Genomic DNA, 115,343 nt, shown 5'->3' with positions numbered 1-115,343 from the left:
AGAGCTTTTGACCCAGACGATACGAACACGATTTAAAATCACAATAATCGCCAGTACCGTACATGACATGATGAGGTTGTCGGCATTGGCAAATGTTTTATCGCCCATGGCTTGATAACCTCCACCCATACTGATGAGACCTTCTTTAATTAAGGTCAAACCAATCAGTAGTACAACAATACCAGTCACCAATGGGGTAATTAATCTTTTCACCCAAGGAAGGATACGAGATACACCCATTTCAATAAATGAACCTGCAATCACCACACCAAAAATTGAGGCCATGACAGCTTCAACAGGTGTACCTGCTGCAACCATTGCAGAACCAATACCAATAATAGGACCAATAAAGTTAAAGCTAGTTCCTTGAACAATCAGTAAGCCAGCCCCAAAAGGTCCCACTTTTTTACATTGTAAAAAAGTTGCAATTCCAGAGATCACCAAAGACATGGACAAAATCATATTGGTGTCTTGTTTTGAGACACCTAAAGCCAAACAGATCAGTAAGCCAGGGGTGACAATCGGGACAATAATGGCCAATAAATGTTGCAGTGCAGCTAAAAAAGCGATGAATGGTTTTGGACGATCGTTCAATCCATAGACCAAATCTAGATGATGTTGTTGCTCGGGAGAGTTGTTTAAATCAGACATGTGAGAACGGTACAGCAGCAATTTGAGGCTATTCTAATCGAGTTACAGGACTTTACAAACCAAAAAAAGAGCGTTTTTTCAAAAAAACTTGTAACTGTCGATAAACTGTCACTACTAAAAGTCTGTATTTTTCTGTATAATTTGCCCTCAAATTTAAAGCGTATCGAATTTACATGTCAGATATTAAAACTCTCCGCAACATTGCGATTATTGCGCACGTTGACCATGGTAAAACCACTCTTGTAGACAAGCTTTTGCAACAATCGGGTGCGCTCGGTGACCGCGCGGGCGAGATTGAACGTGTTATGGATTCTAACGCGCTTGAGTCTGAACGTGGTATTACCATCCTTGCAAAAAACACTGCAATTAAATGGTTAGATAAACGTACAGATATTGAATACCGCATTAACATCGTCGACACCCCGGGACATGCTGACTTCGGTGGTGAAGTTGAACGTGTAATGTCTATGGTTGACTGCGTACTTCTTCTTGTTGATGCACAAGACGGCCCAATGCCACAAACTCGTTTTGTGACATCTAAAGCATTTGCGAGTGGTCTTAAGCCAATCGTTGTATTAAATAAAGTTGACCGTCCAGGCGCACGTCCGGATTGGGTAATGGATCAAGTATTTGATTTATTTGACAACCTTGGTGCGACTGACGAACAGCTAGACTTCCCAGTAGTATATGCTTCTGCAATTAACGGTATTGCTGGTCGTGATGTTGAAGCAATGGCTGAAGATATGACGCCATTGTTTGAAACCATCGTTGACATCGTTGAACCACCAAAGGTGGATGTTGATGGTCCGTTCCAAATGCAAATTTCATCTCTTGACTATAATAGTTTCGTAGGTGTAATCGGTATTGGTCGTATTCAACGTGGTTCTGTGAAAACCAATACCCAAGTAACTGTGATTGATAAAGATGGCAAAACACGTAACGGCCGTATCTTAAAAATCATGGGTTACCATGGTCTTGACCGTGTTGATATCGAAGAAGCAAATGCTGGTGATATCGTATGTATTACTGGTCTTGATGCACTTCATATTTCTGACACGATTTGTGATCCGAAAAATGTTGAAGCTTTACCACCATTGTCTGTAGATGAACCTACAGTTTCGATGACATTCCAAGTAAACAACTCACCGTTTGCTGGTCGTGAAGGTAAATTCGTAACTTCACGTAATATTCGTGAACGTCTTGACCGCGAATTGATTCACAACGTAGCTTTACGTGTTGAAGATACTGATTCTCCAGACCGTTTCAAAGTATCTGGTCGTGGTGAGCTTCATCTGTCTGTTCTTATTGAGAACATGCGTCGTGAAGGCTTCGAGATGGGTGTTTCTCGTCCTGAAGTAATCATGAAAGAAATTGATGGTGAAATCCAAGAGCCGTATGAAAATGTAACTTTTGACGTTGAAGAACAACATCAAGGTTCAATCATGGAGCAAATGGGCTTCCGTAAAGGCGAAATGACCAATATGGAACTTGACGGCAAAGGCCGTATCCGTATTGAAGCAACTGTTCCTTCACGTGGCTTAATCGGTTTCCGTTCTGAATTCTTAACCATTACTTCTGGTACTGGTATTATGACTTCAAGCTTCTCTCATTATGGTAAAGCGAAAGCGGGTACTGTAGCGAAGCGTCAAAACGGTGTACTTGTTTCAATGGTTAACGGTACTTGCTTAGCGTTTGCATTGTTTACATTACAAGACCGTGGACGTCTATTTGCTGAACCACAGTTAGAAGTTTATGAAGGTATGATCGTGGGTATGAACTCACGTTCTGACGACATGACTGTTAACCCAACTAAAGCGAAGCAGTTAACCAACATGCGTGCATCTGGTACAGATGAGGCATTAACGTTAACTCCAGCAATTCGTTTCACGCTTGAACAAGCACTTGAGTTTGTTGAAGATGACGAATTAGTTGAAGTAACACCTAAATCTATTCGTATCCGTAAACGTTGGTTGACTGAAAACGAACGTAAACGTAACCGTGGTAAATAATTTTTAATTATTGTCCATGACTGCGTTTGGTCATAAAAAGGTGCTATCAATTCGTTGATAGCATTTTTTTGTTTGAAATGAGCAACTAAATATATTCATTACGAATAATTCCAAGTAAATTACAAGGAATTCTGAATCTGTTCTTAATGTTTAAGCATAAGAAACAGTTCAATAAATATTCTAATAAAGAATAGTATCAAAGAGAAACTGGAGAAAAATATGAAGATTGTTCAAGAATTCAAAGAATTTGCCATCAAAGGCAATATGATGGATTTAGCGATCGGTGTCATCATTGGTGGCGCTTTCGGTAAAATCATTGATTCATTGGTTAAAGATATTCTTATGCCTTTAATTTCTGTTATTACGGGTGGGGGCGTCGATTTTACGCAAAAATTCTTTGTGTTAGGCGATAATCCGAATAATCTACAATCATTAGATGCTTTGCAAAAGGCAGGGATCAATGTTTTAACTTATGGTAACTTTTTAACGATCTTCCTAAATTTCCTGATTCTGGCTTGGGTGGTTTTTCTTTTGGTGAAAGTGATGAATCGGATGCGTAAACAAGCAGAGCCAGCACCTGCCGCAACGCCTGAAGATATTGAATTGTTACGTGAAATTCGTGATGAGTTGAAACGTCGTCCACAAGCTTAAATTGTAGAATGATGAAAAAAACGGCACTTTAGGTGCCGTTTTTTATTGAATCGCTCCCAACCTTCCTTTCTTGCACTTTGTTTTAAAGCAGTGTTTTAAAACTTGCTCAGGGAGGAGAAGTCCCTCTTTAAAAGGTAATGCCAGTCAATTAAGAAACTGATTGGTGTTTTTTTAAATTCATGATGTTATTTGATACGCGGAAACGTCATCCGCAACTTAAGCAATAAATAAAGCACGGCTTTATTTTACAGCGCAAGACAAGACTACTTTGAAAAAGTAAAGTTTCTACGATTAATTGATCAACAAAAAGTGTTTTACGAATTTTGCGGGTGATAAATGTTTTTCTTGCGGAGTATTACTCCTCATTTTGGCTAAGGAGAAACACTGTTTCGCAAGGAGTAATCTAGCAACAAGTGATTGATTTAAAAAAGACTCTATAGTGAATAACTAAAAAGCTAAGGGGTTAATTATGAAATCCCTTAACTGATCAGCATTACCTCTTTAAAAGGGGCATTTAGGGTGATTAATCCATGCGAAATTTAATTTCCAACAAATGCCAACCAAATTGACTCTTAATGGGGCCGTGCAATTCGCGTTCCGCTAAGGTAAATACGGCTTTATCAATTGGGCCGACCAGTTGTCCTTTTTTAATATCACCCAGTTCACCGCCTTTTTTGCCTGAAGGGCAGGTGGAATGTTGTTTGGCAACTTGGGCAAAGTCTGCACCGGCTTTTATTTTCTTTTTTAACTGTTCAGCCAGTTCTTTATCTTTGACTAAAATGTGACGGACGATGGCAGATTTCATGCTTTATTCCCTTTAGCTGGTGTCTTGGTGAGCATTTTAACGTTTTTTAAAGGCTGACATTGCGGACAAAATACACTGGCACGCTGTCCGAGTTTTAAATTTTCTAAAGTGGTTTCACAGTTCACACACATTTCACCCGCACGACCATAGGCCAATAGGGTTTGTTGGAAATAACCATTTTCGCCCATGGCATTACTATAATCGCGCAGGGTTGAACCGCCCAAATCTATGGCTTGTTTTAAGATTCGTTTGATTTCGACCACTAATTTTTCAATTTGCTGCATGCTTAAACTGGATGCAGGTTGAGCAGGGTGAATGCCTAAATTGAATAAACTTTCCGTGGCATAGATATTGCCGACCCCAACCACCATGTGGTTATCCATAATGGCAACTTTAGCAGCGACATTTTTCTTTTTAAATTTTTCGGCTAAGTAGTGAGCATTAAATGCTTCACTTAAAGGTTCCGGGCCTAAAGTATCAATTAACTTAGTTTGAGAGTTTTGGTCTAGCCAGAGAATGCAGCCAAAACGACGCGGATCGTGATAGCGAAGCTGTATATCTTCAAACTGAATGATCAAATGATCATGTTTACGCAATTCCGTATGGGACTCGCAAAGACGAAAACTCCCCGACATGCCCAAATGCCATAACATGCTGTCGTACTCAAATTCCGCCAAAATATATTTAGAGCGTCGCGTAAGCTTAAGTAATTTTTGCCCAGTTAGCTTTTGAATATCTTCAGGAATAGGCCAGCGTAAACTGGATTGTCGGACTTCAACAGAAATGACTTTTTGCTCAATTAAAGGCAATAAACTGGTTTTTGTGGTTTCGACTTCAGGTAATTCAGGCATTTTTAGCAAATTAAAATGGATTATGGCTAATATCGGGATGAACGGCCGAGAATACAAGTTTTAATTGAAGCATAAGGTGAGTTGTGCACATGCTGTAAATGATCGAGTTCAAGAATACATTGAAAATAAGCTAAACAATATAATAGATAACTTGCATAAATCAAAAAATGTTCAATATTCGATTCCTTAAAATTAGCACTGCCTCATTTGATTGGTTCAGTTTTTATACCTTTGTGTAGGCATTCTCTCTACTTTTGAAAGGCCAAAATGAGGAGCTTAAAATATATTTGAGTCCGCAAGAAAAACCTTTTGTTTCCCATACACGACATCCTGAACCAGTTTTAAGGCACTGCTTTAAAACGCAGCGCAAGGATGTGAAACGTGTGCATCCATGCCACACTAATGAATCCAATATTTCCTAAAGTTTATTTTCTAAGGTTGGCTTTACGAACTACTTGAGTTGATCGAAAAGTGACTTATGAAAGAAGTCTAATATCGAGCGGAACTACTCATATTATCCATTGAAAGTATTTATATTAGATACTTTGTTACAGTATGTGATCAATTCTGCAGCCACGGAAAGTTGATAATGCGTTGATAGTTGGTTTAAGCTCTAAAATCATTTTTTAATTTAAAATAGAGGCTTCTCAATGCAAAGTAAATCACAGATAAAGTCTATTAATATGACTTTACTTTGCTTGACGGCATGTATTTGTCAAAATCTTTATGCAGAAGCAGGTTCTACGGAACCTGTTTTACTTCCGACCTTAAAAATAGAAGCCACACGTACCGATACCGACTGGTTAGCAACACCAGCATCGGTCTATCGTATTGAACAAAAAAATAATGAAAATAATCTTGGGATTAATTTATCTGAAACCTTGAAAGGGGTACCGGGTCTACAGCTAAATAACCGTGAAAACTATGCACAGGACTTGCAACTGTCTATGCGTGGTTTTGGCGCGCGTTCAACCTTTGGGGTGCGTGGGATTCGTTTATATGTCGATGGCATTCCTGCCACCATGCCTGATGGTCAGGGGCAAACCTCAAATATTGATTTAAGCAGTCTAGATCACATTGAAGTCTTGGGTGGGCCATTTTCATCGCTGTATGGTAATTCTTCTGGCGGTACTATTTTAACTACTACTAAGCAAGGTCAAGGGCGTGATTCAATCGAGTTAGGCTATGCTGGGGGGAGTCATAACAAAGGTCGTGCAGATATTGTCTTACAAGGTGGAGCAGATAAAGCAAATGAGCCAAGTTACGTGGTCAGTTCTTCTTATTTTGATACCGATGGTTATCGTGATCATAGTTCAGCAAAAAAAGTACTGAGTAATGCCAAACTGACTTGGGATTTAGATGATGGTTCTAAAGTGAACTGGGTCATGAACCATGTTGATATTAATGCCGATGATCCACAAGGTTTAACCCGAGATCAATGGAAGGCCAATCCAAAACAACAAGTACCATTTTTAAAACAGTTCGATGTTCGTAAAGAGATCAATCAAACCCAAACGGGCGTTAATTGGTTAAAACCACTTGATGATCATAATGAAGTATATGCAATGGCTTATGTGGGACATCGCGAAGTCACTCAATACCAATCCATACCAAACACAGCTCAAGCTAATCCGCGCCATGCAGGCGGTGTGATTGATTTTAGCCGTGATTATTACGGGACTGATCTGCGTTGGACGGGTAAAGATTTACTACCAAATACACGATTTACCGCAGGATTTGCTTTTGATGCTATGGATGAAGACCGTCAAGGTTATGAAAACTTTGATAGTAATGGACATTATGGGGTAAAAGGAAATTTACGCCGTGATGAAAATAATACCTTATGGAATTTAGATCCATACCTACAAGCATCTTGGCAGTTTTTACCCACTTTGCGCTTAGACACAGGTTTGCGTTATAGCAATGTGCATTACCAATCTAAAGATCACTATATTCAAGGGACAAATGGTGATGATAGTGGTAAGACTGATTATGACAAGCTATTACCTTCAGCTGCATTCACTTGGGAAATAACTCCTCAACTCAGTAGTTATGTGAGTTATGCCAAAGGGTTTGAAACACCGACATTTACTGAAATGGCTTATCCAACAACAGGAACTTCTGGTATTAACTTTGGTTTAAAACCATCGACCAGTGACAACTATGAATTGGGTTTAAAAACACAAAATAGTTTCGGTAATTTTACCGCGGCAATTTTCCAATCTAAAACGCAAGACGACATCGTGTCAGGTGAAGCCAATAATGGTCGTAATACTTTTCGAAATGCCGATCAAACACTACGAGAGGGGCTTGAGCTGTCATGGAATAAAAATTTATGGCGTGATTTGACGGCACAAGCCAGTTATAGCTATTTAGATGCAACATTTGATGCAGAGGTTCCTCAAATTACTGATGTTAACGGTAACGTAATTGCAGCCCGTGTTGCAGATGGAAATTATATTCCCGGTGTGGCAAAGAATCAGGCCTATGTCGCTTTGGGTTGGCAGCCTGAAACAGGCTTTAATGCAGGGTTAGATGTTCGTTACATGGATAAAATTTATGTCAATGACACCAATACTGATACAGCACCAAGCTATACCGTGACCTCGGCAAATGTAGGCTATGTCTGGAAAAATGTGGATTGGAAAGTACGTACATTTGCACGTGTAGATAACGTGTTTGATGAAGACTATGTCGGTTCAGTGATTGTGAATGATGGTAATAGTCGATTCTTTGAACCAGCGGATGGTTTGAACTGGAGCGCGGGTTTAAGCGTAACTAAAGCATTTTAAGGAGCATAAACGTGTCTTTATTATTTGAACCGATTCAGTTTGGTCAGCTAGAATTAAAGAATAGAATCGTGATTGCCCCAATGTGTCAATACTCTGCAACAGAGCAGGGCGAAGTGACTTATTGGCATGAACAGCAATGGGCAAATTATGCATTGTCTGGAGCAGGTTTGTGTGTGATTGAGGCAACGGCTGTGCAGCCTGAAGGGCGTATTAGTTATGCCGATTTAGGACTATGGAATGATACACAGCGCGATCAAATTAAAACATTACTGACAAAAGTAAAGACACTTTCACCTATGCCATTTGCCATCCAGTTAGCGCATGCAGGCAGAAAGGCATCTACGGATAAACCTTGGGATGGGAAAGGTCAATTTAGCCCCGATCAAGAGCATGGTTGGCAGACCATTTCCGCCAGTCATATTCCATTTAATGATCACGATCATGCGCCACAGGAAGTGTCAAAAAATGGCATCCAAAAAATTATTCAAGACTTTAGCGATGCGGCTATTCGTGCGGTTGACGCGGGTTTTGATTTAATTGAGTTACACGCAGCGCATGGTTATTTATTACACCAGTTTATGTCGCCTTTAGCGAATAAGCGCAGTGATGAATATGGTGGTTGCTTTGAAAACCGTATTCGAATGGTAATAGAAACCTTTCAAAGTATGAAAGCTGCTGTTCCTGAAAACTTCCCTATTGGTGTACGTCTTTCTGCCCAAGATTGGCTTGATGGTGGTTGGTCGTTAGCAGAAACCGTTGAATTGTCGAAACAATTGGAAAGTTTAGGCGCAGCTTATATTCATGTTTCGAGTGGGGGATTGCATGCACAGCAAGACATTAAAATTGGCGCTAATTATCAAGTGTCATTTGCTGAAGCAGTTAAAAAAGCGCTGCATATTCCAGTGATTGCGGTGGGGTTAATTACTGAAGCTCAGCAAGCAGAAAGTATTCTCACAACGGGACAAGCCGATGCGATTGGTTTGGCACGTGCGCTGCTTTATGAGCCACGTTGGCCTTGGCATGCTGCTGCAACATTAGGTGCGAAAATTGAAATTGCACCACAGTATTTACGCTGTCAACCGCATGGTGTGAAATCACTCTTTAAACCCTTTCAACACTAAAATATGCTTGCAGAAAATGGCCGAGATGAAGTTGATCTAGGTCTTTTAAAAGATAAGGAGTCATGGTGGTTTTAACTGTTATTTTACCAATATGCCTGCTGCTGCTATTGGGATTTATCTGCGTAAAATTTGAATTCATTTTAGCTGAGCATATCCAAGGTTTAAGTCAGTTTGTTTTTAAAATTTCATTGCCTGCATTTTTACTGCAAGCTTTAGCCAGTAAGCGTTTCGATGAAATTTGGAATCCCAGTTATTTTATTGCTTATGGTGGCGGTTCGCTGATTATTTTTGCTTTGGCTTTTTTCTTGTATCGCAAATATTTTCAATGTCATTTGACCGAATCTGGGGTGTTGGCGATGGGTGCATCCATGTCCAATACAGGTTTTATTGGGACTGCGATACTGACGATGCTGATTGGGCAGCATGCGGCAATTTATCTGTCTTTGACCTTGATTATCGAAAATTTACTCATTGTGGCATTAACTTTAGTCATTGCTGAAGTGGGTATGCAGCAACATCAAGCGACATCTCAGTTACTTAAACAAACCTTATGCAATGTCATTAAAAATCCAGTCATTTTGTCTATTGTATTAGGAATACTTTGCGTCGTTTTGAATATTCAACTTCCATTCTACGTGGTTCAAGCTTTAGAAATGTTAGGTAAAACCGCTTCTCCGATTGCATTGTTTGTGATTGGTGGGAGTCTGGTGGGGATGAGTTTAAAAGCACTGAATATGCAAAGTGTAATTTTGGTCGGTTTTAAAATTGTGCTGATGCCACTGACTATTTTTGCTTTATTGAGTGTTTTACCCAATGTTAGCCAAGAAATGCTTTATGCCGGAACGTTGCTTGCTGCATTACCCATGCCAATTGTGTTTGGTATTTTTGGGAAAAATTATGGACTGAGCGATAAAGCCTTAACGGCTTTAATGTTAAGTACCATATTCGGTTTTATCGTGATCAGTAGTTTGATTGCACTTTGGTGGTAAATCAGGCTGACAGTAAAAAGCCCCTAATTTTTAGGGGCTTTATTGATTTAAAAGCTTTTAGCTTTTCTTTCCGGCTTTTTGTGGGTTTTTTGCTTCATCAGCAATCATTTTATCCACTACTGCTAAAGACTCTTTTGCCTGAGGCACATTTTCTTTTGCTAGTGCAGAGAAAATCTTTTTCGCTTCTACAAGGTTTTGCGGAACGATTTTACCATTGGTAAACATATTGCCAACAGCCATGAGTGCTGGAATATAGCCTTTCTGTGCTAAGTCTTGAATGCCTTTTAAGCCTTGCTTAATCGATGCTTCATTTTTATTTTTAAAACCTAAACTAATATCATATAACGCTTTAGCATGGATCGCCTGATAGTTATCCTTTTTAATTAAAGGATCTAATTTTTGCAATGCCAATTTTTCTGATGCAGGGGTACCTTCAGAAAAAAGTAAAACGGCTAAATCGACAGTGGCATCGTCAAAACCTTGTTTTGACGCTTTTTCTAAATATTGTTTGGCTTTATTCAGGTCTTGTTTAAGACCTAAGGTACCCGCCATATAATTTTTGCCTAGTACATAGTTGGCAACAGGGTAGCCTTTATTGGCAGACTCTTCGTATAGCTTAATCGCCTTTTTTTCATCTTTGGCTATGCCTTGACCTGTTTGTGTGAGGTAACCTAAATTATAGATTGCCTGCGGATTGCCAGTTTTTGCTAATTTATCTAATTCTTGATATGCGCCCTTCAGATCTTTGGCTTTGACCATGGTTTCAATTTTGGCAAAGGCAGGATCGACAGACGTTTTTGCTGTTTCTGCTAGAGCAAAATTTGAAGATAATGCGATGATACTGGCAAGTATGATTTTTTTCATAGTGTTAAAAACCTTTTATAAACATGCACATAATTCCATTTATGCGTTTAGTGGTATAGGGAAGACTCAAGTACAACATCATAAGTTTAATTATGTGAATGTAAATATATGAATTGTGTATTGCAATAAAATTTCGTAGCTATTTGCATTATTAGTGTTAAATCAATCTTAAAAATATTTACTATTACTTAAAAAGCTAAAGTCAAAAATGAAAGTTTGACTTGCTTATATAAAATGAGTATCAGAATGAACTTTGCTTTTTAGCCAATGTTTGTTTAAATCTCGGTTGAATTTTATAGCGAGTACATCCATGTTCATTAAAGGCATTAAGCGTAACTATTTAAAAGTGAGTCAGGATGAATCTATTGCTGATGAAGATAAGATTGATGCGTTATTAATGAAATTGGGCGCTGAGTTTTTGGTGAGTAAAGAAGATCGGGTCTATATTTTTGAGAAAGACGGTCATACTGCAAAAATTGATGCAAAACATGCACGGGCTTTTCATTTTAAAGATTATGTAATTAAAGATATGAATAAGTTGTTTCACGATTTTTAGGATTTTAACGCAATGAAAAAAGCCTCCGTTTGGGAGGCTTTTTATTTGGTATTTATTTTACTTACTGCGGACGTGCTACATCGCCATTCAAACTTTCAGGTAAAGCTAGAACCTGTAAACTTAGTTCTTCAAGTGCAGTAGGTTTTGCTACCACAAGTGCTTTGTAACCACCATCAATGGCAATACTATTGACGATTTGGACATTATTATTCAATTGAGTTGCAGGGGCAGGAACATCACCTGTGCCTTGAACAAGGTGCAACCAACTTTTCGGTTTTGCCTTAAACCAAAGACGTGCAATAATTTCCTGACCAATATAACAACCCTTGTCATAATGCACGCCTTCACGTTGATGTAGGCGTAATTCTTGTGGCTGGAACAGTTCCGCAGTCGTTGCCGAAATCCATGCCTGACCTACTTCAATTGCTTGTAGTTGCCATGCATTGATATCCGTTTCAGCCGTGCCAAAATCTGTGCTATCGCTATTTAAAGTAGGGAAGACTGGTGCAGCTTGTTCCAACTTCATTTTAGAAAATGCACCAAATTTTTTAATATGTTTGGCAAATTCTTCACTTTGATCTTGTGTTGTGACAATTTCAAAACTTTCAGGATTGATTTTTTTTAGCCACAAACCAAACTGAATCCGACCTTTTAAACTACAGATAGCCGTATATCGAGTAAGATTTTCTGCTAAAGCTGTAACGTTTAGAGTGACTTGGCCTTGAAGGAATTTTTGTGCATCCACACCATTTAAAGTGAATGAGGAGAAAGCTAAATGGCTCATTTATTACTCTCTAAAAAATAGATCTAATACTAAAGAATTAAACTCATTTTCCGCTATTTTGCAAAAAAATGCACTTTTACCGTAAATATTTTAAAATATATGTAACCAAGTGTTTCAAAAACCCCTGTTTTTGTATCTAAGATTATGAAATATATAAGATTTGGGAAATGGCTTTTTGACAGTGTACTATGCCTGCAAACAGAGTGTAAATCATCAACAAAAAACGTAGTAAAAAAATGATTCAAAAGGCAGGTAAGCTATGAACAACAACTATCGCAAAACACTGCAAAACACCCAGCTCGAATATTTTGATGTACGCCAAGCCGTAGAAGATATTCAGTCAGGCGCATATGCAAAACTTCCCTATACTTCAAAAGTACTTGCTGAACAGCTCGTGCGCCGTTGCGACCCTGCAATATTAGAACAATCGTTAAAAGAACTGATTAATCGTAAACAAGACCACGATTTCCCTTGGTATCCTGCACGTGTGGTCTGTCATGACATCCTTGGGCAAACGGCTCTTGTAGACCTTGCAGGCTTGCGTGATGCGATTGCAGAACAAGGGGGTGATCCATCTAAAGTGAATCCTGTTGTTCCAACACAGCTCATCGTAGACCATTCTTTAGCTGTGGAATTTGGCGGTTCTGATCCTGACGCTTTTGAAAAAAACCGTGCCATTGAAGACCGTCGTAATGAAGACCGTTTCCATTTTATCGAATGGACAAAAACAGCCTTTGAAAATGTCGATGTAATTCCTGCGGGCAACGGCATCATGCACCAAATTAACTTGGAAAAAATGTCGCCAGTGATTCAAAACCGTGGTGGCGTGGCTTATCCAGATACTTGTGTAGGCACAGATTCACATACGCCGCATACCGATGCTTTAGGTGTCATCTCTATTGGTGTGGGTGGTTTAGAAGCTGAGAATGTGATGTTAGGTCGTGCATCGTGGATGCGTCTTCCTGACATTATTGGTGTGGAACTGGTAGGTCAGCGTAAGGCAGGCATTACTGCAACGGATATCGTGTTGGCATTAACTGAGTTTTTGCGTAAAGAACGTGTGGTCGGTGCATATTTAGAGTTCTTTGGTGAAGGTGCAGACAGCATGTCGGTAGGCGATCGTGCCACGATTTCCAACATGACCCCTGAATATGGCGCGACTGCGGCAATGTTCTACATTGACCAGAACACCATTGATTATTTAACGCTTACAGGCCGTGAAGCAGATCAAATCAAACTTGTAGAAACTTATGCTAAAGAAATTGGTCTTTGGGCAGAGGATATGAAGCAAGCGCAATATCCGCGTGTGCTGCGTTTCGATTTATCAACTGTAACGCGGAACATTGCAGGGCCATCAAACCCGCATGCACGTGTATCTACCAGCGATTTAAAAGCCAAAGGCATTGCCGGTGTGGTTGAGCATCGTACCGACGGTTTAATGCCCGATGGTGCGGTGATTATTGCAGCCATTACCTCATGTACCAATACGTCTAACCCACGAAATACTGTTGCCGCAGGCTTGCTTGCACGTAAAGCCAATGAATTGGGCTTAGAGCGTAAACCGTGGGTGAAATCCTCTTTTGCACCGGGTTCTAAAGCTGCGGCTTTATACCTTGAGGAAGCAGGGGTATTACACGATTTAGAAAAACTTGGTTTTGGGATTGTCGCTTATGCATGTACCACCTGTAACGGCATGTCGGGTGCGTTAGATCCAAAAATTCAGCAAGAAATTATTGACCGTGATTTGTATGCCACTGCGGTACTTTCGGGTAACCGTAACTTTGATGGTCGTATCCATCCTTATGCAAAACAAGCATTTTTGGCTTCACCGCCATTAGTGGTTGCCTATGCCATTGCAGGAACCATTCGTTTTGACATCGAAAAAGATGTTTTGGGTAATGATAAAGATGGTAACCCAATTTACCTCAAAGACATTTGGCCGTCAGATGAAGAAATTGATGCTTTGGTGAAAGTTGCAGTGAAGCCCGAACAGTTCCGTAAAATTTATATTCCAATGTTTGATTTGGGTGTACATGAAAAAGCAGCTAGTCCGTTATATGATTGGCGTCCGAAAAGTACTTATATTCGCCGTCCGCCGTATTGGGAAGGGGCTTTGGCTGCACCACGGACTTTAGCCAATATGCGTCCGTTGGCAATTTTGGGTGACAACATCACCACCGATCATTTGTCGCCATCGAATGCGATTGTATTAGACAGTGCTTCGGGTGAATATTTGGCGAAAATGGGTGTGCCTGAGGAAGACTTTAACTCTTATGCAACGCACCGTGGCGATCACTTGACCACACAACGTGCCACATTTGCCAATCCGAAATTGTTTAATGAAATGGTTACTCGTACTGACGGCACGGTTAAGCAAGGTTCGAAAGCGCGTGTAGAGCCTGAAGGCGAAGTGATGCGTATGTGGGAAGCAATTGAAGTTTACATGAACCGTAAGCAACCGCTGATTATTATTGCGGGTAAAGACTATGGTCAGGGTTCAAGCCGTGACTGGGCTGCCAAGGGTGTGCGTCTTGCAGGTGTAGAAGCGATTGTTGCTGAAGGTTTTGAGCGTATTCATCGCACCAATTTGGTTGGTATGGGCGTGTTACCACTTGAGTTTAAAGCAGGCATTGACCGTAAAACCTTAAAGTTAGATGGTACGGAGCTTTATAGCGTGATTGGGAATATTGCGCCACGTTCTGACCTGACTTTGGTGATTGAGCGTGCGACGGAAGATGGTAAAAATGAAGTGGTTGAAGTTGCCGTGACCTGTCGTTTAGACACGGAAGAGGAAGTGCATGTGTATGAAGCGGGTGGTGTATTGCAGCGCTTTGCACAGGACTTTTTAGAAGGGAATGTGGCTTGATACTTTAAGCTAAAGTAATTGATATTGTTTAAAAAAGACCCTACTGTTAAGTGGGGTTTTTTACTGAGAATATGATGAAATCAGAATTACATGTTGAATTATTAAAAACGATTGAAGAACTAAAACAATTAATTGCTACGATTAGTTTAGAGTCTTTGGTAAATTTTGTAAGTATGCGACAGCATGAGTTTAATCATGGAAGATCTAAGGTATTAAGCTCACCTTTTCAGCAAGGGACTTATTTATTAGGTTTAGCTGTATCACAAGAAGAACCAGAAAGTCCTATTGAGTTTAGTCAAGATTTAGATCAAAAAATTAGTAAATTACTAAATAAAATATTCAATTTTTATACTCTTAACTATTTTGATGTAGATAAGAATAATGAGAATGATAAAAAAACAAAGCTAGTAGTAATGTCTGCTTTTATTCATTATTTTTTTACAAGTAAGACATTAAGCTCTCATCAAATTAGAGAGTGGGTTTTATTTTGGTTTGATGGATATTCTCCCCTAGTACATGATACTTATGGCTTTACTGTAAAAGATTTAATTGATTTTGCAAGTGCTTTAGAAGATGAAATTCAAAGAGCAATGGATGATTTACAAGAAGATTATAATTACTTGGATAAAAGTAGAGAAAATTTTTTATCAAAGTTAGATGAGAATATCGAAAATTATAATACTGAAATTAATAGCATTAGAAATGATGAAGAATTAAGAAAAAGAGGACAGAGACTTTTTGAAAATACTCTTAACTTATTTTCAATTGAGTCGTCTAAAGTTTTAGAAAAAATAGGAGCAGAAAAATATAATAATATATTGTCTGTGTTTGGCTTGAAAAGAGGTGGTGTTGAAGAAATTATATATCTTACTGATAAAAATCCTGTTTCGTTTAAATCTTTATTTTATGAAGAAAATAAAATTTATTATGTGTTGAATAATTCTTTTTTTATTTCAATCATTAACTTTTTAGAGGGGTTTTTATATAAAAATGTTCCAAATGCTCAAAAAATAGTAAAGGCTCGTGATAAAAAATTAGAAATAAAAACAGGCGAACTATTCAAGAAAATTTGTAGTTCTGATGCATTGTTTTATGAAAGTGCATTTGAAAATAATAATTCTAGAAATGAACATGATTTAGTAATTTATGATAATGGCGTTTTATTGATTGTAGAGGCAAAAGCATCGCCACCCAAAGAACCAATGCGCGATACTGAAAAGGCTTTTATTAAAATTAGAGGTCACTTTAAAAGTAGTACAGGATTACAGAAGGCATTTGATCAAGCAAATAGTTTAAAAAAGAGAGTGTTAGAAGATAAAAAATTAACTTTATATACCAAAAAAGGAAAGCTTTTAACAGAGATCCCTTTGAAAGAAATTAAAGTTATTCATACTATTTGTGTAACAAGGGATGATTTTGGTGCTCTTGGTTGTAATTTAAATTATTTATTAGATAAACAAGTTGATGAAACCTATCCTTGGGTAATAGATATTGCAAATCTTGACAGTATTGTTCATGCATGGGAACACTTAAAATTAAATTATTCTGACTTTTATGGATTTTTATCACAAAAAAATCAACTACATAATAAAGTAGTGAGTATGGATGAGTTAGAATATGTTGGTGCATATTTAAAGTATGAGGGTGGTTTGCAAGGATTTATTTCAGCGAAAGCCGATTACATCCCACTCGCATTAGAGGAGGCAGATATTTTTGATGAGATTTATTTTAAAACATTAGCAGGCGAAAAATATGAGTTAAAGAAAATTCCTATGAATTTACAACGTTTAATTAGAGAAGATTTCTTTGAGCACGAAGCCGAAGAGTTTAGAAAAAAAGTAAATAGAAAGCCGAAGTCCAAAATTCAAAAAAAATCGAGGAAAGCAAATAGGGGAAAATAAAAAGTTTTGAAATCATTTCTTGCATAAATGACATCATCAACTGTCGAAATGGACAATAGACAACCATCACAAAAAAGTTATACTAGGTTCACCATTTCTAAAAACATATGGAGAACAAAAATGGTTACTGCTGGCGAAAAACCCGGAACAGGCTTCTATTTTTGTATTCAGTGCGGACGTCGCACTTACTTAGAAATTGGTACAGACCGTTTACCCCCGTGTACCAAATGCCATGGCACTGAATTTAAAAAATAAAAGTGCCTAGCGACATTCATAAAACAGCCAATCCTGTTTTATATAAAAGCCCTATCACTTGATAGGGCTTTTTGTTAATTTATAATCAAATGAGATAAAACAATAACAGCCAATCACAATAAATAAGTTTGGAGAACACAATGGAAACAATATTAGGTTTATGTATAGGTATCGGTTTAAGCGCTGCCTGTGGTTTTCGTGTCTTTGTCCCTTTGTTGGTGATGAGCGTGGCATCCCTGATGGGATGGTTTGAACCGATGAAGGGCTTTGATTGGCTGGCAATGCCTTCTGTGTGTATTGCTTTAGCGGTGGCAACGGTTTGTGAAATAGCAGCTTATTATGTACCGTGGGTGGATAATTTATTAGATACAGTTGCAACTCCTGCGGCGATGATTGCAGGGACGCTTGCAACAATGGCGGTTAGTAGTGGGGAAATGTCACAGTTTGCCAGTTGGGCGGCAGCGATTATTGTCGGTGGTGGTACGGCAGGTGCAGTGCAAATGAGTACAGTTGCAGTTCGTGGTTTATCAACAGCAACAACGGGTGGTATTGCAAACCCTGTGGTTTCTACAGGTGAGTGGATAGGGGCATTTTTACTGTCGGTTTTGTCGTTGATGGTACCCGTGTTGGTCGTTGCGCTTGTGTTGCTATTGATTGTTTTAGCAGTGCGTTGGGTAAGACGGAAGAAACAAGAAAATATGAATAGTGCTGTGCTGTAAGTATGGAATACTGATGAAGTGGTTATTTTAATTTTATATCAATAACCAATGAATTTTTAAAACCATCACTACGTATATGCTTGATGTACTGTTTATGAGAAAAATACAATTTTTTTCTCCTTAATAATCGATGTTCACACTTATGAAAATTTTAATAAAAACGATGAAACCTAAACTACTCCTAAGCACATTTCTAACCTTATCAGCCACATTTTTTATTCCTCAAATTACTTTTGCACAAGAAACAAAACCCACATTCGAACAAGTCAAACTGCAAAAAGACCAAATCAAATATAAGACTTATATTCCTGCCAAATATGTGTTGTTTGAAGCGGTTGAAGGTGACTTAAATAAAGATGGCGTAAAAGATTTGCTCTTAATTGTGAAAGGAACAAATCCTAAAGAATGGGTCGATCATGAATATCGTGGAAAACTGGATCGAAACCGCCGTGGCATCATTGTCTTGCTTGCCGATAAAGATAAATACAAACAAGTCCTAAGCAACCTCAGTTGTTTCTCCTCAGAAAATGAAGAGGGTGGCGTGTATTTTGCGCCGGAGTTATGGATCTCCATCGAAAAAGGCTTACTCAACGTTCATTATGGTCATGGGCGCTATGGCTATTGGAACTATAGTTTTAGAGCACAAGACAATGACCTACGCTTAATTGGTTATGATGATTCCAGTAATCATGGACCATATGTTCAAAGCGAAACCAGTATCAATTTTTTAACGGCTAAAAAAGTTATTCGTAAAAATTTAAATGAAGACTTCGATGACGACCCAAAATTTAAAGAAACATGGAGTAAAGTTAATTTAGCACCGATCTATTTATCCAAAATTAAAGATTTTGACGAATTAGGTTTTTCAAAATTTTAAATGGATGACAGGATGTTTTAAATAGACGATTTAATTCTCTTATTTGGTGTTTTTGCGAAATAAAAAATCAATATCTTATTCAAAATGGTAAAAAATACTATTATTTTAATTTTATATGAGAAATTTTACTAAAAAATATGAAAATTGGTTTTTCTTAGGGAAATAATTCCGAAGCGATCTTGTTAAATTGTATCTCAAGGGTGTGACGGGGATCGAAAAGAGTAGATGCTACCAGTTACTTATAAAGTCAGTGTGGTACTCGCCCAAAAGGTCTCGATTCGGCTTAGGACGCTATAGATCACAAGTTTATAGGCTAAAAGTTATCGCTTACAAAGCTATAATTGTTGAAGTAAAACATAATGTTTTCCCCAACACCCTAAAAAATTATTTATCGAATAAAACAGAATAAGAATGTAAAAATAATTAAAAATCATAAATATAGAATAAATTTTAAATTAAAAAATGTAGATACAAATGAACAATTCATATCCATATATCAAATCTGTTACTTTAAAGGCAATCTGCTGCTATGCAGGGAATCGTTATATATCCTGAGTCTCTATTAAAAATAATTTCAACGTGTTTTGTTCTACTGTGCTAGCGATAATACAACCACAAAAACTGGATAAAAATAATTGGTAAAAGGAGTTTAGTCTAATGAATCAACTCAAACCCGCACTTATTTTAGGTGGTTTAATTTGCTTGGGTATGATTATCGCGGGCTGGATTTTAGCCAATAGCGCACTGAAAATTAAACAATATGAACGGATTGTTTCAGTCAAAGGTTTATCGGAACGTGAAGTGAAAGCCGACGTGGCAGTGTGGCCCATTCGTTTTAGTTCAGCCAATCAAGATCTGACCCAGTTATACGACACGATGGAAACCCATACTCAACAAATTCAGGCATTTTTAAAAAGTGAAGGTTTTACGGCAGAGGAAATTACCACTGCTGCCCCCGGCACCACCGATAAATATGCCCAACAATATGGCGGCGATGCAAATGTTGCGCTACGTTATACCGCCCATCAAACCATTACCGTATATACTCATAAAATAGATGCGGTACGTGGGGCACAAAGTCGTTTAGTGGTATTGGGTAAAAAAGGCATTGCCTTTGGTGGCGATGACTCTGGACAACGAACCGAATATTTATTTACCAAATTGAATGACATTAAACCTGCCATGATTGAGCAAGCAACGCAAAATGCACGCAGCGTTGCAGAAAAATTTGCTGCCGATTCTAAAAGCGGTTTAGGTAAAATTAAATCGGCAAATCAGGGCTTGTTTAGTATTGAAGATCGGGACAGTAATACGCCGTACTTAAAGAAAGTACGAGTCGTGTCAACGGTGGATTATTATCTGGCAGATTAAGCTGATACGACCTTATCCAGTGATTGACAGCTGAATTTTTCCTTATTATTTTTCCTCTAAATTTTTTCGATTACGCCGTACACTATGCCTTCAAACCACTTTGTTTATATGCCTCCGCAACAACCACTTTGCATCGTCTATGAAGATGATGATTTGCTGGTGATCGACAAGCCTGCGGGTTTATTGTCTGTACCCGGGCGTTTACCTGAGCATCATGACAGTGCCTATTTACGTGCTGTTGAAAAATACCCGCATGCCAAAATTACCCATCGCCTAGATATGGCAACCTCGGGTATTTTAATGTTTGCTAAGCATCTTGGCATTTAAGCAGCCGTTGAGTGGAGAACATATTGAAATTAAAGGAAATATGCCTTTTTAATTAATTTTTAGGCAAGTGACTCAGTTAGGAACGTTGGTTTTAAGCATGTAACCTTTTGTCTACTCATTATAAATAGCATCTGCAAATTGAAACAAACTTGAGCTAATCTAAGTACAATGCTATAGCTGTACATAATGAAGATAAGGAAACTCCCCATGACACGTAATTTTGAACAATTTCCAGATGACGACAATGGTAATGTACTTTGGCAAATGGCTGAAGATGGTGATGACCTAACAGAAGCGCATGAAATAGAGTTTTCTATTGCATTCCAAACTGAAGAACAAGCTGAAAAATGTGCACTTTATTTGCTTAAAGAAGAACAAAAAATCAGCATGTTTGAAGATGAAGAGTCTGACACGGCAGAATGGGTCATTACGATTTATGTGTATATGGAACCTGAATATTCAGACATCGTGGATTTAGAAGAATGGTTTGGCAAAATTGCAGAACAACATGGCGGTGAATATGACGGTTGGGGTTGCATGGCTTACGTTTACGATGATGAAGATGTTGAAGAAGAATAAATATAAATTAATAATTTATTATTTTAAAAAGCATGCTCAATAAGGCATGCTTTTTTATATATCATGAATACAACTAAAACCATAAAAAAGCCAAAACGATACAAAAGTTAAAGTTACACAGCGTAAAATAACTCCCTTATAAAACAAAAATAAAGGATGAAATCATGACTAATACCGTGAAGTTGCATCGTGTATTCAGTGCGCCACCAGAACGGGTATTTAAAGCATTTATTGACCCTGATGCCTTAGTGAAATGGATGGCACCCTATGGCTTTACCGCCAAAGTTCATCATCTGGATGCTAAAGTTGGCGGAACCTATAAAATGTCCTTTTGTAATTTTTCTACAGGTTCAAGCCATGGTTTTAGTGGAACTTATCATGAGCTGGTTCCAAATCAGTTATTACGCTATACCGACCAGTTTGATGATCCAAATTTATCAGGGCAAATTGAAGTGATCATTCAACTCAAAGCCGTTTCTGTCGGGACGGAGGTCAATATTACGCAATCGGGTATTCCCGATGTCATTCTAGTTGAAGCCTGTTATTTGGGCTGGCAAGAGTCATTGCAATTGTTGGCTTTGTTGGTTAATCCTGAAATTCCAGATCAATAAAAGCTCATTATATTTTTAGTGAATTTCATTAATATGTATTTACTCGTATGACATATAAGCGTAAAACTAATAAAAAACAGAGAAATAACGGATGAATAATACTGAGCTAATTCAAAGATTAGAGCAGAAAGCTCGAGCGGCGATGCTATCTGCCTATCAGAGTGATACTGATGGAAATGAAGTCCATTTATATGCTGAACATCATTTAGAGGAACTTGAGCCCGATTATTGGCTGAAAAACTTAGGTACTACAACACCTCAACCTTTACAGGTTTTAAACATGCTGGAACTGAGTCCACATGTTGATTGGATGCTTGAGGAGGATGAAAATTATCGGATTGATTTCACACTTCCAGAAGAAGTAACTCAATATGTTTTGTGTGTAGAGCTAGATCGTGATGAGACCTTAGTTGGAATTTCGATGGAGAGTTAATATGTTTAAAGGATAGATAATATGAATATCTATATGAAACGTATTTATACAGCCGCTTCTGAAATGGATGGCAAACGAATTTTAGTCGATCGACTTTGGCCTAGAGGCATTAAAAAGGAAGATGCCAAAATTGATCTATGGGCAAAAGAGATTACGCCATCGACTGAATTGCGAAAATGGTATCATCAAGATATTGAGCATCATTGGGGCGAATTTCAACAGCGCTATAAAGCAGAACTGCTTAAACAATCAGAGATGCTTCAGCATATTAGGAAGATCGCTCAACACGAAAAAGTGACTTTAATTACTGCCGCTAAAGATGAACAGCATAACCATGTGATTGTGCTCAAACAGATTTTAGAACAAGGATAAGGCTATTGAAGCCCTTTTTATTCCATAAAATAAATAGGGTTTTGGCAAGTGGATTAGGGATAAAATGCTATAGTAGAGTTTTTGAGGTTTTTATGTCTGTGCCAAATTGCCCCAAATGTAACTCAGAATATGCCTATGAAGATGGTGATTTGCTGATTTGTCCAGAGTGTTCTCATGAATGGAAAGAGGGTGAGAGCAAGGCTGAAGAGGTAACAACAATTAAAGATTCAAATGGCAATATCCTCAGTGATGGTGATACGGTAACAGTCATTAAGGATTTGAAAATTAAAGGTTCATCTTCAGTGGTGAAGGTGGGTACAAAAGCGAAAAATATTCGCTTATTGCCAGATGCGACTGATGGTCACGATATTGATTGTAAAGTGGATGGTTTTGGTCCAATGAAACTCAAATCTGAATTTGTAAAAAAAGCTTAATGAATACAGTTTGAAGTCAAAAAAGCCCGAGCCAAAATGCGAGGGCTTTTTTTATGGGGTCGTAATTTATTTATTGTACTCATTATATTTTTGGGGCATTCATTGGTTTGATTCGCATCAAATTTTATAAAAAGGAGATAGTTGTTGAGATGCCTATTTTTCTATCAATACTGACAATTGGTTAAATATTGAGACATTGACCTGCGGATTCAGCACACAGCATGGTATAACGAAGCCATGAGCTTAAAGGATTTTTGTTATGCCACATATTCATTTGGAATATTCAGCCAACGTTGAAAACTTAGCACCGCAGCCACTTCTTCTTGCTTTAAACCAAGCATTGCTAGATGGTGCTTATGTGCATTCAGCCAATGATGTGAAAAGTCGTGCTATTTGTCAGCAAGATTATGTGGTTGGTTTAGGGGATGAGTCACAAGCTTATGTACACGCCAAAGTTTCGTTATTGACAGGGCGAAGTGTGGAATTACAACAGGAAATTTCCCAATTGTTATTAAGCGTACTTGAGCAGCATTTGCCTAAACAAAATCAAATGAGCTTGCAAATTTGTGTAGAAATTTTAGAAATGCAGAAAGAAACATATAGCAAAAAAATTGTCTAATTTGTATGAAACAAATCGGGTTTAGTAGCGAATGAAATCTGAAAATTTCATTCGCTTTTATTATTTGATCATTGAATAATTTTGTTTGTTGAAGTCATGTTTTAAGAAAAAATCCCATTATCAATTCGTAACAAAACATACTTTTTAAAAAGCTAAAAGTCATTTATATTGAAGATAAATAGATTGATTTTCAATCAATACAATGCTGTTTATAAACTTTAAAATAACAAGAGGGTATTCACGATGTCAGGATGGTATGAATTGAGTCAAAGCAGTGACGGACAATATCGCTTTGTTTTAAAAGCAGGAAATGGTGAAGTCATTTTGACCAGTGAATTATATAAGGCGAGAGCCTCTGCTCGAAATGGGATTGAATCAGTACAGAAAAATAGTGCGGATGACAGTCATTTTGAACGCAAGGATGCAACAAATGGCAAACCCTATTTCAATTTAAAAGCGGTTAATCATCAAATTATTGGAACCAGTCAATTTTATTCAAGTGAGCAATCGCGTGAAAAGGGCATTGAGTCGGTAAAAATTAATGGTTCAAGTACGACGATTAAAGATTTAACAGATTAGAGACTGTTGATATTTCATAATGGTAACTAAATAAAGAGACAAGCTAAAGCCATGGAGTTTTCATGGTTTTGCTTTAGCTTGTCATAACGCGTTGAATTTCTCTAAAATGCTTAAGTCTGGCAAATGTATTTTTAACTAAGTATCTGATTTTATATAAGTACCAATCTATGTAAATCATTACTTGATTTCGTATTAGATTTCTTTGGAATATTCGCTTTAGTATTTTTTTTTCTCATTTGCTCTCTGAGTATTGCTGAGTCATAACCTTTAGCAGTACAAAGCACTTCTGCTGACTCTAAATTTAATGCATTAACTAAATTAGGTGCAACTTTGACAACATGAGTCCTTCCATCACGAACAAAAAATTCAATTGAATGAGCATTTGAATCAACAGTTAAATGAATTTCAGAGCTGTTCCTATCCATGCTACGACAAATATCTTGGTCTTTATTTCTGTAGCATGTTGGCGTGCTTTCAGGTGTTTAGCATCAAATAAACACCTGTTCCAAATCAAATTAGCATTCAGTGATAATCATTTAAATATTTTTAATAACTTTTGACCATCGACTAAATTTTTTAAATATTGAATTTGGTTTATCAAAATATTCAGGTAAATCACGCCAAGGACAACTGGTTTGAATTCTATACAGGATAGCTTCAATAATTAATTTTAAATTGTGTTTGAGATAAAGATCAAAATTATGGATGAGAAGCATTGTTCCGTAAGGCTTTCAGCTTTGACCAGTGTTGATTCGTCAGTATTGTACGAGGCATAGTCGTAAATTGGGTTTGGCGATTAAATTTTACTGACTCGCTATTTTTTGTACAATAAAGATCAACAGACCTTTCTATTAGTGGTTTAAAACTGAAGTTCCTTCGGGAATTTATAGCGCTAAAATTAGCGAATTCAATGTCCCTTTTATGGGGCGAATACAGTTGTAAATATTTTAAATCATCTTTATTTGTAAGAATATTTTAAATAATTGAATTTCAATTAGAAAAAAAAGATCACAAAACGTGCATTAGTGCTAAGCTAAACCGTATAACAACTATGAAAAAGAGGATATGTGATGAAAAAGCTATCCATTGGTTTATCTATTTGCTTGTTGGTTTTAGTAACAGCTTGTGATGCAAAAAATGATTACAACAAGCCAAAAACTGAGGTGCGTACCATGATTATTGGTGGTATGCCTGTTCATGATCATGATTATCGTCTTACACAGCTAAATGCTCGCGAAATTAAACCTGCCGTTCAACAGTGAGGCGGTACAGAAAATTAGGTGGGCATATTGTCAGTACATGGTAGTGCAGGGTGATGTGTAAGAAGTAACAGATGCAGTGTGCTACGTCAGATTTGTGAAAATTTGAAGTAGACGTTTTACTTCTTGCAAACAGTTTGTCTTATTTAAAACCTTACAAACTGTATAAAAAGGTCTTGTACTCGCCCAATATGCCCGAACTGTGGTGTAAATAGCGATTGATCAATCGCTATTTACAAAGCGGTTAAATGAGATCAATTTGCCAATTCGAGGCTTGAATCTCTAAATTATTTTGGCGTAGTTTAGCGCTGATATCATCAGCTTGCTTTTGTAACTCACTCACCGATATTACTTTAATCCAGCGAATTTCACTCGAACTATAACGTGCATTGTCACGGCGTGAACTATCTATCGCTTGTTGGATAATACGATGTTGGCTAATGAATCTATCACGTGCATTTAAAACATCAAGCAAAGATTTTCCATTGATGGTTTTTGCTTGAGCATTGGTGCTATGAATCCGTTTAATCAGATCATGTAATTCCATATTGACGGCAAATGCATTGGATAATAAAACATTTGGATCTTCACTAGGTTGATCACCTTCTTGCACCAAAACAGTATTATTAATGCGCTGTTGTAATGATGCCAGTTTGGTTTGTAAATCACTTCGAAGAAGAAGAGCTTCTGCAAGTTTCATAATTTTTATACTTTTTAGCGCTATATTTGCAAGATGAAATTTATTTTGCACTGGATGAGTGAATCGAGCAATTGTATTTTGTATCCAGATAAAATTTAATTGTTCAATTCATTTGGAATATAAAATTATTAGGGTAATAAGCATATAAAACACGTAGAATTGGTAAACACATTTTTCCTCATTATTTAAGGTTAAAAGCATTGGAATCGTTATTGATATTAGGCTCAATTACTTTGGCGCTCATGTTGGGTGCAATTAGCCCTGGGCCAACGTTTATTTATGTAGCAAAAAATTCAATTGCGATTTCACGTAAACATGGATTATTTACGGCTTTAGGTACTGGTACAGGTGCAGCATTATTCGGCTTTTTAGCAGTCATGGGTTTGCAAGCTGTTTTACTGGCAGTGCCATCCGCTTATTTGGCTTTGAAAATTTGTGGTGGTTTATATTTGCTTTGGCTGGCGTATAAAATTATTAAACATGCCAAAGAACCGATGCAAACCACAGAAGGTGATGTAAAGCCCATGAGTTATGCGCAGGCATATCGCTTAGGTTTAATTACGCAGTTGAGTAACCCGAAAATTGCCATTATTTTGGCTAGTGTTTTTACTGCATTTTTACCGAAAGAAATTCCCGCTTATTTTTACGTGGTGTTACCAATGTTATGTTTCTTTATTGATGCAGGCTGGTATTCATTAGTGGCAGTGGCATTGTCCGCAGAAAAACCTCGTCAGGTTTATTTGAAGTTTAAGAAAATATTTGACCGAATTGCAGGTGGGGTTATGACCTTGCTGGGTTTAAAGCTCATTTTTGGTATGAAGTAGTTTTTTGCTTCATTCGCATATTGCATTATTTATAGAGAGAAGCAATATATCAGGCATTGTTTTAGCGTTTCGAATGAATGCGAAAATTAAAAAGTAAGCGGTAGAAAATAAAAGACCGACGATTCGAGTGATGTGAAATCGTCGGTCAAAAAATCTGTTGCAAATTTTAGCTCGGGCTGCTGTTCCATACTAAAACTTGAAACTTACTCAGTTTATTGCTTTAGGAAAAGTTCACCGAAAACTTTGTGGATGCCGGTACAAATTAACGGGTTTATGAACTTCTTACCTTATATAACGTAGTGGTTTACAGATTGGTTGACAATAAAATGAAAAAAAACTCATTTTTTTTTATAATGGTGATCTAAACATTGTTACGTAGGTGCATAGTGTCACTAACTCGATATTTTTTATGGTTTTTTTTATTCTGTTTTATTTTTACTTGTATCTGCGGTGTTTTAGCGGCTTTATTGCCTACAGGTATGGGCGGTATTTTGACCGTGATTCCGTATTTAAGCGCAATGATTTTAGTCCTTTATAAGTTTTTAAAACAACAACAACGTGCACCAAGCAATCAAGAACGGAAAAAAATAACCTTAGGATTTAGTCTAATTTTCTGGGGTTATAACCTTGCCTTTTTGTTAGTCGGAATTTTAATTTTTTCCAAAGGTGATCCCGATATTTGGCAAAATTTCCTATTATATCTAAAAAATCCACAATTTATGAGTGTCGTGGTAGTGATGATTCTACTGATTGCGATACCGTTATATCTCTTAACCTATTGGTTTTATGGGACACAAGCACAACGTATGGCAAAGAAAATGTTTGGTTGATCATTATCCACGCTTGAGTTTTCAACGCTCTTGATCTATAGATAAAAGAAAAAGAGAGATCATGAAATGCAAAAAGCATGTGTATTGATCACAGGTGCAAGTGGTTTTATCGGTTCACATCTAATCACTTATTTATTGGCACGTGATTATGCGGTGGTTGGGCTTACTCGACAGAAAAATAAGCTGTCTCATCATCCGAATCTGATTTGGATTCAACAGTTAGATGAACTGAAAACAGATCGCATTGATTATGTGATTAATCTTGCGGGTGAAAACATTGGCAAGGCACGTTGGACAGTAAAACGAAAGCAGCAATTAATTCAGAGTCGCGTTGAAATTACAGATCAACTTTATCGCTACTTAGAAAAAAGACAGATTTTCCCTAAGCGTATTATTTCAGGCTCTGCCGTGGGCTATTACGGCATTGACCCGACCGAACAATGGACAGAAGTCTGTACAGAACAGTCCGAACCACAATCTATTTTTATGTCGGAGCTGTGTCAACTGTGGGAACATGCTGCGTTAAGTTTTAAATTACAGAATACTAAAATTGTGCGCTTTGGGATTGTTTTTGCAAAGAAGGGCGGTATTCTTCCGCAAATGTTATTGCCAATTAAGCTGAATTTGGTTGGGCGTATTGGACATGGTCGGCAACCTGTGGTTTGGGTACATATTCAAGATGTGCTACGCGCCATTGAGTTTTTAATGACCAAAGAAACTACGGCTCAGGTTTTTAATGTGGTCTGTCCAGAAAAAATGACCCAAGCGCAATTTGCTTACATTGCCGCACAGCAACTGAAACGTAAACCTTTCTTCTCTTTACCGGCTTTTGTTTTGCAATGGATGCTCGGTGAGCAATCACAATTGGTTTTAAATGGTCAATATGTGCAACCCAAAGAATTGCAAGATGTAGGCTTTGAGTTTAAATATCCCAGCTTAAAGCTGGCTTTGGCAGATATTTTAGGGCCTCGTTAAGCAGTTAAAATGTTGGCTGTGAGTCTGGTCGCACAATAAGCGGTTGGGTCGAGTAAGGTCGGTTGTTTCAGTATCAGCTGTCTTAACAGGCGTGCAGATGCAGGACCCATACATAAGCCATTACGGAAATGCCCAAAGTTTGCCCATACGTTATCAAGCTCTGGCATTTTTCCAATATAAGGCACACCCGTTGGCGAACTCGGTCTTAAGCCTGCCCATTGTTTAACCATTGGAAACGCTGCCAGTTCAGGCACCATCTCGAAACACGCCTCTAAAATCATCTGTTGGGTCGCAGCAGTGGGCGTGGTGTCGAAACCACAATTTGCCATACTCGAACCGCACACCACATGCCCATCTACGCGTGGAATTAAATACATCACGTTATTCATGCACATGGTGGGCAACCAGTTTTCAGGGGTTTTAAACAGCACCATTTGCCCTTGTACAGGCTGCACAGGAATATCTAAATCGAGTTGTTCAGACCAGAGTTTAGACCAAGCACCAGTGGTAATGACAAACTGGTCTGCGAAATAAGTTTGACTATTTTGACTATCAACGGATTGAACTTTGCCATTCGCAATATTGAACTGTTCAATTGGACAATGTTCAATAAATTCAACTTGAGGATGTTGTTTTAAATAGGTGGTAATCGATTGCAGTAAGCGTGGATTTCGAATATTGGCAATCTGTGGAAAATAAATCGCTTGCTGAAATTGAGGATGAATAAAAGGATTAATTTGCTCGATTTGTTCTTGTTGTAAATAATAACATTGCTGCATCGGTTCTTGAAATTGATGGGCGTAATTTAAACCTGATTCGAAATCAGCTTCATCAAAAATCAGTAAACCTGTTTCATGAATTTCAAAATCAATACCTGAAATAGGCTTTAATTTCTCATTCCATTCTAAATAAAGTGATTTTCCGTGTTGTGCCAGTTGATTTACAGCAGGATGATATCGCCAAGGATACATCGGGGAGAGAATTCCACCACCGGCCCATGAAGCGGCTTGACCGGCCTGTTGTTGATCAAAAATAACAACAGAACATCCTTGTTCTACAAGCTCTAAAGCAGACATTAGACCGCTAATGCCTGCTCCAATAATGGCGATTTTCATAGCTTACGCCACTGATCCTTAGTTCATGTCTTTAAGTTTAAGTGCAGCTTGTTCTGCAAAATAGGTCCAGATCCCATCTGCACCTGCGCGGCGGCAACTCATCAGCGATTCAATAATCACGTCATCTGATAACCAACCATTTTGAATCGCACCTGCTAGCATCGCGTATTCACCACTGACTTGATAGACGAAGGTTGGAATACCAAAGTTGTCTTTCACTTCACGCACGATATCCAGATAAGGCATACCTGGCTTTACAATCACCATATCTGCACCTTCTTGAATATCCAGTGCAATTTCATGTAAGGCTTCAGCGCGGTTGCCGATGTCCATTTGGTAATTATATTTATTGCCACCTTTAAGGTTGCTCGATGAACCAACGGCATCACGGAAAGGACCGTAGAAGCTCGAAGCATATTTAGCGGAGTAAGCCATAATATTGGTATAGATATGACCGTTAGCTTCAAGCGCGGTACGAATCGCACCAATACGACCATCCATCATGTCACTTGGTGCAAGAACATCTGCACCTGCTTCAGCATGACTTAAGGCTTGTTTAATTAAACATTCAATCGTTTCATCATTCAGCACATAACCTGTGTCATCAATAATACCGTCTTGACCATGCGTGGTGTAAGGATCAAGAGCACCGTCAGTGATGAGTACCATTTCGGGTAATTCTTTTTTCAGTAAACGAATGGTGTTTTGCACTAAACCATTTTCATGCCAAGCCGCTTCAGCGGTTAGGCTTTTATCTTCTTGTGGCGTGACTGGGAATAAAGCCAGTTTAGAAACCCCGAGTTCCAGTAAGCGTTCTGATTTTTTTAACAGCAGATCAGCAGATAGACGCTGAACATTGGGCATACTAGGAATATCTTGGGTTTGATTTTGCCCCGGAAGTACGAATACTGGGTAGATGAGATGATCGGTCGTCAATTGGGTTTCACGTACCATAGAACGCAATTTATCATTTTTACGAATTCGACGCATGCGAGTGGCAGGAAATGCAGGACGATTGAACGTATAAGTCATAACAATCTCATTGATCAGTATTAAACTAGCGCTATTGTAGCCCTAGAATTCGCTTTTAGGGCATAAGTTAATTGCTATTTCTCAAATTAAGGTATTCGAGCAGATTATGAATGATTCAGATAAAAAGTGGACAGGGAGTATTCATTTGGGTTCGAAAGTGGATATAGATGTTGTCCTCAAACAGTTGTGTCATGCATTTAATAGCTCTCCTTATTTTAAACACAACGATATGTTGATGCGTGTGGTGGATGGGCAAATTGAAGCCTACATTGAAATGCAGCCTTTTATGATTGGTAATGTAGCCTTTCAAATTTTGCATGGCGGGGTTGCTGCGACTATTTTAGATAGTATTGGCGGTATCGCGGCAATGGGCGAATTATATAAAAAAGCGGAAGCCGATGAGCTGCCTGATACCATTAAAAAGGTAACGCGTTTGGCGACAGTGGATATGCGAGTTGATTATTTGGCACCAGGTCGTGGCAAATATTTTATTGCGCGTGCTGAAACCTTACGTTTAGGCCGCAAGGGTTGCACCATGCGTATGACCTTGGTCAATGATGAAGATAAAGCCATTGCAACAGCAATCGCATCTTATGCTTATTAAGTTTGTAAGGTTAGAATTAAAAAAACTGAAAGATTTATTTGGCATTGAATGACAATTCAATGCCAAAATCATTTTAAAGACTGGTGAGTTACATTTTTATTCTCGCATCATGATTTTTTGTTATTAAAATGCGCCATCAATATTAAATAAAAAATGACTTTCTCATCGACACCATCGCATCACATGGATGGTTTTTATAGCTGTTCGTTTTATCTCGATCAAAACAACATCTATGATATGTGGTGACCAAGTCTGTTGGATGTAGGAATAATCATGACAGATGCTCAAAACACCTTGCCAGAACCAGATGAACAAATTTCGGATGCTGCTCTAAAAGTAAAACGAAAGAAAGCTTTAAGCATTGTCGCATTGATACTCATTATTGCTGCTGTTGCATATGCGGTATGGACTTTGTTTTTTAATCACTCCGTCAGTACCGAAAATGCTTATGTCGGTGCAGAAACCGCATCAATTACCTCTATGGTCAGTGGGCAGGTTTTGGATGTGATGGTCAGTGACACCCAACAAGTCAAAAAAGGTGATGTATTGGTGCGTGTAAATGTGCGTGATGCTGAAATTGCACTGGCACAGGCACAGGCCGAATTGATGAAAGCACAACGTCAATACAAACAAACGCAAGCCAATAGCAGTGCTTTAAATTCTCAAGTTTTTGTTAGTGATGACGGGATTCATAGTGCAGAAGCACAGGCGGCTAAAGCACAAGCAGAGCTGAATAAAGCGCAAAATGACTTGGCTCGCCGTAGTCAACTCAGTGCATCTGGGGCAATTTCCAAAGAAGAATTGAGTACTGCGCAAAGTGCTGTAAGTAATGCACAAGCAGGTTTTGATTTAGCGAAAGCAGGTTTAGCACAAGCACAATCCAGTCAAAAAGCGGCACAAAGTACTTTGGCTGCCAATGAAGCCTTGATCCGTGGCAGTAATGAAACCTCGACGCCAGATGTATTGATTGCACAAGCACGTTTGAAACAAGCCATCCTTGATTTAGAACGTACCGAAATTAAAGCGCCGTTTGATGGGGTGATTGCACGTCGCAATATTCAAGTTGGACAACGTATCGCACCGGGTACAGTGTTAATGATGTTGGTGCCTATTTCCAAACTGTATGTCGATGCTAACTTTAAGGAGAGCCAATTGGCCAAAGTTAAAGCAGGGCAGAAAGCCGTACTGACCTCTGACTTATATGGTGATGAGGTTGAGTTTCATGGCACGGTTGTTGGATTTTCAGGTGGAACAGGTTCAGCATTTGCTTTAATTCCTGCACAAAATGCCACAGGTAACTGGATTAAAGTGGTGCAGCGTTTACCTGTACGAATTGCGCTTGATCCTAAAGAATTAGCCGAGCATCCTTTACGTGTAGGCTTATCTATGGAAGCGAAAATTAACCTCGCTTCGAAGTAGTGGCTTATGAATAATAACTACGTACCATTTGGCGACCTCAAAGGGGGACGCCTCATCCTTGCTGCTTTTGTGCTGGCATTGGCTAACTTTATGGTCGTATTGGATATGACCATTGCCAATGTTTCAGTGCCACATATTACTGGCAGTTTAGCCGTTTCAAGTTCACAAGGCACATGGGTGATTACCTCCTATGCCGTTGCCGAAGCAATTTGTGTTCCATTAACTGGATGGTTGGCAGGACGTTTTGGTGCAGTCAGGCTGTTTATCATTAGTTTGATTGGCTTTACTATTTTTTCGGTTTTATGCGGATTATCGACCAGTTTAGAAATGCTGGTCATGTGCCGTATTGGACAGGGGTTATTTGGTGGGCCAATTATGCCGCTCAGCCAAACCTTGTTGATGCGTATTTTCCCTCCAGAAAAACAATCCCAAGCCATGGGTATGTGGGCGATGACTACGGTTGTTGGACCTATTCTGGGCCCTATTTTAGGCGGTTCAATTAGTGATAATTTATCTTGGCACTGGATTTTCTTTATCAATATTCCGGTCGGAATTTTTTGTGCTGTTGCAGCATTACGCTTATTAAAACCTGCTGAAACAGTTATTTCAAAAATTAGAATTGATAGTATTGGATTGTTTTTGCTGATTATCTGGATTGGTGCATTGCAGTTGATGCTGGATCTAGGGCATGAAAATGATTGGTTTAATAGTGCTTTTATTTGTGCTTTAGCCATCATTACCGTGGTCGGGCTGATTGTTTTTATTATTTGGGAACTGACCGAACAGCATCCCGTGGTGAATATTCAAATCTTTCGCTACCGTGGTTTTACCATTTCAGTTTTGTCGCTTGCCTTTGCCTTTGGTGCATTCTTTGCCAGTATTGTACTAATACCACAGTGGGTGCAAATTAACTTGGGCTATACCGCAACATGGGCAGGTTACCTCACTGCAACCATGGGCTTTGGTAGCTTAATGATGTCACCGATTGTGGCGAAAATGGCCACCAAATATGATCAACGTGCTTTGGCCTGTTTTGGTCTGATGTTATTGGGTGTTGTGACCCTGATGCGATCATTCTGGACTACTGATGCTGATTTTATGGCATTGGCATTGCCGCAAATTTTACAGGGTTTTGCCGTACCATTTTTCTTTATTCCATTGTCGAATATGGCGTTGGCTTCAGTCAAACCCCATGAAATGGCATCTGCCGCAGGACTAATGAATTTTTTAAGAACCATGGCGGGGGCAATTGGCGCATCCATTGCAGTGACCATGTGGGATGATCAAGCCAAAGTTGCACGCAGTGAAATGGTGAGCAATTTACATCCTGAAAGTACACAAAGCACTTTGATGCAAAGTGGAATGAGCTCAGATGGTGCTTTGGGTTATATTTCCAGTTTGGTGGATAAAGAAGCCTTAACTTTGTCAGCAAACCATGTGTTTTTAATCTTATCGATGGTTTTTGTTTTTGCTGGATTAATCATTTGGCTGTGCCCTAAACCTAAAGCTGGTGTTAGTGGTCAACCTATGCATTAATCGCGTTGTTTATAAAACTGTCTCTACATCTAAAATGCAGAGACAGTTTTAATTAAATGTCCGATTTTGACCGTTTTAAAGCCGTTTTCCATTGGTTTAAATGAAATTGGCGTTGCTCAATACCCATATTGGGTTCAAAGGCACGATCTAGTTGCCACGATTCTGAAATTTCAGACATATTGGAAAAAATTCCAGATTTTAAACCTGCCATAGCCGCAGCACCCCATGCCGTAGACTCCAACATTTTTGGGCGAAGTACGGGAACATTCAGAATGTCGGCTTGGAATTGCATCAACATATCATTTTGACTGGCACCACCATCGACACGCAATTCTTTCAAGGGGTGCGCAATATCAGATTGCATTGCAGTTAAAACATCGGAAACTTGGAAAGCAATGGATTCCAAGGCTGCTCGTGCAATATGGGCTTTATTGGTGCCACGCGACATCCCACAAAGCAAGGCACGTGCATCGCTATCCCAGTGGGGGGCTCCCAGTCCTGTAAAGGCCGGAACCAAGACCACTCCATCGGTGTCTTTGACTTGGCAAGCCAGCTTTTCGACTTCATTACTATGCTGAATAATGCCTAAACCATCACGTAACCATTGCACAATGGCACCTGCCATAAACACACTGCCTTCAAGGGCATAGGTGGTTTGATTTTGGCATTTCCAAGCCAGTGTGCTGAGTAATTTATTCTCACTAAATTGAACTTCATGCCCTGTGTTAAACAGCATAAAACAACCCGTGCCATAGGTATTTTTCGCTGTGCCAATTTCAAAGCAAGATTGACCAAATAAAGCAGATTGTTGATCCCCTAAAATACCCGTAATCGGAATATTGGCACCCAGTAAACCTGTTGCAGTATCTGCTACATAGGTATCGGATGAAATAATTTTAGGTAAAACAGAATGGGGGATATTAAATAGTTCAAGTAACTCTTCATCCCACTGTTGAGTCTGTAGATTCATTAGCATGGTTCGTGAAGCATTACTGGCTTCAATGACGTGTTCAGCACCTTGAGTAAGATTCCACATTAACCAACTATCAACCGTACCAAAAGCGACATGCCCTTGTTCAGCAAGATCCCGTAAATCTGCTACATTTTCCAGTAACCAAACCAATTTTCCTGCACTGAAATAGGGGTCGATGCGTAAACCTGTTTTACGGTGAATTTTATCCTGCAAATTTTGTAGTGTGAGCTGGTTACACCACTCCGTTGCACGGCGGTCTTGCCAAATAATTGCAGGGGATAGGGGCTTACTGTTTCGTTTATCCCAAACGATGGTGGTTTCCCGCTGGTTGGTCAGTCCAATCGCTTTAATGTCTTTGGCCAAAATGCGAGCCGATGCCAGAGCCTGTTGTACCACTGCGATTTGTGTTGTCCAGATTTCTTGAGCGTCTTGTTCAACCCAACCCGAATGCGGTGTTTTAATGTAGGTTTCACGTTGAGCCGTTGCTTGAACTTTTCCATGTTCATTGAAAATAATTGCACGACTAGATGTCGTCCCCTGATCGAGTGCAAGTAAATAACTCATAAATTTTTCTATGATTAGACTTGAAAAGTAAAATATTAGCTCAATTATGTAACTAAACGCATCTAGTTATGTAAATGTTTAGAAAATATATCGTAATTTTTGACATTTATGCTATGATTGCGCTGTAGTTTGGGGGTGTTTCTGGCTTCGACGCTGGTGATGAAACTCATAGATGCATGCCGAGAGCGCATTTTCTCTCGTAAATCAAATTTGCATTTTTTAGTCGCAAACGACGAATCATACGCTCTAGCTGCCTAAGGGCAGCTTGTCCGTCTCTCTGAATACTTGTGGTTAGAGAGTCCGACTGAAGCGCACGCACACAAGGCCGTATAAAACCAAGCCTCGGGGTTTTGTACTAAATTAAGAGGATCGCGATTTGTATCCTGTTCGTCGGGTCACAAAGAGTTAAAACAATAGACGATATCTAAGCATGTAGTATTCTCGAGCGTAATGCTGGCGGACGCGGGTTCAACTCCCGCCACCTCCACCAAAATTCAATTCAGAGCAGTTCGACTGAATGTAAAAAAGCCTTTAAACTCAATGTTTAAGGGCTTTTTTATTGCCTTATTTGTCCGAAGCTATCCAATGCAATGTGCCCCTGTTTTTGCTTTCAGTGGGTAAAAATTTGGAAAATATACCCACAAATACTGAGTACAATAGCCGTTTTAAATAGATTCACTGAATTAGGTAGACTTCATACCCAAGTTGGGTCTTGGATTTGAGTCATATAGGCAAGCTTTGATTATTAAATATTTGTGCAACAAAGCCTGTTTAATTTATTAATTTAGAAGAAAAAATAATTTTAAAAGCTGAGTTTCTGAATGTTCTATCATCAATTCTCAAATGCCATTGTCGTAAAAGGATAAGTGGATGTCGTCATATGTAAAGTGGTGTGTATCCATATATTGTAGTTTGAGTTATTGCTTTTTCAGGCACTGAATAATAACCAAAATATGGATTGGAAAATGACGTTGACTAAAGCTATACGGTTCTATGGAACAGGAACACCTGAAGTAATGCGCTATGAAGATGTAGAAGTGGGTAACCCTGGTTTGGGGGAAGTACGCCTGCGTCAGGTCGCTGTCGGTTTGAATTATGCTGATACTTATTTCCGTAATGGTACTTACAAAATCCCAATGCCGAATGGTATGGGTGTGGAAGCATCAGGTGTTGTAGAAGCTGTGGGTGAGGGAGTTACCCAATTTGTTGTGGGTGATCGGGTCACTTACACTGGATTTTTAAATACTTTAGGCGCTTACAGTACCAAACGGCTGATTTCAGCAGATGCATTGATTAAATTGCCTGAAGAAATTTCATGTGAAACTGCCGCAGCAATGACCATGCGCGGGCTAACAGCAGCTTATTTGATGCGCCGTATTTATGACTTTAAACCGGGCGACAGCATTTTATTGCATGCCGCTGCTGGCGGGGTCGGTTTGATTGTTTCACAGTGGGCTAAATTACTGGGTCTTACAGTGATAGGTACAACATCTTCAGAAGAAAAAGCTGCCGTAGCACGAGCGCATGGTTGTGATCATGTCATCAATTATAGCCATGAAGATGTCGCTCAGCGTGTACGTGAATTAACCAATGGTGTGGGTGTCAACGTGGTCTTTGATAGCGTGGGTAAAGATACCTTTATGGGCTCGCTCGATTCCCTAAAACGCCGTGGCTTGTTGGTCTGTGTGGGCACAGCTTCTGGCCCAATCCCTGCCTTTGATCCTGTATTACTGGCAATGAAAGGCTCACTGTATATCACACGTCCAGCTTTGGCTGATTACATCGCTGACCCTGCTGAGAAAAGGGAACTAGCAAATGAGTTATTTGATCATGTTAGCCATGGTCGAATCAAAATTGAAATTAATCAGCGCTATGAGCTGAAAGATGCAGTACAAGCGCATCAAGACTTAGAAGCACGTAAAACTATAGGCTCATCAATTTTTGTCATTTAAGTTTGTAATTGGAAAGGAATTCTTATGCAAATTGAACAACTAACTTGTCATATTGGCGCAGAGCTGCGCGGTATTAGTCTGGCAGATGCGATTCATGATGATGGTCTGTTTGCCGAAATTCGCACGCAATTGCTTAAACATCGTGTTTTGTTCTTACGAGATCAACCGTTGACTGGGGCTGAGCATGTTGCATTTGCAAAACGCTTTGGGGCGCTAGAAGACCATCCTGTACTTGGAAGTAACCCAGAAAACCCAGGATTGGTACAGATCTATAAAAGACCTGATCAACCGCGAGAACGGTATGAAAATGCATGGCATACTGATGCTACTTGGCGTGAGGCACCGCCGATGGGAGCTGTGTTACGTTGTGTTGAATGTCCACCAGTCGGTGGAGACACAATGTGGACAAATATGGTGCAAGCTTATGAAAACTTGCCCGAAGATGTAAAGAGAAAAATCGATGGTTTACGCGCACGTCACAGTATAGAAGCCAGTTTTGGTGCGGCAATGCCCATCGAAAAACGTTTGGCACTTAAAGCTCAATATCCTGATGCTGAGCACCCTGTGGTACGTACTCATCCTGAAACAGGTGAAAAAGTACTGTTCGTCAACAGTTATACGACGCATATCAGTAATTATCATACACCTGAACGCGTGAGATTCGGACAAGATGCAAACCCTGGTGCAGCGGATCTATTGCGCTACTTAATATCCCAAGCATCTATTCCGGAATATCAAGTACGTTGGCGTTGGAAACCTAACAGCATTGCAATTTGGGATAATCGCAGCACGCAACATTATGCCGTGATGGATTATCCTGCTTGCCATCGAAAAATGGAACGAGCAGCCATTATTGGTGATCGAACCTACTAACCTTATGGTTTGAATAACTCTATCTGATTGATAATTTTTAAAATATAATAGGAGATGCGTATGCAATTCTTTGATGATTCCTTGCACCCAGAAAATATGGAAAAAGTGGTAATTACTGTTGCGCCTTATGGGCCTGAGTGGATGCCAGAAGATTTTCCAGAAGACATTCCTGTAACGATGGAAGAGCAAATACAAAAAGCTGTGGATTGCTACGAAGCTGGTGCGACGGTATTGCATTTGCATGTACGGGAGTTGGATGGTAAAGGTTCTAAACGACTGTCAAAGTTTAACGAACTGATTGCTGGTGTGCGTGAAGCAGTGCCTGATATGATTATTCAAGTGGGCGGTTCGATTTCCTTTGCACCGGAAAGCGAAGGTGAAGCTGCACTGTGGTTAAGTGATGAAGCTCGACATATGCTGGCTGATCTGACCCCAAAACCAGATCAAGTCACTATAGCAATCAATACGACACAAATGAATATCACCGAGGTAATTCCACCAGAATATATTGCTGGAACGACGTTGGGTGAGCCAGCAACCTTCGCTGCCTATCGTGAAATGACTGTACCAGCAGGACCGGGTTGGGTTGAAGAACATCTGCGTCGCTTACAGGCTTCTGGCATTCAGCCGCATTTTCAACTAACAGGTATTCATGCTTTAGAAACCCTTGAGCGTCTAGTTCGTAAGGGTATTTATACTGGCCCATTGAACCTGACTTGGATTGGGATTGCGGGTGGTTTCGATGGTCCAAATCCGTTTAACTTCTTCAACTTTATCCATCGTGCACCAGATGGCTGTAGCTTGACTGCTGAGTCGTTGTTCAAGAACGTATTGCCTTTTAATACCATGGCTCTGGCTATGGGGATGCATCCACGTGTAGGGACTGAAGACACCATTATTGATCAGCATGGTAAGCGCTTTACATCAGTACAGCAAATTGAGCAAACCGTACGTGTTGCACATGAGTTAGGGCGTGAAATTGCGTCAGGTCAAGAAGCGCGTGAAATTTATCGTATTGGGGTGCAGTACGATAGTATTGAAGAAACATTAATTGCAAATGGTATGTCACCGAATCGTCAACCTGGACAAAGGGGAATTCCTCTACGTACTGATGGCGTGAGTACAAAGGAATCTAAACTTAAGTATTCAGCATAAGTCGTGTAAGAGTAATGATCACGTTTCTAGGTGGAAACGTGATCCTGAGCTAGCAAGATTGAAATTATAAAAATACAAGGGGCCGTGGATGCCCATAAGTATACAGCTCATACGAGTAGTAACGTGATCCTGCACTAGCTAGATATAGAAATTATAAAAACATACAAGGAGGTCGTATGGGTATTCATCAACATACAGTACATACGAGCAGTATGGATACTTCTATCAGTATTCCCCGCCGCTATGCATGGCTAGTTTTTGCCTTAACATTTGGTTTGCTCATTTCAGATTACATGTCGCGACAAGTGTTAAATGCGGTTTTTCCTTTACTCAAAAGTGAATGGGCACTTAGTGATAGTCAGTTGGGCTTATTGAGTGGCATTGTGGCATTAATGGTAGGTTTGTTGACCTTACCCTTGTCATTGTTGGCAGACCGTTTTGGTCGAGTCAAAAGCTTAACCTTAATGGCAGTGTTGTGGAGTGTAGCAACCTTAGGCTGTGCACTCGCAGAAAATTATCAGCAGATGTTTATTGCTCGCTTTATGGTGGGTGTGGGGGAAGCCGCGTATGGCAGTGTGGGTATTGCTGTTGTAATGGCTGTATTTCCACGAGAAATGCGCGCAACGCTGGCAAGTGCTTTTATGGCTGGTGGTATGTGTGGCTCATTTTTAGGTATGGCCTTAGGCGGTGTGCTGGCTGAGCATTTTGGTTGGCGTTGGGCATTTGCTGGTATGGCTGTATTTGGTTTGATCTTGGCTTCTTTGTATCCGATTATTGTGAAAGAAAAAAGAATTACCCCATCAGCTCTCACAGATGCAGTTGGACAGAAACTAATAAAAATTAAAAATCCGCTGAAAACCTTATATTCCAGTCCTTCAGTCATTGCAACTTACATTGGCAGTGGATTGCAATTGTTTGTTGGTGGCTCGGTGATTGTTTGGATGCCCAGCTATCTAAATCGATATTATGCGATGAGCACCGATTCCGCAGGAATCATGGCAGCGATTATTGTATTGAGCGGTGCAGTGGGTACTATTTTATGCGGCATGCTCTGCGATCGTTTAGGGCGTAATCGTCCAGAGCGTAAAGTAAGTTTGGCGATTACTTACTGTTTAGGGAGCTGTCTGCTGTTATCGATAGCATTTGCCATGTCAGCTGGTCCTGCCCAATTAGCAGTGATTTGCCTTGGGGTATTCATTGTAATCGGTACTAATGGCCCATCTATGGCGATGGTTGCCAATCTAACCCATAACTCAGTGCATAGTTCAGCATTTGCAACTTTAACCTTAGCCAATAACTTGCTGGGACTGGCACTTGGACCGTTGGTTGTTGGAAAAGTATCTGATGTGATTGGTCTACAGAGTGCATTTCAATTAATGCCATTGGTCAGTATAGCCGCAGCAGCTGTGTTCTTTTATGCCAAATGCCATTATCTCAAAGATCTTGCACGATCAAATGCTCAGTCAGCAGTGCAGTCCAATGAACTTAGCATGGATGATAAATTATGAGTCGCCAATTGCATATAGATGTATTTTTTGACTTTATTTGCCCTTGGTGTTTGATCGGGAAACGTCAGTTACAGACTGCCATAAAGCAGCTGCATCGAACTGATCCTGATATTGATGTGATCTTACACTGGCGTGGGGTGCAATTATTACCTCACATCCCCGTTGAAGGGGTGCCTTTTCAGGCGTTTTATTTAAAAAGATTAGGCAGTGTTACCTCAGTTCGTATGCGACAGGCTCAAGTTCGTCAGGCAGCGAATGTCGTAGGCGTTGATATTGATTTTGATCGCATTAAACGTATGCCCAATACTGCTCAAGCACACCATTTGTTGGGAAATGCTTTAAAAATTGGGAATCCAGAACAATGCGACATGCTGCTAGAACGGCTATTTTCAGCGTATTTCCATCATTCTGAAGACATTGGCGATACAGCGGTTCTACTGAAAATTGCAGAGCTTTGTGGCTTTTCAGCTGACACTCTAGGCACTCGTTTGGATGAACCTTTCATCTCTGCTGACACAGGCGGTAATGGCGTGCCTTACTTTATTTTTGAGGGTCGCTCAGCATTAGCTGGTGCACATCCAGCAGATGTACTTTATAAGGCGATGCTTGAAGAAATTGCAACACAAGGATTGGTGACATGACAGCTCGTTTTCAAGTACCGCTAGAAAAAGTACCAGCTCCAGGTGCGCGAGTATTCCTTATGATTGGAGACAAATCACTTGCATTGTTTAATATTGCTGCTCAATTCTACGCGATTGATGACAGCTGCCCACATCAGGGTGCTTCGTTATTTGGTGGGAAACTGGAAGGACAGGTGATCCAGTGTTGTGCGCATGGTTTGCGTTTTGATTTAGCTAGCGGTTACTTATTGAATTCTACTCAGCTTAAAGTTGCTTCGTATCCTGTAGAGGTGATTGGCGACCAAGTATTTATTATTATGGATTCTGGGGAGTAGCATGAATAGCTCTATGCTAGTGGATTTAAACCAGCGATCACGTGAGTTGATGCCAGGTTTTATTGTCAGTGTGGTTGTTGCTGCCGCGGCCTGTTTTTTATCGGAGCACTATGGTGCTCCAGTGATGTTATTTGCACTGCTGCTAGGAATGGGACTGAATTTCTTAGCTACAGACAGTAAGTGTAAGGCGGGTATTGAGTTCACCGCGCGTACAGTATTACGTGTAGGCATTGCTTTGTTAGGTATGCGTATTACTTTGGGGCAAATTACGGCTTTGGGTTGGCAACCTGTTGCTTTAGTGATAACACTTGTCGTGGTGACGATATCGGTTTCAGTCATAGCCGCTAAAGTGCTTGGTTTTCAGAAGCTCTTTGGCATGTTGACTGGTGGTGCTACCGCAATTTGTGGTGCTTCAGCAGCATTGGCATTATCGGCAGCATTGCCTAATCATCCACAAAAAGAAAAAGCCACTTTATTTACTGTGATTGGTGTCTCCGCGCTTTCTACCTTAGCCATGATTGTGTATCCAATGATCGCGAATTGGCTTGAGTTATCACCGCAGGCTGCTGGCGTGTTTTTGGGTGCCACGATTCATGATGTGGCGCAGGTGGTGGGTGCGGGTTATAGCATGTCGACAGAAACAGGTGATACTGCAACAGTCGTGAAGTTAATGCGGGTTGCGATGCTACTTCCAGTGATTGTCTGCGCAGCGATGATTACACGTATGCAAGGTGCAGATTCAACGGGGCAGCGTCCACCATTACTGCCTTGGTTTGCAGTGGGCTTTTTAGTTCTCGCTTGTATCAACAGTACAGGATGGGTGCCCGTTGTTGTGCAGGGCGGACTGAATGAGTTATCACGTTGGTGCTTGGTTATTGCGATCAGCGCTTTGGGCATGAAAACTCAACTGAAAGAGCTTGCCTCTGTGGGGATCAAGCCGATTCTTCTGATGGTCGGTGAAAGTGTTTTTCTGGTGATATTGGTCTTGACGCTGATGCACTGGTGGTTTTAGTACTAATATCTTCTCAATAGGGACTGTTCTGTCATTCGTACAGATGCAAGTCCCTTTTTTATTCAGTATTTTAATTCATGCAATATTGATTTTTTATCAGCTTAAAATGATAAGTCCAGATCAGTATTAAGAAAATGTCTATCTGGATTTTTTATCTATTTCATGAAACATGATGATCTTTATTATATAGCGCATTAATCGAGCATGGTTTTATTGAGATTACGCCAATTCATAGGTGCCATTCCAAACTGACTGATAAACCAACGAGTAAAGGAACTTGGTGTTGAGTACCCCAAAATGTCAGAAACTTGCCCTAGTGAGTAATTGATGTTTTTCAGGTAACGGAACACGAGGTTTCGACGTACATCATTGATTAAATCACTAAAACTGGTTTGAGATGCTTCTAAACGACGCTGTAGTGTTCGCACGTTAATACCATGCATTTGTGCAACTTGATCAATAGTAGCGCGGCCCATAGGTAAAAGTAGATAGATGCTTTTACGGATATCAAAAATAATAGAAGGCTCATTGTCATTTTGTAAGGTATCTAGATAACGTTGTGCATGATCGGCCATCGCTGTATTGGCTTGTGGATTTGCTGTATCAAGTTCTATCGCTGTACAGACGATACCGTTGAATTCGCTGCCGAACTCCAACGAGCATCCAAAGATGCGTCGATGTGTAGAGAGGTCATGTGGTGCACTGTGGGTGAAATGTATACTTAAAGGCCGCCATTTCTGAGACAACAGCGCAGCGCAGAAACGGTGCATAATTCCAAGTGCAAGTTCAGTTGCCTGACGGCTGTATACGGATGCAGTTGTCACCACTTCCTCTCGAATGATGACGGTATTGCCAACCTCCTCAATATAAATTTCAAGTGAATCATTGAGTAAATTACGGTAGCGGACAATTGTCTGTAAAGCATCACGTAAGGTATGTTGATAACTCAGTAGTAGACTAATTTCACCAAAATCAGATAGTTGTCTCTGTTCTGCCATGCGCAAACCGAATACCTCACAACCACTGATTTGAGCTGACTGTTCCAGTAAGGCAACTGCCTTGTCTACAGAAATACGTTGTTTCGTATTATTTAACTGAGTTGGGCAAATTCCGACATTTGACAATAAATGGTAAGGATTGACGTCTAATTGTTGCGTCACGTCCACATAATTTTTCAGAACGGCAGTATGCGCAAGAGGAACCATTTTTTATCTCCCTATTTTTAAACTAACCTATTCCTAGTCAGTCTTTATTTATAACCAAAATGCTCAGTCTCGAAAGCACCTACTTTCATCGTAAAGTAATAATGTATTTTTGTTCGTTCGTTTTTAGCTTTTTTTAAGTGTTTAAAAAGCTTTTCTGCATAGGAGATAGTTTTAAACGATTTGTCATCAAATGAAAAGAGCATGTCACTTAAAGAGCATTATTTGAAAAATCTACATCGTATTGTGGAGATGAAATTTATATCACTTATTATCCTCAGCGAGCATTAAGTTCAAAGGTGTAGAGATGGAAAAAATACTGACCAAGGCTACAGTTCTAATCATCCCTGGCTTACGTGATCACGTTGCTGAACATTGGCAAACGATATTGGAAGCACGTTTGATTAAGGTACGTTCTGTACCCCCTGTGCAAACGGACAAGCTGAATTGTGCAAAACGCGTTGAGGCAATTCAGGCAGAACTGGAAAACATAGATGGGCCTGTGCTTTTGGTTGCGCACAGTGCTGGTGTATTGATGGCCGTACATTGGGCAGCCAAGCATCAGCATCATGCCATTAAAGGCGCATTGCTTGTAGCGCCTCCTGATTTGAAACAAAGTTGGCCAGAAAATTATCCAAGTTCTGACACACTTCGACTCGAGGGATGGAGTCCCTTACCAAGTCAAGTACTGCCTTTTCCAAGCATTCTTGCTGCCAGTACCAATGACCCTTTAGCCAGTTTTGCTGCTGTTGCAGATATGGCGAAAACATGGGGCAGTCAATTGGTTAACTTAGGCGCTGTTGGTCATGTTAATCCTGCTGCTGGTTTTGGCCCTTGGCCACAGGCTGAACAGTTTATTCAACAGCTTGACATGATTGATGACTGTGTCATGTCTGCATAGTTCGTGAATGATTTTTTAGTTTTTTAAAAGCTTGTCATGTCAAGCATGACATCAGTTTAAGCCTTAATTTTACAATTTCTTAGTTTGTTTCACAGCTTTTGCTCATTCGTTAGCGAGATCAGCTGTAAATGGATTTTATAAAACAATAATTTACGCTTTTGCTCATTCTGTAAATATTGGATGCAGCAAGTTAATCAAAATAAATCATATCTATATGGAGATGATATGGTGAATAAGTTTTTATATTTAAATGAGAAAAGAAGTCATATTTTATTCATTCAAAGGGTTGGTTTCTCTTTGGGCTTAATCCTATTTATTTCAAAAGCGACAGCTGCTAGTTTTGATATCAATGACGATTGGAAGTTTGAAACTAACACGAGCCTAAGTTTAGGTGGCAGTTGGAGCACACAGGATCCTTCAGCTTCAATGCTTTATAAACCAGATGCGCTCAGCATTGGTAAAGAGGGACTTAGCGTGGATGTCAATGGTGATGATGGTCGTGCAAACTTTAGTAAACATGATGCAATATCCCAAATTATCAAAGGCTTAACCGAGTTTCGTTTGAATGGTAAACAGCAGGGTGCTGTGATCAGTACGAAATACTGGTATGACCATGCGTACGAAACAGGACATGGCGATTTAAAGCCATTTGATGATTCAGCATGGCCAAGGCTGGCAAAATTCAAGGGAATAGATCTTTGGGATGCATATATTTGGAAGAACTTTACATTTGATAATGGTCAGTCTTTCAATTTTAAATTAGGTAAACACGCTTTAAGCTGGGGGAAATCACAGTTTTTCCAGAATGGTTTAAATTCGGTCAGTGCATTGGATTTTGCCGCAATGAATCGACCTGGTGGTGAGGCAAAAGAAAGAATTATTCCTGTTGAAATGTTCTCTTTTACAGCAGGGATTAATCAAAATCTTAAGGTTGAAGGCTTCTATCAGTTCAAGTTCAGACCAACTGTCGTTGATGGCTGTGGGACTTTTTTTGCAATCTCTGATTTCGTTCCAGAGAATTGTGGACCAATTGTTCTAACGGTTACGCCCGGAGATAAGCTGTCAGAAAGCGCTTTAGATGCTCAAACTTTTATTCCACGTACAGAAAGTAGATATGCCAAAGATAGTGGACAATATGGTATTGCCTTAAAGCAAATTTTACCCAGTTTAAATAATGCTGAACTCGGTATGTACTATGCGAATTACCATAGTCGAAATGCAAATTTTGATGGCTTTACCGTGACTGCAGCGGGGCCACAAAACTTTAAAACAGCGAGTTTTTTTTCTATCTATCCTGAAGATATTAAGATGTATGGCTTAAGTTTGACTGGGAAAGTAGGAATGACAACTGTTTTCAGTGAATTAACGCATAAGCCAGATCAACCATTGCAATTAAATGGTACAGATATTGTTTATGCTCAAGTTCTGTCTAGTGAAACGCCATTTACACCTCCTGGTGTTGCTCCTGAGTTAGGCAAATATATCAATGGATATGTACGTTTGCCTGTAACCCAATTTTCAATAGGTGCAAGCGATAGTATTTCTAATGTTCTAGGGGCAAATGCATTGACTTGGTCTGCTGAGTTTGCAGCAAATCACATTGCTGATATAGGCAATCATCGTATTGGTCGAGTGGGTGTTTTTGGTCGCAGTGAACTCTCTACAGGTGCGTATAATCCTGAAACAGGTGAGTTTAAATGTACGCCATATGGTACTGCACATCTTCCAAATGACGTCATTGACAGCATGAATGAACGTTTTTGTAATAAAGAAGGTTTTTTTAGTGAATGGTCATTGGGTTATCGACTACGTGGCGCATTAAGTTATCAAGATATTTTGCCATCAACAGTTATTACACCTAGTCTTAGCTTCCGTCATGATGTACATGGTTTTAGCCAAAATTTTCAAGAAGGACAAATGAGCATAGGTGCGGCGGTATCGGCGACTTATCAGAAAAAATATACCACTGAAATCGCCTACTATAACTTTTTTGGTTCGAACGAATTTAGCACTATAGATGACCGAGACTTTGCTTCATTGGCCTTAAAAGTCAACTTTTAATCTGAATATTATTTCTTGTTTTTAAATATTATTTTTACATCCAATCAAAGTAAATCATGGTCAAGCAGTGACCGTGATTTACTGGTTTTAAATTATTGAAAGAGGTGAATGGGCTACCACCGTTTTTTTAATAAATCTAGAGGTTTAAATGCAATATATCGATTCAAAAATACAAGAAAAATCTAATCCTATTGGCATCCTCGCTTTAATTGCGAACTTTCTAGAAGAACAAGGATTTGATGCCCAAAGTGTATTTGATCAATTTGCAATAAAACTGGAAGATTTAAAAAATAATTTGACCCCTGTATCGTTGCAGACCCAAGGTGGTATTTTTAAAGCTGTAGAAGAATTAACGTGTTGTGATCATTTAGGATTACTCATTGGAAAAAATGCACAACTTTCGAATATTGGGCCATTACGCTTTTTAGTGCTAAATGCCGCGACGATGCGCGATGCAATGGCAAGTCTGTTTTATTATGGGAGTATGTGGTACCGAGGGCAAAAGCTGGATCTACAGGAAGATCAGGGGTATGCACGTATATGTATGCAGATTGAGGGTGAAATTTCTGGAAAAGAACAATATCAAACTGCTTATTTAGTTGCGATGGTTTCTATTATAGAATTGGTTTTAGGTAAGTCTTGGCGACCCACGTTAGTCCGTATTTCATACCCAAAACCGAAGTCTGCACATCTCTATGAAAAATTTTTCGGTTGTCCAGTATGGTTTGGCCAAACTCAACATGAAATTTTATTTCCTCAGGAGCAATTAGATCAAAAGCGGACAGGGCATGATCATCAATTAGACCATTTTTTACGTCAGCATTTATCCGAATTACGAACGAATAATCGCGTGGACATCATCACACAAGTATGTAAAATAATTGAAGAATTATTACCACATCGGCTTTGTAATATTGAGCGGGTTGCCGAATATTTTTCTATCCATCGTTTTACGTTGTACCGTTATTTAAATCAATACGACACAACTTTTGAATCATTATTAGAAAAAACCCGGAAGGAAATTGCAGTTAAACTGCTAAAAAATAAACAATTAATGATCATCGAAGTCGCGAATCAGCTTGGTTATGATGATCAAGCAAATTTTACCCGAGCATTTAAACGTTGGTACAACATCACACCTGCTCGTTGGAGACGAACGAGTCTTCCTATCTGAATGAATGCAATAAACAAGATTAAATGAATAAAATTTGAAATGAGTATTTTTTGAAAAAGTACATTGTATTTTCTTAAATCGTTAAGTCTTTTGTGGATCTTTGTGCCGAAATGACAAATATTTGAGACGAAATGACAAAATTAAAAGAGAAAATTATTGTAATTTAAAGACCAATTATAGAAGTAATCATTTACTGATATTAAAACAATAGACTTACAAACATCGGAAATAAGGATATTTTTCAATGCATGGAAATATGATGTTTCAACCACTTTTGATTAGTAGCTTAATCGAACATGCTGAAATTTATCACGCAGATACAGCTATTATTTCAAAAAATACTGATGGCTCTATGACGCAAAGCAACTGGGCACAGATTGCTAAAAATTCAAAACGTTTTGCGAATGTCTTACAATCACTCGGTTTGTCTGCAAGTGATCGAGTTGCAACTATTGCATGGAATAATCATCGTCATTTAGAAACTTGGTATGGAATATCTGGAAGTGGCTTGATTTGTCACACTATTAATCCTCGTCTTTTTCCTGAACAATTGACTTATATTATTAATGATGCAAATGATAAAGTTATTATTTTCGATAAAACATTTTTAAATTTAGTCATTTCAATTCAGGCTTCTCTTCCAAATGTAGAGCATTTTATTTGTCTTGATGCTTATGATGAAAACATTAAGAAAGCACTCCCTGAAGTACAGTTTTATGATGTGCTTATTGAGGCTCAGTCTGAGCATTATGAATGGCCAAAATTAGAAGAAACAACGGCAAGCTCACTTTGTTATACATCGGGTACGACAGGGAATCCTAAAGGTGTTTTATATAGCCATCGTTCGACGATATTGCATAGTTATGCAAGTTGTTTACCTGATTCATTAAATTTATCGGCAAAAGATAGAATATTACCTGTTGTACCCATGTTTCATGTTAATGCTTGGGGAACGCCTTATGCCGCGGCTATGGTTGGATGCAGTATGGTACTGCCTGGCCCAATGTTGGATGGGGCGAGTTTGGTTCATTTAATTGATCAATATAAAGTGACCAATGCATTAGGTGTACCAACGATTTGGCAAGGACTATTAAACGCAGCGCATCAGTCGGGTAGCAAACTTGTAAGTTTGACGCGCAATGTGGTGGGTGGGGCAGCTTGTCCACCATCAATGGTGAAGACATTTAAAGATGTATACCAATGTGAAACGATTCATGCTTGGGGGATGACGGAAACAAGCCCAGTCGGTTCAGTTAATCAGCTTAAAGCCAAACATTTGGAATTAGCTGAAACAGAACAGTTTAATGTTCGTTTTTCACAAGGTCGTCCACCATTTGGGGTGCAACTACGTGTGAGTGATGAAGAAAATGGGGTGACGGAAATTCAACGGGATGGTCAAACCTCAGGAAATTTACAAATAAAGGGACACTGGATTGTAGATTCATATTTTGGGGAAAATAAATCCGCTCTTACTTTAGATGGTTGGTTTGATACAGGTGATATTGCGACCTTAGATCAAGATGGCTATATGAATATTTGTGATCGTTCTAAAGATTTAATTAAATCAGGTGGCGAATGGATTTCCTCAGTTGAGTTGGAAAATATTGCGAGTGCACATCCGGCAATTGATATGGTTGCTGTAATTGCTGCTGTACATCCAAGATGGGATGAACGACCGATATTAATTGCAAAAAAATCAGCTGAAAGTCAAATTACAGCAGAAGATATTTTGGATTACTACACCGATAAAATTGCGAAATGGCAAATTCCAGATAAGGTTATTTTTGTGGATTCCATTCCTGTAGGTGGTACTGGAAAGATACTTAAAAAAGTTTTACGTGAAGAGTATGGTTCAGTTTTGTTAGAAGGTTAATCACGATTAATATTTTTAACATTAAATAATTAAGGAAAGGGAAATGACAGAACAAAAGTCTGCAGGCTTAAGATTCAGACAAGCACTGGAAGTAGAAAAACCATTACAAATTATTGGCACAGTGAATGCCTATGCGGCCATGATGGCAAAAGAAGTGGGTTATAAAGCCATTTATCTATCGGGTGCAGGTGTTGCCAACTATTCTTATGGCTTACCTGATTTGGGAATGACCAGTTTAGACAATGTTCTTGAAGATGTTCGTCGTATTACTGAACGTGTTGATACACCGCTCTTGGTCGATATTGATACAGGATGGGGCGGTGCTTTTAATATTGCACGTACTGTAAAACAAATGATTGCTGCAGGTGCTGCTGCGGTTCATATTGAAGATCAGGTTGCACAAAAACGTTGTGGTCATCGTCCAAATAAAGAAATTGTGACACAACAAGAAATGGTTGATCGTATTAAAGCAGCTGTGGATGCAAAAACAGATTCAAATTTTGTGGTCATGGCACGTACCGATGCCTTACAAAAAGAAGGTTTGCAGGCAGTAATTGATCGCGCTTGTGCCTGTGTTGAAGCAGGTGCTGATGCGATCTTTGCTGAAGCCATGACGGACATTACGATGTACAAAACCGTCTGTGATGCAGTCGGTGTACCTGTATTGGCCAATATTACTGAATTTGGTGATACCCCGTATTACACCACGGAAGAACTGGCTGAACAGGGTATTGCAATGGTGCTGTATCCACTGTCAGCAACGCGTGCAATGCAAAAAGCGGCGCTCGAAGTGATGCGCTCTATTCGTGAAACGGGTACACAAGTCAATGTATTGGATAACATGCAACCGCGTAAAGAACTGTACCAATTCCTTGATTATCACGCCTTTGAAAACACCTTAGATAAATTGTTTAAATAAAAAATTCAACATGGAGAATAAAAAAATGGCTGAAGGAAAAGTACTCACAGGCGCAGGATTGCGTGGACAAGTGGCAGGTAAAACAGCATTGTCAACTGTAGGCAAAAGTGGTGCAGGCTTAACCTATCGTGGATATGATGTGCAAGATTTGGCTGAAAATTGCCAATTTGAAGAAGTTGCGTATCTTATTTTCTTTGGTGAATTGCCCACTGCTGAGCAGCTTGCAAGCTATAAAGCGAAATTAAAATCGCTGCGCCAATTACCACAAGCCTTAAAAGAAGTATTAGAGCGTATTCCTGCGGACTCGCATCCAATGGATGTAATGCGTACTGGTGTTTCGATGCTGGGTAATTTGGAAACAGAAAAATCATTTACTGAACAGCAAGATGTTGCAGATCGTATTTTGGCAACTTTGCCGGCCATTATTTGTTATTGGTACAGATTTAGCCATGACGGTGTGCGCATTGAAGAAAATACCGATGATGATTCAATCGGTGCGCAATTCCTGCATTTACTTCGTGGTGAAAAACCAAATGAATTGCATGAACAAGTGATGAATGTATCACTGATTCTTTATGCAGAGCATGAATTTAACGCATCTACATTTACTGCGCGTGTTTGTGCATCCACATTGTCGGATATGCATTCATGTATTACCGGTGCCATTGGTTCACTGCGTGGACCATTACATGGTGGTGCAAACGAAGCTGCAATGGAAATGATTGAAAACTGGACGTCTGCCGACGAAGCCGAACGTGAAATGCTCGGTAAACTGGAACGTAAAGAAAAGATCATGGGCTTTGGTCATGCGATCTATAAAGACAATGACCCACGTAATGGCATCATCAAAATCTGGGCAGAACGCTTGGCGAAAGATGTAGGTGATACGGTACTTTATCCAGTGTCAGTACGTTGTGAAGAAGTGATGTGGCGTGAGAAAAAATTATTCTGTAATGCCGACTTCTTTCATGCTTCAGCGTATCACTTCATGGATATTGCAACGAAGCTGTTCACGCCAATCTTCGTGATGAGCCGTGTCACAGGTTGGGCGGCACATGTGATGGAGCAACGTGCCGATAATCGTATTATTCGTCCAAGTGCGGATTATACGGGGCCTGAACTGCGTAAAGTTGTACCAATTACAGAGCGTTCTGCCGCGTAAATTGATAAAAGTTGTAATAAAGCCTCTTCGGAGGCTTTATTTATTGCTGTGTGTTAAGAATAAGAAGCCATACCTAAAAAAGATGGTCGAGCATTTTACAGTGCTACCTTATATGAATTTTTTAAAATATAAGTGAAGTTTTCCGATCAGTGAGCATGATCACGATGGGGAAATTGATCATGCCTAATGAAAAAAATTCATGATTCTGCTCATGTGCGCCCACTAATTGTTTTTCTTTATGAGTGTTTAGATAACGCTGGTTAAGTTATAAATCTCTATATATTCAATGATTCATGTAAATATTCCCAGAAGTGGGATTTGAATATTTACATCGGCCCAAGTGAAAATTAAAAGAACTCATCCTTAACTGAATTCTTTCGATTGAATGATGTTTCGTTTAATGTGCTAGATTTTTGAAAATCTGTTTAAGGCTTTCCATCATCTTTTCAATTTGCAAGGGTGTTAAACCTTCAAAAGATTGTTCCAAAACAATATTGGTCAGATCGTTAATCTTCTGGGTCATTTGTTGCCCTTTATCCGTTAAAACAACACGGGTAATTCGAGCATCGTCTTCACATGAATATGTTTCGGCTAAGCCTTCGTCTTTTAAGCGATAAACAATTTTTGTCGTTGTGGACATCTTGGATACAACCATTTCAGATAAATCTGAAACACTGGCATGCGGTTTTAACTTTAAGGAAAGCAAGATACGACGTCGTGAATTATCTAAACCATATTTTTTCAAGACATGGTCTACGTTCTGTACATATTGAGCATGTACTTGAGTAACCCAGTAATATGGAAAACTGTCTAAGCTAAAATCTTCCGATGAAGGTAAAAATTTACTGTATTTTTTAGTCATGGATGGGCTTCCCTGTAAGATTTTGTAATTGTAATTCGTTAACGCACGCATTTTATTATAAAGTTAATTTGCTGCGCAGAATATACTAAATTTTTTTAGAATGAATCAATCTATATATTAAGTTTTTTATAATGTAATAAGGAAACTTATATTAAAGTAAGTTTCCTTATTACAAAGAATTAAAAATTAAGTGTGATCGTTGATAAGGGACATGGTATAGCTGTCTTTATCTTGATGAAATACTACAATACTTTGGGCAAACTTCAGCACTTCTTTCTTGAACTTCAGAGTTTTGATAGAGATCTGAAAATAGTGTCGTATTGTAAAACGACAGGGACGAGCATTTCAAACTTTTGGTTATTATGCATGACCACGATCTTCACTTGCTGCTGATCAAATGATGACTCCAGATTAAGATATGCACCTTCATAGCTAGTATTCGCAATAGTTTTCGATGTTTTTTTGAAGGTCAATGCTTTTCATTCGTCATGGCAAATAAACCTGTAAATTTTTTTGATTGGATTAGAAACTTACTTAAGTTTAACGATAGATTATTTCATGACACAATCTTTGCTATGTTTCATCCTAGTGAAAAAAATAGACTTGGGAATTGATCTTTTTAACAAAAAGTTTCTGACATTTGTGTTATAGGTTGAATAAGTTAATACAACTATAAAATAACTTTTTAATAAACAATGACTTAGATTAATCTCTGTTTTTCATTATTTTTCTTTAAATATGACCATGCAGTCTATTTTTTTAAATAAAAAATTAGATGAATAGATAGTGTGAATTATGAAAAAGGGTAGAAAATTTGTACAAGTTTAATATTTAGTGGTTAAAAGTACAAAAATCTAATTACAAACTTTATAGATTGTGCATAATAAATTTATCTATTGTTGAACAGGTTACATATATGGATCCGTCGCCGTGCAGGTCTACATTTAGTTTTTACCAAATTCATAAAATCGGAGATATAAACTAATGGAGTTTTTATTAGATCCGGGAATTTGGGTTGGATTACTTACCCTTATTGTTTTAGAAATTGTTTTAGGTATTGATAACCTAGTCTTTATTGCCATTTTGGCTGAAAAACTTCCTCCTGAACAACGTGATAAAGCACGTGTTATTGGTCTTTCGCTCGCATTAATCATGCGCTTGGGCTTATTGTTTGCCATCTCTTGGTTAGTCACCTTGACTAAACCACTCATTACCGTCTTTGACTGGACTTTCTCAGGTCGAGATCTGATTCTCTTATTTGGTGGTTTGTTCTTGCTTTATAAAGCAGTAAGTGAATTACACGAAAGAATGGAAGGCAAGTCTGAGGTTAAAGTTACAACGAATGTTGTGTATGCAAGCTTTACAGCAGTTGTAGCACAGATTGTAGTATTGGACGCCGTATTTTCTTTAGATTCTGTGATTACTGCAATTGGTATGGTTGACAATATCTATGTGATGATGGCTGCAATGGTTGTAGCTATGGCATTGATGTTACTTGCTTCTAAACCATTAACCGATTTTGTAAATCGTCATCCGACCGTTATTATTCTGTGTCTAAGCTTCTTACTCTTAATTGGTATTAGTTTGATTGCCGAAGGTTGTGGTTTCCATATTCCAAAAGGCTATATTTATTCAGGTATTGGTGTTGCGATTTTGATTGAAGCTTTCAATCAGTTTACTCAGCGTAACACTACAAAACATGAATCAAAGATTCCATTGCGTCATCGTACCGCAGATTCCATCTTAAAATTGATGGGTGGAAAAATGGAAACAGTTGCAAATAGTGCTCAACATTTTGAAGCGCAAGAAGCATTTGCGGATGAAGAACGCTATATGATTGGTGGGGTATTAACCCTTGCTGAAAGATCAGTGGCTTCTATTATGACACCGCGCAGTCAAATTTCTTGGGTGAATATTGAAGATGCACCTGAGCGGATTCGTGAACAGGTTTTATCCGTACCGCATAGCATATTTCCAGTTTGCCGCGGCAGTCTAGATAAAGTTTTGAGTGTTGTGCGTGCAAAAGAGTTACTTGATGTTCTGGATGATGAGGAACAACTCAAAGCACTGATTAAGCATCATCGCCCGATTTATATTTTTGAAAAAATGAAAGTGATAGATGCAATTAATACCTTGCGTGCATCAAAAGGTTCATTGGTTTTGGTCAGTGATGAATTTGGTAATGTACAAGGTTTAATTTCTCCGCTGGATGTTTTTGAAGCGATTGCAGGGGAGTTTCCTGATGCAGATGAACAACTTGATTTAGTCAAAATTGATAACCATACTTGGAAAGCATCTGGAATGTTGGATGTGTATCAGCTTGAATTAGAGTTGGGTATGATTGATTTGGTTGACGAAGATGCTGGTTATATTAGTGTTGCGGGTTTAATTTTAGATAAAGCCCATGGTGAAGTCGTGTTGGGTACTCAATTGGAGTATCACGGGGTTCACTTTGAGGTGACTGAATTAGATGAAAACCGAATTAAATCTGTTTTAATTACATATCGCTAGAAGAATATACAGCATACCTGTAATGGTATTTGACATTTTCTCAGTCATAAATTTTTGAATTGATTAAAAGAACCCAATGGCCGCGTGCTGTTGGGTTTTTAATTGATCTTTCAATCGGTATATATGTTTAGATCAAAGTAATGGTTAGATTTTGAGGATTTTAATATCCGCATATTGTTGAATTAAATCAGAATTCAAGCTGTGAATATAATCTATAAATGCCACATTAAAATGCCCTAGCATTTTTGTCTGTTCAAAGGCTAATTTTCCTGCAATTGCAAAATGAGTGTGTGCAGCTAGAGTCGCGATAGTCGGTGTTGCTACAGCGCAATAAGCCGCAATTAAAGCACCCAGTGCGCAACCTGTTGCAGTAACTTTAGGTTGTAAATCACTTCCACCATTGACTTGAATGATTGCATCAAATTCTTTGGTTAAAATAAAATCAGATTCACCTGAAATAGCAATACATTCGGCATGTTCTAATAGTACTTTGGATTGGTTATAGACATCGGCACTATCTAAAGTACTATCAACGCCTTTGGATTGCACTTGGTTGCCAGAAAGGGTGCTGATTTCCGAAGCATTACCACGAATAACAGTGGGATTATATTGCAGTAACTCATCCACCATATCTGAGCGCCATTTTAAAATAGTCCCATAACCGACAGGGTCGAGTACCCAAGGCGTATGAGTACGTTGCGCCGTTTGTGCAGAAATCAGCATAGCCTGCATTTGTTCACTGGTCGGTGTACCCAAATTAATGCTCAGTGCTGCAGAAATAGTGGTAAAGCTTTCAGCTTCAAATGGATTATCAATCATGGCGGGAGAAGCACCAGCAGCGAGTAAAACATTGGCTGCATAATTGGCTGCAACACTATTGGTAATACATTGCACGAGCGGCTGCTGAGTTTGCAGCTGTGTCCATGCTTCAACAATATGCTCGATTAGTGTTGAAGTTTGATCCATGGGATTGTTCCTTAAGTTATACAGGGCATGATTAGAAAAACTAGACATATTCATCACCATCTATTGGGTGAAATAATGGTCTTGATGCTTACAGGTGCGACAGAATAAGGTCACATAATTTTCCGCATCGTAATCCACATTAAGTTCATTTGAACCACAATACATACAACGTTTTTGTGAATAAAAACTTAAACGTGGTTCAATTTTTTTCCATGAATGTCGAATCGGTTGAAAAAAGATATTTTCATCGTAGCCTAGAAAGCGAAAAAACAGGATTTCGCTCATTTTACTAAAAGGAATATTATGTGGTCGTGGAAGGGTAGATGTTTCCCATTTTTCTGCCACAGCACGTTCACGATATTGTTGTAAGGTTTTCTTTAATAAGTTGGTATTAATAAAGTTTTCATTCCGTGCTTTGAGCGCTTTTTGTTGGTTTAAATATTCCAATGCTGTTTGCACCAAATAATAAATCTGCCCGACAGCCAAGGAATCCATCAAGCGATAACAAAAGGTTTGAAAAGCATTATTTCCTGCAATTTGTACGCCCCAAGTTCGGCAATAAAATTGAGCAAACTGAATAATTTCTTGATAGAGCACTAAGTAGAGGACATTTTTAACTTCATCTGCATTTTTAAATGGCACACCCATGGTTAACTTTTCATAAAACCAATTTCGCAGTTGTTGGGTGACACTAAATAGGCTGGGTTCAGAATAGCCATCTAAACGTACATTGACATAATAATGATGTGCTTCAGCAGCAAAATCTTTAGCAATTAAGATTTGTTCTTTAACCAATTGCTTGACCAAATAATTTTGAAATAAATAATTGGGTGTAATGGAATGGTATTTAATATTTTCCCAATCAATATATTCATGATGTGTCGTATGTTCTTGAACTTGATTATCCAAAATACTCAGTAAAAATAATTTATTCAGAAAACTGATTTGATCCAGACTATATTCAATCTGATCTTTATCTTTGGATTTAATTTTACGTTGCTCTTGCAGTCGTGTTTCTGTGAGCATTCTTTTTCGATTGGCTAAGCATTTGTCACAATGACAGTTATGTCGTGGGTCTTGAAAAACACGATGATGGCAGTGACTACATTCATGAAAATTAATGGCTTGTTCGTATTGTTCTGCTTCAATCCAGAACATAGATGCCTGACATAAAGGGCATGATGTACTTTCATCTAACTGTTTTTGCAGAATCTGAAGAAGCATGGAAAGAGTCAATCACAAGTCTGGTTAATTATAATATCGATTATACACAGGTCTTTTGTGATGACGTGCTGGATTCGTGCTGTATGAACAATAAATCAGTATCGAGAAATGCTGTTCAATATTATTCATCTAAATGGCCTAAGTGTTTTAAAAACATTAATGTAGAAATGAAAAACAAATCTTTTCATTTCTACATCCGAAGTATGGTGAAATCTGTGTTTTTGAATCCGTTAACTAATAAGAAGCAGGGCAAGGCAATGACTCATCTTCTTCTCCTAATTGCTTTGCATCAATTAAGGCTTTCACTTTTTTGGATGGCAGTCTTTTACTGCCTAATGTATGGTAATTATTCAAAATTGCACTGATATCGGGCGCTTGCATAGGAATACCTTCGCAACTCATAAACATTGCAATGACTTTATGATCAATTCCTACTGCATTAAGTGTCTGCATGGTTTTGATATTTTCCACACGGACAATATGTTCTTTTAGATACATGGAAACACCTCTTTTCGTTATAACTTAATTTTATAGTGCGCTTTGCACACATGATTACAAGCAAGAAATATGCTCAAAATGTAGTCATCTTGAAAATAAGTGTCAATTTGAGTTGAATGAGTTTAGACGCACGGTAACAACGGATCTTAAATCGCGTGGGGTGTTATTTTTATGTTGAATATTGTTTCAGTCATGACGCATCAGCGACATTTTTTCGAGCTATGCACGTTAAGTAAGCAACTGAAATAATAATTGCACTGATGTTGAGGTGATGAATTGAAAATGAACAACAATGTGCCCATATATAACTCAAATCAATAGCACAGACAGATTGTGAAAGTTGTCGTATGATCGAAGCAGCTCACAAAAAACAAAGTCTTGGCTTAAAACTACAGGATTAGGACATTATATGAATATCGCAGCAAACCCAGTGGTTGAAGCAGACCAAACTGTTTACTTAAAAGACTATGAAAAACCATCTTTTGCGGTTAATTCAATCAACTTGGATATTCAAGTATATACAGACCATACCAATGTTAACGCAACATTGGTCATGAAGCGTCAGACAGCGGGGGATTTAGTGCTGCTTGGGCGTGATCTAGAATTAAAATCGATTACTTTGAATGGTACGCCACTCACCGCCAACGATTATTCATTAGATGCAGAGCAGTTGGTTATTGCCAATGCACCAGATGAAGTTATTCTGAAAACAGAAGTAATTATTCATCCAGAAAGCAATACACAACTTGAAGGCTTATACCAAGCAGGTAGCGATTTATTTGTTACTCAAAATGAACCTGAAGGTTTCCGCAAAATTACTTTCTATCCTGATCGTCCAGATGTGCTTTCTATCTTTACCACACGTGTAGAAGCGGATAAAAAATTCCCAGTACTTTTAGCCAATGGGAACTTGATGGAAGCAGGTGAAACAGGCGAAGGTCGTCACTATACCATTTGGGAAGATCCAACCCAAAAACCTGCCTATTTATTCGCTTGTGTCGTTGGTGATTTGGCAGTACTCAAAGATCGCTATACCACTTCAGAAGGTCGTGATGTTGCTTTAGAAATTTACGCCGTAGAAAAAGATATTCCAAAATGTCGCATTGCCATGGAAGCACTGAAACATTCTATGCAATGGGATGAAGAACACTATGGTCGTCCATATGATTTAGACAACTATATGATTGTAGCCACCAGTGCATTTAATATGGGTGCAATGGAAAATAAAGGCTTAAATATCTTTAATACCTCATGTGTCCTTGCCGATGAAGAATTTACCACGGATGCGGCAATTATGCGGGTGCAATCGGTGATTGCACATGAATACTTCCACAACTGGACAGGTAACCGTATTACTTGTCGTGATTGGTTTCAGTTGTGCTTAAAAGAAGGTCTAACGGTTTTCCGTGATCAGTCTTTCTCGGAAGATTTACAATCGGCTGCGGTACAACGGATTGATGATGTGGCTGTATTAAAAGCACATCAATTCCCTGAAGATTCAGGTCCATTGTCACATCCACCACGTCCAGACCATTTTGTCGAAATTAATAACTTCTATACCGCAACCGTGTATGAAAAAGGTGCGGAAATTAACCGCATGATGTCGACGTTATTGGGCAAAGAAAAGTTCCGTCAAGGCACGGACGAATATTTCAAACGCCATGATGGTCAAGCGGTCACAGTTGAAGATTGGGTTACTGCACTCACTGCGGGTTCAGGTGTGGATTTATCTGCTTTCCTGATTTGGTACAACCAACCAGGCACACCAAAATTGGAAGCCAAAGGTGAGTACGATGCAGCCGCGCAAACTTATACTTTAAGCTTTAAACAAAGCTTAAAAGCACATGCGAAATATCCAAATTTAAAAGCAGTGCCAATTCCAGTGGCATTGGCGTTGTTTAATGCAGAAACGGGTGAGCAATACACACTGAATTCTGAGGCATTATTTGAAAATGGCGTGAAAGATGGTGTGTATTTATTTGATCAAGATACGGCAACCATTGAGTTTACTGGGGTCACAGCAAAACCTGTAGTGTCTTTGCTGCGTAATTTCTCTGCACCCGTGAATCTCGAATTTAACTATTCCGATGAAGAACTTGCATTTTTAGTGCAATATGAAACCAATGGTTTTAACCAATGGCAAGCGACGCAAACTTTACTTGAACGTATTTTGTTAAATGGTCATGACGCTGCAATTTATATTCAAGCGATTAAAAATACGATTCCAGAACTTGTTGAAAAAGATCCATTGTTAGCTTCACGTTTATTTGATGTCCCTTCTGAAGGCTATTTGGGCAGTCGTATTGATGTTGACTATCAACCAGCAGCAATTCAAGAAAAACGTAATGCGCTGTTAGATACTTTGGCAGTTGCGTTGGGTGAATTCTGTAAAGAGACTTATTTGGCTTTAGACCCAGATCTACAAAAAGAGTTTTCACAAGCCATGGGTGTGCGAGCACTGAAAAATATCATGCTGAGTCTGCTGGCACGTCAAGGGGATAGCGAAGCTTTTGATTTGGCACATGCGCAATATTTAAACACGGGGAATATGTCGGAGCGCTTAGGTGCACTCAAAGTCTTGGTTTGGAATGATGCACCACAAGCGAAAGATACTTTAGCTGATTTCTATAATCGTTTTAAAGATGAAGCATTATCGCTTGATCAATGGTTTATGGTACAGGCAGCGCACCCCAAAGCTACTGTGGAAAGTATTCAGTATTTAACTTCGCACCCAGACTATGATTTGGGTACGCCAAATCGTATTCGTTCAGTCAGTGGTGGTTTAAATGCTAATCCTGTTAATACATGGGGTTTTGGTGTGCAGCATTTTGTCGATTTAGCAAAATATTTAGATGAGAAAAATCCAATTATGGGATCTCGTTTACTGCAAGCTTTAACACGCTGGTATACATTGGCTGAACCACAACGCCGTGAAGTTAAACAAGCACTTGAAGCGCTTAAACCACAAGTGAAATCGAAAAATGTGGCAGAAACGTTAAATAGTATGTTAAGTATTTAGTTTTATTTAAATATTTAAGATTTATTCACTAATATGCGCTATTCCCCAAACTTATAAGGGGGTAGCGCTTTTAGGAATTAATAAGGCTTTGGCACAACCTGCGATTAAAGGCTTATTCAACCATATAATTCTAAGCTGTATCTTAAATTTGGATAGTTTGAGGAAAACTCAACTTCTCCATGTTTGGGCAATAAAGCCCTTTAGAGTGAAGCTGTATCCATTATTTGGGCTAGGATTAATTGCATTTTATTAAAATAATCAAATACCGTTTAGATCGTGGTGATTGAGCGCAGATTTCTGTAGCGTACGGAAATCTGCGCTTAAAATTTTCTTAATCAACCCTCCAATTTTGGGGGGAGATCAATTTAAATGGTTTGTTTATTAAACTTTAATAATGAGCACAGGAATAGGTGATTGGGTTAATACGGCTTGTGCCACACTACCTAACATTAATTTTTTAAACCCAGTGCGACCATGTGAACCCATCATAATTAAATCAGCACCAACTTCATCAGCAACATGCATAATACCTTCGGCAGGTGATACACCACGAATGACTTTGCTATCTACATCTATACCGTCACGAAGGAATGATTGTTTGATATCAGCCAAACGCAACTGCGCATTTTTTTCAGCCTGCATAAAGTAATCGGTTATTGCAGGTGCAATTTTATAAAAATCTACGCCCACAAATGGGTCTACAGCAATCACACTTGTAACGGTAACTTGGCAATCTAGTGTTTTAGCTAAGGCTAAAGCTTGTTCAACAGCTGCATAAGAAATAGGGGATTCATCTACTGGAACTAAAATATGTTTATAAGTCATGAAATTATCCTTATGGGTATAGTTGAATGGGAAAGCTTTTTTAATTGTGATCGTCAGTCATTATAATAAATCAAAGGAGTCTTGAAAGCGGCTAAAGAACCCAACATTAATTGAAGGGTTCATTATTTAATCTTTATTCTATTCTTTAACCACCAATACAGGAATTTTTGTCCCACTTAAAACATCTTGTGCAAAGCTACCCAGTAAAAACTTTTGAAAACCTTTTCGACCATGTGAGCCCATGACAATTAGATCAATTTTTAATTTTTCTGCGGTATCAATAATGCCTTCTTCAGAGACACTGCCTTTAATAATTTGAGTATTAGTCGTTACACCATTTTCGCTGGCAATAGCTTGAGCCTGTTGTAACGCTTTTTCGGCATTGCCATAAGCTTGTATGAAATATTCTTTCATAATTGGGGATGGGTAGAAGTCTACATCTGTAAACGGATCTTCAGTGACTAAACTAATGAGGGTTAATTGACTGCCAAAAGCCTGAGCAATCTGAGCAGCTTTTTTAACTGCGGACAAAGAAATCTCGGAACCGTCAACAGGGACTAAAATATTTTGATAAGACATAAAAATGTTCCTTTTGAGTTTATTGTATTGCTATTATTTATAGATAGCACATTGTTCTAAAATGATCAATTTAGTCTCTGAAAATGTTTTAAAATCCATTGAATTGTATGAATATCATACATATAGTTGTGTTCTATTTTACATTTAAATCTGAGTTAAAAACTCAACTTTACTGTAAGTGTTTCTAAATGTTTGGACAAAGCTTAAAATGCAAGAAAATAATATTCTCTGCGAAAAATAACAGGACAAATAACAGTTGGGATAATGCCATGTATTTAAAATATTTAGCTTTAACTTTGTGTGCCATTGCAACAATACAAAGTAGTGGTTGTCAGAATATACAAATGAGTACTAAGGTGATTGCCAGCATATTTAATGCTTCTACCAATGTTCAAAAAAAGATGATTGATAAATATGCGCCAGAAGAAATTCTAGTGCAGAAAAATATTACGTATATGCAAGAACCCAAGTTGACCTTAGATGTTTATCAACCAAAAAATGTGACGCAACTCGAGGCTCGTCCAACCGTAGTTTGGATTCATGGTGGTGGATGGGTTTCAGGTTCTAAAGAACATGCAGGTGGCTATTTTAAGCTCTTGGCAGATCAAGGCTATAACGTCGTTTCAGTGCAATATCAATTTGCCCCTGAAGCAATATATCCGAATCAGCTATTACAGATTAATCAGGCATTAAAGTTTATTACTGAACATGCGCAGCAATATCATATTAATGCCAATCAAATTTATTTGGCGGGCGATTCCGCAGGTGCGAATTTAGTCAGTCATTATGCGGCACTTATCAGTAACCCTACTTTTGCGCAGCAGTCAAAATTTACACCGTTAATTCAACGTGCGCAAATTAAAGGCTTGATTTTACATTGTGGTATTTATGATATGAATGCTTTTGTTAATACTGCACCAGATAAACTTAAACTCATTGAATGGGGCGTGTTTAGCTTAGTTCAATCTTACACAGGTAATAAAAAAGACGATGTAGCATTTTTAAAAACGATTTCCCCAATTCAATACTTAACAGCAAATTATCCGCCAGTTTTTATCAGTGGTGGAAATAAAGACTTTTTGACCAAAACTCAATCTGAGCCTTTTGTCCAAGCATTGGTCAGCCAGAAAATACCCGTGACTGAAGTATTTTATCCAGACTCTAAAGAATCTTTAGTGCATGAATATCAATTCATGATGAGTAAAGCTGCTAGTCAAGAAACCTTTAAGAAAACCATTGATTTTATAAGTTATTATAGTCCGTCATCTAAGGAATAATTACATTTCATCACTTGCAAAATATGAGTTTTTATTTAAGATACCAACCGAATGGTATGTTTGTTTTAAAGGTAAGATTATGAGCCCTATAATGATGGCGTATGGATTGCTTGCATTGGCAATTGTTTCTGAGGTGACAGGGTCAACATTTTTGGTGAAGTCAGAAGGTTTTACTAAGCTCGGTCCATCTGTGGCAGTAATCGTTTTATTCAGTATTGCTTTTTATTTATTATCGCAAGTGATTAAAGTCATTCCCTTAGGGATTGCTTATGCCATATGGGCAGGGGTTGGCATTATTTTAACTGCAATTATTGGCTATTTTGTTTTCCGTCAAAGTCTTGATTTACCAGCTATGCTTGGTATTGGCTTGATTGTATCAGGCGTGGTCGTGATTAATTTATTTTCAAATTCTACTGGGCACTAGTATAAGTATGGAAAATATGTATCAGCGTAAAAAGGAACCTGAACTGATTCGGCAAAAAATTTTAGCGCATGCGATTCAATTATCTGCCGAGAAAGGCGTGACAGGGGTTTCAATTCAAGCGGTCGCCGATTTAGTTGGCGTTTCTAAAGGTGGCGTTTTTCATCATTTTCCAAGTAAGCAAAGACTACTTGAAGCGATGGTCATTACACTTTTAGAGCATTTGGATAGTATTATTGATCAACTCATTCAAGCTGATGATTGTGAATATGGCTGTTTTACCCGTGCTTATATAGAAGTTACATTACAGAAAAATATCGTGGGCATGGAACACTCTTGGTCAGCAATATCCATGATCATGCTTACAGACCGAACATTCAATGAGCTTTGGATTCAGTGGTTAAATACACGTTTAGAACGACATCATGCAACAGATGCTGATTTAGAGTTAAAAGTTTTACGTTTTGCAGCTGATGGTGTTTGGTTGACAGCATTTACCGAAGTTGAAAATCCTGATGAGACGCTAGAAATGAAACAGGAATTGATTCGCCGTAGTTATCCATAGCGGTGCTTTAATTATTATTTAATAGATAATGTGCATAAATAAATGTCTAGTATTTGATTCTTTAAAATCAGCATTGCCTCATTTAATTGATTGAATTTTTATGCCTTTGCGTAGGCATTATCTCTACTTTTGAAAGGTCAAAAGTAGACAAAAACCTTTTATTTCCCATACACGACGTCCTTGTCGTGATGGGAAAAGTGTGGCATCCATGCCACACTCATGAATCCAATATTTTCTAATGAAGAACTTATATTTACCAAAATGATTTATGATATAAGCCTAATAAAAAGCACCCAATAAAGGATGCTTTTTCTAACTCAAAGAGATCATGTTTTAATTTTGGATTTGCTTTTGAATTTGAAAATAAAAGACACGGCAAAACCGAATAATAGTCCCCAAAATGCAGAACCAATCCCAAAGAATTGTATGCCAGATGCACTAAATAAGAAGGTCATTAAAGCGGCCTCTCGTTCATTCACGTCATGAAAGGCAATCGCAATGTTGTGACTAATGGTGCCAAATAAGGCAATTCCTGCTAAAGCCACAATAAAAATATGCGGAAATGACATTAATAAGCTGGTTAAAGTCGCAGCAAAAATACCCATGACAATATAGAAAAAGCCACAGCTCATACCTGCGATATAGCGTTTTTTAGGGTCAGGATGAACTTGATCATCCAAACTGACTGCGGCACTAATTGCAGCAATATTAACGGTATAGCAGCCAAAAGGAGAGAGTAAGGTTTGTGCAACCCCAGTCCACCCGATGAGATGATTGATATGGGGTTGGTAGCCATAACTTTTGATCATGGCAATCCCAGGTAAATATTGTGATGCCATATTAATCACAAATAAAGGTAATGCTAAGCCAAAAATGGCTGACCATGTAAATTCAGGTGTAATCCATACTGGCTTGGCGAGACTCCATTGTAAAGCTGGAATATGAAACTCCATAAACATTGGGCAAAGTACAAGCCCTGCAATCACGGTAATCACAATACAATAACGTGGAGACAGTCGTTTTGATAGAATATATACAGCTAAAAGTGAAAGGATGAAGCCCCAATCATTTTGCATGCTTGCAAAAAGTGCAATCCCAAACTTTAGTAATACACCAGCAAGCATGGCACTGGTTAAGCTTTGTGGAATATAGGATAAAACTCTCTGAAAAATACCTAAAAAACCTAAAATTGCGGTTAATAAGCCACAAATGAAAAATGCACCAATCGCTTCATATAAGTTATAACCACTGCCAGTTGCAAGAATGAGCGCTAGACCCGCGGTTGACCAAGAAGTCGCAACAGGGTATTTAAACTTCCACGATAAAATAAAACCAGAAAGTCCAATACCTAAACCTAAGGCCCAAAACCAAGAGGTAATTTGTTCTGGAGTTGCGCCTAATAATTGTGCGGCTTGAATGACCAAAACAGCAGATACACTAATACCAATCAGGAACGTAATAAAACCGGCAAATACTGCGGGTATAGAGAAGTCTTGAAGAAGTTTTTGCATGATCCCTTGCTTATCTTATTTTGACCGAATGGAATATAAATGTCGTTTAATCATACGCCTTTTCATTATGATTAAAAGGTTTTCTGTTTAAAAATAACATGAATATTTAAAGATATTTCATCTTTTTTTATACTGAAATTTAGATAACTAGGGTAGTAAAACTATAAGGTTGAAGTTGCCAGCTTAAGACCAAATGTACAAAATAAAATACCGACAGCAGCCACACATGTTGCAGCCACTTTATAACGATAATTAAAAAATGATGCCAGTTTAATACCTGAAAAAATCAAAATAGTTAAATAGCTCATACTAATGATTTGTAGTATGACCGACAAAACAGCAAAGCTGATTGCTGGATATGGATAAGCAGGATCGACAAACTGTACAAAGAAGGAGAGATAAAACAAAATCGCCTTTGGATTTAAAAGGCTAATGGTTAAGGCAGTGCGATAAGGATGAACGTGTTCAATGGTCGCAGTTTCTGTGCTGGCAGTTATTTTTTGTGGCCGGTTTTGCCATGTATTTATACTGGCAATCAGCAATTTAATGCCTAAATAGGAGAGATAAAGTGAGCCAACAGCTTTAAGTAAAATAAATAACCAAGGGAAAGCATGCAGTAGGGATGCCGCACCGAGTACTGTGCAAAGAATGAGAATTAAATCACCAGTAAAAACGCCCCAAGCACCTTGATAACCGGCTTTAATTCCAAAGCGAGATGCGATGGACATCACATAGAGAGAATTTGGGCCAGGTAAAATGACAATTAAAATGGTACCAATAATGTAGGTAGTCACATCAGTAATGCCAAACACACGATGCTCCAAAGTATAAAAAGCCGATGTTGTATGATAGCAAAATCGGCTTTATTTAACTGTAAAAATCACATTTTTAAGGTTGGATTTCAGCATCTAAACCAAAAGATTGGCGCAGTAGTATACTGAGTTGTTCACGGGCTTTAATAAAGCCATCAATGCCACTTTGTAAAAGTTGAAAAGACATTAAGTCATGTTCAAGTTGTGCTTTAAACGTTTCTTTGCTTAATGGTGTAACCATACGTTGACAATGCGCTTGTGCATGATTGGCTGAAAGTTGAGACACTACTTCGCGGTGATCTTGTGCAAGTTCTGCGAGCAGGTTTGGAGCAACAGTGAGTAGGTCACAGCCAGCTAATCCTAAAACTTGGTCTATACTGCGAAAGCTTGCACCCATAATTTCCGTTTTAATACAGTGTTGCTTATAAAAATGGTAAATTTGCTTCACAGATAATACACCCGGATCTTTATCAATCGGATAGTGATCTACATTTTCTGCTTTTTTGTACCAATCTAGAATACGACCAACAAAAGGTGAAATAAGTGTAATATTGGCTTCAGCACAGGCTTGAGCTTGATGTAAACCAAAAAGCAAGGTTAGATTACAATGTATGCCTTCGGCTTCTAATATTTTAGCAGCTTGAATACCTTCCCAAGTAGAAGCAATTTTAATTAAAATACGATTTTGTTCAATCCCATAGGTCTGGTACAAGGCAAGGAGTTCTTTAGCTTTGCTAATCGTGGCTTCAGTATTATAAGAAAGTGCAGCATCAACTTCAGTCGACACACGGCCTTTAATCAGTTTTAAAATTTCAACACCAAACTTGACCGTCAGAATATCAATTGTACGCTCAACCAACAAATCATCACGATAACCTTCAGATTTGGCTTGCTCAAATGCAGCCTCAATCAGCTCTTTATTTTCAGGTTGACTTGCAGCAGCAGTAATGAGTGAAGGATTGGTTGTTGCATCCAATGGACGGAATTTTTCAATAGCTGAAAGGTCGCTACTATCGGCAACAATGGTGGTTAAGTTTTTTAATTGGTTTAAGGCTGATTGAGTCATTGGTGTCTAGTTCTTAAAGTTATTTCCCGTATATTTGTTATATCACAATCTCCTTTTATCAGAAGTAAAAAGCGGTATAACGCATGCCTATTTTGTATTTTTTCTTGAATTTCGAATGTGATTAATCAAAAAACGAGCAGCTGAGCCCAGTTGACTTTCACGACTCCAGACTAAATCGACATAATATTCAAATTTAGGGCTGAAATCTAAAAAGTTGAGAATTTTAAGCTGCTGTTTAATATGCGGATTCTGATTTAGCATTTCTAAAGGTAAAACCCCCCAACCTAAGCCTTGCATAATCATCGCGCAGGCAGAGTGATTGTTATCAGTACGCCAATATTTCTTTGAAAAGAGTAATTCAGGTTTAAGGGTACGGTCACGACTGGCAACGATAATTTGACGACTTTGTAATATTTGCTCATAGCTGACTTGTTCAAATGTAGCTAGAGGGGCGTGAATTGCCGCGACAGGGACTAAAGCTTCACGCTTAAGTTCGACAAACTGTTCGCTACTTTCCAATTGTTCGCGTTCAAACATCAATGCCAGTTGAGCAGACTGATTGAGTAGCATTTTTTGTGCGTCTTCTTGTGGTGCTGAAAAAACATTGATTTGCAGCTCTGGAAATTGCTTTTCGATCAGTGAAATGTAGTCAGTCCACTGAATATGCAGCAGTTCTGATACCACCACAATATTTAAAGATGATTCTAATCCTTCGCTTAAGGCAAAAGCATGTTGTTTCCATTGGTTAATTTCGATGAGTAATTGTTCGGTTTTTTCATACAAAATCATGGCTTGCGGTGTTGGAATAGGTTCACGTCCAACACGCTGAAATAGGGTTAAATTCAGGTCAATTTCTAAATTGGCGATGGACATACTGACCGCTGAAGGAACTTTTCCTAGTTGTCTGGCAGCAGCAGAAAAAGACCCTGTTTCAATGACAGTTTTAAAAATGGTTAGTTGTTCTTGGTTGATATTCATCTGTCTATTTTAACCTATCAATTATTTTGAAAGAATCTGACTCGATTAATCAATAATACAAACATAAAATAGCGAACATCAAGTTAAATTAAAGAGTATTTAAAAATGTTGATTTCCAAGAGACGGATTATTCATGCTCTTAGCTATGAGATCATCCTGTTGGTCATCATCGCAATTGCATTAAGTATGATTTTTAAAATGCCGTTAGAAGTGACAGGGCTTTTGGGTATTGCGATGGCTGTGACATCGGTGATCTGGAACATGGTGTTTAATCATTATTTTGAAAAATTTGAAGCCAAGCACCAACTGAAAAGAACGGTGAAAATTCGTATTTTACATGCGATTGGTTTTGAGGGTGGCTTAATGATCGCCACGATTCCGATGGTAGCTTACGCTTTGCAAATGTCTATTTGGCAAGCGATTGTATTAGATTTTAGTTTAACTATGTGTATTTTGGTTTATACCTTTATTTTCCAATGGTGTTATGACGCTCTAGAAGAGCAATTAGGTTACAAGCCAAAATACAATTAAAAATCCACTAAAAAACAAATAAGGCCTTAACTGATAATGTAAGGCCTTTATTGATATTAAAGACCTTTAATTTTAACAAAAGGTAAAATATAGATACAAAAGTAGTATATAAAAAGATCTATTAATTACATAACTTCTAAACATAAAAACAATTGAGTGTTTTTATAAAACTAAATAAAAAATATATCGTACAAGGAGTTAGGCGATGAAATTAGGTACTTTGGTTGTATCTATAGCTTTATTGGGTGCTACGCAATCAGGTTTTACTGCTACAGAGGGTGGTTTTAAACGGTTCTCGGTTTCTGCCGGTTGGTTACATGTGATGCCGCAAGGAAAAGCCAATCCATTTAATATTAATACTGCTGTAGCAAAGGGAACAAAATCTACAGTTGGCGCGATTTCAGCAGGGTCATTTCTTAATGCAATTAATCCAGATGCAAAATTAACGACTGGGGAAAATGCTAAGGAGGTTCTGAATATGATCTTTGATAATCCAAGAGATTCTGACACGGGAGAGTATATTATTGATCCTGACACTGGAAAGCCTGTGCCATCAATAGGACAAATGTTAGGTTTTGCGGATGCAAATAATATTGTTTCAAGTGAGATTACTGGTGTTGCAACAATTGATGGTCTTGATCAATGGACACAGAATGGAACTGGCTTGGAAGCAGAGGATGTTGATACACTAGGCTTGACGCTCAATTATTATATTAATGATAATGTTTCACTACAGTTAATTGGAGGATTTCCTCCCAAAGTAGATATAAAGGGTGTAGGGGAAATTACAGCACCATTATCTGGATTTGCTGTTCCTGGGGATGCAGTTAAACCGATCACTGGTGATATGCTTAGTTTATTAAAGGATATTCCAATTACCAATTTAGGTGCTCAGTCTAAGGCTGCAACAGCACGTGCATGGACACCTGTATTAGAAGCACAGTATCAGTTTGGTAAATCTGGTGTTAATAAATTCAGACCTTATGTTGGTGCAGGTTTAATGTATGCTTATTTCAATGACATTAAATTAAATGGGCAGATTGAATCAGATTTAATAGTTGCTGGTCATATGATTCAAAATGTATTGGATAATAAAGCCGGTGCGGCATTGGATGGAAAAATATCGAGTGGTGAGATGCGTGTGAAAGTAGATGCCGATGATGCGATTGCACCAGTTGTTACCGCAGGTTTTACCTATGACTTAAATGAAAACTGGTATGGGGTTGCTTCAGTTTCTTATGCAAAATTGAGTAATAAAGCGACGATTAATGTTGTGAATCAAACCACTGGCGCTGAACTTATTCATGCTACGACTAAAATAGATATTGATCCTATTATTACTTACTTAGGTGTAGGTTATCGTTTTTAGTTTATAAGTTATAGAAATTAAAAGACCCTCGGAAGTTGAACTTCCGAGGGTCTTTTGTTCAGAAAGTAAAAGCAGCTCTTTATTTCTCAATAATTGCTGTTACACCTTGACCACCAGCAGCACAGATCGACACTAAGATGCGACCTGAACCTTTTTGGTTAATCAGTTTTGCCGCAGTGGCAATAATACGTCCGCCAGTTGCTGCAAATGGATGACCTGCCGCAAGTGATGAACCTTTAACATTGAGTTTAGATCGGTCGATTGAACCGAGTGGCGCATCTAAACCTAAACGCTCTTTACAGAATGTTGGATCTTCCCATGCTTTTAAAGTAGAAAGCACTTGAGATGCAAATGCTTCATGAATTTCGTAATAGTCGAAATCTTGTAAGGTAATACCTGCACGTTCAAGCATACGCGGAACTGCATAAGCAGGTGCCATCAATAAGCCTTCTTTTTTACCGACAAAATCTACCGCAGCAGTTTCAGTAAAGGTTAAGTAAGCTAATACTTCGTGACCATTGGCTTTAGCCCATTCTTCTGAAGCTAAAAGTACACAAGATGCACCGTCAGTTAATGGAGTCGAGTTACCCGCAGTCATGGTACGCGCATCGCCTTTACCAAAAGCAGGCTTTAATTTCGCTAACTTTTCTACAGATGAATCTGCACGTAAGTTATTGTCACGTTCTAAACCTAAGAATGGCGTAATTAGGTCATCGAAGAAACCGTCTTCATACGCCGCTGCCATTTTCTGGTGTGAAGATGCCGCAAGTTCATCTTGCGCTTCACGTGCAATACCCCATTCAAGTGCAGTAATCGCTTGATGGTCACCCATAGAAAGACCTGTACGTGGCTCACCGTTTTTAGGTGCATCCATTAAATCTTTCAGGTTAATTTTAGTTAATGCTTTTAAACGGTCTTTCGCTGTTTTTGCGATGTTCAATTCAAGTAAAGCTTTACGTAAACCATCACCAAAAGCGATAGGTGCATCAGAAGTGGTATCTACACCACCAGCAACACCTACTTCAATTTGACCCAGTGCAATTTTATTCGCCACAAGGAATGCAGCTTGTAAGCCAGTACCACAGGCTTGTTGAATATCGTAAGCAGGTGTTTCTGGAGCCAATTTAGTATTCAGCACACATTCGCGAGTCATGTTAAAGTCACGACTGTGTTTTAATACAGCACCAGCAACGACTTCGCCTAAACGTTGATCTTGTAGATTAAAACGCTCAACAAGACCATTTAACGCAGCTGTAAACATATCTGAGTTTGATGCAGTGAAATAAGCACCGTTTGAACGAGCGAATGGGATACGGTTACCACCAATAATAGCAACGCGGCGAACTGTGTTTTGACTCATGGTTTTATCCTGTTGAACAGACGTTTGAGTTGTAGATTCAGATTTTTTTGTAGTTGAAGCGGTACTTTGACTACGAGGTGATGCAGAACGAGTACGAGACGTTTTGGTCGTATTCGTTGCTGATGGTGTTGCAGTGTCTGAACTTTTAGCTGTGCGTGAAGTTCTTTTTGATGTATTTGACACTATTTCCGCAGCAGAATTTTCGACTGCTGGATTTTCTTGAGTTGTCTTGCTCATAAGGCTTTTCCAAGCATGCTTACAGTATTCTTGGCGCTTACATTAACACAATACAGAATACCCTGAATTGACTAAAATGACATTGCACAAAGCATTCAGGTCAAGACATCCACGGTTTAACTCAAGTATGATTCTATGGAAACTGATGGATCTATTGAAATAAGAGTATCTGACATCATATTGAAGTTAAAAGGATATCTTTAAATTCATCAAAAATTAATTCGTATGAGAGATAATAACCATGACTGACCAATACCAAACATTTGCAAAATCTCCTATTGGTAAATTTGTCATTAAAAATTTAGGTTTACCAGCACCTACTTTTTTAGAGCGTTTTGAGTCGGCTACTCCTGTGGTAAAAGGGGCTGTTTTATTGGGTGCTGCACCTGCAAGTACATTAGCTGGTGCGATTGCACAAGTTTTGGCAAATATTCATGCCAATAGCTATGCAGGTAACAATGCTGAATTGCAACAAACAGCGGCTAAAACAGGTTTAAACCTAAGTGCATTTAATGCAGGTGATAAAGAGTCGAAGTTTAAAGCAGTCATTTTTGATGCTTCAGGTATTCAAAATTCTGAACAGTTAAATGAGCTGTATAATTTTTTCAATCCAATTGCGCGTCAAATCCAAGCATCTGGCCGTGTGATTGTGGTGGGTATTACGCCTGAAACTGCAAAAACAGTAAAACAAGCCATTGCACAACGTGCGCTTGAAGGTTTTGTAAAATCAGTGGGTAAAGAATTCAAAAAAGGTATTGCTGCAAACCTGATCTATGTAGATGCAGGAGCAGAAGCAAATCTTGAATCTACGATTCGTTTTGCTTTGTCACCACGTTCAGCTTATGTATCTGGTCAAGTGATTCGTGTGTCTAAAGCGAATGTTGTTGATGTAGATTGGGCTAAACCGCTTGCAGGTAAAACAGCAGTAGTTACAGGTGCGAGCCGTGGTATTGGTGAAGCAATTGCGCATGTCTTGGCACGTGATGGTGCGCATGTGATCTGTTTAGATGTGCCACAACAACAGGCAGATCTTGACCGTGTAGCAAGCGAGATTGGTGGTTCAACTTTAGCCATTGATATTACTGCTGCGGATGCAGGCGAAAAAATTAAAGCTGCAGCGGCTGCACAAGGTGGTTTAGATATCATCGTGCATAATGCAGGGATTACTCGTGACAAAACTTTGGCAAATATGAAGCCTGAGCTTTGGGACTTGGTAATTAACATTAACTTGTCTGCAATTGAACGTGTAAATGATTATTTACTCGAAAATGATGGTCTAAATAGCAATGGTCGCATTGTTTGTGTATCTTCAATTTCAGGGATTGCGGGTAACTTAGGTCAAACCAATTATGCAGCATCAAAAGCAGGTGTTGTTGGTGTGGTTAAATTCACAGCGCCAATTTTGAAAAATGGTGTAACCATTAACGCCGTTGCTCCTGGTTTTATTGAAACGCAAATGACAGCTGCTATTCCTTTCGCAATTCGTGAAGCCGGTCGTCGTATGAATTCGATGAGTCAAGGTGGTTTAGCTGTTGATGTGGCTGAAACTATTGCGCTATTTACATCTTCTGCTTCTACAGGCTTAAACGGTAACGTTGTTCGCGTATGCGGTCAAAGTTTGTTGGGTGCTTAATTTAAAATCCTTGAATTTTCCCTCTCCTTAAAGGAGAGGGTTAGGGAGAGGTAAAATTATTTGTAATATAAATGGGATGGAATTTTCCCCTCATCCCAACCTTCTCCCTGAGGGAGAAGGTGCTTTCAAAAAATATTGAAATAAAAACTTCTCAAAGGTTCAGTATGAATACTCGCCATTTTAGTCAACTTCCAAAGCCTTATTTAGCTTATCCAAAAGTGATTCAAGGTTTAATTTTTAAAAAACCGAAAGGTGAAAAAGTGCTGCCGCAAGTTGAATATGTGGTGGATTCATTTAAGGTCGATCAAAAACACTTAAAAGCCTACAACGTAGTATGTGGCTTTAAAAATAATGGTTATATTCCAGCGATTTATTTGGCGGTGTTATCACAAAGTTTGCAAATGCACATGATGACCACTGAAGCATTTCCTTTTGCTATTTTAGGTTTGGTGCATATTCGGAATCAAATTAAGCAAACACGTAAAGTCGGTGTAAATGAGCAACTGAGTTTGTCTTGTCAGTTTGGTGCGTTACAGCCACATGATAAAGGTGTGCAGTTCGACTTTATCACCACGGCTAAAGTGGGTGGTGAAGTGGTAATGGAAGGTACAACGACTTATCTTGCGCGTCAAAAAACCGATGGGACAGTTGCAACTAAAGCAGTCGAAACAAAAACACCTGCTTATGAGTTAAATGCAGAATGGAATGTGTCTGAAAATATTGGTCGTCGTTATGCACTAACCTCAGGTGATTTTAATTTAATTCACATTCATGCCATTACAGCCAAAGCTTTTGGTTTTAAACAAGCGATTGCGCATGGGATGTGGAGTAAAGCCAAAGCATTGGCCAGTTTAACTTTGCCAGATCGCTATGAAGCCGATGTTTGGTTTAAGTTGCCAATGTATCTACCTTCAACAGTTGAGTTTTTAACCGCTCAAGCAGGTAAAAATACAGAATTTTTAATTAGAAATAGTAAAAATCAAAAGCCACATGTGGCAGGAAGTGTTAAAGCACTTTAAAACTAAGGAGCCTAAGTCTTTTTGATTTAGGCTTTTTTATGCGCTAAATTTGAATAAAAATAAGTGCTAAGGAAAGAACTTAAAATGAATAACATTAAAGAATATCTCTTTGCCAATACAGAACATTATCAAGGTCAGGTGGATGAGCGATTTATAGACCTAGCCAAACAATTTAGCCGTATGCAGGATGCGCGAGCTGAACAAGGTGGGGCAGCTTTGGTGGTGTATTTTCAAGGCAAAAAAGTTGTTGATATTTACACAGGGAAAAAATCTGCAACTGAAAACTGGCAGTCCGATACTTTATCTATGTGTTATTCCACGGGGAAAGGTGTACTTTCCACGCTGGCGCATATTTTAGTTAGTGAAGGTTTTTTAGCTTACGATACACCTGTTGCGCAATATTGGCCTGAGTTTGCGCAGAATGGTAAAGAGCAAATCACGTTAAGGCATATGCTTAGCCATCAAAGTGGATTATATGATATTCGTAATCTGATTGCTGATGCATCTGAAATGACGGACTGGAATCATATGCTTGGTGTATTAGCGCAAGCTAAACCACGCTTTGAGGCCGCTATAGATGCAGCCTATCAACCACTAACTTTCGGTTGGCAAGTGGGTGGTGTACTTGAAAAAGCCACTGGAAAATCTTTATCAGATTTGATGCAACAGTATCTTGTGCAACCTCTACAATTAGATGGGGCATACTTTGGGGTTGCAGACGTTGAATTAGCGCGTGTTGCTCGACCCTTACCTAAATTAAAAACAGCACAAAATCAATCATCGCCAGTAAAACCGAAACCCAAAAAAGCCTCGCCCTTAGATAAATTGATTGAATGGTCAGGACAAAACCCAAAAGACTTTCAAGATGCGATGATTCCAAAGGGCATGAAAAATTTTAGTTTTTTGAGTGATGAAGGTTTAAAAGCGGTCATCCCTGCTGCTAATGGTGTTTTTACTGCTAATAGTTTAGCTAAAATTTATGCCATGCTCGCTAATGAGGGAAAAGTGGGGGATCAACAGTTGATTCGACCTGAAATATTTAAAGCGCTAAGTGCAATACAATATAAAAAACGTGACCGCATTATGCCTTTAGCAATGCATTGGCGTTTGGGTTATCACCGTGTATTAACGTTGGGTAAACCATCAAACGGTTTTGGGCATATTGGTTTTAATGGTTCTGCTGCTTGGTGTGATGCTGAACGACATTTAAGTTTTGCTTATACGCATAATTTTCCAACAACTTCAATTGCGGGTGACTATCGTCTTTGGGCTTTAAGTCAAGAAACGTTACGCTGTGCAGATGCGATATTAAAAGGACGAAAGGGCTGGTTCTAGGTTTTCAAGATTGCTGTGTAATGGGATGGTACACTTTGCAGTGATGTATTTTGTGAAAAGTATGATATTTTCCTTGCATTAAAATTGTTAGCTTAAGTTTTTTTGATGAAAAATCCGCTTCTTATTCCCTTACTTGCATCGTCTGTTTTATTGGGTTGTCAGGATTCTAAGCAACCTGATCGTGGAAATAAGACCCAAACTGATTCTGTTTTGCAGCATAAAATCATGGTTGCCAAGTGGGTTGGTGAGTATCATGGAACCACGCCGTGTATGAGTTGTATTTCGCGTTGTGAGGAGTGTTCTGGTATGGCTGTAGATTTAGTGCTCAATCAAGACCAAACTTATACTTTAAAACGTGAGAGTTTAAGTGGAAATGACAAGCTAGAAATTTATACAGGACGGTTTCGGTTTAATAATAGCGATCAGAGTAAACTTGAATTAATACAAGTAAAGACTCGAAATTTAATTTATGTTGATTTAGAGCAGCAACTACTTGAAATTTTAGAAGATCAGACGGGGCGTATATATCATTCAGAAGATGATTTTCTTTTAGAAAAGAAAGTTTAGTTCATTTTTTAAGTGATTGTAAAAATCTAAAAAATAGATCCACTTATCTTGTGGTTGATGCAAAGCTTTTGCAGATTGTTCATTCACTCTTAGGCAAAAAAACAGTATGCTTAGACCTGTAAAAAGGAGCATACATGTATCAGGTACTTGCGCGTAAATATCGTCCACGTAATTTTAATGAATTGGTTGGGCAAAACCATGTGTCACGAGCACTAACCAGTGCCTTAGAACGTGGTCGTTTACACCATGCGTATTTATTTACTGGCACACGTGGGGTAGGTAAAACCACCATTGCACGTATTTTAGCGAAGTGCTTGAACTGTGAAACGGGTGTGACATCAACGCCATGTGAAGTATGTCCAACCTGTAAAGCGGTCAATGAAGGTCGATTTATCGATTTAATTGAAATTGATGCTGCATCACGAACCAAAGTTGAAGATACTCGTGAACTGCTTGATAACGTTCCTTATGCGCCAACGCAAGGTCGTTTTAAGGTTTACTTAATCGATGAAGTGCATATGCTTTCGACGCATTCTTTTAATGCGTTATTGAAAACATTGGAAGAGCCGCCAGAGCACGTTAAATTCCTTTTTGCAACGACCGATCCACAAAAGCTCCCAATTACGGTGATTTCGCGTTGTCTACAATTTACTTTGCGCCCACTGGCTGTAGATGAAATTACAGTACATTTAACGGATGTTCTACAAAAAGAACAGATTCAAGCCGAACAAGATGCGATTTGGCAAATCGCTGAATCTGCACAGGGATCACTCCGTGATGCCTTGTCTTTAACCGATCAAGCCATTGCTTATGGTCAGGGTGCAATTCAGCATCAAGATGTCAAAGACATGTTGGGTTTGATTGACCACACGATTATTTATGATTTGATTGCAGCGATTCATCAAAACCAAAAACAGCGTGTCAGCGAATTGCTCATGCAATTTAGACATCAGGCTTTAGATGTTTCACTGGTTTTAGATCAGTTGATTTCGACCTTGCATGAGTTGGCATTGTTGCAATATTTACCCGATTTAAGCTTAAAATATAGTGCTGAAATTAATAAAAAAATCATGCAGTTATCGCAGATGATTTCGGCACAAGATTTACAGTTGTATTATCAAGTGTCATGTAAAGGTCGTGCAGATTTACAATTGGCTGTCACACAAGAACAAGGTTTTGAAATGTGTGTGCTGCGCTTATTGGCGTTCCGTCCATTACAAGCGAATGAAATTTTAGTTTCTGCAACACAACAGGTTCAGCAACAAGCCCCACAGGTTAATGTTCAAGCAGTTGTACACAATGTACAACAACACGTTATTGATGAATATTCAGCAGAAGAAAGTCTTTTAGAAACTCCAGTAGCAGTGACTCAGCAGAATATAGAGCCATCTTCAGATGATTTCTTGGATGAACCTATACTGGATGTTATAGAAACAAATGTTACAGATGTAACTTTAACCGAAAATTCAGATCAGATTATCTTTGATCCAGCTTCTGAAGATGCTTTGTTCGATTTAGATGAGTCGAATGATGATGTCAATATTGTGGCGGATGATGAACCGAATAGTGATGATTTCCTGTTTGATGAGATTGCCCCTTTAAATCTTGATGTGGAAACAACAATCACAGAACAGCTTATAGAAAATGATTCTGCTGTGGTTGAAGATGATTTATTCCTTAGCCAAGAACAGATGCCAATTGAATCTGTACAACCCAGTATAAACTCTAAAGCTGAGCTGATTGATGAGCCTGTTCCTGCATTAGAACAATCAAACATTCAACAGCATAAGGCAGCCGTTGAAGTTGTATCGAATCAAAATTCAAACCTGATGCCACAAGATATTTTAAGGCTCACACCGCAACAGCTTGAAGGTGAGTGGACGATAGAGAAGTGGGAATACTGGTTTAGAAATAGTGCATTAACGCCTGCTGTGCAGGAGTTGGCACAACAAGGTGTGATGACGGGTCAAATTGATGGTGAGTCGTTATTTCAGATTCCACCAAAATATGAGCAGTTGCTAAATCAGTTACAACATACTTTAGAGCAAGCCTTAAAAAATGAATGGCCCAATACTCATTTTCAGGTGAAATATGCAGAAGTTGAAGCCACAACACCCTATAGTATGCAAAATGAGCGTAAGGAAAAAGCTTATGCGCGGGCTTCAGAGTTACTGCATGCAGAATCTGCGGTGAAGGATATTGTGCAAAACTTTGATGGTGAACTACAGAATATTCAACTGAAATAAGTTCATTTGTTTAGACTATATTGAAATAAAGCATCTCGCATTTCAATTGGAATCGAGGTGCTTTTTCGTGTTTGTCGATCCACAAATACATGGATAAAATGACCTTGTGCAGAGGCAACATCATGAAATTGTTTAAAAATAGCTAAATCATATTGTACCGATGAATTCCCCAGTCTGGAAATAACCACACCGACCTCAATAATTTCGGGATAAGAAAGCTCTTGAAAAAAGCTACAAGCAGAATCCACCACCAATCCAATAATGGGTGAATGTCGAATATCAAAGTTTGCCTTTTCAATCAGCAAAGCATTGGCGGCAGTGTCAAAGTAACTGTAATAAGTGACATTGTTGACATGACCGTAGATATCATTATCTGACCACCTTGTTTGTATCGGTAGAAAGTATGAAAAATCAGCGCGTTGTTTGGGTGTTTGCTTCATTGTAATTGTATTTTAACTGGCCGTTGATATTCAGTTGTACTGTTAAAAATAAAGGAATGCAAGAGGCGAAAAAGCAAGGTCATTTATCGTTCGGTAAATGACCTTCAGCTGAAGGTTATAGATTATGAGTAAATTGCTTGATAAATCTGTAAGGCATCTTGATGGGTAAGTTCTCGTGGATTGTTTTGTAAAAGCCGAGTTTGCAACATGGCATCACTGGCGAGTTGTTCAAGCATATTTTCAGCAACATTCAAATCTTTTAACTTTAAGATCAAACCACTTTTATTTAAGTAATTTTGCATATGGTCAATAAATAAGTCACATAAACCATCAATACAGCCGGTACTTTTCGGGTCTAACCAGCACATCAGCTCAGCATAGTATTGTTTTGCATTCGGTGCATTAAACTTTAAAACTTCAGCTAAGACCAAAGCATTGCTATGACCATGCGAAATATGGAAATGTCCCCCTAATGGATATGCCAGTGCATGCACTGCAGCGACTGGAGCATTAGCAAAGGCTTGACCTGCAAGCATTGAACCGACCAACATATTTTGACGTGCTGCTAAATTTTGACCATCTGCCAAGACTAGACTTAAATTATTGTTCAGTAACTTTAATGCTTGTTTTGCTAACATATCTGAATAAGGATTTTTTTTGATTTTAGAGGTATACGCTTCAATGGCATGTACCATCGCATCAATTCCTGTTGCTGCGGTAATATGAGCAGGCAAGTTTTGAGTAAATGTGGCATCTAAGATTGCCACATCAGCAAATAAAACAGGAGAGACAATTCCTGTTTTAGTGGTTTCACCCGTGGTTACAATAGAAATGGGCGTGACTTCAGATCCTGTACCTGCTGTAGTGGGAACTAAAAATAATGGTAGTCGAGGTTGTTTGGCATTATTGACACCATATAAGTCTGACAAAGTTTGCTGTTGTTGTGGGTGTGCAAGTATGGCAATGACTTTGGCTACATCTAACGAGCTTCCTCCGCCAAAACCTAAGATAATATCTACGTTTTCACTTTTTGCGAATTGAACAGCATCTAAGACTATATATTCGGGTGGGTCTGCCTGAACGCTAGAATAAATCACATAATCAAACTGAATGTTTTCTAGAATTTCAATAATGGGTAAATGTAATTGCTGTTGAATCATTCCTGCATCAGTGATTAACAACAGCTTTTTATAGGGTTGCTGTTGCAGCAATTGCTTGAGTTCATAGATCGAGCCGAGCCCTGAAATAATATTCGAGACTGTCTGGAATTGAAAATGGCTCATCTATTGCTTCCTTTTTTATATCAAATTCAAGATTATTGTTTTAGCGTTCTATAGGGTCTATTGATATTTCAAAAAAACGCGTTGTCGCAACCACTTTGAAATGTCAACAGACCCTAGGATTCATCCTGTAAATAACTTAACATAAGACACCTGAAAATAAAGCTGTTATCGAGGTTGTTTATGTCATCCCAAACGCCATATAAGGTGTTATGTGTATGTTTAGGAAATATTTGCCGCTCTCCAACGGCAGAAGTTGTGCTTAGACATTTTTGTGATAAACAACAACTGAATATTGTGATTGATTCTGCTGGAACCAGTAATTATCATCCAAACAAAGCACCCAATGGGCGTAGTCAACAACATGCTTTAAAACGTGGCTATGACTTATCTGCATTACGTGCGCGCCAATTAAAGACTCAAGATTTTATTGATTTTGATCTAATCTTAGCGATGGATCATGAAAATTTATTGAATATTCAAGCACTTTTAAAGCAAGTTCAGACAGAATATAGTGCCAGTCAAATTCGGGCAAAAATTGCATTGATGAGCGAATATGATCAAACTTATCTCAAACAATCCTTGCCAGATCCCTATTATGGTGGCGAAGATGGATTTGAACGTGTATTAGATCAGTGTGAATCAAGCAGTTTAGCTTGGGTGACTATTTTTAAAAAAGAAATCAATACGAAATAAAGGTTTAAGCACAGTGAATATTCAAACCCAAATTCAGCTCAAGCCTTTTAATACCTTAAGTCTTAATGCGACCACTTCACATTACGTTAAAGTTCAATCTACACAAGAATTGGTGGATGGCTTAAATTACGCTAAACAGCATAAACTTAATGTTTTAATTCTATCAGGCGGTAGCAATATGTTGTTGCCTGAACATATTCATGCACTTGTGATTCATATGGATATTCAAAGCATTGAATATCTTGCTGAAGATGAGCACAGTAAAACCATTCGAGTGGGTGCAGGACAAATATGGCATGACTTTGTATTGTGGACGACTGCGCAACATTTATGTGGTTTGCAAAATCTGGCTTTAATTCCCGGTTTGGTCGGTGCATCTCCAGTGCAAAATATTGGTGCTTATGGTGTTGAAGTCGGTGAATTTATTGAATCCGTTCAAGTTTACGACCGCCAATTGGAAAAATTTAGCACCATCTTTGCAAAAGATTGTGATTTTTCCTATCGACATAGTATTTTCAAAGATGATCCAAATCGTTTTGTGATTACGCATGTGATTTTTAAATTGCTGAAACATGCGCATTTAATGTTGAATTATGGTGATTTGAAGCAAGCGGTGGGTGATGAACAAACTGCTGAAAATCTGCAAAAACAAGTGATTGAAATCCGTCAAAGCAAGTTACCCGATCCAAAAGAATATCCGAATGTAGGAAGTTTTTTTAAAAATCCGATTATTACAGCACAGCTTTATGACCATTTAGCGCTAACATTTTCAAATTTGCCCCATTATCCTCAAGCGGCAGGTGGCGTTAAAATAGCGGCAGGATGGTTGATTGATCAGTCTGGTTGGAAAGGTAAACAGCTGGGTATGGTGGGTATGTTTCATAAACAAGCCTTGGTTTTGGTCAATTATGACAAGGCAACATTGGCAGATGTACAAGCAACTTATCATGCCGTACAACACGATGTTTATCAAAAATTTAACATTTTATTAGAGCCTGAGCCTGTATTGTTTGATGAATCAGGTTTAATTCGTTCACATTTGGAATAAGAGACTATGGCGAAAGCACATTGGATGGTTCGACTAGTACAAATAGCTTCTGTGTTATTTGTGCTGTTCGGCTGTTTTATGGTTTTGATTTATTCGCCATTTTATTCAGGGTGGGTGGTGAAAGCCCTGAATAGTTTTGTTCCTGTTGAAGTCAATGAAGTGGCTGCAAAAAGTCAGCAAAAGGCGGCTTTGAGTGAACATGAAAGTTTAGAGCCAGGTTCTAAACTATGGATTGCACGCCAAGCGTATTTAAAGTTGATGGAAGAAGCAATACAAAGCCATAATTCTCAAAATTTGACGGTAATTCAAGCGCGTTATAAAGCCTTGCAACAGATGATTGAGGAAGCACAACAACAGGAAAATGAGCAAGAGGAAAAGCCACGTATTCCGTTATTGGTAAAAGAAGAAGATCAAAATTCAGCAGAGCAGGAAGATGAGGCGTCAGTAGCACAGGAAGATCCAGCGCAAGCCGTTAAAGATTTATTGAATTTAAACAGTACTGAAAATAAAGCTTTGATGGAGAAATATGTAGAATTTCTTCGTACGCATAAAATTGAACAGGAAGATGTCTCTCAAGAACCTGTAGATGAAATCATCAATCAAGATATTGCATTGATTCACGAACAAAATGAACAACCTCAACCACAAAGTTCTAAACCGTATGCCATTGTGGTGTTAGGTGGTGGACTCACTTTAGATAAAAATGGTAAAGATATTATCGTTAATGATTACACACGGTTACGCTTAGAAAAGACTTTGGCGATAGAAAAAGAATATCAATTACCGATTGTTTTAAGTGGTGTAGAAGCACCTTATATGCAGCGATGGTTAAAAAAATATGATGTGGATGCAAAATTATTGGAAGATCGAAGCATGAATACTTGTGAAAACTCGCGTTTTAGCTCGTTATTATTACAAAAAAAGGGTGGAGCACCGAGAGTGATCTTAATCACAGATCGTTATCATATGCCGCGTACACGCCGTTTATTTGCATTAAATGGTATTGAGACAGTGCCTGTTGAAGCACCGATGCCAACACATCTGACCAGATGGCGTCCAAGTAAACAAAATTATGATCATAGTCGTCGTGCGAATTATGAAATGTTAGCCACGATTCGTGATGTTTGGTTTGGTTCAAGTGACTGTCGGGAGGTGCCTTAAATGTCGGATATCCCATTTTTAAATCCAACGATTTTAAAACAGTTAGATTTACCTGTTCCGAGTCGAGAAACTACACCACACTTACTTGAAGCATTAAATCTAAATAGACCTTATCAACCTTCGGTTGAAATTCAAGCTTATCGTAAGTTGTATGGTTTAAATTTATTAAAGTGTGAGCAGTGGCAAGGCTATGTGCAAATGCCGTTATTTAAATTGCATGTACAAGTGTTTCAACCGAATTTAGAAAACCTGCCTTTTGATCAAATACGTGGAACGGTATTCTTACTGCATGGCTATTTAGAACATAGTGGTATTTATCAGCCAATTATTCGTGAATTGCTTGAACAGGGTTTTAGTGTGATCACTTATGATTTACCCGGTCATGGCTTGAGTGATGGTTCACCTGCAAATATTAAAAACTTTGATCATTACCAACATGTTTTACATGCAGTCTACCAATATGTGAAAAATGCCAGTCAATTACCCAAACCGTGGTTAGGTATTGGACAAAGCACAGGTGGGGCAATTTGGCTGCATCATTTATTAGATTTTGCACAGCGCCGTGAAAACCCCTATGTAGAACGTGTTTTATTACTTTCTCCGCTGATTCGACCTGCGAAATCTGCTTGGTGGCATAATTCGGTTGGCTTAGGCATAATTCGACGCATTAAACGTCAAGTACCACGTCATTTTAGACGTAATAACCATAATCCTGAGTTTCTACGCTTTGTACGTTTAAAAGATCCTTTACAGCCGCGTATGATGGGTATGGATTGGATTTTAGCGATGTCTAAATGGATGCAAGAGATGGAAGAGCGTCCAGCGTGCCGTATTCCTGTGTGGCTGGCTCAAGGTGCGTTAGATGAAACAGTAGACTGGCGCTACAATATCGAATTTATTCGTCGTAAGTTTCGACTTCAAACTTTATTAATGTTGGAAGAAGGCTCTCATCAATTGATTAATGAACGTGCCGATATTCGTGCAGCATTGACTGGCTTAATTCCTGCTTTTTTACATGCACAAAGTTCAGATGGTTATTATTAAAATTTTTATTGTAGTCTTTATATAAAAAAGGTCAGATTGATCTGACCTCCGAAAATTGGACGGTTGTTTAAATAACTTTTAAGGACTGATTTCTGTACTTAGCAGAAGGCAGTTCTTTTAATTTAAAACTGTTCTGCATGTGCTAAATTCCACATCCGAAAATAAAAGTTTTCCTCATCTTTGTTTTCACAACTGAGTAATTCACCTTCTTTTAACCAGAAGTGTAATTGTGCATAGTTTTTAATTTCACGGTCATTAATGCGTTGTGCCAAATGATGCGCCTTAATATTTGAGGGATGCTTTAAACCTGCTGAGGCAATCATTTCAGATAATGCATGCATGGTGTTTTTATGAAAATTTAAAACCCGTTCTGCTTTGGTTGGCACATGTAGGGCTTTTTGACGGTCTTTATCTTGAGTGGCAATACCCACAGGGCATTGGTTGGTGTGGCAACTTTGAGCTTGTATACAGCCTACTGCAAACATAAAGCCACGTGCGGAATTAATCCAATCTGCGCCTATTGCCATAGTACTTGCAATATCAAAAGCACTAATAATTTTACCACTTGCACCGACTTTAATTTGGTTGCGTAAACCTGCACCGACTAAAGTATTGTGCACAAAGAGTAAACCTTCGCGTAAAGGTGTACCCATGTGATCAATCAATTCAATAGGAGCCGCACCTGTTCCACCTTCAGAGCCATCCACCACTATAAAATCAGGGACAATTTGGGTTTTGAGTATCGCTTTAACAATGCTCATAAATTGCCAAGGTTGACCAATACACAGTTTAAAACCAACCGGTTTTCCACCCGATAATTCACGTAGCTGCTGAATGAAATGCATCATTTCAATTGGTGTGCTAAATGCTGAGTGTTGTGAAGGAGAGACACAATCATGCTCACGGCTAACGCCCCGAATTTGAGAAATTTCTTCTGAGATTTTATCTTTAGGTAAGATACCGCCATGTCCAGGTTTTGCACCTTGTGATAATTTAATCTCAATCATTTTGATTTGTGGTAGTAGTGCTTGTTGGGTAAATTTTTCTGGATCGAAGTGCCCATCCAGCGTGCGACAACCGAAATAACCACTTCCAAGCTCCCAAACAATATCACCACCATCTTCTAGGTGATATGGACTGATACTGCCTTCACCTGTGTCATGGTAGAACCCTCCCATATACGCACCTAAATTTAATGCACGAATCGCATTGGCACTTAAACTACCAAAACTCATGGCAGAAATATTCATAATAGAAGCACTATAAGGTTGCTTACATTGATGATTCCCAATTTGAATACGGAAACTTTCAGGATTCGCAGGTTTGCAGGGTGTAATTGAATGGGTAATAAAGCGATAGTCTTGTTGATAAACATCAATAATTGAACCAAAGGGTTTATCTGCATTTTCATTTTTTGCACGTTGATAGACTAAGCTACGTTGCATACGTGAAAATGGCAGAGCATCTTGATCTGCTTCAATAAAGTATTGACGAATTTCTGGACGAAAATATTCAAAAATAAAACGAAAATGCCCCATAATTGGATAATTTTTTAAAATAGAATGCTTATTTTGTAAGACATCATATAAGCCGACTAAACTCAGTACGCCTGAAATCAGCCATAAAGAATTAAGTAGCGTATCTGAAATAAAATAATAAATGTACTGCGGAGCATAATTGAAGCGAAACCAAGTAATAGTTAACGTAATAAAAATGAAAGTAAACCAAACTGAATTACGAGAGAAAAAAGTATTTAAAAGTTTATGTCTGACAGATTGAACTGGGCCGGGCATTAATTTTTTTCCATAGAATTATGAATAAGTTAAATGTGCCTAGTTTATAAATGATGTACAAGTTTTGATTTGTAAAGCCAACCACCACATGCTGAATAGCTAGAAAACTGAATGACAATACTGATTTATGTTTATGGATGGAAAAAGGGCATTTAAATAAATTTAAAGCATTAATTTGGGGTGAAATTTAAATAGGATATCCCTTATCGGATTTTAAATATCAATAGAACGTAATAGAAATTCACAATAAATGCTTAATAAAAATTCAGCTTTAAGTTGCAGATCTTATGATTTCTCAAAATTTCCATGATGCATTACATTGGTTTTACTTTAGTCACAAGAGGTCGTTAATATGACAATGAAATCAATTCGGTATAACAGTGGAGACTTAGCTTGCTAAAGCTCAACATATTCTACTGCACCAATAAAATCAGCAATCATCAAGCTTTATATCGGGGTGAAAAAATAAAGTTTGCTGTTTCCTTAGCACAACGCAACGATAATAAATTAAACATACAACCATAATGCTTCTAGAGTCCCAACAATTGGGACTTTTTTTATTTCAATAACTTGGTTAATCTGTAATTTGACGTACTGCATTAGAAAGGTCAATTGGCTCAATATGTTGAATTTTATTGCCAAAACTTCTTAACCACCAAACTAGTTGTGAAGTGAAGGGCACTGTAGCCGTAACTTGCGCTAAACCATTTTCCAATTTTTGTATGGTTTGGTCTTTGCTCAGTTGGCTTTCATCAAAATAATGTGCATCTTCTTCAGACATGGTTAATTTTAAAGCAATATTTTCGGTTGTCTTGTTATAATCTACTCTAAAACCTAATGCACCAGAGTCAATATAAGCATCAATATCAAAGTGAATCGGATGCATTGCGCGTGAGTTCAAAACAATCGCTGATTTAAAACGGTGCAAGGCAAAGGTCTGAATATCGGTTTTATCATGTCGGGTACAAATTAAATAAATAATCGCACCTTTTTGTACCAGTGCTAAAGGATTTAAAGTATAGATTTTTTCTTCGCCTAAATGACTACGTCCTTGATAAACACATTCTAATTGTTTGTCTTGTAGTAAGCCTTCATAGATGGCTTGTTGGGCTAATTTGTCGACCAAAGGCGGAATAAGAGGTTGATTTGCTGGAACAATGCGAACGCGATTAATCCATTGTCGTACATTGTTTTGGGTAGATAAGCTGCGACGTGCCAAATCAAACCATGGATTCATCTCTTCAATTAGACTTGGTGGCAGTAAGTGTTTTAAATGGTCTTCGACCATCATGAACGTTACCGCTTGAGAGCTGGTCATATGCGGTAAACTTTGAATCGGTGCATCTGAACGCCAACGCCAACCTTGAGGAACAGTTTTATTACTTTCAATAGGGAAGCGGAGCGAGATTTGATTTAAATCGCGCTGAATGGTACGCAAGCTGATATCAATACCTTCACGTTGCAAAATTTCTTGTAATTCTCGGGTACCCATCCACTTTCCAGTAGAAAGACGAGATAAAATTTGCCATTGTCGGTACAGGCTGTTGGAGGTTTCTTTTTCTTGTGAAGACATAACTAAAATTAAAAATCGAGTAGCTTGTTTATATATCCATTGAGTGCTGAACACAATAAAAAAACTGAATATTTTTTCAAGCTTTTCCCAATGGGGCTATCTACATTTTGATACATGTACATTCAAAATTATCCTTGAATCTATATGCTTTTGATGAATAAATAAACAAAATTATTTGTGGATGACGGCATGCTTATTGCTTCATTTTACTAACAATAGATAATAATGATGAGGTTTGTATGCTTAAAGAAAATCAATATACAAATTCGATTTCGACGCTAGAACAGTTTCCTAGTGATGCTGGGTTAAATGTGAATACGTCGGAAGTAACTCAATTTACAACATCATCAAAAGACAATGGCATATTTCAGAAATTTAAATCGCATTTTTTCAATGAATTGCTTGATGATCACAGCATGTCAGGTGAAACCTGTAACAAAATAGAGCAGTGGTTATCACAACATAGTATTGAAGAATTAAAATTATTAAATCAAACCGCTAAAGATCACTTTTTATATGAGGGTATTACTTTTACCGTATATGGTGAGTCTGAAGGGATTGAGCGAACCATTCCGTATGATTTAATCCCACGCGTGATTGAGAAAAAGCAGTGGAATAAAGTTGCACTTGGCTGTGCGCAACGGGTTCGCGCGCTCAATTTATTTTTACACGATATTTACCATCAACAAGATATTTTAAAAGCCAATATTGTACCTGAATTACAAGTATTGACGCATGAAGCCTATCAACCACATATGTATGCACACGACTTGAAAGGTAAAATTTATAGTCAAATTAGCGGCATTGATATTATTCGTGACCGACATGGTGAGTTCTATGTTTTAGAAGATAATTTAAGAACGCCATCAGGCGTATCTTATATGCTGGAAAGTCGCAAAATAAGTCAAAAACTCATGCCTGAATTATGTCAGCAAAATAATATTTTAGGCATTGAGCAATATCCGCAATTACTCAAAGAAATTTTAGCTGAAAATGCGTATAGAGATCAACCTTTTATGGTTGTCCTTACGCCCGGACGTTATAACAGTGCATATTATGAACATTCCTTTTTGGCAAGAGAAATGGATGTGCCTTTAGTGACATCACGTGATCTTTTTGTAGAGAACGATAAGGTTTATGTCAAAACCATTCGTGGAAGACAGCAGGTTGATGTAATTTATCGTCGAGTGGATGACGCATATTTAGACCCTTTATGCTTTCAGCCCGATAGCTCTTTAGGTGTCGCTGGCTTAATGTCAGCCTATTTAAATCACAATGTCGTGATTGCAAATGCACCTGGTACTGGCGTGGCTGATGATAAATCAATCTATCCTTATGTGGATAAAATGATTCATTTCTATTTGGGCGAGGACGCAATTTTAAAGAATGTACCAACCTATCAATGCCGTGAAGCTCAAGATTTAGATTATGTCTTATCTAACTTAGCTGAGTTGGTGGTGAAGGAAGCTCAAGGTTCGGGCGGATATGGCATGTTGATTGGCCCACAATCCTCGAAAAATCAAATTGAACTATTTCGAGACAAAATTATTGCTGCACCGCATTTGTATATTGCGCAGCCGACTTTGGAGTTATCGGTTTGTCCAACGCTGACAGATTATGGTGTGGCAGAGCGTCATATTGATTTACGTCCATTCGTTTTAAGTTCACCCTATCGTACTGAAATCGTTCCGGGGGGCTTAACACGTGTGGCAATGCAAGCGGGTTCTTTAGTCGTGAACTCTTCACAGGGTGGTGGCGTTAAAGACACATGGGTGGTTGATAATCTTCATTCATAAATTTTCGTTCGTAAACACTTAACTATGGGGATGAAATTATGATTTTATTAAATAGCAATGCTCAGCATATTTTTTGGTTGGGTCGATATTTAACCCGAATTCAATATTTATGTAGTCAATTTCCATTTCATGATAACCAAGATGCATTGGAATATGCACATGCTTTTTGCTTGCCCGCTTTTGATGCTAGCTCACTAAATACGTTATTACTTGATTCAGAGCAACCGTCATCTTTTTGCCAACAATTCCAATGTGCAAAAGATAATGTACAAGATTTACGTGGGATACTTTCCGCAAAAGCTTATGCTGAACTGCATCAGCTCATTAAAAATGCCAATGAAAATGCAGCGTATATCTGTGATGTTGCTGGAGAATGTCATGAGGTTGTAGAAGCAGAACCTGAAGATGTTTTTTTATTTTTTAGTTTAGGACAAAATATAGAACAGTTAGATCGACAAATTCGTTTGAAACAAAATCAGATGAACACACTTGAAAATATTGATCAAATAGTCTGTTTTTTGCGTCAGATTGGCTGGGATGGACTGGAGCATGCATGGCAGCAACTCAAATTAGCCCCAGATAGTATGAGTTTTTATCAATTTAGTGATCATATTCAAAATTTATTTGAGGTGGATGTATGAAGTTGATGATTAACCACCAAACTCACTATACTTATAGCGATCAGGCATGTAACAGCATTCAATATATTAAAATGACCCCGATGAGCAATGCCCATCAGCAGGTTCATTGTTGGGATGTGAGTGTGCCGGGTCAGAAAAAAATTAAAGCGGATGCGTTTAATAATATTTGGATTACCAGCTCGCAGCGACAGCCTTATCAGCAAATGACGATTATGGCGCAGGGTATCATCGAGATGGATCCTTATACCCAATTTGGGATTGATACACCAATTAATCCGAATTTATTTTTGCAACCTACAGCAAGTACTTTGTGTAATGCTGAAATGAAAGATTTCGCAAAGCATCACGTGCCATATTTAACACGAGAACATTTAATTACTTTATCTGCAGCAGTGTTACAGCATATTCCTTACGTACCCGATCAGACCTCAGTGCAAACATCTGCTATTGATGCCTTCCAACACCGAAAGGGTGTATGTCAAGATCATAGTCATGTCTTTATTGCTATGTGTAAGTATTTGGGTTTACCCGCACGTTATGTCTCAGGGTATTTATTTGTACCCAATACATCTCACCTTGCAAGTCATGCTTGGGCAGAAGTTTTTTTTGAAAATACGTGGTATTGTTTTGATACAAGCAATCAATTATTTTCTCTAAATTCACATATTTATGTGGCAATAGGTCGTGATTATTGGGATGTTGCACCTGTTCGAGGTATAAGAGAGCGCGGTGGTATTGAGTCTATGAATTCTATTGTTCAAGTGCTCGCTTGTTGAAAATTTGAAGGTCATAGGAGCTATTCATGACTTATTGTTGTGCGCTACGTTTGAAAGATGGATTGATTTTTGTGAGTGATACGCGTACGAATGCAGGAGTAGACCATATTTCTGTATTTCGTAAACTCTATATTTTTGGTGTAGAAGGCGAGCGATTTATCAGCATACAAGCATCTGGTAATTTAGCAACAACTCAAGCCGTCATTAGTCATCTAAACATTCAGTTAGAACTCAAGCAAGAGCCTAATTTATATAGTGTTAATACGATGTTTGAAGTTGCGGAATTGGTTGGTCAAACATTGAGAAAAGTGATTTTAGATATCACGGAAGATACTGACGAGCATAGTAGTTATTCTGGTAATCTACTGCTTGGTGGGCAAATTAAAGGTGCAGATATGCAACTTTATAATATTTATTCTCAGGGGAATTTTATTAATGCAACTGAAGATACACCGTATTTTCAAATTGGAGAAAGTAAATATGGCAAACCCATATTAGATCGAGCTTTGGTTTATGAAATGCCTTTAGATGAGGCAGTACGGTGTTGTTTAATTTCTTTTGATTCTACTTTACGTTCTAATGTCTCAGTTGGAATGCCATTAGATACCATTGTTTATAAAAAAGACTCATTGCATATTCCAAATGGCAAACGTATCTATGAAGACGATCCATATTTTAGGCATCTGAGTAAGCAATGGTCAGATACTTTACGCCGTGGTTTACAAAAATTGCCAATCCCAGCCAACGATTATTTAGAATAATATTTTGCTATATACGGTAAAAATTGAACTTAGATGCTTGTTTAAACTTTTTGTGTATTGTACTGCAATGAATGCTTAGCGACTGAGCTTAATAAAAAACCCAAGTTAAACTTGGGTTTTTTTAACTTCAACTTTTACTTTCTAATTGGGCGAGCACTTAAGCGGCACAAGAGTTCATAGCCAATGGTGCCATTGGCGCATGCAACATCATCGACCAAGCAGTCTTTACCCCAAAGTTCAACTTCTGTACCTAAGGGTACATTTAACCCAGTGACATCAATTGCAATCATATCCATAGCGACACGACCAACGACTGGTATAGTTTGACCTTGAATGGAAACATAGTTTTGTTTTTGAAATACACGTGGATAGCCATCGCCATAGCCAATTGAAACAATGGCAAGCTGCATTTCTTCTGTTGCAACAAAGTGCGAACCATAACCTACAGATTCACCTGCTTGAATGGTATTCAATGCAATAATTGCTGCGGTGAACGTCATGACGGGTTGAAGATCTAAATCATTAGCCGTTTTATTGGAAAATGGAGAGGCACCATACAGCATAATACCGGGGCGAACAAAATCAAAATTCAATTCAGGCCATTTGAAAATTGCGGCTGAGTTACAGCACGAAGCCATAATTGGGGCACAAGCTTCTTTAACATGTAAAAATTGATTTTTTTGTTGTTCATTTAAAGGGTGGTTTTCAGCATCTGCATTAGCAAAGTGCATTGCAAGAACACAGGTAAAACCTTCTGCTTTAAGTGCATTAATAACTTCAATAATTTCAGGTACTTTAAAACCTAAGCGGTTCATACCACTATTGAGTTTGACCCAAACTTTTAAGTTTTTAGCAATGTAAGCATCTTTATGTTCCCGCAGCCAATCTAATTGTTGATGATGATGTACGATACACTCAATATTATTGTCAACCACAACCTGCATTTCATCTTCAGAGAAAACACCCTCAATGAGCGTAATGGGTTGTTGATAGCCGAGCTCTCGAATATCGAGTGCTTCTTCAAGGCAGGCGACACCAAAAGCATCCGTTTCACTTAAGGCTGCTAAACAGTCTTTGACCCCATGTCCGTAAGCATTGGCTTTAACCATACTTACAATTTGAGCGGTTGGTGCAAGTTGTTTAACACGGTTTAAATTATATTGCAGTGCTGCTCTGTCAATATAAATTGTTGCTTGGCGCACCCTAGTTACTCCTTGGGATTACAAATATTACATTACGAGAGGGTAATACCCAGACGTTGAACGAATTTTTGAGAGATTTAAATGAAGAATTTCAGTGGGATTGATAAAATATTTATCATGAAAATATTGAATTATTGTAGTCTTATCAGTTGGAAATGGACATAAATTTAAACAATTTTATTAAAAGTTAATTTAGATCAAACTAAGACTTTACATATAATTTTGGGGGGCGACAATTTTTCAGCATTTCATTTTAGTCTAATGAGTCGTAAATTTGCTTTGGCAAGGGGGTTTTACGGACACGATATTTTTTGAACAACAAATGTCAATGTTAACAAAACTGATGATTAAACCGAATAACCTTCTTATTCCAAGAGCACTTCAGGCGTTGGATTTATTGACTACAAAAGACTCAGAGTTAGATGAACTTTGGCAAGATTTAGGTGAATATACCGAATGGGCAGCAAATATTGAGCAATTAAAAGAACTTTTACAATCTAAGCTTTAGATGTTTTTATCTATACTTAATTTAAAAGGGTTATAAAAAATGGACAGATAAATGTCCATTTTTTATTTTTGTAGAATGCAAAGACTACTCGTCATCATTATATTGAGAATAAAACTCAGGTGACAAATTACTAAAACGCGTGTATTGCCCCTCAAAAGCCAGACGAACAGTACCAATTGGACCGTTACGTTGTTTACCGATAATAATTTCCGCTGTACCAGCCTCTTTGGACTCTTTGTTATAAACTTCATCACGGTAAATAAACATAATTAAATCGGCATCCTGCTCGATCGCACCTGATTCACGAAGATCGGACATCACGGGACGTTTATTTGGTCGGTTTTCCAGTGCGCGGTTAAGCTGTGAAAGTGCAATCACAGGACACATCATTTCTTTGGCTAGTGCTTTTAAGCTTCGTGAAATTTCTGAGATCTCACCGACACGGTTATCACCCATGCCAGGGACTTTCATCAATTGTAAGTAATCGACCATAATACAGCCAATTTTACCACCATGCATTTTGGCAATACGACGCGCCCGCGCCCGTAACTCTGTTGGTGGTAATGCTGAAGAATCATCAATATATAGGTTTTTTTCCTGTAATTGCAAAATGGTGCCAGTCACTTTAGACCATTCATCACCATCTAATTTACCAGAACGTAAGTGTCCTTGATGAACCTTACCGTAAGCTGAAATTAAACGCATAGCGATTGAATCCGCAGGCATCTCCATGGAAAAAACTAGAGCAGGTAAGTTACAGTTAAATAAAACACTTTCCACTAAGTTCATCGCGAACGTGGTTTTACCCATAGATGGACGCGCAGCAACAATAATCAAATCACCTGACTGCATGCCAGATGTTTTATTATCAAGTTCCATAAAACCTGAAGTTAAACCTGTAATGCTGCCTTCCATTTGTGAAAGTTCATTTAGCTTGTCAAAAACATCGGCAACGACAGCATTGATGGGTTTTGGCCCTTGAGCTTTCGCATTATTATTATGTTGTTCAGCAATCGAGAAAATATTAGTTTCGGCGAGATCTAAAATTTCACTCACACTACGACCTTTGGTGTCATAGGCATTTTGTAAAATTTCAGAGCTGACTTTAATCATGCTGCGCAAGGTTGAAAATTCTTTAATTTTATTGGCATAGGTTTCTAAGTTATAAAAACTAGAAGGGGAATCTGCCATCAGTTGCATCAAATATTCTTCACCACCTACAGCATCTAGTAGGTTTTGTTTGATGAGCCAGTCATTGACTAAAACGGCATCATAAGGTGAGTTCTCTTGGGTTAATTTTTCAATCGCACGAAAAATATATTTATGCCGTGTCGCATAAAAATCATTTTCACTGAGTACGTCACCAACTTGCTCAAAAGATTCGGCCACAGTCATTAGCGCAGCAAGTACAGCTTGCTCAATCGCTAAGTTATGCGGTGGCGTACGAAACTCTTTTAATTGGCTAGGCTCATTCGTTTTATTATCTACTTTAGATGAGTTAAGCGCAGCATTGGCATTCGCCTGTGACATATAAAACCCTGATTTTAGATGCAATAAATGAGTAATTTGGAAAATTTCAACGAAGAATGAGATTTCAAATGTTTTCGTATAAACAAATGATACGCGCTCTTAAAAAAAATGCGAATCGAAAATTTCATTCATCTAAAAACAGTCAAAATAAGTTGTGCTAACTGCTTGTTGTCAAAGCCATATAAGCTATTTTGACTATTTTCAGAGATAAAAAAAGAGCATGCAAAAGCATGCTCTTTTTCTTGCAGAAAATTACTCAGATACGATAGTAACGAGAACTTCAGCAACAACATCATGGTGCAATTGAATTGCGATGTTGAATTCGCCAGTGTGACGAAGTGCACCGTTCGGTAAACGAACTTCTGCACGGTCAACTTCAAGACCAGCATTTGTCAACGCGTCAGCGATGTCACGAGTACCGATAGAACCGAATAGTTTACCTTCGTCACCAGCTTTAGCAGTGATTACGATGTTAACTTCGTCTAATTGGTCAGCACGTGCTTGAGCAGCAGCTAAAACATCAGCTTCAGCTTTCTCAAGTTCTGCACGACGAGCTTCAAAAGCAGCAGTATTCGACTCAGTCGCTGCTACTGCTTGACCTTGAGGGATAAGGTAGTTGCGGCCGTAACCAGCTTTAACTGAAACTTTATCGCCTAATTTACCAAGGTTTTTAATGCGTTGTAGTAAGATAATATCCACAGCTCAACCTCACTTATGATTGTCAGTGTAAGGGATCAAAGACAAGTAGCGAGCTTGTTTAATAGCAAGCGCTAATTGACGTTGGTAACGAGCTTTAGTACCTGTAATACGGCTTGGAACAATTTTGCCGTTTTCAGTGATGTACTGTTTTAAAGTATCGATATCTTTGTAGTCGATGTAAGCAACTTTCTCAGCTGTAAAGCGGCAGAACTTGCGACGACGGTAAAAACGTGCCATTTATGTTCTCCTTATGCTTCAGCAGAATCTTGAGATTGTTGTGCTTCTTCACGTTGTGCTTTACGCGCACGTTTTTCTTCAGCACTTTTAGCAAGCAATGACTCTTCAGTGATTGCGTGTTCACGACGAATAATAACATTACGAAGGATTGCATCGTTATAACGGAACAATTCTTCTAATTCATTAAGCGTAGTTTGACCACATTCAACATTCATTAAAATGTAGTGAGCTTTATGAATTTTGTTAATTGGGTAAGCCAATTGACGGCGGCCCCAATCTTCTAAACGGTGAATTTGACCTTCAGCTTCTTTGATGTGAGTTAGGTAACGTTCTACCATACCCACAACTTGATCGCTTTGGTCTGGATGTACCAATAGTACGATTTCGTAGTGACGCATTGTCAGCTCCTTACGGTTTATACAGCCGCTAAATAAAATTCAGGGGCAAGGAGTCACAACTAAAAGTTGTGCCGCATAAAAATGCGAAGCGTGATTTTAGTGGTTTTAGGCTTAAATTACAAGAGCAGCTTTCTGAAATACTAGATTTATATACGTGCTTTGGAACGCAATAAAAAAACAACATGGCTTTTGCAATTTGGATTTGATTTGTAAGTATGGTCTAAGAGAAGTTGATAAGAGTTGTTCACTATGAATTCATCCAATAAAACAATGATAACTATTTGATTTGTTAGGATTTAATTTGGTTATTACATAAGGAAAATAATACAACTAAAAATTTTTAGAATAGATGTAGTTTAAATATCATATTAAATAATTTATTACTAACACGATGTTAACAATTGCAATAACTCAGTCAAATAAAACAAAAATAAGAGAATAAAAAAAGATAGAGTAAAACTCTATCTTTTTTAAAAAAACACGATTTGTGTTGTGGGTGCTGTAGAGGTAAAGCTAAAGCACAAACTTACAATCGTAATGAGAATGACTGAAAATAGGAAAAAACGTTTTGCCCATAGTTGGTCATTTTCAGTTTTAAAACCAAGTACACCAATATAAAACCAATAAATGCAAAGCGCATTTAAGACAATAAGGTATAACCAATTGGTATAACCGAACACAAATAAAGCATTCATTACAATGGTAAATAAAACAACATAAATCAGTGATTCAATTTTAGTACGTAAAATAGAACGTGCTACAGGAAGAATCGGAACACCTGCATTTTTGTAGTCATCAAAACGATATACTGCAATTGCCCACGAATGTGGCATTTGCCAAAGTGCATAACCAATAAAAATCAGTAGGGCAGCTAAGTCAAATTCATTACTAACGGCGGTATATCCAATCACTGGTGGGCTTGCACCAGAAATACTTCCAATAACAGTTTGGTGAATTGTTGTGCGTTTTGTCCAGAGGCTATAAAAGACCACATAGACCACAAAACCAATCACTGCAAATAAAAAAGCGTACGCATTTACCCAGAACCATAAAATGCTAAAACCAATCACACCCAATACAAAAGCATAAGCTAGAGCAATAGGAGGAGAGATGGTTTTTTGAACTAGAGCACGGTTTTGTGTGCGCTGCATTTTGTGGTCGATGTCTTGGTCAATAACGTTATTGACCACACAACCAGAGGCAACAACTAAAGTTGTACCAAGGAGGGTAATAAGCAATAAAAGGAAATCTACAGAACCTTGGGCGGCTAAAAAATAGCCACCCAAAGTGGTAACGAAGTTACCAAAGAGAATTCCTGGTTTAGTCAGGAATATATACTTTTTCAGCATGACAATCAGTTTAGATCATCATGTTGTAGTGAAGGTAGTTCATGATCCATACAGAACCAACTAAAAGTACCGCAATAGTTAGAATTGTATAAATAAATGCAATTACGTTCCAGCGCTGTTCAGATGATGAGTTCATGTGTAAGAAGAACACTAACTGAACCAGTACCTGAGCAACTGCAGTAATAGCAATTACAGTAACCAAAATACCACGTCCAAAGCCACCGCTCATGACCATTCCAAAAGGAATGAGCGTAAGAACAACTGACAAAATGAAACCGACAGTATATTGCTTCACGTTACCATGCGATGCACCAGCAGAGTTGTGATCGTGACTCATTAGAGAACTCCCATCAAATAAACAACGCTGAATACACAGATCCAAACGATGTCAAGGAAGTGCCAGAACAAGCTTAGGCAAGCAAGACGACGAGTGTTTGGAAGAGTTAAACCATTCTTCTTGATTTGAATCATCAAAATGATCATCCATACCAAACCCGAAGTTACGTGAATACCGTGCGTACCTACTAGCGTAAAGAACGCAGATAAGAAGGCACTTGTGCTTGGACCATGACCAGCATGAACTAAGTGATTGAACTCATAAAGTTCCATACCAATAAAGGCAGCACCAAATAACCATGTAATGATTAACCAAGTTAAAACTTGATTTACATTTTTTTTGTATGCAGCAAGTACGGCAAAACCGAATGTTACAGAAGAGATGAGGAGAGCGAAAGTTTCCGTTAAAACGAAACCTAAAGAATCACCAAAAAGCTCTTTTGCACTTGGAGTACCCATTGGAATGTGACTGCTTAATACAGCGAACGCAATGAAGAGTGTCCCGAATAGGATCAAGTCACTCATCAAGTAAGTCCAGAAACCAAAGACGGTGATGTCGGTATCATCGTGATGATGATCATCGTGTCCATGGTTGTCGTGATGAAGTACTTCAGCCATTGTCTTAGTCCTTCTTCAAGTGTTTTTCAAGAATCGCATAGCGTTCGTTTTCAATGCGTTCTACTTCAGCAGCAGGCACATAGTAATCCACTTCTTTAGTGAATGAACTTACGATAAACGAAACGATAGCACCAATGAATCCAACAGCAGCTAACCACCAGATATGCCAGATTAAAGCAAAGCCCATAGCAGTAATGAACATTGCAATAACGAAGCCAGCGGCACGATTAGTTGGCATGTGTACATCTTCATACGACGTAGGACGCGCGTATGCAACACCGTTTTCTTTGTCAGTCCAGAAGCGATCGATACCGTCAGCTTGTGGTACATGAGCAAAGTTATAGAACGGAGCAGGTGAAGAAGTAGCCCATTCTAATGTGCGAGCATCCCATGGATCGCCAGTTAAATCGAGATTGTCATTGCGTTGTAAGAAACCAACAATGATTTGCATTAAGAAGCATGCAATACCAATCGCGATAAGGATAGCACCAAAGAGAGCGATAGCGATGTATGGATCCCATTCTGGATTGTCATATGTATTCAGACGACGCGTCATACCCATGAAACCAAGGATATAAAGTGGCATGAATGCAAAATAGAAACCAAAGAACCAGAACCAGAAAGATGCTTTACCCCAAGCTTCATTGAGTTTCCAACCAAACATTTTTGGCCAGTAGAAAATGATACCTGCGAACATACCAAACACTACACCACCAATAATTACGTTATGGAAGTGAGCGATGAGGAACAATGAGTTATGTACTAAGAAGTCCGCTGGTGGAACTGCCATTAATACACCGGTTAAACCACCGATACCAAAAGTCACAAGGAAACCAAGTGTCCATAGCATTGGCGTGGTAAAGGTAATACGACCCTTATACATGGTGAATAACCAAGAGAAGATTTTCACACCAGTAGGAATCGCAATGACCATGGTCATGATACCAAAGAATGCGTTAACGTTGGCACCTGAACCCATTGTAAAGAAGTGGTGAACCCATACCACGAACGCAAGTACTGTGATCGCGATAGTCGCATACACCATTGATTTATAACCAAATAATGCTTTGCGAGAGAAAGTGGATACAACTTCAGAGTAAATACCAAATGCTGGTAATACTAAGATGTACACTTCTGGGTGACCCCAAGTCCAAATCAAGTTTACATACAACATTGGGCTACCACCCAAGTCATTTGTAAAGAAGTGAAAGTCGAAGTAACGGTCAAGGGTTAACATTGCAAGTGTTGCAGTTAACACAGGGAAAGATGCGATGATCAATACAGACGTACAAAGTGAAGTCCAGGTAAAGATCGGCATATCCATAAGTGTCATGCCAGGTGCACGCATTTTAATGATGGTAACAAAGAAGTTAACACCCGTTAAAAGCGTACCTAAGCCTGAAACTTGAAGTGCCCAAATGTAGTAGTCCACACCTACGCCCGGAGAATATTCAATGCCTGACAGTGGAGGATAAGCCATCCAACCAGTTGCAGCGAATTCACCAAGTGCAAGAGAAGCCATCATGAGACCCGCAGCGCCGGAAAATAACCAGAAGCTTAAAGAGTTTAATAATGGGAAGGCAACGTCACGAGCACCAATCTGTAAAGGTACAGAGATGTTCATTAGGCCAACAACAAGACCCATCGCTACGAAGAAGATCATAATTACGCCATGGGCAGTAAAGATCTGATCGTAATGTTCAGGGTGTAAATAACCTTCACCACCGCCTCGTGCGAGGAATTGTTGAAGACGCATCATGATCGCATCTGCAAAGCCACGAAGTAACATGACTACAGATACCAAGATATACATGATACCAATCTTTTTATGGTCTACAGATGTGAACCATTCAGTCCACAAGTAGTTCCATTTTTTAAAGTAGGTGATCCCTGCAAAAACAGCAAGGCCACCTAGGACCATCATTGCAACAGTTGCCAATACGATTGGATCGTATGGAATTGCATCTGGTCCTAACTTACCTAAAAAGCTCATGTCTTATTCCTCTACAGAAGCAGTCGCATGCTCAACATTCGCATGAGCTTCAGAAGCCGCAGCTTCATGACCTACAGTTGCTGAGTGATCAGCACCATGGTAGTTGCTCATGTATCTGTTAATCACGGATTCGAACAATTTAGGCTCAACTGAAGAATAGTAAGTCACTGGGTGTGGCTTAGTTGGATAAGGCTTCATTGCTTCAGCAGCAGCCTTTTCTTCTGGAGTCGTCGCTTTTGCTACTAATGCTTCGATTTGGTGCTTACCACGGTTACCATCACGTAAGGTTGCAAATTCAGTTTGGTCTAAAATACCTTTTTGAACTGCTTCAGGATTAACTGAAGTACCATTACCTGCTTTAACTGCTGCTACCCAATTGGCAAACTGTGCTTCTGTTACAGAATGAGCTTTAAAGCGCATTTGTGAGAAGCCATAACCTGAATAGTTAGAAGAGAAACCGCGGAATACGCCAGTCGTGTCTGCCAACATGTTCAAATGAGTTTGCATACCTGCCATTGCATAGATTTGACCAGACAATGCAGGAATAAAGAACGAGTTCATTGTGAAGTTAGATGTTATACGTAAACTTACCGGAGTTTGTTCTGGGAAGCGGAATTCGTTAACAGTCGCAATGTCTTGTTCTGGGTAAATAAAGACCCATTTGAATTGTTCAGCAATAACTTGAACATTTAAAGGAGCTTTATCTGATTCGAGCGGACGGTATGGGTCATACTTGTGGGAACCCCACCAAGTTAACCACGCTAGAATACCAATAATAATGACTGGAACACCCCAAACTATAATTTCAATAGCGGTAGAGTGTGCCCAAGTAGGTTTATAGTCTGCATCTTTATTCGACGCGCGATATTTCCAGCCAAACCAAACTGCCATAAGTGCTGATGGAATCACCACTAGAAGCATTAAATAGATCGCAGTCATCATAAGATCTGATTGACCTTGTGCTACTGGACCTTTTGAGTTTAGAAGTACCATATCACCGCCACACCCAGTTAAGAGTGCAGCCATCGCAGATAAAGACAATACAGCTAAAATCGTTTGTCTCATTTTACAACCTCGGTGAAGAGTCCCATTCCATAATTTAATATGGGATAGCGATTAAAGTGTCGCATGATTGGGAAGGTCTATTTTTACTTAGAAATTCTAAGCATAGAAGATCCTTCCCAATCATGAGACACCGCTACGTTGTAGGGCATTATGCCTCATATTGTTGAACTAAGCTATATGTAAAGTGGCTTTAAATACCTGTTATAAAAACTGATTTTTTTACTCGGAATTAAACTTTTAAGATAGAAATTATTATTTTAGTATCAATATTCTGGGGAAAAACAGGGAGATAAAATCATCCCCGTTTTTTGACGTTTATTGTTTAACCACTTTAGTTTTGGCTAATTTGTCGTGTAGCGTTTGACGTTTTTCGCTTAATGCAAAGACATGGTCAATAATTGTGATAAAGGGCATAAATAGCAGATTTAAAATAATAAAGATAAAGCTACGTAAAGTGAATACGCGCATTAGACTGACTTTTTCACCATTTTCGGCATCGACAATTTTAATTTTGGTGAGTTTTTTACCAATACTTTGCCCAGATTTCGCCAACATAAAGGCTTGAATACCAAGCATGATGATGATGTATGCAAACATTGCTTGCCATGCTTCCATTGGAATAAGGGTAAGTAATTCCTGTTGTAATTGTACTGCTTGAGTTGAAGTGTCAGCGGATTGCATTTTTTGTTGAATATCAGACAATTGATTAAATTGATCTGGTTTTAGAAAGAACGAAGGAATCGCTGCTGCGGGTAACCAAAGTAATAAATCGATAATTTTTGCTAAAACACGGGTGGTAATGGAAGCGAGTTCACTGTTTTGAGCTGGTTTTTTTCCAGGTTGCACTTTAGCCATACTTGAATTTTGTAAAGGCGTCTGTTCGGGGAAAGGTGTTGGGGCAGTATAATCTACAGGTTCATATACAAGTTTACCCTTGGTTAATTCACCTAAAGCTTTCCATTCTGTCATACCTTGGTGCCAAGCTAAGTCTGTGAGCATGACTTGTTGACTCGCGAGCATTTGATTGAGTTGCTCTAAGGTGTATGGACCCGCTTGTTGATTATCACGTGCCAAGTAAATTTGCATAAAATTGAATTCTCAAAACTAAATCTTAAAAGATGGATAAAAAAAAGACCCACTAGTGGGTCTTTTTTTAACACGTTTTATTAAACTTGTTTAGTCTTTTCTTCTGCTAAGAAGAACCAAGTGTCTAAAACTGAGTCTGGATTCAATGAAACAGATTCAATTCCTTGTTCCATCAGCCATTGAGCAAGATCAGGATGGTCAGAAGGACCTTGACCACAAATACCTACATATTTGCCTGCTTTACGGCATGCATGAATTGCCATAGATAGTAATGCTTTAACTGCAGGATCACGCTCATCGAACAAGTGAGATACGATACCTGAGTCACGGTCTAGACCTAATGTTAACTGAGTTAAGTCATTTGAACCGATAGAGAAACCATCGAAATGTTCAAGGAATTGTTCAGCTAACAATGCATTGGTTGGTAATTCGCACATCATGATTACTTTTAGGCCGTTTTCACCGCGTTTAAGACCATTAAGACCTAATAGTTCGATAACACGTTTCGCTTCGGCAACTGTACGTACGAAAGGAATCATGATTTGAATGTTGGTTAGGCCCATTTCGTCACGTGCTTTTTTCAATGCACGGCATTCAAGTTCGAAGCAGTCACGGAAATTGTCAGAAACGTAACGACTCGCGCCACGGAAACCAAGCATTGGATTTTCTTCTTCTGGCTCGTACAACTTACCGCCAATTAGGTTCGCATATTCGTTTGACTTGAAGTCAGACATACGAACAATCACAGGCTTGTCAGCGAAAGCAGCAGCAAGTGTTGAAATACCTTCAACCAATTTTTCGACATAGAATTCGATTGGAGAAGAGTAACCAGCTGTACGTGCCATGACCGCAGCACGTGTTTCACGTGGCAGGCTTTCAATATTTAATAACGCTTTCGGATGCACACCAATCATACGGTTGATGATGAATTCTAAACGAGCAAGACCAATACCTTCGTTTGGAATTTGAGCGAAGTCAAATGCACGGTCAGGGTTACCCACGTTCATCATAATTTTGAACGGTAGTGCAGGCATAGATGCAATAGAGTTACGTTGAATTTCGAAATCTAAAGCACCTTCGTAGATGAAGCCTGTATCGCCTTCAGCACAAGAAACAGTGACTTCTTGACCGTCAACTAGAACTTCAGTTGCGTTACCACAACCAACGATTGCTGGAACACCAAGTTCACGTGCAATAATTGCAGCATGACAGGTACGACCACCACGATTAGTTACAATCGCAGCAGCACGTTTCATGACAGGTTCCCAATCTGGGTCAGTCATGTCGGAGACAAGAACGTCACCTGGTTGTACTTTGTCCATTTCTTTAATTGAAGTGACAATACGGACTTTACCAGAACCGATACGCTGACCAATTGAACGACCTTCACAAACGACAGTACCTTTTTGTTTAAGCAGGTAGCGTTCCATTGTGCCGACATTTTCACGGCTTTTTACTGTTTCTGGACGTGCTTGAACGATATAAATTTGATCATCGTCGCCATCTTTCGCCCATTCGATGTCCATTGGTGAACCGTAATGGTTTTCAATGATCAACGCTTGTTTAGCAAGTTCTTGAAGTTCATGATCATTAAGTGCGAATTGTTGACGATCTTGTTTTTCAACATCAACAACAACAACTGATTTACCCGTAGAGCCTTCTTCGCCATAAATCATTTTTTGGTGTTTAGAACCAAGATTACGACGTAGGATTGAATGTCTACCTGCATTTAATAATGGCTTAGATAGGTAAAATTCGTCAGGGTTTACTGCGCCCTGAACAACCATTTCACCCAAACCATAAGATGCAGTAATAAATACAACATCACGGAAACCAGATTCTGTATCCAATGTAAACATTACACCAGCAGCACCCGTTTCAGAACGCACCATGCGTTGAATACCAGCAGATAGGGCTACAACTTCATGTTTAAAGTTTTGATGTACGCGATATGCAATTGCACGGTCATTATAAAGTGAAGCAAAAACTTCTTTAATTGCGATCAATACATTATCGATGCCACGAATGTTTAAGAAAGTTTCTTGCTGACCAGCAAAAGAAGCGTCTGGTAAGTCTTCTGCAGTTGCAGATGAACGAACGGCAACCGCGATTTCAGGGTTGCCGTTAGAAAGTTCTACGAATGCACTGCGAACTTCTTTTTCAAATTCAGCTGTAAGCGGAGTATCGATAATCCATTGGCGAATTTTTGCGCCAGTTTCTGCAAGAGCATTGACGTCATCAACATTTAAAGTTGATAGCTCTGCTTGAATTTTAGCGTTTAGGCCACTTTGCTCGAGAAATTCACGATAAGCATCAGCAGTTGTTGCGAAGCCACCTGGCACTGATACACCAGCATTGGATAAATGGCTGATCATTTCACCTAAAGATGAGTTTTTCCCACCTACAAGTTCAACGTCGTGTTTCCCTAATTTTTCTAGACCAATTACGCGCGCTTCCAATGTTGTTACTCCACTTTTGCAGTATTAATCACTATCTTGCATGAAATTATAACAAATCTACTTAGCATTTTGATTTTACTAAGCGAAAGTTATATAAGATCAGTTTACTATAAAGATTTTATAGCACTTAGACAAATATTTAAGGAGAATTTTAATGTCAGAAGGTAAACAAATTAAGCGCAGTGTATTTTTTGTATCTGATGGTACAGCAATTACTGCTGAAACCCTTGGACACTCACTGTTAGCGCAGTTTCCTCATGTTAATTTTGACATTCATATTATTCCTTATATTAGCTCTGAAGAAGCAGCTATGAATGTGGTTGCAGAAATTAATCAATGCGCTGATCGTGATGGGCAGCAACCCTTGGTATTTGATACTCTTGTAGACCAGTATGTACGTGACATTATTAACACTGCAAATGCAGTGAATCTTGATGTTTTTGAAGGGCTTATTAGTAAGTTGTCTGAGGTTTTAGGTACTCCGCCTACAACTTTAGTCGGGCAAACCCATGCAGTGACCGATTCAGAGTCGTATAAAGCCCGTATTGATGCGGTTCATTTTGCTCTAGACAATGATGATGGTGCGCGTACACGTCATTATGATAAAGCTGATTTAATTCTGATTGGTGTATCGCGTTCAGGCAAAACACCAACTTCAATTTATTTGTCATTACAATTTGGTATTCGTGTTGCAAACTATCCATTAACCGAAGAAGACTTGGATGACAATCGTTTGCCTGCGGTATTAAAAGCGCATAAACAGAAGTTGTTTGGCCTTATGATTGATGCAGAAAGGCTTGTAGCGATTCGTTCTGAACGTAAGGCAAACAGCCGTTATGCAAGTTTTAGTCAGTGTCAGATGGAGCTTCGTGCTGTTGAAGGAATTTACATTTCTGAAGGGGTTAAGTATTTGAATGTCTCTGAAATGTCGATTGAGGAAATTTCAACACGCGTTTTGCAAATGACCGGTTTGAAGCGTCGTATTGGTTAATTGTCATTACATTATTCTATAGGTATAAGAGTTTTTGTGTAGGCTCTTATTTCATGTCATAAGTAATAACGATAATGGATATATTATATGAAAAAAATATCAAAAATAGCCGGTTTTATTGTTTTGTCTGTTGGTTTTTTAAACCACAGTTATGCTAACACCGCAACTGTAAGTGCTTTGGAGCAACAGATTTATAAAAAATATACTGGACAAGATTTTTATACAGTCAATCAACAATTTGAAAGTGATGTAGTGAAGTTGATTGAAAAAAATGCAGATAGTTATACTTATCGGTTTCCCAAGCTTACCAATGGCTTGGGTTTAAATATTCACTACGCGCCCAATCAATTGTTTAAAACCTATACTTTTGATGTTGGCGGTGGTGGCACAATGGGCACGTATTCTTCTTATGCGCAGTTTAAAAATGCACCTAAAAAGAAACTTCAAGCCATTGAAGCTGGTTTTATTCGAAGTGTTGATCAAGTCACGATGTCTGGACAGCCCGTTTATTTAATTCAAAGTTACTATAAGGGCGATAGCTGTGTTGGTGCTTATCAAATAAAGGCTTATAAGCAACAGAAAAACCAGTTGAATCCAGTGCAAATTTTCCAAACTAAAAGCAAAAAATTAGACACAATTCGTGTAGATTATAATTGTCAGTATGATGCTGATCGTAAAGGGGATTATATTCGTACTTCAAAGGATTTAAAGTTTATTGATATTAAATTGTTAGATCAAAATACCAAGCCAACGGGTAAATACTTACGTTATCAAAAAAATAACAACAATTATCAATATGTCGGTACAGTGAAATAAGTTTATATGATAAAAAATAGGTCAATATGAGTTGACCTATTTTTTATCTTTAAAGTTTTAGTAAGTACGAATAATGATATCCACTTTATGTTCAATACCATCCATACTTTGTATCGCCTGATCTGTGATTTTAACCACGGGCCAAGTAATGAGTTTGCAATTTTCATGTTGTAAAGCTGAATAATAAGTATCTGATTTTAGAAAGAGCTTATTTTCAGAAGCAGAGTTTGGCATTAACTGTCGTTTTAACCAATTATCCTGAACTTGTGACTCGAGATAACGAATAGCCAATAACGATTTAATTCGATTGTTAAATAAACGACGATTCTTAATCATTAAAGGATGTGAAAGCAGTTTGTGTATTCCTTTTTCTGTATGCGGCAATACAAAATGTGGTGTGATTTGAAATACTTTAATCAATTTAGCATGATTACAAATCTGCGCGAGATGCGTCACGGTCATTTGGTTTGCACCAATAATGGCAACATTTAAATTTGAAAAATCAAATTGTTTGATTTCTTCAGTTGCAACAATTTTCCCCTTAAAGTTTTGGAAAAACTCGGGTGCGTTTTGAAAGAAACCATCCGATGGATTCTTTTTTTTGTTAACCATTTTCATATCCTTTCTTGTTTTACTTCGTTGCAGTTGGTTCTGCAATTTATTGGTATATCCAAGATAGAACTTTTGGTAAAGATTTTTCTGGAATCTGGTCAGTCATTGTTACTATAGTGCGGATGAAAATGTGGGATAATTTTTACTTAAGATTGATGATATTACGTGTGAAGTTGGATCATTTGATCATAAAAATAAGGCTTGTTCTGAGAGAGCAAGCCTTAGTTTTAATATGCTAAAAAGTTTGGCCATTATATGGGGCAAAGAAAATAACGTGTTTCAGCACAGCTTAATTTTTTTCATCACCATGTTCTATATTTTCAAAGGGTGTTCGTGAATAATGAGGCACACTTGGTGGTTGTGTATGCATTCTAAGATAGTCTAAATCTCGAATGTTTTTTTGTACGGCAACTGCGCCAAATAAGCTCAGTAAAAAAGCCATGATATAAAAGCCTTTTTCACTCAATTCAAGTGAAGCATTCCATAGACCAATACTCAGCAATGCGACGCAGATTATGTTGGAAGCCCAACATAGCCCAAAATAAATAGCGGTTACATGAACACCTTCGAGCTTAATTTGAAATAAAAAATAGCACCTTAAATAGGTGCTATTTTGGCAATATTAAAGTGATTAAGCGTTTTTGATATTCATTAATAATTCAAAATTTTCAATTCGCTTATCTGTGTCATAAACATCACAAGTGAAAATAAACTCATCGATATCGTATTTTCCTAGCAAGATCTCTAAACCAGCTTTGACTGTGTCTGGTGAACCAATTTGAGCCATTGCATAGAAATTATCGACAGACATTTTTTCTGCGGGTGACCACAGTCCATCCATCGTTGCAACAGGGGCTTTAAGTTTTAAACTTTGTCCACGCATTAAGCCAAGTACACGTTGATATGCGCTGGTGGCTAAATATTCAGCTTCTGCATCTGTTTGCGCGACCACAGTTGGAATGCCCATAGAAACATAAGGTTTGTCTAAATATTCAGAAGGTTCAAAATTTTCTCTATACAGTTGGATTGCTTGTCCCAACATGCGTGGTGCAAAGTGTGAAGCAAAAGAATAGGGAAGCCCTAATTTTGCAGCCAATTGCGCGCTAAATAAACTTGAGCCTAATAACCAAACTGGAACATGGGTGTTTTGTCCCGGTGTAGCAGTAATACGTTGCTGTGGAACAGGTTCTTTAAAATATTGCAGTATTTCTAAAACATCTTGTGGAAATTGATCTTCAGTTTCTTGGCGACCACGACGTAAGGCGCGCATGGTCACTTGGTCTGTTCCAGGTGCTCGCCCGAGACCCAGTTCAACACGATCAGGATAGAGCGTTGCTAAGGTGCCAAATTGTTCTGCAACAACCAGTGGTGCATGGTTAGGCAACATAATACCGCCCGAACCCACTTTTAAAGTTTGAGTATTCGCTAAGATATAACCCAATAAAACGGCTGTCGCAGAGCTGGCAATACCATCCATATTATGATGTTCTGCAAGCCATAGGCGTTTATAGCCTAATACTTCCGCTTTTTGTGCAAGTGCCAAAGCATGATGAAGTGAAAACTGAATACTTTTATCATCACGAACGGGGGCAAGTTCAAGAATTGAAAATGGGGTGTCTTTTAATGAGCGCATCTGTTTTCTCAAATATAGAATCTAAGTAGAGCATACGACGACTCATTGAACTTGTATATCGTTTTTTTTCGATATATTGTTGTTTGGGTATACTAGATAACTTGCATAAATCAAAAATGTTTAATATTCGATTCTTTAAAATCAGCACTGCCTCATTTGATTGATTAGATTTTTATGTCTTTACAACCATGAAAGAATCAAGGTTAAATTAAAAGGATTGAGTTCTGTAGAGTACAGAACTCAATCCTTAAAAGCGGCTTAATCAAACCGTCCAGCTTTCGGGGGCAGATCATCGAAGGTGCTTTAAATTTAATCTTTCGTATTAACGACGGTTTTTATAATGTCCAACATGGCGACCATTATCGTGTCTGTAATTACGGTCATTATAGCGGTATTTGCTGTTGCGATAGCCATTGTTGTTATAACGGTAGCGGTCATCACGATCTTCATCATAGCGACGGTCTTCGCTGACTTTTTTACCCAGTACAGAACCACCCGCAGCACCTAGCGCCGAACCAATATAGCCGCCAGTTGTACCTGCAACATTTTTACCTACAGTGTAACCACCCACACCACCTAAACCACCGCCGATAGCAGCACCCGTACGGTTACGACGATCGCTTGATACTGCAGCACCACCAGCCCCACCAATTGCCGAACCAATCATAGCTCCAGTGTTGCCACCCATTTGTTTACCAAGTGCAGTACCGACCACGCTACCTAAAGCAGAAGTCGCTGCTACACGTGTAGAACTATCGGCATAGGTTGTGGTTGCTGTTATTGCTGATGTTGCAACTACCGCGGCAAGAATTATTGAATTAAATTTCATGGCAAACTCCTTTTTGAAGCTATCGTTATATCTTGAGGTTAATGTAGTCAGAAATTTGGAAATGAAGATGAACAATGTGTTAATCGTTTGTATTGTTTGTCTACTCAATTTATCCATGATTTATGGCAGATTTTTCTCATGCAAAAAAGCACCCAAAGGTGCTTTTTATTATTCAGTTGGTGGGTGATAATTTAGCGATGGTTACGACGGTGTTTTTTAGAGTATTTTTTATAAGAGCGTTGGTCTGCACGACGGTCCTCTGATACTTTTTTACCCAGCACTGAACCACCTGCCGCACCTAATGCAGAACCCACATAACCACCAGTTGTGCCACCTACGCTTTTACCGACAGTATAGCCACCCACACCACCTAAACCACCGCCGATAGCAGCGCCAGTACGATTACGTCGGTCAGCAGAAACTGCAGCCCCACCAGCGCCACCAATTGCCGAACCAATCATCGCGCCAGTGTTGCCGCCCATGCTTTTACCAATAGCAGTACCTGCGACACTACCTAAAGCAGACGTTGCTGCTATACGTGTTGAATTATCTGCATGGGCGTTAACTGCCATTATTGATGTTGCAGCCAATGTCGCGCTTAATAATAATGCATTAAGTTTCATAGTTAACTCCATGTCCAAAAAAGTGGACCATTGTAATTGCTTTCGATGGCGGTAAATGTAACAAAAATATTTCGTGAAATATGGAGATGACGAACCAAAGTTGTGGCGTTTAGTGTCTGCTTTGTAAAGTTTCATTAACAATGTGGAGGAAACCTACTTAAAGATGTGTTATGTCGCTGAAATCTTAATCAAACCAGATCGTTCTTATTAGAAGTATTGCTTAAAATTCTTTTTATAAGAAGTTTTGTTGCAACGATATCTATGTCATTTAAACCTGAGAATCGTTACACTAGACTCAATTTTTTTGAGCTGATCTATGTCATATAAGGCATAGAGATAGCCATTGTCTTGAGATATTTTACACAATGAAAGAATCGTTACGTTTACGATTAGATCAGCTTTCTGACCGTCATGAAGAATTAAACGCATTGCTTGCGGATATAGAAGTCATTTCTGACAACAAACGCTTTCGTCAGCTTTCGCGTGAGCATAATGACTTAACAGAAATTACCGAAGTTTGGAAAAAGTACACCCAAGCAGAAAAAGATATTGAAACTGCCGAAGCTATGTTGTCTGATCCAGATTTCAAGGAAATGGCGCAAGAAGAGATTAAGGACAATAAAGCCATTATTGCTCAGCTTGAAGCTGATTTAAACATCTTAATGATTCCGAAAGATCCAAATGATGCCAATTCTGCTTATTTGGAAATTCGTGCGGGAACTGGGGGGGATGAAGCAGCGATCTTCTCTGGTGATTTATATCGCATGTATAGTAAATATGCCGAAACACAAGGTTGGCGTCTTGAAGTGCTGTCTGAAAATGAAGGTGAGCATGGCGGCTATAAAGAAGTCATTTGCCTGATTAATGGCGATGGTGTTTACGGTCGTTTGAAATTTGAAAGTGGTGCACATCGTGTACAGCGTGTGCCTGCGACTGAATCACAAGGGCGCGTTCATACTTCTGCATGCACTGTGGCAATTTTACCTGAAGTCGATGTCGATACTTCAGTAGAAATCAATTCATCAGAGTTACGTATTGATACTTACCGTGCTTCAGGCGCGGGTGGTCAGCATATTAACAAAACTGACTCTGCAGTTCGTATTACCCATTTACCAACGGGTACGGTGGTGGAATGTCAGGATGAGCGTTCACAACATAAAAATAAAGCCAAAGCGATGGCTTTATTGATTTCTCGTTTAGAAAATGCTAAACGTGCGGCTGCCGATGCGGCAACTTCTGAAATGCGCCGTGATTTGGTCGGTTCAGGCGACCGCTCAGAACGTATTCGTACTTATAACTATCCGCAAGGTCGTATGACCGATCACCGTATTAACTTAACTTTATATAAGTTAGATGCAGTGATGGAAGGTGATTTAACAGAATTATTGGATAGTTTACATCGTGAATATCAAGCAGACCAATTGGCAATGCTTGCACAGCGGAATGGTGGTTAATGAATATTGCACAGGCATTAGCCTTACGTGGTGAAGTAGAAAGTTACGAACGCCAAGAAAATGCATGGTTACTTGAACACATTACTAAAATCGATTCTTTTGATTTGGTCATGAAAAAAGCACAAGAATTAACCGCAGAGCAAGAGCAAGTCTATGTCGCTGCTTTGGCTCGAATTGAAGCTGGTGAGCCTTTAGCTTATGTGACGGGTTCGCAACCATTTTGGACTTTGGATTTAAAAGTAACCAAAGATACTTTAGTACCACGACCAGATACAGAAGTTCTGGTGGAAACGGTTTTACATTTAGATTTGCCTGATGATGCACGTATTGTAGATTTGGGAACGGGGACAGGTGCAATTGCTTTGTCGCTTGCCAGTGAGCGCCCTGAATGGGAAGTAACTGCAACGGATATTTATGCGCCGACTTTAGAGGTTGCGAAATTTAATGCTGAAAAGCATGATTTGAATCATGTGAAATTTTCATGTGGTAGTTGGTTTAAAGCGTTAGAAAAAAATCAATTCTTTGATGTGATTGTATCTAATCCACCCTATATTGATCCTCAGGATAAACACATTAAAGGTTTAGCGGCAGAGCCTCGACGTGCTTTAGTGGCAGGCAATAATGGTTTGGCTGATATTGAATTTATTATTCAAAACGGTAAAAAGTGGTTAACCGCCAACGGCTGGATTGCACTTGAGCATGGTTATGACCAAGCAGGTGTAGTGTATCAACTGTTTAAAAAATATGGTTATAAAGATGTTCAGACCATTAAAGATTATAGCGGTAATAATCGCGTAACGATCGGTTGTTCAAAATAGCAGAAAAAGCAAAAGATTTAAAAAAAGCGTATTAAGCGCTTTTTTTTTGCCTATTTATTAAAAGTTTAAGTGTTATCTTTCGATCCTTGATTAAAAAAGAGTAGTCTTATTTTCTTTAAATGCAATTCTTTTGTAATTACATTATATAGTTTAAATAATTGTAATTATTTTCAGATAAGACAAAGATTGAGCGATTGTAATGTGCATCAGTTTAAATAAAGTGATAATTATAAATAGCACAACGTGCAATAAGAACATCAGTGTTGACTATAAATTGCGATCAAAAGAAATGATTAAATAATAATTTATCCATAAAAAAGCGACTCAAAAGAGTCGCTTTTAAAAGCCATTTACAGTATCACATTGGATAATCTTGTAGGCAATCGGATACTTCAACTTGCTCTAAAGCATCTGTTTCGAGTGCAAGGCAAAGCGTCACAATTTTCTTCAGATCAGCTAAATATTGTTCATCTTTAAAAGATTCACCTAACTGAAGGGCTTGAATACGGTCAGCGCTAATATCAAGCGCTTGTACTACTTCAATGGCATCGACTTCATTAAAAAATGTGGTTACAGCATGATTTAAGTCAAGGTCTGATGCATTTAGAATACTTTGATTCAGTTGCTCTTCAAATTGTGGAGTAGGAGACTGCAAAGCTTGGGTAAAGTTTTGCACGATACGTTGATCGAGAACATCAATCATTTTAAGCATGTCATAACCTTTAAAAGAAATCAGGTGATTAAACAGGGGGAGTACAGCCGAAAGTAAGCATTAAAGAATGCTTTAAAATTGAGTGAAAAATAATCTATTTTGGAGCTTTTTGCAAACACATTCCGATAAATGAAACATTGATTTTTTAAGCTGATGAAAAACCTAAAATTATTGAATAAGAAAATTTTTGATACCACATCATGCTAATCAAAGGGATTAGCACTTATATAAATGAAGCATAGATTTCAAAATATCGTGAAATTTGGATTAAAAAATTATCGAAAATAATTATAAATATTTGAAATTATTGTACTTGTTTTTATTTTCTGGCAGCGTTTTTTTATTTGGCGATAGCCGATTG

At 38.6% G+C, this 115,343-nt stretch carries 106 protein-coding genes, 1 other RNA gene and 4 pseudogenes (1 of these 111 running past the window's edge); 67 read left to right on the top strand and 44 right to left on the bottom strand.

Annotated elements, in window-relative coordinates; all coding sequences use genetic code 11:
* Positions 1 to 651: the start of a uracil-xanthine permease family protein gene (locus B9T25_RS08290; RefSeq protein ID WP_086187966.1), read on the bottom strand. 720 nt of this gene lie to the left of the window's left edge; 651 of the gene's 1,371 nt are visible here — the first part of the coding sequence; its start codon is at positions 649 to 651; the stop codon falls past the left edge of the window.
* 173 nt (positions 652 to 824) lie between these two features.
* Between B9T25_RS08290 and typA the strand changes: the two genes are divergently transcribed.
* Together typA and mscL are read left to right on the top strand one after the other, a co-directional pair.
* The gene (gene typA, locus B9T25_RS08285; protein WP_086187965.1) at positions 825 to 2,660 is read left to right on the top strand and encodes a translational GTPase TypA; all 1,836 of its coding nucleotides are present in this window, start codon (positions 825 to 827) and stop codon (positions 2,658 to 2,660) included.
* 219 nt (positions 2,661 to 2,879) lie between these two features.
* On the top strand, positions 2,880 to 3,311 hold the full coding sequence (gene mscL, locus B9T25_RS08280) for a large conductance mechanosensitive channel protein MscL (protein ID WP_086187964.1): 432 nt from the start codon (positions 2,880 to 2,882) through the stop codon (positions 3,309 to 3,311).
* A gap of 523 nt (positions 3,312 to 3,834) precedes the next feature.
* On the opposite strand, the gene B9T25_RS08275 is transcribed toward mscL, so the two are convergent.
* Both B9T25_RS08275 and mutM read right to left on the bottom strand, forming a co-directional pair.
* Positions 3,835 to 4,116, bottom strand: a complete 282-nt coding sequence (locus tag B9T25_RS08275; protein WP_086187963.1) for a peptidylprolyl isomerase — start codon at positions 4,114 to 4,116, stop codon at positions 3,835 to 3,837.
* Entirely contained in the window at positions 4,113 to 4,967 is an 855-nt protein-coding gene (mutM, locus tag B9T25_RS08270; protein ID WP_086187962.1) for a bifunctional DNA-formamidopyrimidine glycosylase/DNA-(apurinic or apyrimidinic site) lyase, read from the bottom strand. Before mutM ends, B9T25_RS08275 begins: the two co-directional genes overlap by 4 nt.
* Before the next feature lie 650 nt (positions 4,968 to 5,617).
* Between mutM and B9T25_RS08265 the strand changes: the two genes are divergently transcribed.
* From B9T25_RS08265 to B9T25_RS08255, 3 genes are all read left to right on the top strand, one after another.
* A complete protein-coding gene (locus B9T25_RS08265; RefSeq protein ID WP_086187961.1) occupies positions 5,618 to 7,759 on the top strand; it encodes a TonB-dependent receptor in 2,142 nt (713 codons plus the stop codon).
* Between the two features lie 11 nt (positions 7,760 to 7,770).
* Positions 7,771 to 8,880, top strand: coding sequence for an NADH:flavin oxidoreductase/NADH oxidase (locus B9T25_RS08260; protein ID WP_086187960.1), 1,110 nt, complete (start codon positions 7,771 to 7,773; stop codon positions 8,878 to 8,880).
* A gap of 65 nt (positions 8,881 to 8,945) precedes the next feature.
* Positions 8,946 to 9,869 carry an AEC family transporter gene (locus B9T25_RS08255; protein WP_086188021.1) on the top strand — a complete coding sequence of 308 codons (924 nt, stop codon included), beginning with the start codon at positions 8,946 to 8,948 and terminating at the stop codon, positions 9,867 to 9,869.
* Positions 9,870 to 9,926: 57 nt separating this feature from the next.
* Here the strand turns inward: B9T25_RS08255 and B9T25_RS08250 are convergent, their stop codons facing one another.
* On the bottom strand, positions 9,927 to 10,733 hold the full coding sequence (locus B9T25_RS08250; RefSeq protein WP_086187959.1) for a tetratricopeptide repeat protein: 807 nt from the start codon (positions 10,731 to 10,733) through the stop codon (positions 9,927 to 9,929).
* Between the two features lie 310 nt (positions 10,734 to 11,043).
* Between B9T25_RS08250 and B9T25_RS08245 the strand changes: the two genes are divergently transcribed.
* Positions 11,044 to 11,289 carry a hypothetical protein gene (locus B9T25_RS08245; protein ID WP_086187958.1) on the top strand — a complete coding sequence of 82 codons (246 nt, stop codon included), beginning with the start codon at positions 11,044 to 11,046 and terminating at the stop codon, positions 11,287 to 11,289.
* A 61-nt stretch (positions 11,290 to 11,350) separates the two neighbouring features.
* Here B9T25_RS08245 and B9T25_RS08240 read toward each other — a convergent pair whose 3' ends face one another.
* Complete coding sequence (locus tag B9T25_RS08240; protein ID WP_086187957.1) at positions 11,351 to 12,073, bottom strand: YgfZ/GcvT domain-containing protein; 723 nt, start codon at positions 12,071 to 12,073, stop codon at positions 11,351 to 11,353.
* 259 nt (positions 12,074 to 12,332) lie between these two features.
* On the opposite strand from B9T25_RS08240, the gene acnD reads away from it, so the two are divergent.
* From acnD to B9T25_RS08170, 14 genes and pseudogenes are all read left to right on the top strand, one after another.
* Positions 12,333 to 14,939: a Fe/S-dependent 2-methylisocitrate dehydratase AcnD gene (gene acnD, locus B9T25_RS08235; RefSeq protein ID WP_086187956.1), complete on the top strand. Its 2,607-nt coding sequence runs from the start codon at positions 12,333 to 12,335 to the stop codon at positions 14,937 to 14,939.
* A 74-nt stretch (positions 14,940 to 15,013) separates the two neighbouring features.
* Complete coding sequence (locus B9T25_RS08230; RefSeq protein WP_086187955.1) at positions 15,014 to 16,840, top strand: hypothetical protein; 1,827 nt, start codon at positions 15,014 to 15,016, stop codon at positions 16,838 to 16,840.
* Positions 16,841 to 16,867: 27 nt separating this feature from the next.
* A complete protein-coding gene (locus B9T25_RS14445) occupies positions 16,868 to 17,095 on the top strand; it encodes a zinc ribbon-containing protein (RefSeq protein ID WP_322853459.1) in 228 nt (75 codons plus the stop codon).
* 140 nt (positions 17,096 to 17,235) lie between these two features.
* Positions 17,236 to 17,814 carry a DUF4126 domain-containing protein gene (locus tag B9T25_RS08220; protein ID WP_086187954.1) on the top strand — a complete coding sequence of 193 codons (579 nt, stop codon included), beginning with the start codon at positions 17,236 to 17,238 and terminating at the stop codon, positions 17,812 to 17,814.
* A 142-nt stretch (positions 17,815 to 17,956) separates the two neighbouring features.
* On the top strand, positions 17,957 to 18,691 hold the full coding sequence (locus tag B9T25_RS08215) for a hypothetical protein (protein WP_416202357.1): 735 nt from the start codon (positions 17,957 to 17,959) through the stop codon (positions 18,689 to 18,691).
* Positions 18,692 to 19,348: 657 nt separating this feature from the next.
* Complete coding sequence (locus B9T25_RS08210; protein WP_086187953.1) at positions 19,349 to 20,062, top strand: SIMPL domain-containing protein; 714 nt, start codon at positions 19,349 to 19,351, stop codon at positions 20,060 to 20,062.
* Positions 20,063 to 20,146: 84 nt separating this feature from the next.
* Positions 20,147 to 20,377: pseudogene (locus tag B9T25_RS08205) on the top strand (pseudouridine synthase); the annotation flags it as partial.
* A gap of 219 nt (positions 20,378 to 20,596) precedes the next feature.
* Positions 20,597 to 20,968: a ribonuclease E inhibitor RraB gene (locus B9T25_RS08200; RefSeq protein WP_086187952.1), complete on the top strand. Its 372-nt coding sequence runs from the start codon at positions 20,597 to 20,599 to the stop codon at positions 20,966 to 20,968.
* Between the two features lie 164 nt (positions 20,969 to 21,132).
* Entirely contained in the window at positions 21,133 to 21,579 is a 447-nt protein-coding gene (locus B9T25_RS08195) for an SRPBCC family protein (protein WP_086187951.1), read from the top strand.
* A 91-nt stretch (positions 21,580 to 21,670) separates the two neighbouring features.
* Positions 21,671 to 22,012 carry a DUF2004 domain-containing protein gene (locus tag B9T25_RS08190; RefSeq protein ID WP_086187950.1) on the top strand — a complete coding sequence of 114 codons (342 nt, stop codon included), beginning with the start codon at positions 21,671 to 21,673 and terminating at the stop codon, positions 22,010 to 22,012.
* Between the two features lie 21 nt (positions 22,013 to 22,033).
* On the top strand, positions 22,034 to 22,384 hold the full coding sequence (locus B9T25_RS08185) for a DUF488 domain-containing protein (RefSeq protein WP_086187949.1): 351 nt from the start codon (positions 22,034 to 22,036) through the stop codon (positions 22,382 to 22,384).
* A 92-nt stretch (positions 22,385 to 22,476) separates the two neighbouring features.
* Complete coding sequence (locus tag B9T25_RS08180) at positions 22,477 to 22,818, top strand: zinc ribbon domain-containing protein YjdM (protein ID WP_086187948.1); 342 nt, start codon at positions 22,477 to 22,479, stop codon at positions 22,816 to 22,818.
* A gap of 259 nt (positions 22,819 to 23,077) precedes the next feature.
* Positions 23,078 to 23,437 carry a 5-carboxymethyl-2-hydroxymuconate Delta-isomerase gene (locus tag B9T25_RS08175; protein ID WP_086187947.1) on the top strand — a complete coding sequence of 120 codons (360 nt, stop codon included), beginning with the start codon at positions 23,078 to 23,080 and terminating at the stop codon, positions 23,435 to 23,437.
* A gap of 243 nt (positions 23,438 to 23,680) precedes the next feature.
* Complete coding sequence (locus B9T25_RS08170; RefSeq protein WP_086187946.1) at positions 23,681 to 24,016, top strand: YegP family protein; 336 nt, start codon at positions 23,681 to 23,683, stop codon at positions 24,014 to 24,016.
* 26 nt (positions 24,017 to 24,042) lie between these two features.
* Here B9T25_RS08170 and B9T25_RS08165 read toward each other — a convergent pair.
* Positions 24,043 to 24,790: pseudogene (locus tag B9T25_RS08165) on the bottom strand (IS5 family transposase).
* A gap of 296 nt (positions 24,791 to 25,086) precedes the next feature.
* Here B9T25_RS08165 and B9T25_RS08160 point away from each other — a divergent pair.
* Entirely contained in the window at positions 25,087 to 25,278 is a 192-nt protein-coding gene (locus B9T25_RS08160) for an NF038215 family lipoprotein (RefSeq protein ID WP_086187945.1), read from the top strand.
* 241 nt (positions 25,279 to 25,519) lie between these two features.
* Here the strand turns inward: B9T25_RS08160 and B9T25_RS08155 are convergent, their stop codons facing one another.
* Complete coding sequence (locus tag B9T25_RS08155; protein WP_086187944.1) at positions 25,520 to 25,975, bottom strand: DIP1984 family protein; 456 nt, start codon at positions 25,973 to 25,975, stop codon at positions 25,520 to 25,522.
* A gap of 200 nt (positions 25,976 to 26,175) precedes the next feature.
* Between B9T25_RS08155 and B9T25_RS08150 the strand changes: the two genes are divergently transcribed.
* The 3 genes from B9T25_RS08150 to B9T25_RS08140 all read left to right on the top strand — a co-directional run bounded on the left by B9T25_RS08150 (position 26,176) and on the right by B9T25_RS08140 (position 28,604).
* On the top strand, positions 26,176 to 26,799 hold the full coding sequence (locus B9T25_RS08150; protein ID WP_086187943.1) for a LysE family translocator: 624 nt from the start codon (positions 26,176 to 26,178) through the stop codon (positions 26,797 to 26,799).
* 383 nt (positions 26,800 to 27,182) lie between these two features.
* Entirely contained in the window at positions 27,183 to 27,629 is a 447-nt protein-coding gene (locus B9T25_RS08145; protein ID WP_086188019.1) for an ABZJ_00895 family protein, read from the top strand.
* Between the two features lie 66 nt (positions 27,630 to 27,695).
* On the top strand, positions 27,696 to 28,604 hold the full coding sequence (locus B9T25_RS08140) for a TIGR01777 family oxidoreductase (RefSeq protein WP_086187942.1): 909 nt from the start codon (positions 27,696 to 27,698) through the stop codon (positions 28,602 to 28,604).
* Here B9T25_RS08140 and B9T25_RS08135 read toward each other — a convergent pair.
* Positions 28,601 to 29,719 (bottom strand): NAD(P)/FAD-dependent oxidoreductase, encoded by a 1,119-nt coding sequence (locus tag B9T25_RS08135; protein ID WP_086187941.1) that lies wholly within the window; start codon positions 29,717 to 29,719, stop codon positions 28,601 to 28,603. The genes B9T25_RS08140 and B9T25_RS08135 overlap by 4 nt on opposite strands.
* A gap of 18 nt (positions 29,720 to 29,737) precedes the next feature.
* Entirely contained in the window at positions 29,738 to 30,751 is a 1,014-nt protein-coding gene (hemB, locus tag B9T25_RS08130; RefSeq protein WP_086187940.1) for a porphobilinogen synthase, read from the bottom strand.
* A 106-nt stretch (positions 30,752 to 30,857) separates the two neighbouring features.
* Here hemB and B9T25_RS08125 point away from each other — a divergent pair, with 106 nt between their 5' ends.
* The 3 genes from B9T25_RS08125 (at position 30,858) to B9T25_RS08115 (ending at position 34,310) form a co-directional block, all read left to right on the top strand.
* Entirely contained in the window at positions 30,858 to 31,355 is a 498-nt protein-coding gene (locus B9T25_RS08125) for a thioesterase family protein (RefSeq protein WP_086187939.1), read from the top strand.
* A gap of 273 nt (positions 31,356 to 31,628) precedes the next feature.
* A complete protein-coding gene (locus B9T25_RS08120) occupies positions 31,629 to 32,774 on the top strand; it encodes an HlyD family efflux transporter periplasmic adaptor subunit (RefSeq protein ID WP_086187938.1) in 1,146 nt (381 codons plus the stop codon).
* Positions 32,775 to 32,780: 6 nt separating this feature from the next.
* Positions 32,781 to 34,310, top strand: coding sequence for a DHA2 family efflux MFS transporter permease subunit (locus B9T25_RS08115; RefSeq protein ID WP_086187937.1), 1,530 nt, complete (start codon positions 32,781 to 32,783; stop codon positions 34,308 to 34,310).
* Between the two features lie 52 nt (positions 34,311 to 34,362).
* On the opposite strand, the gene glpK is transcribed toward B9T25_RS08115, so the two are convergent.
* Positions 34,363 to 35,847 (bottom strand): glycerol kinase GlpK, encoded by a 1,485-nt coding sequence (gene glpK / locus B9T25_RS08110; protein ID WP_086187936.1) that lies wholly within the window; start codon positions 35,845 to 35,847, stop codon positions 34,363 to 34,365.
* 131 nt (positions 35,848 to 35,978) lie between these two features.
* Between glpK and ssrA the strand changes: the two genes are divergently transcribed.
* The 8 genes from ssrA (at position 35,979) to B9T25_RS08070 (ending at position 43,302) form a co-directional block, all read left to right on the top strand.
* Positions 35,979 to 36,337, top strand: a transfer-messenger RNA (tmRNA) gene (gene ssrA / locus B9T25_RS08105).
* A 475-nt stretch (positions 36,338 to 36,812) separates the two neighbouring features.
* On the top strand, positions 36,813 to 37,799 hold the full coding sequence (locus B9T25_RS08100; RefSeq protein ID WP_086187935.1) for a quinone oxidoreductase family protein: 987 nt from the start codon (positions 36,813 to 36,815) through the stop codon (positions 37,797 to 37,799).
* A gap of 24 nt (positions 37,800 to 37,823) precedes the next feature.
* A complete protein-coding gene (locus B9T25_RS08095) occupies positions 37,824 to 38,672 on the top strand; it encodes a TauD/TfdA dioxygenase family protein (RefSeq protein WP_086187934.1) in 849 nt (282 codons plus the stop codon).
* Positions 38,673 to 38,732: 60 nt separating this feature from the next.
* Positions 38,733 to 39,827, top strand: coding sequence for a 3-keto-5-aminohexanoate cleavage protein (locus B9T25_RS08090; protein WP_086187933.1), 1,095 nt, complete (start codon positions 38,733 to 38,735; stop codon positions 39,825 to 39,827).
* Between the two features lie 176 nt (positions 39,828 to 40,003).
* Positions 40,004 to 41,335 (top strand): MFS transporter, encoded by a 1,332-nt coding sequence (locus B9T25_RS08085; RefSeq protein WP_086187932.1) that lies wholly within the window; start codon positions 40,004 to 40,006, stop codon positions 41,333 to 41,335.
* A complete protein-coding gene (locus B9T25_RS08080) occupies positions 41,329 to 41,976 on the top strand; it encodes a DsbA family oxidoreductase (protein WP_086187931.1) in 648 nt (215 codons plus the stop codon). Before B9T25_RS08085 ends, B9T25_RS08080 begins: the two co-directional genes overlap by 7 nt.
* Positions 41,973 to 42,290, top strand: coding sequence for a Rieske (2Fe-2S) protein (locus B9T25_RS08075; protein WP_086187930.1), 318 nt, complete (start codon positions 41,973 to 41,975; stop codon positions 42,288 to 42,290). The genes B9T25_RS08080 and B9T25_RS08075 overlap by 4 nt, the downstream gene beginning before the upstream one ends.
* A gap of 1 nt (position 42,291) precedes the next feature.
* A complete protein-coding gene (locus B9T25_RS08070) occupies positions 42,292 to 43,302 on the top strand; it encodes a YeiH family protein (RefSeq protein ID WP_086187929.1) in 1,011 nt (336 codons plus the stop codon).
* A gap of 194 nt (positions 43,303 to 43,496) precedes the next feature.
* Here the strand turns inward: B9T25_RS08070 and B9T25_RS08065 are convergent, their stop codons facing one another.
* A complete protein-coding gene (locus B9T25_RS08065; RefSeq protein WP_086187928.1) occupies positions 43,497 to 44,507 on the bottom strand; it encodes an AraC family transcriptional regulator in 1,011 nt (336 codons plus the stop codon).
* 304 nt (positions 44,508 to 44,811) lie between these two features.
* Here B9T25_RS08065 and B9T25_RS08060 point away from each other — a divergent pair, with 304 nt between their 5' ends.
* From B9T25_RS08060 to prpC, 6 genes are all read left to right on the top strand, one after another.
* A complete protein-coding gene (locus B9T25_RS08060; protein WP_086187927.1) occupies positions 44,812 to 45,405 on the top strand; it encodes an RBBP9/YdeN family alpha/beta hydrolase in 594 nt (197 codons plus the stop codon).
* Positions 45,406 to 45,630: 225 nt separating this feature from the next.
* Positions 45,631 to 47,466: a DUF1302 domain-containing protein gene (locus tag B9T25_RS08055; protein WP_416202356.1), complete on the top strand. Its 1,836-nt coding sequence runs from the start codon at positions 45,631 to 45,633 to the stop codon at positions 47,464 to 47,466.
* 148 nt (positions 47,467 to 47,614) lie between these two features.
* Complete coding sequence (locus B9T25_RS08050) at positions 47,615 to 48,640, top strand: AraC family transcriptional regulator (RefSeq protein WP_086187926.1); 1,026 nt, start codon at positions 47,615 to 47,617, stop codon at positions 48,638 to 48,640.
* 244 nt (positions 48,641 to 48,884) lie between these two features.
* Positions 48,885 to 50,513 (top strand): long-chain fatty acid--CoA ligase, encoded by a 1,629-nt coding sequence (locus B9T25_RS08045; protein WP_086187925.1) that lies wholly within the window; start codon positions 48,885 to 48,887, stop codon positions 50,511 to 50,513.
* 43 nt (positions 50,514 to 50,556) lie between these two features.
* Entirely contained in the window at positions 50,557 to 51,432 is an 876-nt protein-coding gene (prpB, locus tag B9T25_RS08040; RefSeq protein ID WP_086187924.1) for a methylisocitrate lyase, read from the top strand.
* A gap of 25 nt (positions 51,433 to 51,457) precedes the next feature.
* Positions 51,458 to 52,594, top strand: a complete 1,137-nt coding sequence (gene prpC, locus B9T25_RS08035) for a 2-methylcitrate synthase (protein ID WP_086187923.1) — start codon at positions 51,458 to 51,460, stop codon at positions 52,592 to 52,594.
* A gap of 397 nt (positions 52,595 to 52,991) precedes the next feature.
* On the opposite strand, the gene B9T25_RS08030 is transcribed toward prpC, so the two are convergent.
* Positions 52,992 to 53,456 (bottom strand): MarR family winged helix-turn-helix transcriptional regulator, encoded by a 465-nt coding sequence (locus tag B9T25_RS08030; RefSeq protein ID WP_086187922.1) that lies wholly within the window; start codon positions 53,454 to 53,456, stop codon positions 52,992 to 52,994.
* A 984-nt stretch (positions 53,457 to 54,440) separates the two neighbouring features.
* Here B9T25_RS08030 and B9T25_RS08020 point away from each other — a divergent pair.
* Positions 54,441 to 55,967, top strand: a complete 1,527-nt coding sequence (locus tag B9T25_RS08020) for a TerC family protein (RefSeq protein WP_086187921.1) — start codon at positions 54,441 to 54,443, stop codon at positions 55,965 to 55,967.
* A 144-nt stretch (positions 55,968 to 56,111) separates the two neighbouring features.
* On the opposite strand, the gene thiM is transcribed toward B9T25_RS08020, so the two are convergent.
* The 3 genes from thiM to B9T25_RS08005 form a co-directional block, all read right to left on the bottom strand.
* A complete protein-coding gene (thiM, locus tag B9T25_RS08015; RefSeq protein ID WP_086187920.1) occupies positions 56,112 to 56,933 on the bottom strand; it encodes a hydroxyethylthiazole kinase in 822 nt (273 codons plus the stop codon).
* A 60-nt stretch (positions 56,934 to 56,993) separates the two neighbouring features.
* Positions 56,994 to 58,157 (bottom strand): hypothetical protein, encoded by a 1,164-nt coding sequence (locus B9T25_RS08010; RefSeq protein WP_086187919.1) that lies wholly within the window; start codon positions 58,155 to 58,157, stop codon positions 56,994 to 56,996.
* A gap of 234 nt (positions 58,158 to 58,391) precedes the next feature.
* Entirely contained in the window at positions 58,392 to 58,655 is a 264-nt protein-coding gene (locus B9T25_RS08005) for a hypothetical protein (RefSeq protein WP_086187918.1), read from the bottom strand.
* Positions 58,656 to 59,064: 409 nt separating this feature from the next.
* On the opposite strand from B9T25_RS08005, the gene pepN reads away from it, so the two are divergent.
* A complete protein-coding gene (gene pepN / locus B9T25_RS08000; protein ID WP_086187917.1) occupies positions 59,065 to 61,674 on the top strand; it encodes an aminopeptidase N in 2,610 nt (869 codons plus the stop codon).
* Between the two features lie 381 nt (positions 61,675 to 62,055).
* On the opposite strand, the gene B9T25_RS07995 is transcribed toward pepN, so the two are convergent.
* Together B9T25_RS07995 and B9T25_RS07990 are read right to left on the bottom strand one after the other, a co-directional pair.
* Complete coding sequence (locus B9T25_RS07995; RefSeq protein ID WP_086187916.1) at positions 62,056 to 62,499, bottom strand: universal stress protein; 444 nt, start codon at positions 62,497 to 62,499, stop codon at positions 62,056 to 62,058.
* 138 nt (positions 62,500 to 62,637) lie between these two features.
* The gene (locus B9T25_RS07990; RefSeq protein WP_086187915.1) at positions 62,638 to 63,078 is read right to left on the bottom strand and encodes a universal stress protein; all 441 of its coding nucleotides are present in this window, start codon (positions 63,076 to 63,078) and stop codon (positions 62,638 to 62,640) included.
* A 269-nt stretch (positions 63,079 to 63,347) separates the two neighbouring features.
* Between B9T25_RS07990 and B9T25_RS07985 the strand changes: the two genes are divergently transcribed.
* The 3 genes from B9T25_RS07985 (at position 63,348) to B9T25_RS07975 (ending at position 65,341) form a co-directional block, all read left to right on the top strand.
* The gene (locus B9T25_RS07985; RefSeq protein WP_086187914.1) at positions 63,348 to 64,355 is read left to right on the top strand and encodes an alpha/beta hydrolase; all 1,008 of its coding nucleotides are present in this window, start codon (positions 63,348 to 63,350) and stop codon (positions 64,353 to 64,355) included.
* A gap of 91 nt (positions 64,356 to 64,446) precedes the next feature.
* A complete protein-coding gene (locus B9T25_RS07980) occupies positions 64,447 to 64,779 on the top strand; it encodes an SMR family transporter (protein WP_004648794.1) in 333 nt (110 codons plus the stop codon).
* A gap of 7 nt (positions 64,780 to 64,786) precedes the next feature.
* Positions 64,787 to 65,341: a TetR/AcrR family transcriptional regulator gene (locus B9T25_RS07975; protein ID WP_086187913.1), complete on the top strand. Its 555-nt coding sequence runs from the start codon at positions 64,787 to 64,789 to the stop codon at positions 65,339 to 65,341.
* Between the two features lie 326 nt (positions 65,342 to 65,667).
* On the opposite strand, the gene B9T25_RS07970 is transcribed toward B9T25_RS07975, so the two are convergent.
* From B9T25_RS07970 to B9T25_RS07955, 4 genes are all read right to left on the bottom strand, one after another.
* On the bottom strand, positions 65,668 to 66,852 hold the full coding sequence (locus B9T25_RS07970; protein ID WP_086187912.1) for a benzoate/H(+) symporter BenE family transporter: 1,185 nt from the start codon (positions 66,850 to 66,852) through the stop codon (positions 65,668 to 65,670).
* 161 nt (positions 66,853 to 67,013) lie between these two features.
* Positions 67,014 to 67,664 carry a leucine efflux protein LeuE gene (leuE, locus tag B9T25_RS07965; RefSeq protein WP_086187911.1) on the bottom strand — a complete coding sequence of 217 codons (651 nt, stop codon included), beginning with the start codon at positions 67,662 to 67,664 and terminating at the stop codon, positions 67,014 to 67,016.
* A 76-nt stretch (positions 67,665 to 67,740) separates the two neighbouring features.
* The gene (tal, locus tag B9T25_RS07960) at positions 67,741 to 68,730 is read right to left on the bottom strand and encodes a transaldolase (RefSeq protein WP_086187910.1); all 990 of its coding nucleotides are present in this window, start codon (positions 68,728 to 68,730) and stop codon (positions 67,741 to 67,743) included.
* A gap of 87 nt (positions 68,731 to 68,817) precedes the next feature.
* Positions 68,818 to 69,708, bottom strand: a complete 891-nt coding sequence (locus B9T25_RS07955; protein WP_086187909.1) for a LysR family transcriptional regulator — start codon at positions 69,706 to 69,708, stop codon at positions 68,818 to 68,820.
* A gap of 105 nt (positions 69,709 to 69,813) precedes the next feature.
* On the opposite strand from B9T25_RS07955, the gene aceI reads away from it, so the two are divergent.
* Together aceI and B9T25_RS07945 are read left to right on the top strand one after the other, a co-directional pair.
* Complete coding sequence (gene aceI / locus B9T25_RS07950) at positions 69,814 to 70,239, top strand: chlorhexidine efflux PACE transporter AceI (RefSeq protein ID WP_086187908.1); 426 nt, start codon at positions 69,814 to 69,816, stop codon at positions 70,237 to 70,239.
* Positions 70,240 to 70,444: 205 nt separating this feature from the next.
* On the top strand, positions 70,445 to 71,608 hold the full coding sequence (locus B9T25_RS07945) for an OmpW/AlkL family protein (protein ID WP_086187907.1): 1,164 nt from the start codon (positions 70,445 to 70,447) through the stop codon (positions 71,606 to 71,608).
* A 79-nt stretch (positions 71,609 to 71,687) separates the two neighbouring features.
* Here B9T25_RS07945 and B9T25_RS07940 read toward each other — a convergent pair whose 3' ends face one another.
* Positions 71,688 to 73,205 carry an acetyl-CoA C-acetyltransferase gene (locus B9T25_RS07940; protein ID WP_086187906.1) on the bottom strand — a complete coding sequence of 506 codons (1,518 nt, stop codon included), beginning with the start codon at positions 73,203 to 73,205 and terminating at the stop codon, positions 71,688 to 71,690.
* Positions 73,206 to 73,446: 241 nt separating this feature from the next.
* On the opposite strand from B9T25_RS07940, the gene B9T25_RS07935 reads away from it, so the two are divergent.
* The 5 genes from B9T25_RS07935 to dnaX all read left to right on the top strand — a co-directional run bounded on the left by B9T25_RS07935 (position 73,447) and on the right by dnaX (position 80,005).
* On the top strand, positions 73,447 to 74,838 hold the full coding sequence (locus tag B9T25_RS07935) for a 3-oxoacyl-ACP reductase (protein WP_086187905.1): 1,392 nt from the start codon (positions 73,447 to 73,449) through the stop codon (positions 74,836 to 74,838).
* A gap of 164 nt (positions 74,839 to 75,002) precedes the next feature.
* Positions 75,003 to 75,857 carry a MaoC family dehydratase gene (locus B9T25_RS07930; protein ID WP_086187904.1) on the top strand — a complete coding sequence of 285 codons (855 nt, stop codon included), beginning with the start codon at positions 75,003 to 75,005 and terminating at the stop codon, positions 75,855 to 75,857.
* An 84-nt stretch (positions 75,858 to 75,941) separates the two neighbouring features.
* Positions 75,942 to 77,192 carry a serine hydrolase domain-containing protein gene (locus B9T25_RS07925; RefSeq protein ID WP_086187903.1) on the top strand — a complete coding sequence of 417 codons (1,251 nt, stop codon included), beginning with the start codon at positions 75,942 to 75,944 and terminating at the stop codon, positions 77,190 to 77,192.
* A 105-nt stretch (positions 77,193 to 77,297) separates the two neighbouring features.
* Positions 77,298 to 77,759 (top strand): copper resistance protein NlpE N-terminal domain-containing protein, encoded by a 462-nt coding sequence (locus tag B9T25_RS07920; protein WP_086187902.1) that lies wholly within the window; start codon positions 77,298 to 77,300, stop codon positions 77,757 to 77,759.
* Positions 77,760 to 77,893: 134 nt separating this feature from the next.
* Positions 77,894 to 80,005 (top strand): DNA polymerase III subunit gamma/tau, encoded by a 2,112-nt coding sequence (dnaX, locus tag B9T25_RS07915; protein ID WP_086187901.1) that lies wholly within the window; start codon positions 77,894 to 77,896, stop codon positions 80,003 to 80,005.
* Positions 80,006 to 80,007: 2 nt separating this feature from the next.
* Here the strand turns inward: dnaX and B9T25_RS07910 are convergent, their stop codons facing one another.
* Both B9T25_RS07910 and B9T25_RS07905 read right to left on the bottom strand, forming a co-directional pair.
* Entirely contained in the window at positions 80,008 to 80,445 is a 438-nt protein-coding gene (locus B9T25_RS07910) for an acyl-CoA thioesterase (protein WP_086187900.1), read from the bottom strand.
* 122 nt (positions 80,446 to 80,567) lie between these two features.
* Entirely contained in the window at positions 80,568 to 81,728 is a 1,161-nt protein-coding gene (locus B9T25_RS07905) for an iron-containing alcohol dehydrogenase (protein ID WP_086187899.1), read from the bottom strand.
* 180 nt (positions 81,729 to 81,908) lie between these two features.
* Here B9T25_RS07905 and B9T25_RS07900 point away from each other — a divergent pair, with 180 nt between their 5' ends.
* From B9T25_RS07900 to B9T25_RS07885, 4 genes are read left to right on the top strand one after another with little or no spacing between them, the layout of a single operon-like run.
* Positions 81,909 to 82,421, top strand: coding sequence for a low molecular weight protein-tyrosine-phosphatase (locus B9T25_RS07900; RefSeq protein WP_086187898.1), 513 nt, complete (start codon positions 81,909 to 81,911; stop codon positions 82,419 to 82,421).
* A gap of 13 nt (positions 82,422 to 82,434) precedes the next feature.
* Positions 82,435 to 83,469 (top strand): UDP-N-acetylmuramate dehydrogenase, encoded by a 1,035-nt coding sequence (murB, locus tag B9T25_RS07895; RefSeq protein WP_265733491.1) that lies wholly within the window; start codon positions 82,435 to 82,437, stop codon positions 83,467 to 83,469.
* 6 nt (positions 83,470 to 83,475) lie between these two features.
* A complete protein-coding gene (locus tag B9T25_RS07890; RefSeq protein WP_086187896.1) occupies positions 83,476 to 84,630 on the top strand; it encodes a YdcF family protein in 1,155 nt (384 codons plus the stop codon).
* Positions 84,631 to 85,674: an alpha/beta hydrolase gene (locus B9T25_RS07885; protein WP_086187895.1), complete on the top strand. Its 1,044-nt coding sequence runs from the start codon at positions 84,631 to 84,633 to the stop codon at positions 85,672 to 85,674.
* A 122-nt stretch (positions 85,675 to 85,796) separates the two neighbouring features.
* On the opposite strand, the gene B9T25_RS07880 is transcribed toward B9T25_RS07885, so the two are convergent.
* On the bottom strand, positions 85,797 to 87,467 hold the full coding sequence (locus B9T25_RS07880; protein WP_086187894.1) for an FMN-binding glutamate synthase family protein: 1,671 nt from the start codon (positions 87,465 to 87,467) through the stop codon (positions 85,797 to 85,799).
* Between the two features lie 574 nt (positions 87,468 to 88,041).
* On the bottom strand, positions 88,042 to 89,040 hold the full coding sequence (locus B9T25_RS07875; RefSeq protein ID WP_086187893.1) for a helix-turn-helix transcriptional regulator: 999 nt from the start codon (positions 89,038 to 89,040) through the stop codon (positions 88,042 to 88,044).
* A gap of 239 nt (positions 89,041 to 89,279) precedes the next feature.
* On the opposite strand from B9T25_RS07875, the gene B9T25_RS07870 reads away from it, so the two are divergent.
* Genes B9T25_RS07870 through B9T25_RS07855 form a run of 4 tightly spaced genes read left to right on the top strand, consistent with a single transcriptional unit; the run spans position 89,280 to position 93,014 of the window.
* Positions 89,280 to 90,836, top strand: a complete 1,557-nt coding sequence (locus tag B9T25_RS07870; RefSeq protein ID WP_086187892.1) for a circularly permuted type 2 ATP-grasp protein — start codon at positions 89,280 to 89,282, stop codon at positions 90,834 to 90,836.
* A 38-nt stretch (positions 90,837 to 90,874) separates the two neighbouring features.
* The gene (locus tag B9T25_RS07865) at positions 90,875 to 91,477 is read left to right on the top strand and encodes an alpha-E domain-containing protein (protein WP_086187891.1); all 603 of its coding nucleotides are present in this window, start codon (positions 90,875 to 90,877) and stop codon (positions 91,475 to 91,477) included.
* Positions 91,474 to 92,253, top strand: coding sequence for a transglutaminase family protein (locus tag B9T25_RS07860; RefSeq protein ID WP_086187890.1), 780 nt, complete (start codon positions 91,474 to 91,476; stop codon positions 92,251 to 92,253). The genes B9T25_RS07865 and B9T25_RS07860 overlap by 4 nt, the downstream gene beginning before the upstream one ends.
* Positions 92,254 to 92,279: 26 nt before the next feature.
* Entirely contained in the window at positions 92,280 to 93,014 is a 735-nt protein-coding gene (locus tag B9T25_RS07855) for a proteasome-type protease (RefSeq protein WP_086187889.1), read from the top strand.
* A 134-nt stretch (positions 93,015 to 93,148) separates the two neighbouring features.
* Here the strand turns inward: B9T25_RS07855 and alr are convergent, their stop codons facing one another.
* Positions 93,149 to 94,216 (bottom strand): alanine racemase, encoded by a 1,068-nt coding sequence (gene alr, locus B9T25_RS07850; protein ID WP_086187888.1) that lies wholly within the window; start codon positions 94,214 to 94,216, stop codon positions 93,149 to 93,151.
* Positions 94,217 to 94,538: 322 nt separating this feature from the next.
* Between alr and B9T25_RS07845 the strand changes: the two genes are divergently transcribed.
* Positions 94,539 to 94,724 carry a DUF4259 domain-containing protein gene (locus B9T25_RS07845; RefSeq protein WP_086188017.1) on the top strand — a complete coding sequence of 62 codons (186 nt, stop codon included), beginning with the start codon at positions 94,539 to 94,541 and terminating at the stop codon, positions 94,722 to 94,724.
* A gap of 84 nt (positions 94,725 to 94,808) precedes the next feature.
* Here the strand turns inward: B9T25_RS07845 and dnaB are convergent, their stop codons facing one another.
* The 11 genes from dnaB to ppsA all read right to left on the bottom strand — a co-directional run bounded on the left by dnaB (position 94,809) and on the right by ppsA (position 106,494).
* Positions 94,809 to 96,254, bottom strand: a complete 1,446-nt coding sequence (dnaB, locus tag B9T25_RS07840; RefSeq protein WP_086187887.1) for a replicative DNA helicase — start codon at positions 96,252 to 96,254, stop codon at positions 94,809 to 94,811.
* Between the two features lie 252 nt (positions 96,255 to 96,506).
* Positions 96,507 to 96,953 (bottom strand): 50S ribosomal protein L9, encoded by a 447-nt coding sequence (rplI, locus tag B9T25_RS07835; RefSeq protein WP_004648824.1) that lies wholly within the window; start codon positions 96,951 to 96,953, stop codon positions 96,507 to 96,509.
* Between the two features lie 9 nt (positions 96,954 to 96,962).
* A complete protein-coding gene (gene rpsR / locus B9T25_RS07830; RefSeq protein ID WP_004648825.1) occupies positions 96,963 to 97,190 on the bottom strand; it encodes a 30S ribosomal protein S18 in 228 nt (75 codons plus the stop codon).
* Positions 97,191 to 97,201: 11 nt separating this feature from the next.
* Complete coding sequence (rpsF, locus tag B9T25_RS07825) at positions 97,202 to 97,588, bottom strand: 30S ribosomal protein S6 (RefSeq protein ID WP_004648827.1); 387 nt, start codon at positions 97,586 to 97,588, stop codon at positions 97,202 to 97,204.
* A gap of 470 nt (positions 97,589 to 98,058) precedes the next feature.
* Positions 98,059 to 98,937 carry a heme o synthase gene (cyoE, locus tag B9T25_RS07820; RefSeq protein ID WP_086187886.1) on the bottom strand — a complete coding sequence of 293 codons (879 nt, stop codon included), beginning with the start codon at positions 98,935 to 98,937 and terminating at the stop codon, positions 98,059 to 98,061.
* Between the two features lie 10 nt (positions 98,938 to 98,947).
* Positions 98,948 to 99,274 (bottom strand): cytochrome o ubiquinol oxidase subunit IV, encoded by a 327-nt coding sequence (locus B9T25_RS07815; protein ID WP_086187885.1) that lies wholly within the window; start codon positions 99,272 to 99,274, stop codon positions 98,948 to 98,950.
* On the bottom strand, positions 99,274 to 99,891 hold the full coding sequence (gene cyoC / locus B9T25_RS07810) for a cytochrome o ubiquinol oxidase subunit III (protein ID WP_086187884.1): 618 nt from the start codon (positions 99,889 to 99,891) through the stop codon (positions 99,274 to 99,276). The genes B9T25_RS07815 and cyoC overlap by 1 nt, the downstream gene beginning before the upstream one ends.
* 4 nt (positions 99,892 to 99,895) lie before the next feature.
* Complete coding sequence (gene cyoB / locus B9T25_RS07805) at positions 99,896 to 101,884, bottom strand: cytochrome o ubiquinol oxidase subunit I (protein ID WP_086187883.1); 1,989 nt, start codon at positions 101,882 to 101,884, stop codon at positions 99,896 to 99,898.
* Positions 101,885 to 101,887: 3 nt separating this feature from the next.
* Positions 101,888 to 102,949 carry a ubiquinol oxidase subunit II gene (cyoA, locus tag B9T25_RS07800; protein WP_086187882.1) on the bottom strand — a complete coding sequence of 354 codons (1,062 nt, stop codon included), beginning with the start codon at positions 102,947 to 102,949 and terminating at the stop codon, positions 101,888 to 101,890.
* Positions 102,950 to 103,264: 315 nt separating this feature from the next.
* The gene (locus B9T25_RS07795) at positions 103,265 to 104,035 is read right to left on the bottom strand and encodes an RDD family protein (protein ID WP_086187881.1); all 771 of its coding nucleotides are present in this window, start codon (positions 104,033 to 104,035) and stop codon (positions 103,265 to 103,267) included.
* An 80-nt stretch (positions 104,036 to 104,115) separates the two neighbouring features.
* Positions 104,116 to 106,494: a phosphoenolpyruvate synthase gene (ppsA, locus tag B9T25_RS07790; RefSeq protein WP_086187880.1), complete on the bottom strand. Its 2,379-nt coding sequence runs from the start codon at positions 106,492 to 106,494 to the stop codon at positions 104,116 to 104,118.
* A gap of 154 nt (positions 106,495 to 106,648) precedes the next feature.
* Between ppsA and B9T25_RS07785 the strand changes: the two genes are divergently transcribed.
* Together B9T25_RS07785 and B9T25_RS07780 are read left to right on the top strand one after the other, a co-directional pair.
* On the top strand, positions 106,649 to 107,485 hold the full coding sequence (locus B9T25_RS07785; protein WP_086187879.1) for a pyruvate, water dikinase regulatory protein: 837 nt from the start codon (positions 106,649 to 106,651) through the stop codon (positions 107,483 to 107,485).
* 87 nt (positions 107,486 to 107,572) lie between these two features.
* Positions 107,573 to 108,301: a hypothetical protein gene (locus tag B9T25_RS07780; protein WP_086187878.1), complete on the top strand. Its 729-nt coding sequence runs from the start codon at positions 107,573 to 107,575 to the stop codon at positions 108,299 to 108,301.
* 57 nt (positions 108,302 to 108,358) lie between these two features.
* Here B9T25_RS07780 and B9T25_RS07775 read toward each other — a convergent pair whose 3' ends face one another.
* The 3 genes and pseudogenes from B9T25_RS07775 to B9T25_RS07765 form a co-directional block, all read right to left on the bottom strand.
* Positions 108,359 to 108,913 (bottom strand): flavoprotein, encoded by a 555-nt coding sequence (locus B9T25_RS07775; protein WP_086187877.1) that lies wholly within the window; start codon positions 108,911 to 108,913, stop codon positions 108,359 to 108,361.
* Between the two features lie 289 nt (positions 108,914 to 109,202).
* Positions 109,203 to 109,487, bottom strand: a pseudogene (locus B9T25_RS07770) (YiaA/YiaB family inner membrane protein); the annotation flags it as partial.
* Positions 109,488 to 109,544: 57 nt separating this feature from the next.
* Positions 109,545 to 110,546: an LLM class flavin-dependent oxidoreductase gene (locus B9T25_RS07765; protein ID WP_086187876.1), complete on the bottom strand. Its 1,002-nt coding sequence runs from the start codon at positions 110,544 to 110,546 to the stop codon at positions 109,545 to 109,547.
* A gap of 178 nt (positions 110,547 to 110,724) precedes the next feature.
* Here B9T25_RS07765 and B9T25_RS07760 point away from each other — a divergent pair.
* Positions 110,725 to 110,808, top strand: a pseudogene (locus tag B9T25_RS07760) (IS3 family transposase); the annotation flags it as partial.
* 60 nt (positions 110,809 to 110,868) lie between these two features.
* On the opposite strand, the gene B9T25_RS07755 reads toward B9T25_RS07760, so the two are convergent.
* Both B9T25_RS07755 and B9T25_RS07745 read right to left on the bottom strand, forming a co-directional pair.
* Positions 110,869 to 111,375 carry a hypothetical protein gene (locus B9T25_RS07755; protein WP_086187874.1) on the bottom strand — a complete coding sequence of 169 codons (507 nt, stop codon included), beginning with the start codon at positions 111,373 to 111,375 and terminating at the stop codon, positions 110,869 to 110,871.
* A gap of 191 nt (positions 111,376 to 111,566) precedes the next feature.
* Entirely contained in the window at positions 111,567 to 111,998 is a 432-nt protein-coding gene (locus tag B9T25_RS07745) for a hypothetical protein (RefSeq protein WP_086187872.1), read from the bottom strand.
* A gap of 365 nt (positions 111,999 to 112,363) precedes the next feature.
* Between B9T25_RS07745 and prfA the strand changes: the two genes are divergently transcribed.
* Positions 112,364 to 113,452, top strand: coding sequence for a peptide chain release factor 1 (prfA, locus tag B9T25_RS07740; protein WP_086187871.1), 1,089 nt, complete (start codon positions 112,364 to 112,366; stop codon positions 113,450 to 113,452).
* Positions 113,452 to 114,270 (top strand): peptide chain release factor N(5)-glutamine methyltransferase, encoded by an 819-nt coding sequence (prmC, locus tag B9T25_RS07735; RefSeq protein ID WP_086187870.1) that lies wholly within the window; start codon positions 113,452 to 113,454, stop codon positions 114,268 to 114,270. The genes prfA and prmC overlap by 1 nt, the downstream gene beginning before the upstream one ends.
* Before the next feature lie 358 nt (positions 114,271 to 114,628).
* Here the strand turns inward: prmC and B9T25_RS07730 are convergent, their stop codons facing one another.
* Complete coding sequence (locus tag B9T25_RS07730; RefSeq protein WP_086187869.1) at positions 114,629 to 114,982, bottom strand: hypothetical protein; 354 nt, start codon at positions 114,980 to 114,982, stop codon at positions 114,629 to 114,631.
* Positions 114,983 to 115,343: the final 361 nt, after the last annotated feature.

The organism is Acinetobacter sp. ANC 4470 (genome assembly GCF_002135335.1).
GTDB lineage: Bacteria > Pseudomonadota > Gammaproteobacteria > Pseudomonadales > Moraxellaceae > Acinetobacter.
This window is presented reverse-complemented; position numbering and strand designations above follow the sequence as displayed.

Excerpts from the sequence above, each read along its gene's own strand:
- typA (WP_086187965.1), top strand. The coding sequence starts at position 825 with ATGTCAGATATTAAAACTCTCCGCAACATTGCGATTATTGCGCACGTT.
- mscL (WP_086187964.1), top strand. The coding sequence starts at position 2,880 with ATGAAGATTGTTCAAGAATTCAAAGAATTTGCCATCAAAGGCAATATG.
- B9T25_RS08275 (WP_086187963.1), bottom strand. The coding sequence starts at position 4,116 with ATGAAATCTGCCATCGTCCGTCACATTTTAGTCAAAGATAAAGAACTG.
- mutM (WP_086187962.1), bottom strand. The coding sequence starts at position 4,967 with ATGCCTGAATTACCTGAAGTCGAAACCACAAAAACCAGTTTATTGCCT.
- B9T25_RS08265 (WP_086187961.1), top strand. The coding sequence starts at position 5,618 with ATGCAAAGTAAATCACAGATAAAGTCTATTAATATGACTTTACTTTGC.
- B9T25_RS08250 (WP_086187959.1), bottom strand. The coding sequence starts at position 10,733 with ATGAAAAAAATCATACTTGCCAGTATCATCGCATTATCTTCAAATTTT.
- B9T25_RS08245 (WP_086187958.1), top strand. The coding sequence starts at position 11,044 with ATGTTCATTAAAGGCATTAAGCGTAACTATTTAAAAGTGAGTCAGGAT.
- B9T25_RS08240 (WP_086187957.1), bottom strand. The coding sequence starts at position 12,073 with ATGAGCCATTTAGCTTTCTCCTCATTCACTTTAAATGGTGTGGATGCA.
- acnD (WP_086187956.1), top strand. The coding sequence starts at position 12,333 with ATGAACAACAACTATCGCAAAACACTGCAAAACACCCAGCTCGAATAT.
- B9T25_RS08230 (WP_086187955.1), top strand. The coding sequence starts at position 15,014 with ATGAAATCAGAATTACATGTTGAATTATTAAAAACGATTGAAGAACTA.
- B9T25_RS14445 (WP_322853459.1), top strand. The coding sequence starts at position 16,868 with ATGACATCATCAACTGTCGAAATGGACAATAGACAACCATCACAAAAA.
- B9T25_RS08220 (WP_086187954.1), top strand. The coding sequence starts at position 17,236 with ATGGAAACAATATTAGGTTTATGTATAGGTATCGGTTTAAGCGCTGCC.
- B9T25_RS08215 (WP_416202357.1), top strand. The coding sequence starts at position 17,957 with ATGAAAATTTTAATAAAAACGATGAAACCTAAACTACTCCTAAGCACA.
- B9T25_RS08210 (WP_086187953.1), top strand. The coding sequence starts at position 19,349 with ATGAATCAACTCAAACCCGCACTTATTTTAGGTGGTTTAATTTGCTTG.
- B9T25_RS08200 (WP_086187952.1), top strand. The coding sequence starts at position 20,597 with ATGACACGTAATTTTGAACAATTTCCAGATGACGACAATGGTAATGTA.
- B9T25_RS08195 (WP_086187951.1), top strand. The coding sequence starts at position 21,133 with ATGACTAATACCGTGAAGTTGCATCGTGTATTCAGTGCGCCACCAGAA.
- B9T25_RS08190 (WP_086187950.1), top strand. The coding sequence starts at position 21,671 with ATGAATAATACTGAGCTAATTCAAAGATTAGAGCAGAAAGCTCGAGCG.
- B9T25_RS08185 (WP_086187949.1), top strand. The coding sequence starts at position 22,034 with ATGAATATCTATATGAAACGTATTTATACAGCCGCTTCTGAAATGGAT.
- B9T25_RS08180 (WP_086187948.1), top strand. The coding sequence starts at position 22,477 with ATGTCTGTGCCAAATTGCCCCAAATGTAACTCAGAATATGCCTATGAA.
- B9T25_RS08175 (WP_086187947.1), top strand. The coding sequence starts at position 23,078 with ATGCCACATATTCATTTGGAATATTCAGCCAACGTTGAAAACTTAGCA.
- B9T25_RS08170 (WP_086187946.1), top strand. The coding sequence starts at position 23,681 with ATGTCAGGATGGTATGAATTGAGTCAAAGCAGTGACGGACAATATCGC.
- B9T25_RS08160 (WP_086187945.1), top strand. The coding sequence starts at position 25,087 with ATGAAAAAGCTATCCATTGGTTTATCTATTTGCTTGTTGGTTTTAGTA.
- B9T25_RS08155 (WP_086187944.1), bottom strand. The coding sequence starts at position 25,975 with ATGAAACTTGCAGAAGCTCTTCTTCTTCGAAGTGATTTACAAACCAAA.
- B9T25_RS08140 (WP_086187942.1), top strand. The coding sequence starts at position 27,696 with ATGCAAAAAGCATGTGTATTGATCACAGGTGCAAGTGGTTTTATCGGT.
- B9T25_RS08135 (WP_086187941.1), bottom strand. The coding sequence starts at position 29,719 with ATGAAAATCGCCATTATTGGAGCAGGCATTAGCGGTCTAATGTCTGCT.
- hemB (WP_086187940.1), bottom strand. The coding sequence starts at position 30,751 with ATGACTTATACGTTCAATCGTCCTGCATTTCCTGCCACTCGCATGCGT.
- B9T25_RS08125 (WP_086187939.1), top strand. The coding sequence starts at position 30,858 with ATGAATGATTCAGATAAAAAGTGGACAGGGAGTATTCATTTGGGTTCG.
- B9T25_RS08120 (WP_086187938.1), top strand. The coding sequence starts at position 31,629 with ATGACAGATGCTCAAAACACCTTGCCAGAACCAGATGAACAAATTTCG.
- B9T25_RS08115 (WP_086187937.1), top strand. The coding sequence starts at position 32,781 with ATGAATAATAACTACGTACCATTTGGCGACCTCAAAGGGGGACGCCTC.
- glpK (WP_086187936.1), bottom strand. The coding sequence starts at position 35,847 with ATGAGTTATTTACTTGCACTCGATCAGGGGACGACATCTAGTCGTGCA.
- B9T25_RS08100 (WP_086187935.1), top strand. The coding sequence starts at position 36,813 with ATGACGTTGACTAAAGCTATACGGTTCTATGGAACAGGAACACCTGAA.
- B9T25_RS08095 (WP_086187934.1), top strand. The coding sequence starts at position 37,824 with ATGCAAATTGAACAACTAACTTGTCATATTGGCGCAGAGCTGCGCGGT.
- B9T25_RS08090 (WP_086187933.1), top strand. The coding sequence starts at position 38,733 with ATGCAATTCTTTGATGATTCCTTGCACCCAGAAAATATGGAAAAAGTG.
- B9T25_RS08085 (WP_086187932.1), top strand. The coding sequence starts at position 40,004 with ATGGGTATTCATCAACATACAGTACATACGAGCAGTATGGATACTTCT.
- B9T25_RS08075 (WP_086187930.1), top strand. The coding sequence starts at position 41,973 with ATGACAGCTCGTTTTCAAGTACCGCTAGAAAAAGTACCAGCTCCAGGT.
- B9T25_RS08070 (WP_086187929.1), top strand. The coding sequence starts at position 42,292 with ATGAATAGCTCTATGCTAGTGGATTTAAACCAGCGATCACGTGAGTTG.
- B9T25_RS08065 (WP_086187928.1), bottom strand. The coding sequence starts at position 44,507 with ATGGTTCCTCTTGCGCATACTGCCGTTCTGAAAAATTATGTGGACGTG.
- B9T25_RS08060 (WP_086187927.1), top strand. The coding sequence starts at position 44,812 with ATGGAAAAAATACTGACCAAGGCTACAGTTCTAATCATCCCTGGCTTA.
- B9T25_RS08055 (WP_416202356.1), top strand. The coding sequence starts at position 45,631 with ATGGTGAATAAGTTTTTATATTTAAATGAGAAAAGAAGTCATATTTTA.
- B9T25_RS08050 (WP_086187926.1), top strand. The coding sequence starts at position 47,615 with ATGCAATATATCGATTCAAAAATACAAGAAAAATCTAATCCTATTGGC.
- B9T25_RS08045 (WP_086187925.1), top strand. The coding sequence starts at position 48,885 with ATGCATGGAAATATGATGTTTCAACCACTTTTGATTAGTAGCTTAATC.
- prpB (WP_086187924.1), top strand. The coding sequence starts at position 50,557 with ATGACAGAACAAAAGTCTGCAGGCTTAAGATTCAGACAAGCACTGGAA.
- prpC (WP_086187923.1), top strand. The coding sequence starts at position 51,458 with ATGGCTGAAGGAAAAGTACTCACAGGCGCAGGATTGCGTGGACAAGTG.
- B9T25_RS08030 (WP_086187922.1), bottom strand. The coding sequence starts at position 53,456 with ATGACTAAAAAATACAGTAAATTTTTACCTTCATCGGAAGATTTTAGC.
- B9T25_RS08020 (WP_086187921.1), top strand. The coding sequence starts at position 54,441 with ATGGAGTTTTTATTAGATCCGGGAATTTGGGTTGGATTACTTACCCTT.
- thiM (WP_086187920.1), bottom strand. The coding sequence starts at position 56,933 with ATGGATCAAACTTCAACACTAATCGAGCATATTGTTGAAGCATGGACA.
- B9T25_RS08010 (WP_086187919.1), bottom strand. The coding sequence starts at position 58,157 with ATGCTTCTTCAGATTCTGCAAAAACAGTTAGATGAAAGTACATCATGC.
- B9T25_RS08005 (WP_086187918.1), bottom strand. The coding sequence starts at position 58,655 with ATGTATCTAAAAGAACATATTGTCCGTGTGGAAAATATCAAAACCATG.
- pepN (WP_086187917.1), top strand. The coding sequence starts at position 59,065 with ATGAATATCGCAGCAAACCCAGTGGTTGAAGCAGACCAAACTGTTTAC.
- B9T25_RS07995 (WP_086187916.1), bottom strand. The coding sequence starts at position 62,499 with ATGACTTATAAACATATTTTAGTTCCAGTAGATGAATCCCCTATTTCT.
- B9T25_RS07990 (WP_086187915.1), bottom strand. The coding sequence starts at position 63,078 with ATGTCTTATCAAAATATTTTAGTCCCTGTTGACGGTTCCGAGATTTCT.
- B9T25_RS07985 (WP_086187914.1), top strand. The coding sequence starts at position 63,348 with ATGTATTTAAAATATTTAGCTTTAACTTTGTGTGCCATTGCAACAATA.
- B9T25_RS07980 (WP_004648794.1), top strand. The coding sequence starts at position 64,447 with ATGATGGCGTATGGATTGCTTGCATTGGCAATTGTTTCTGAGGTGACA.
- B9T25_RS07975 (WP_086187913.1), top strand. The coding sequence starts at position 64,787 with ATGGAAAATATGTATCAGCGTAAAAAGGAACCTGAACTGATTCGGCAA.
- B9T25_RS07970 (WP_086187912.1), bottom strand. The coding sequence starts at position 66,852 with ATGCAAAAACTTCTTCAAGACTTCTCTATACCCGCAGTATTTGCCGGT.
- tal (WP_086187910.1), bottom strand. The coding sequence starts at position 68,730 with ATGACTCAATCAGCCTTAAACCAATTAAAAAACTTAACCACCATTGTT.
- B9T25_RS07955 (WP_086187909.1), bottom strand. The coding sequence starts at position 69,708 with ATGAATATCAACCAAGAACAACTAACCATTTTTAAAACTGTCATTGAA.
- aceI (WP_086187908.1), top strand. The coding sequence starts at position 69,814 with ATGTTGATTTCCAAGAGACGGATTATTCATGCTCTTAGCTATGAGATC.
- B9T25_RS07945 (WP_086187907.1), top strand. The coding sequence starts at position 70,445 with ATGAAATTAGGTACTTTGGTTGTATCTATAGCTTTATTGGGTGCTACG.
- B9T25_RS07940 (WP_086187906.1), bottom strand. The coding sequence starts at position 73,205 with ATGAGCAAGACAACTCAAGAAAATCCAGCAGTCGAAAATTCTGCTGCG.
- B9T25_RS07935 (WP_086187905.1), top strand. The coding sequence starts at position 73,447 with ATGACTGACCAATACCAAACATTTGCAAAATCTCCTATTGGTAAATTT.
- B9T25_RS07930 (WP_086187904.1), top strand. The coding sequence starts at position 75,003 with ATGAATACTCGCCATTTTAGTCAACTTCCAAAGCCTTATTTAGCTTAT.
- B9T25_RS07925 (WP_086187903.1), top strand. The coding sequence starts at position 75,942 with ATGAATAACATTAAAGAATATCTCTTTGCCAATACAGAACATTATCAA.
- B9T25_RS07920 (WP_086187902.1), top strand. The coding sequence starts at position 77,298 with ATGAAAAATCCGCTTCTTATTCCCTTACTTGCATCGTCTGTTTTATTG.
- dnaX (WP_086187901.1), top strand. The coding sequence starts at position 77,894 with ATGTATCAGGTACTTGCGCGTAAATATCGTCCACGTAATTTTAATGAA.
- B9T25_RS07910 (WP_086187900.1), bottom strand. The coding sequence starts at position 80,445 with ATGAAGCAAACACCCAAACAACGCGCTGATTTTTCATACTTTCTACCG.
- B9T25_RS07905 (WP_086187899.1), bottom strand. The coding sequence starts at position 81,728 with ATGAGCCATTTTCAATTCCAGACAGTCTCGAATATTATTTCAGGGCTC.
- B9T25_RS07900 (WP_086187898.1), top strand. The coding sequence starts at position 81,909 with ATGTCATCCCAAACGCCATATAAGGTGTTATGTGTATGTTTAGGAAAT.
- B9T25_RS07890 (WP_086187896.1), top strand. The coding sequence starts at position 83,476 with ATGGCGAAAGCACATTGGATGGTTCGACTAGTACAAATAGCTTCTGTG.
- B9T25_RS07885 (WP_086187895.1), top strand. The coding sequence starts at position 84,631 with ATGTCGGATATCCCATTTTTAAATCCAACGATTTTAAAACAGTTAGAT.
- B9T25_RS07880 (WP_086187894.1), bottom strand. The coding sequence starts at position 87,467 with ATGCCCGGCCCAGTTCAATCTGTCAGACATAAACTTTTAAATACTTTT.
- B9T25_RS07875 (WP_086187893.1), bottom strand. The coding sequence starts at position 89,040 with ATGTCTTCACAAGAAAAAGAAACCTCCAACAGCCTGTACCGACAATGG.
- B9T25_RS07870 (WP_086187892.1), top strand. The coding sequence starts at position 89,280 with ATGCTTAAAGAAAATCAATATACAAATTCGATTTCGACGCTAGAACAG.
- B9T25_RS07865 (WP_086187891.1), top strand. The coding sequence starts at position 90,875 with ATGATTTTATTAAATAGCAATGCTCAGCATATTTTTTGGTTGGGTCGA.
- B9T25_RS07860 (WP_086187890.1), top strand. The coding sequence starts at position 91,474 with ATGAAGTTGATGATTAACCACCAAACTCACTATACTTATAGCGATCAG.
- B9T25_RS07855 (WP_086187889.1), top strand. The coding sequence starts at position 92,280 with ATGACTTATTGTTGTGCGCTACGTTTGAAAGATGGATTGATTTTTGTG.
- B9T25_RS07845 (WP_086188017.1), top strand. The coding sequence starts at position 94,539 with ATGTCAATGTTAACAAAACTGATGATTAAACCGAATAACCTTCTTATT.
- dnaB (WP_086187887.1), bottom strand. The coding sequence starts at position 96,254 with ATGTCACAGGCGAATGCCAATGCTGCGCTTAACTCATCTAAAGTAGAT.
- rpsR (WP_004648825.1), bottom strand. The coding sequence starts at position 97,190 with ATGGCACGTTTTTACCGTCGTCGCAAGTTCTGCCGCTTTACAGCTGAG.
- rpsF (WP_004648827.1), bottom strand. The coding sequence starts at position 97,588 with ATGCGTCACTACGAAATCGTACTATTGGTACATCCAGACCAAAGCGAT.
- cyoE (WP_086187886.1), bottom strand. The coding sequence starts at position 98,937 with ATGCTGAAAAAGTATATATTCCTGACTAAACCAGGAATTCTCTTTGGT.
- B9T25_RS07815 (WP_086187885.1), bottom strand. The coding sequence starts at position 99,274 with ATGAGTCACGATCACAACTCTGCTGGTGCATCGCATGGTAACGTGAAG.
- cyoC (WP_086187884.1), bottom strand. The coding sequence starts at position 99,891 with ATGGCTGAAGTACTTCATCACGACAACCATGGACACGATGATCATCAT.
- cyoB (WP_086187883.1), bottom strand. The coding sequence starts at position 101,884 with ATGAGCTTTTTAGGTAAGTTAGGACCAGATGCAATTCCATACGATCCA.
- cyoA (WP_086187882.1), bottom strand. The coding sequence starts at position 102,949 with ATGAGACAAACGATTTTAGCTGTATTGTCTTTATCTGCGATGGCTGCA.
- B9T25_RS07795 (WP_086187881.1), bottom strand. The coding sequence starts at position 104,035 with ATGCAAATTTACTTGGCACGTGATAATCAACAAGCGGGTCCATACACC.
- B9T25_RS07785 (WP_086187879.1), top strand. The coding sequence starts at position 106,649 with ATGTCAGAAGGTAAACAAATTAAGCGCAGTGTATTTTTTGTATCTGAT.
- B9T25_RS07780 (WP_086187878.1), top strand. The coding sequence starts at position 107,573 with ATGAAAAAAATATCAAAAATAGCCGGTTTTATTGTTTTGTCTGTTGGT.
- B9T25_RS07775 (WP_086187877.1), bottom strand. The coding sequence starts at position 108,913 with ATGGTTAACAAAAAAAAGAATCCATCGGATGGTTTCTTTCAAAACGCA.
- B9T25_RS07765 (WP_086187876.1), bottom strand. The coding sequence starts at position 110,546 with ATGCGCTCATTAAAAGACACCCCATTTTCAATTCTTGAACTTGCCCCC.
- B9T25_RS07755 (WP_086187874.1), bottom strand. The coding sequence starts at position 111,375 with ATGAAATTTAATTCAATAATTCTTGCCGCGGTAGTTGCAACATCAGCA.
- B9T25_RS07745 (WP_086187872.1), bottom strand. The coding sequence starts at position 111,998 with ATGAAACTTAATGCATTATTATTAAGCGCGACATTGGCTGCAACATCA.
- prfA (WP_086187871.1), top strand. The coding sequence starts at position 112,364 with ATGAAAGAATCGTTACGTTTACGATTAGATCAGCTTTCTGACCGTCAT.
- prmC (WP_086187870.1), top strand. The coding sequence starts at position 113,452 with ATGAATATTGCACAGGCATTAGCCTTACGTGGTGAAGTAGAAAGTTAC.
- B9T25_RS07730 (WP_086187869.1), bottom strand. The coding sequence starts at position 114,982 with ATGCTTAAAATGATTGATGTTCTCGATCAACGTATCGTGCAAAACTTT.